The sequence below is a fragment of the Mesorhizobium sp. M1348 genome, assembly GCF_040317925.1.
In the GTDB taxonomy this organism is placed as follows: Bacteria; Pseudomonadota; Alphaproteobacteria; order Rhizobiales; family Rhizobiaceae; genus Mesorhizobium.
Genome location: NZ_JAMYLH010000016.1, coordinates 1 through 112858 on the forward strand (window position 1 = coordinate 1; position 112858 = coordinate 112858).

The 112858-nt window shown below is 61.5% G+C and carries 114 protein-coding genes, 2 tRNA genes and 2 pseudogenes (1 of these 118 cut by a window edge); 74 read left to right on the top strand and 44 right to left on the bottom strand.

Going from position 1 to position 112858, the window contains the following annotated elements:
- From NKH13_RS23220 to NKH13_RS23230, 3 genes are all read left to right on the top strand, one after another.
- Nucleotides 1–808 (top strand): DMT family transporter (locus NKH13_RS23220; RefSeq protein ID WP_352914667.1); only part of this gene is annotated, 808 nt, incomplete at its 5' end.
- Nucleotides 809–810: 2 nt separating this feature from the next.
- Nucleotides 811–1602, top strand: a complete 792-nt coding sequence (locus NKH13_RS23225) for an ATP12 family chaperone protein (protein WP_352914669.1) — start codon at nucleotides 811–813, stop codon at nucleotides 1600–1602.
- 194 nt (nucleotides 1603–1796) lie between these two features.
- Nucleotides 1797–3683 (top strand): MFS transporter, encoded by a 1887-nt coding sequence (locus NKH13_RS23230; protein WP_292660392.1) that lies wholly within the window; start codon nucleotides 1797–1799, stop codon nucleotides 3681–3683.
- An 85-nt stretch (nucleotides 3684–3768) separates the two neighbouring features.
- On the opposite strand, the gene NKH13_RS23235 is transcribed toward NKH13_RS23230, so the two are convergent.
- A complete protein-coding gene (locus NKH13_RS23235) occupies nucleotides 3769–3963 on the bottom strand; it encodes a DUF2735 domain-containing protein (protein ID WP_352451032.1) in 195 nt (64 codons plus the stop codon).
- Between the two features lie 320 nt (nucleotides 3964–4283).
- Here NKH13_RS23235 and NKH13_RS23240 point away from each other — a divergent pair, with 320 nt between their 5' ends.
- Nucleotides 4284–5324 carry a glutamine synthetase beta-grasp domain-containing protein gene (locus NKH13_RS23240; RefSeq protein WP_254817165.1) on the top strand — a complete coding sequence of 347 codons (1041 nt, stop codon included), beginning with the start codon at nucleotides 4284–4286 and terminating at the stop codon, nucleotides 5322–5324.
- Nucleotides 5325–5440: 116 nt separating this feature from the next.
- Here the strand turns inward: NKH13_RS23240 and glnA are convergent, their stop codons facing one another.
- The gene (gene glnA / locus NKH13_RS23245) at nucleotides 5441–6850 is read right to left on the bottom strand and encodes a type I glutamate--ammonia ligase (RefSeq protein WP_254817166.1); all 1410 of its coding nucleotides are present in this window, start codon (nucleotides 6848–6850) and stop codon (nucleotides 5441–5443) included.
- A 54-nt stretch (nucleotides 6851–6904) separates the two neighbouring features.
- On the bottom strand, nucleotides 6905–7243 hold the full coding sequence (locus tag NKH13_RS23250; protein ID WP_019857988.1) for a P-II family nitrogen regulator: 339 nt from the start codon (nucleotides 7241–7243) through the stop codon (nucleotides 6905–6907).
- 358 nt (nucleotides 7244–7601) lie between these two features.
- Here NKH13_RS23250 and NKH13_RS23255 point away from each other — a divergent pair, with 358 nt between their 5' ends.
- Nucleotides 7602–9140: an NAD(P)H-hydrate dehydratase gene (locus tag NKH13_RS23255; RefSeq protein WP_352721970.1), complete on the top strand. Its 1539-nt coding sequence runs from the start codon at nucleotides 7602–7604 to the stop codon at nucleotides 9138–9140.
- On the top strand, nucleotides 9137–11155 hold the full coding sequence (locus NKH13_RS23260; protein WP_352914673.1) for a hypothetical protein: 2019 nt from the start codon (nucleotides 9137–9139) through the stop codon (nucleotides 11153–11155). The genes NKH13_RS23255 and NKH13_RS23260 overlap by 4 nt, the downstream gene beginning before the upstream one ends.
- A 43-nt stretch (nucleotides 11156–11198) precedes the next feature.
- Here the strand turns inward: NKH13_RS23260 and NKH13_RS23265 are convergent, their stop codons facing one another.
- On the bottom strand, nucleotides 11199–12269 hold the full coding sequence (locus tag NKH13_RS23265) for a M48 family metallopeptidase (protein WP_352721966.1): 1071 nt from the start codon (nucleotides 12267–12269) through the stop codon (nucleotides 11199–11201).
- Between the two features lie 9 nt (nucleotides 12270–12278).
- Nucleotides 12279–13811 carry an acyl-CoA carboxylase subunit beta gene (locus NKH13_RS23270; protein ID WP_352721964.1) on the bottom strand — a complete coding sequence of 511 codons (1533 nt, stop codon included), beginning with the start codon at nucleotides 13809–13811 and terminating at the stop codon, nucleotides 12279–12281.
- Nucleotides 13812–14198: 387 nt separating this feature from the next.
- Here NKH13_RS23270 and NKH13_RS23275 point away from each other — a divergent pair, with 387 nt between their 5' ends.
- The gene (locus NKH13_RS23275) at nucleotides 14199–15617 is read left to right on the top strand and encodes a DEAD/DEAH box helicase (RefSeq protein ID WP_352721963.1); all 1419 of its coding nucleotides are present in this window, start codon (nucleotides 14199–14201) and stop codon (nucleotides 15615–15617) included.
- Between the two features lie 246 nt (nucleotides 15618–15863).
- Here NKH13_RS23275 and NKH13_RS35685 read toward each other — a convergent pair.
- Together NKH13_RS35685 and NKH13_RS23280 are read right to left on the bottom strand one after the other, a co-directional pair.
- Nucleotides 15864–15968: pseudogene (locus tag NKH13_RS35685) on the bottom strand (alpha/beta hydrolase); the annotation flags it as partial.
- A gap of 31 nt (nucleotides 15969–15999) precedes the next feature.
- On the bottom strand, nucleotides 16000–16821 hold the full coding sequence (locus NKH13_RS23280; RefSeq protein WP_352719522.1) for an SDR family oxidoreductase: 822 nt from the start codon (nucleotides 16819–16821) through the stop codon (nucleotides 16000–16002).
- A gap of 215 nt (nucleotides 16822–17036) precedes the next feature.
- Between NKH13_RS23280 and NKH13_RS23285 the strand changes: the two genes are divergently transcribed.
- From NKH13_RS23285 to NKH13_RS23310, 6 genes are all read left to right on the top strand, one after another.
- Nucleotides 17037–18071, top strand: a complete 1035-nt coding sequence (locus NKH13_RS23285) for a cysteine synthase A (RefSeq protein ID WP_352719521.1) — start codon at nucleotides 17037–17039, stop codon at nucleotides 18069–18071.
- Nucleotides 18071–18814: an alanyl-tRNA editing protein gene (locus NKH13_RS23290; RefSeq protein WP_352517128.1), complete on the top strand. Its 744-nt coding sequence runs from the start codon at nucleotides 18071–18073 to the stop codon at nucleotides 18812–18814. Before NKH13_RS23285 ends, NKH13_RS23290 begins: the two co-directional genes overlap by 1 nt.
- Nucleotides 18815–18848: 34 nt before the next feature.
- Nucleotides 18849–19700, top strand: a complete 852-nt coding sequence (sseA, locus tag NKH13_RS23295; RefSeq protein WP_352719520.1) for a 3-mercaptopyruvate sulfurtransferase — start codon at nucleotides 18849–18851, stop codon at nucleotides 19698–19700.
- Nucleotides 19701–19705: 5 nt separating this feature from the next.
- The gene (locus NKH13_RS23300; RefSeq protein WP_352719518.1) at nucleotides 19706–20269 is read left to right on the top strand and encodes a GNAT family N-acetyltransferase; all 564 of its coding nucleotides are present in this window, start codon (nucleotides 19706–19708) and stop codon (nucleotides 20267–20269) included.
- A 147-nt stretch (nucleotides 20270–20416) separates the two neighbouring features.
- Nucleotides 20417–21223: a 4-hydroxy-tetrahydrodipicolinate reductase gene (dapB, locus tag NKH13_RS23305; RefSeq protein ID WP_352719532.1), complete on the top strand. Its 807-nt coding sequence runs from the start codon at nucleotides 20417–20419 to the stop codon at nucleotides 21221–21223.
- Between the two features lie 77 nt (nucleotides 21224–21300).
- A complete protein-coding gene (locus tag NKH13_RS23310) occupies nucleotides 21301–21768 on the top strand; it encodes a DUF1203 domain-containing protein (protein WP_352719516.1) in 468 nt (155 codons plus the stop codon).
- 247 nt (nucleotides 21769–22015) lie between these two features.
- Here NKH13_RS23310 and ald read toward each other — a convergent pair whose 3' ends face one another.
- Nucleotides 22016–23131 (bottom strand): alanine dehydrogenase, encoded by a 1116-nt coding sequence (gene ald / locus NKH13_RS23315; protein ID WP_352914676.1) that lies wholly within the window; start codon nucleotides 23129–23131, stop codon nucleotides 22016–22018.
- Between the two features lie 157 nt (nucleotides 23132–23288).
- Here ald and NKH13_RS23320 point away from each other — a divergent pair, with 157 nt between their 5' ends.
- The gene (locus tag NKH13_RS23320) at nucleotides 23289–23762 is read left to right on the top strand and encodes an Lrp/AsnC family transcriptional regulator (RefSeq protein WP_023675099.1); all 474 of its coding nucleotides are present in this window, start codon (nucleotides 23289–23291) and stop codon (nucleotides 23760–23762) included.
- Nucleotides 23763–23775: 13 nt separating this feature from the next.
- On the opposite strand, the gene NKH13_RS23325 is transcribed toward NKH13_RS23320, so the two are convergent.
- Complete coding sequence (locus NKH13_RS23325; RefSeq protein ID WP_352719514.1) at nucleotides 23776–24432, bottom strand: 5-formyltetrahydrofolate cyclo-ligase; 657 nt, start codon at nucleotides 24430–24432, stop codon at nucleotides 23776–23778.
- 180 nt (nucleotides 24433–24612) lie between these two features.
- Here NKH13_RS23325 and NKH13_RS23330 point away from each other — a divergent pair, with 180 nt between their 5' ends.
- Together NKH13_RS23330 and NKH13_RS23335 are read left to right on the top strand one after the other, a co-directional pair.
- Nucleotides 24613–25878, top strand: a complete 1266-nt coding sequence (locus tag NKH13_RS23330) for an NAD(P)/FAD-dependent oxidoreductase (protein ID WP_352719530.1) — start codon at nucleotides 24613–24615, stop codon at nucleotides 25876–25878.
- A 131-nt stretch (nucleotides 25879–26009) separates the two neighbouring features.
- Nucleotides 26010–27989 (top strand): bifunctional 2',3'-cyclic-nucleotide 2'-phosphodiesterase/3'-nucleotidase, encoded by a 1980-nt coding sequence (locus NKH13_RS23335; protein WP_352914678.1) that lies wholly within the window; start codon nucleotides 26010–26012, stop codon nucleotides 27987–27989.
- Between the two features lie 86 nt (nucleotides 27990–28075).
- Here NKH13_RS23335 and NKH13_RS23340 read toward each other — a convergent pair whose 3' ends face one another.
- Entirely contained in the window at nucleotides 28076–29065 is a 990-nt protein-coding gene (locus NKH13_RS23340) for a glycerophosphodiester phosphodiesterase family protein (RefSeq protein WP_502909231.1), read from the bottom strand.
- 185 nt (nucleotides 29066–29250) lie between these two features.
- Here NKH13_RS23340 and NKH13_RS23345 point away from each other — a divergent pair, with 185 nt between their 5' ends.
- From NKH13_RS23345 to NKH13_RS23365, 5 genes are all read left to right on the top strand, one after another.
- On the top strand, nucleotides 29251–29385 hold the full coding sequence (locus NKH13_RS23345; protein ID WP_292655342.1) for a hypothetical protein: 135 nt from the start codon (nucleotides 29251–29253) through the stop codon (nucleotides 29383–29385).
- 103 nt (nucleotides 29386–29488) lie between these two features.
- Nucleotides 29489–29776 carry a Dabb family protein gene (locus NKH13_RS23350; protein ID WP_254817185.1) on the top strand — a complete coding sequence of 96 codons (288 nt, stop codon included), beginning with the start codon at nucleotides 29489–29491 and terminating at the stop codon, nucleotides 29774–29776.
- A gap of 96 nt (nucleotides 29777–29872) precedes the next feature.
- Nucleotides 29873–30757, top strand: coding sequence for a VOC family protein (locus NKH13_RS23355; RefSeq protein WP_352719509.1), 885 nt, complete (start codon nucleotides 29873–29875; stop codon nucleotides 30755–30757).
- Nucleotides 30754–31605: a 3-deoxy-8-phosphooctulonate synthase gene (gene kdsA / locus NKH13_RS23360; RefSeq protein ID WP_352719508.1), complete on the top strand. Its 852-nt coding sequence runs from the start codon at nucleotides 30754–30756 to the stop codon at nucleotides 31603–31605. The genes NKH13_RS23355 and kdsA overlap by 4 nt, the downstream gene beginning before the upstream one ends.
- Before the next feature lie 122 nt (nucleotides 31606–31727).
- Entirely contained in the window at nucleotides 31728–32093 is a 366-nt protein-coding gene (locus NKH13_RS23365) for a PRC-barrel domain-containing protein (protein ID WP_023675091.1), read from the top strand.
- Between the two features lie 67 nt (nucleotides 32094–32160).
- Here NKH13_RS23365 and NKH13_RS23370 read toward each other — a convergent pair whose 3' ends face one another.
- The gene (locus tag NKH13_RS23370) at nucleotides 32161–32283 is read right to left on the bottom strand and encodes a hypothetical protein (RefSeq protein ID WP_084642452.1); all 123 of its coding nucleotides are present in this window, start codon (nucleotides 32281–32283) and stop codon (nucleotides 32161–32163) included.
- Between the two features lie 213 nt (nucleotides 32284–32496).
- On the opposite strand from NKH13_RS23370, the gene eno reads away from it, so the two are divergent.
- The 11 genes from eno (at nucleotide 32497) to NKH13_RS23425 (ending at nucleotide 42709) form a co-directional block, all read left to right on the top strand.
- On the top strand, nucleotides 32497–33771 hold the full coding sequence (gene eno / locus NKH13_RS23375) for a phosphopyruvate hydratase (RefSeq protein WP_352719507.1): 1275 nt from the start codon (nucleotides 32497–32499) through the stop codon (nucleotides 33769–33771).
- A 135-nt stretch (nucleotides 33772–33906) separates the two neighbouring features.
- On the top strand, nucleotides 33907–34227 hold the full coding sequence (locus NKH13_RS23380; RefSeq protein WP_352719506.1) for an FtsB family cell division protein: 321 nt from the start codon (nucleotides 33907–33909) through the stop codon (nucleotides 34225–34227).
- 171 nt (nucleotides 34228–34398) lie between these two features.
- The gene (gene pdhA / locus NKH13_RS23385) at nucleotides 34399–35439 is read left to right on the top strand and encodes a pyruvate dehydrogenase (acetyl-transferring) E1 component subunit alpha (RefSeq protein ID WP_352507419.1); all 1041 of its coding nucleotides are present in this window, start codon (nucleotides 34399–34401) and stop codon (nucleotides 35437–35439) included.
- 15 nt (nucleotides 35440–35454) lie between these two features.
- A complete protein-coding gene (locus tag NKH13_RS23390) occupies nucleotides 35455–36858 on the top strand; it encodes a pyruvate dehydrogenase complex E1 component subunit beta (protein WP_352466155.1) in 1404 nt (467 codons plus the stop codon).
- An 18-nt stretch (nucleotides 36859–36876) separates the two neighbouring features.
- A complete protein-coding gene (locus NKH13_RS23395; protein WP_352466156.1) occupies nucleotides 36877–38247 on the top strand; it encodes a pyruvate dehydrogenase complex dihydrolipoamide acetyltransferase in 1371 nt (456 codons plus the stop codon).
- 17 nt (nucleotides 38248–38264) lie between these two features.
- Nucleotides 38265–38684: a hypothetical protein gene (locus NKH13_RS23400; RefSeq protein WP_352719505.1), complete on the top strand. Its 420-nt coding sequence runs from the start codon at nucleotides 38265–38267 to the stop codon at nucleotides 38682–38684.
- On the top strand, nucleotides 38681–39319 hold the full coding sequence (locus NKH13_RS23405) for an SGNH/GDSL hydrolase family protein (RefSeq protein ID WP_352914683.1): 639 nt from the start codon (nucleotides 38681–38683) through the stop codon (nucleotides 39317–39319). Before NKH13_RS23400 ends, NKH13_RS23405 begins: the two co-directional genes overlap by 4 nt.
- A gap of 11 nt (nucleotides 39320–39330) precedes the next feature.
- Nucleotides 39331–40776 carry a dihydrolipoyl dehydrogenase gene (lpdA, locus tag NKH13_RS23410; protein ID WP_352719503.1) on the top strand — a complete coding sequence of 482 codons (1446 nt, stop codon included), beginning with the start codon at nucleotides 39331–39333 and terminating at the stop codon, nucleotides 40774–40776.
- A 98-nt stretch (nucleotides 40777–40874) separates the two neighbouring features.
- Nucleotides 40875–41132: a GlsB/YeaQ/YmgE family stress response membrane protein gene (locus NKH13_RS23415; RefSeq protein ID WP_292655302.1), complete on the top strand. Its 258-nt coding sequence runs from the start codon at nucleotides 40875–40877 to the stop codon at nucleotides 41130–41132.
- A 137-nt stretch (nucleotides 41133–41269) separates the two neighbouring features.
- Nucleotides 41270–42235, top strand: a complete 966-nt coding sequence (gene lipA / locus NKH13_RS23420) for a lipoyl synthase (RefSeq protein WP_352719502.1) — start codon at nucleotides 41270–41272, stop codon at nucleotides 42233–42235.
- A 12-nt stretch (nucleotides 42236–42247) separates the two neighbouring features.
- Complete coding sequence (locus NKH13_RS23425) at nucleotides 42248–42709, top strand: type II toxin-antitoxin system RatA family toxin (protein WP_292655295.1); 462 nt, start codon at nucleotides 42248–42250, stop codon at nucleotides 42707–42709.
- On the opposite strand, the gene NKH13_RS23430 is transcribed toward NKH13_RS23425, so the two are convergent.
- Both NKH13_RS23430 and NKH13_RS23435 read right to left on the bottom strand, forming a co-directional pair.
- Entirely contained in the window at nucleotides 42685–43194 is a 510-nt protein-coding gene (locus NKH13_RS23430) for a CinA family protein (RefSeq protein ID WP_352719501.1), read from the bottom strand. The genes NKH13_RS23425 and NKH13_RS23430 overlap by 25 nt on opposite strands.
- Nucleotides 43191–44411 (bottom strand): bifunctional 2-C-methyl-D-erythritol 4-phosphate cytidylyltransferase/2-C-methyl-D-erythritol 2,4-cyclodiphosphate synthase, encoded by a 1221-nt coding sequence (locus NKH13_RS23435; protein ID WP_352719500.1) that lies wholly within the window; start codon nucleotides 44409–44411, stop codon nucleotides 43191–43193. Before NKH13_RS23435 ends, NKH13_RS23430 begins: the two co-directional genes overlap by 4 nt.
- Nucleotides 44412–44591: 180 nt before the next feature.
- Here NKH13_RS23435 and dusB point away from each other — a divergent pair, with 180 nt between their 5' ends.
- From dusB to hflX, 8 genes are all read left to right on the top strand, one after another.
- Nucleotides 44592–45617, top strand: a complete 1026-nt coding sequence (dusB, locus tag NKH13_RS23440) for a tRNA dihydrouridine synthase DusB (RefSeq protein ID WP_352914688.1) — start codon at nucleotides 44592–44594, stop codon at nucleotides 45615–45617.
- Entirely contained in the window at nucleotides 45614–46756 is a 1143-nt protein-coding gene (locus NKH13_RS23445; RefSeq protein WP_023675075.1) for a two-component system sensor histidine kinase NtrB, read from the top strand. The genes dusB and NKH13_RS23445 overlap by 4 nt, the downstream gene beginning before the upstream one ends.
- Nucleotides 46753–48213: a nitrogen regulation protein NR(I) gene (ntrC, locus tag NKH13_RS23450; RefSeq protein WP_352466165.1), complete on the top strand. Its 1461-nt coding sequence runs from the start codon at nucleotides 46753–46755 to the stop codon at nucleotides 48211–48213. Before NKH13_RS23445 ends, ntrC begins: the two co-directional genes overlap by 4 nt.
- Nucleotides 48214–48340: 127 nt before the next feature.
- Nucleotides 48341–50626 (top strand): sensor histidine kinase NtrY-like, encoded by a 2286-nt coding sequence (locus tag NKH13_RS23455; RefSeq protein ID WP_352719498.1) that lies wholly within the window; start codon nucleotides 48341–48343, stop codon nucleotides 50624–50626.
- Nucleotides 50616–51977 (top strand): nitrogen assimilation response regulator NtrX, encoded by a 1362-nt coding sequence (gene ntrX, locus NKH13_RS23460; RefSeq protein ID WP_254817201.1) that lies wholly within the window; start codon nucleotides 50616–50618, stop codon nucleotides 51975–51977. Before NKH13_RS23455 ends, ntrX begins: the two co-directional genes overlap by 11 nt.
- 89 nt (nucleotides 51978–52066) lie before the next feature.
- On the top strand, nucleotides 52067–52930 hold the full coding sequence (locus NKH13_RS23465) for a D-amino-acid transaminase (protein WP_352719497.1): 864 nt from the start codon (nucleotides 52067–52069) through the stop codon (nucleotides 52928–52930).
- Nucleotides 52931–53075: 145 nt separating this feature from the next.
- Nucleotides 53076–53321, top strand: a complete 246-nt coding sequence (hfq, locus tag NKH13_RS23470; protein WP_006202172.1) for an RNA chaperone Hfq — start codon at nucleotides 53076–53078, stop codon at nucleotides 53319–53321.
- The gene (hflX, locus tag NKH13_RS23475; RefSeq protein ID WP_352719496.1) at nucleotides 53322–54713 is read left to right on the top strand and encodes a GTPase HflX; all 1392 of its coding nucleotides are present in this window, start codon (nucleotides 53322–53324) and stop codon (nucleotides 54711–54713) included.
- Nucleotides 54714–54719: 6 nt separating this feature from the next.
- Here the strand turns inward: hflX and mazG are convergent, their stop codons facing one another.
- Both mazG and NKH13_RS23485 read right to left on the bottom strand, forming a co-directional pair.
- Nucleotides 54720–55544, bottom strand: a complete 825-nt coding sequence (mazG, locus tag NKH13_RS23480; RefSeq protein WP_352719495.1) for a nucleoside triphosphate pyrophosphohydrolase — start codon at nucleotides 55542–55544, stop codon at nucleotides 54720–54722.
- A 139-nt stretch (nucleotides 55545–55683) separates the two neighbouring features.
- Entirely contained in the window at nucleotides 55684–56868 is a 1185-nt protein-coding gene (locus tag NKH13_RS23485) for an amino acid aminotransferase (RefSeq protein ID WP_352719494.1), read from the bottom strand.
- Between the two features lie 220 nt (nucleotides 56869–57088).
- Between NKH13_RS23485 and NKH13_RS23490 the strand changes: the two genes are divergently transcribed.
- From NKH13_RS23490 to NKH13_RS23505, 4 genes are read left to right on the top strand one after another with little or no spacing between them, the layout of a single operon-like run.
- Entirely contained in the window at nucleotides 57089–57619 is a 531-nt protein-coding gene (locus NKH13_RS23490) for a sigma-70 family RNA polymerase sigma factor (protein ID WP_502908422.1), read from the top strand.
- The gene (locus NKH13_RS23495) at nucleotides 57619–58392 is read left to right on the top strand and encodes an anti-sigma factor family protein (RefSeq protein WP_352719492.1); all 774 of its coding nucleotides are present in this window, start codon (nucleotides 57619–57621) and stop codon (nucleotides 58390–58392) included. Before NKH13_RS23490 ends, NKH13_RS23495 begins: the two co-directional genes overlap by 1 nt.
- Before the next feature lie 24 nt (nucleotides 58393–58416).
- Nucleotides 58417–59118: a Bax inhibitor-1/YccA family protein gene (locus tag NKH13_RS23500; RefSeq protein WP_352914694.1), complete on the top strand. Its 702-nt coding sequence runs from the start codon at nucleotides 58417–58419 to the stop codon at nucleotides 59116–59118.
- Nucleotides 59119–59150: 32 nt separating this feature from the next.
- A complete protein-coding gene (locus NKH13_RS23505; RefSeq protein ID WP_352914697.1) occupies nucleotides 59151–59705 on the top strand; it encodes a DUF2076 domain-containing protein in 555 nt (184 codons plus the stop codon).
- Between the two features lie 102 nt (nucleotides 59706–59807).
- Here the strand turns inward: NKH13_RS23505 and NKH13_RS23510 are convergent, their stop codons facing one another.
- From NKH13_RS23510 to NKH13_RS23550, 9 genes are all read right to left on the bottom strand, one after another.
- Nucleotides 59808–60398, bottom strand: coding sequence for a hypothetical protein (locus tag NKH13_RS23510; RefSeq protein ID WP_352914698.1), 591 nt, complete (start codon nucleotides 60396–60398; stop codon nucleotides 59808–59810).
- Between the two features lie 204 nt (nucleotides 60399–60602).
- Entirely contained in the window at nucleotides 60603–61421 is an 819-nt protein-coding gene (locus tag NKH13_RS23515) for an MBL fold metallo-hydrolase (RefSeq protein WP_352914700.1), read from the bottom strand.
- 3 nt (nucleotides 61422–61424) lie between these two features.
- The gene (locus tag NKH13_RS23520) at nucleotides 61425–62219 is read right to left on the bottom strand and encodes a TatD family hydrolase (RefSeq protein WP_352719487.1); all 795 of its coding nucleotides are present in this window, start codon (nucleotides 62217–62219) and stop codon (nucleotides 61425–61427) included.
- Nucleotides 62219–63805, bottom strand: coding sequence for a methionine--tRNA ligase (metG, locus tag NKH13_RS23525; RefSeq protein WP_352719528.1), 1587 nt, complete (start codon nucleotides 63803–63805; stop codon nucleotides 62219–62221). Before metG ends, NKH13_RS23520 begins: the two co-directional genes overlap by 1 nt.
- A 122-nt stretch (nucleotides 63806–63927) precedes the next feature.
- Entirely contained in the window at nucleotides 63928–64983 is a 1056-nt protein-coding gene (locus tag NKH13_RS23530; RefSeq protein ID WP_352466178.1) for a DNA polymerase III subunit delta', read from the bottom strand.
- A complete protein-coding gene (tmk, locus tag NKH13_RS23535; RefSeq protein ID WP_352719486.1) occupies nucleotides 64980–65654 on the bottom strand; it encodes a dTMP kinase in 675 nt (224 codons plus the stop codon). Before tmk ends, NKH13_RS23530 begins: the two co-directional genes overlap by 4 nt.
- 64 nt (nucleotides 65655–65718) lie before the next feature.
- Nucleotides 65719–66849 carry a D-alanyl-D-alanine carboxypeptidase family protein gene (locus NKH13_RS23540; RefSeq protein ID WP_352719526.1) on the bottom strand — a complete coding sequence of 377 codons (1131 nt, stop codon included), beginning with the start codon at nucleotides 66847–66849 and terminating at the stop codon, nucleotides 65719–65721.
- 131 nt (nucleotides 66850–66980) lie between these two features.
- Nucleotides 66981–68204, bottom strand: a complete 1224-nt coding sequence (locus NKH13_RS23545) for a septal ring lytic transglycosylase RlpA family protein (RefSeq protein ID WP_352719485.1) — start codon at nucleotides 68202–68204, stop codon at nucleotides 66981–66983.
- Between the two features lie 273 nt (nucleotides 68205–68477).
- Nucleotides 68478–69233: a hypothetical protein gene (locus NKH13_RS23550; protein WP_352914702.1), complete on the bottom strand. Its 756-nt coding sequence runs from the start codon at nucleotides 69231–69233 to the stop codon at nucleotides 68478–68480.
- A 437-nt stretch (nucleotides 69234–69670) separates the two neighbouring features.
- Here NKH13_RS23550 and NKH13_RS23555 point away from each other — a divergent pair.
- The 5 genes from NKH13_RS23555 (at nucleotide 69671) to rimO (ending at nucleotide 73046) form a co-directional block, all read left to right on the top strand.
- Nucleotides 69671–69760, top strand: a tRNA-Ser gene (locus tag NKH13_RS23555).
- Between the two features lie 73 nt (nucleotides 69761–69833).
- Entirely contained in the window at nucleotides 69834–70109 is a 276-nt protein-coding gene (locus NKH13_RS23560) for a hypothetical protein (protein ID WP_352914705.1), read from the top strand.
- Nucleotides 70110–70321: 212 nt separating this feature from the next.
- Nucleotides 70322–70729 carry a DUF930 domain-containing protein gene (locus NKH13_RS23565; RefSeq protein ID WP_352466186.1) on the top strand — a complete coding sequence of 136 codons (408 nt, stop codon included), beginning with the start codon at nucleotides 70322–70324 and terminating at the stop codon, nucleotides 70727–70729.
- A gap of 192 nt (nucleotides 70730–70921) precedes the next feature.
- Nucleotides 70922–71581: a TerC family protein gene (locus NKH13_RS23570; protein ID WP_292653611.1), complete on the top strand. Its 660-nt coding sequence runs from the start codon at nucleotides 70922–70924 to the stop codon at nucleotides 71579–71581.
- A 151-nt stretch (nucleotides 71582–71732) separates the two neighbouring features.
- Nucleotides 71733–73046, top strand: a complete 1314-nt coding sequence (gene rimO, locus NKH13_RS23575; protein WP_352719482.1) for a 30S ribosomal protein S12 methylthiotransferase RimO — start codon at nucleotides 71733–71735, stop codon at nucleotides 73044–73046.
- 66 nt (nucleotides 73047–73112) lie between these two features.
- Here the strand turns inward: rimO and NKH13_RS23580 are convergent, their stop codons facing one another.
- The 8 genes from NKH13_RS23580 to NKH13_RS23615 form a co-directional block, all read right to left on the bottom strand.
- Nucleotides 73113–74180, bottom strand: a complete 1068-nt coding sequence (locus tag NKH13_RS23580) for a BMP family ABC transporter substrate-binding protein (RefSeq protein WP_352719481.1) — start codon at nucleotides 74178–74180, stop codon at nucleotides 73113–73115.
- 47 nt (nucleotides 74181–74227) lie between these two features.
- Nucleotides 74228–75148 (bottom strand): ABC transporter permease, encoded by a 921-nt coding sequence (locus NKH13_RS23585; RefSeq protein WP_352719479.1) that lies wholly within the window; start codon nucleotides 75146–75148, stop codon nucleotides 74228–74230.
- Nucleotides 75148–76260 carry an ABC transporter permease gene (locus tag NKH13_RS23590; RefSeq protein WP_352719478.1) on the bottom strand — a complete coding sequence of 371 codons (1113 nt, stop codon included), beginning with the start codon at nucleotides 76258–76260 and terminating at the stop codon, nucleotides 75148–75150. Before NKH13_RS23590 ends, NKH13_RS23585 begins: the two co-directional genes overlap by 1 nt.
- Nucleotides 76257–77849, bottom strand: a complete 1593-nt coding sequence (locus NKH13_RS23595; protein ID WP_502909228.1) for an ABC transporter ATP-binding protein — start codon at nucleotides 77847–77849, stop codon at nucleotides 76257–76259. Before NKH13_RS23595 ends, NKH13_RS23590 begins: the two co-directional genes overlap by 4 nt.
- Before the next feature lie 152 nt (nucleotides 77850–78001).
- The gene (locus NKH13_RS23600; protein ID WP_352719476.1) at nucleotides 78002–78979 is read right to left on the bottom strand and encodes a quinone oxidoreductase family protein; all 978 of its coding nucleotides are present in this window, start codon (nucleotides 78977–78979) and stop codon (nucleotides 78002–78004) included.
- 18 nt (nucleotides 78980–78997) lie between these two features.
- Nucleotides 78998–79813, bottom strand: a complete 816-nt coding sequence (gene pcsA / locus NKH13_RS23605; RefSeq protein WP_352719475.1) for a phosphatidylcholine synthase — start codon at nucleotides 79811–79813, stop codon at nucleotides 78998–79000.
- Nucleotides 79810–80424, bottom strand: a complete 615-nt coding sequence (locus NKH13_RS23610) for a DUF1326 domain-containing protein (protein ID WP_352914710.1) — start codon at nucleotides 80422–80424, stop codon at nucleotides 79810–79812. Before NKH13_RS23610 ends, pcsA begins: the two co-directional genes overlap by 4 nt.
- A gap of 13 nt (nucleotides 80425–80437) precedes the next feature.
- Nucleotides 80438–81334: a DUF2182 domain-containing protein gene (locus NKH13_RS23615; protein WP_352719473.1), complete on the bottom strand. Its 897-nt coding sequence runs from the start codon at nucleotides 81332–81334 to the stop codon at nucleotides 80438–80440.
- A 103-nt stretch (nucleotides 81335–81437) separates the two neighbouring features.
- Here NKH13_RS23615 and NKH13_RS23620 point away from each other — a divergent pair, with 103 nt between their 5' ends.
- Both NKH13_RS23620 and hspQ read left to right on the top strand, forming a co-directional pair.
- Entirely contained in the window at nucleotides 81438–82646 is a 1209-nt protein-coding gene (locus NKH13_RS23620; RefSeq protein ID WP_352914712.1) for a UbiH/UbiF family hydroxylase, read from the top strand.
- A gap of 222 nt (nucleotides 82647–82868) precedes the next feature.
- The gene (gene hspQ / locus NKH13_RS23625) at nucleotides 82869–83192 is read left to right on the top strand and encodes a heat shock protein HspQ (RefSeq protein ID WP_023675043.1); all 324 of its coding nucleotides are present in this window, start codon (nucleotides 82869–82871) and stop codon (nucleotides 83190–83192) included.
- Between the two features lie 122 nt (nucleotides 83193–83314).
- On the opposite strand, the gene NKH13_RS23630 is transcribed toward hspQ, so the two are convergent.
- Nucleotides 83315–83944 carry an invasion associated locus B family protein gene (locus tag NKH13_RS23630; RefSeq protein WP_352719471.1) on the bottom strand — a complete coding sequence of 210 codons (630 nt, stop codon included), beginning with the start codon at nucleotides 83942–83944 and terminating at the stop codon, nucleotides 83315–83317.
- Between the two features lie 230 nt (nucleotides 83945–84174).
- Between NKH13_RS23630 and NKH13_RS23635 the strand changes: the two genes are divergently transcribed.
- Nucleotides 84175–85995: an extracellular solute-binding protein gene (locus tag NKH13_RS23635; RefSeq protein ID WP_352719470.1), complete on the top strand. Its 1821-nt coding sequence runs from the start codon at nucleotides 84175–84177 to the stop codon at nucleotides 85993–85995.
- A 23-nt stretch (nucleotides 85996–86018) separates the two neighbouring features.
- Entirely contained in the window at nucleotides 86019–86696 is a 678-nt protein-coding gene (locus NKH13_RS23640) for a DsbA family oxidoreductase (RefSeq protein WP_352719469.1), read from the top strand.
- Between the two features lie 6 nt (nucleotides 86697–86702).
- On the opposite strand, the gene NKH13_RS23645 is transcribed toward NKH13_RS23640, so the two are convergent.
- Nucleotides 86703–87137: a hypothetical protein gene (locus NKH13_RS23645; protein WP_352719468.1), complete on the bottom strand. Its 435-nt coding sequence runs from the start codon at nucleotides 87135–87137 to the stop codon at nucleotides 86703–86705.
- A gap of 639 nt (nucleotides 87138–87776) precedes the next feature.
- Between NKH13_RS23645 and NKH13_RS23650 the strand changes: the two genes are divergently transcribed.
- Nucleotides 87777–89666: an ABC transporter ATP-binding protein/permease gene (locus NKH13_RS23650; protein WP_352719467.1), complete on the top strand. Its 1890-nt coding sequence runs from the start codon at nucleotides 87777–87779 to the stop codon at nucleotides 89664–89666.
- A 290-nt stretch (nucleotides 89667–89956) separates the two neighbouring features.
- Nucleotides 89957–91303, top strand: coding sequence for a magnesium transporter (gene mgtE, locus NKH13_RS23655; RefSeq protein ID WP_502914577.1), 1347 nt, complete (start codon nucleotides 89957–89959; stop codon nucleotides 91301–91303).
- Between the two features lie 57 nt (nucleotides 91304–91360).
- Here mgtE and gor read toward each other — a convergent pair whose 3' ends face one another.
- The 3 genes from gor to rpiA all read right to left on the bottom strand — a co-directional run bounded on the left by gor (nucleotide 91361) and on the right by rpiA (nucleotide 94164).
- Nucleotides 91361–92749 (bottom strand): glutathione-disulfide reductase, encoded by a 1389-nt coding sequence (gor, locus tag NKH13_RS23660; RefSeq protein ID WP_352914716.1) that lies wholly within the window; start codon nucleotides 92747–92749, stop codon nucleotides 91361–91363.
- A gap of 118 nt (nucleotides 92750–92867) precedes the next feature.
- Entirely contained in the window at nucleotides 92868–93446 is a 579-nt protein-coding gene (locus tag NKH13_RS23665; protein ID WP_352448901.1) for a DUF2059 domain-containing protein, read from the bottom strand.
- A complete protein-coding gene (gene rpiA / locus NKH13_RS23670) occupies nucleotides 93433–94164 on the bottom strand; it encodes a ribose-5-phosphate isomerase RpiA (RefSeq protein WP_352719464.1) in 732 nt (243 codons plus the stop codon). The genes NKH13_RS23665 and rpiA overlap by 14 nt, the downstream gene beginning before the upstream one ends.
- Nucleotides 94165–94308: 144 nt before the next feature.
- On the opposite strand from rpiA, the gene NKH13_RS23675 reads away from it, so the two are divergent.
- Nucleotides 94309–94992, top strand: coding sequence for a phosphoglycolate phosphatase (locus NKH13_RS23675; RefSeq protein WP_352719463.1), 684 nt, complete (start codon nucleotides 94309–94311; stop codon nucleotides 94990–94992).
- Between the two features lie 101 nt (nucleotides 94993–95093).
- Nucleotides 95094–95168: transfer RNA gene (locus NKH13_RS23680), tRNA-Val, on the top strand.
- A 38-nt stretch (nucleotides 95169–95206) separates the two neighbouring features.
- Here NKH13_RS23680 and NKH13_RS23685 read toward each other — a convergent pair.
- Nucleotides 95207–95479, bottom strand: coding sequence for a hypothetical protein (locus NKH13_RS23685; protein WP_352914720.1), 273 nt, complete (start codon nucleotides 95477–95479; stop codon nucleotides 95207–95209).
- Between the two features lie 195 nt (nucleotides 95480–95674).
- Here NKH13_RS23685 and NKH13_RS23690 point away from each other — a divergent pair, with 195 nt between their 5' ends.
- On the top strand, nucleotides 95675–95926 hold the full coding sequence (locus NKH13_RS23690) for a PepSY domain-containing protein (protein ID WP_292653589.1): 252 nt from the start codon (nucleotides 95675–95677) through the stop codon (nucleotides 95924–95926).
- Nucleotides 95927–96053: 127 nt separating this feature from the next.
- On the top strand, nucleotides 96054–96530 hold the full coding sequence (locus NKH13_RS23695; RefSeq protein WP_292653588.1) for a hypothetical protein: 477 nt from the start codon (nucleotides 96054–96056) through the stop codon (nucleotides 96528–96530).
- A gap of 9 nt (nucleotides 96531–96539) precedes the next feature.
- Here the strand turns inward: NKH13_RS23695 and NKH13_RS23700 are convergent, their stop codons facing one another.
- Nucleotides 96540–98432, bottom strand: a complete 1893-nt coding sequence (locus NKH13_RS23700; protein ID WP_352719461.1) for a L,D-transpeptidase family protein — start codon at nucleotides 98430–98432, stop codon at nucleotides 96540–96542.
- Between the two features lie 220 nt (nucleotides 98433–98652).
- Nucleotides 98653–99399, bottom strand: a complete 747-nt coding sequence (locus NKH13_RS23705) for a 3-oxoacyl-ACP reductase family protein (protein WP_352719460.1) — start codon at nucleotides 99397–99399, stop codon at nucleotides 98653–98655.
- Nucleotides 99400–99497: 98 nt separating this feature from the next.
- Between NKH13_RS23705 and NKH13_RS23710 the strand changes: the two genes are divergently transcribed.
- The gene (locus tag NKH13_RS23710) at nucleotides 99498–100112 is read left to right on the top strand and encodes a TetR/AcrR family transcriptional regulator (protein ID WP_352719459.1); all 615 of its coding nucleotides are present in this window, start codon (nucleotides 99498–99500) and stop codon (nucleotides 100110–100112) included.
- Between the two features lie 35 nt (nucleotides 100113–100147).
- Here the strand turns inward: NKH13_RS23710 and NKH13_RS23715 are convergent, their stop codons facing one another.
- The gene (locus NKH13_RS23715) at nucleotides 100148–101056 is read right to left on the bottom strand and encodes an alpha/beta hydrolase (protein WP_352719458.1); all 909 of its coding nucleotides are present in this window, start codon (nucleotides 101054–101056) and stop codon (nucleotides 100148–100150) included.
- A 47-nt stretch (nucleotides 101057–101103) separates the two neighbouring features.
- Here NKH13_RS23715 and NKH13_RS23720 point away from each other — a divergent pair, with 47 nt between their 5' ends.
- On the top strand, nucleotides 101104–101556 hold the full coding sequence (locus NKH13_RS23720) for a MarR family winged helix-turn-helix transcriptional regulator (RefSeq protein WP_352466212.1): 453 nt from the start codon (nucleotides 101104–101106) through the stop codon (nucleotides 101554–101556).
- Between the two features lie 37 nt (nucleotides 101557–101593).
- Here NKH13_RS23720 and NKH13_RS23725 read toward each other — a convergent pair whose 3' ends face one another.
- Nucleotides 101594–102205: a pyridoxamine 5'-phosphate oxidase family protein gene (locus tag NKH13_RS23725; protein WP_352914724.1), complete on the bottom strand. Its 612-nt coding sequence runs from the start codon at nucleotides 102203–102205 to the stop codon at nucleotides 101594–101596.
- Between the two features lie 149 nt (nucleotides 102206–102354).
- On the opposite strand from NKH13_RS23725, the gene NKH13_RS23730 reads away from it, so the two are divergent.
- The gene (locus NKH13_RS23730; protein ID WP_352466214.1) at nucleotides 102355–102783 is read left to right on the top strand and encodes a nuclear transport factor 2 family protein; all 429 of its coding nucleotides are present in this window, start codon (nucleotides 102355–102357) and stop codon (nucleotides 102781–102783) included.
- 23 nt (nucleotides 102784–102806) lie between these two features.
- Here NKH13_RS23730 and NKH13_RS23735 read toward each other — a convergent pair whose 3' ends face one another.
- Nucleotides 102807–103160 (bottom strand): gamma-butyrobetaine hydroxylase family protein, encoded by a 354-nt coding sequence (locus tag NKH13_RS23735; RefSeq protein ID WP_023717628.1) that lies wholly within the window; start codon nucleotides 103158–103160, stop codon nucleotides 102807–102809.
- Nucleotides 103161–103358: 198 nt separating this feature from the next.
- Here NKH13_RS23735 and moaA point away from each other — a divergent pair, with 198 nt between their 5' ends.
- Complete coding sequence (gene moaA, locus NKH13_RS23740) at nucleotides 103359–104354, top strand: GTP 3',8-cyclase MoaA (protein WP_352719456.1); 996 nt, start codon at nucleotides 103359–103361, stop codon at nucleotides 104352–104354.
- Nucleotides 104355–104460: 106 nt separating this feature from the next.
- A complete protein-coding gene (locus NKH13_RS23745) occupies nucleotides 104461–104883 on the top strand; it encodes a hypothetical protein (RefSeq protein WP_352719455.1) in 423 nt (140 codons plus the stop codon).
- Nucleotides 104884–104934: 51 nt separating this feature from the next.
- Here NKH13_RS23745 and NKH13_RS23750 read toward each other — a convergent pair whose 3' ends face one another.
- A complete protein-coding gene (locus NKH13_RS23750; RefSeq protein ID WP_352719454.1) occupies nucleotides 104935–105600 on the bottom strand; it encodes a hypothetical protein in 666 nt (221 codons plus the stop codon).
- A gap of 261 nt (nucleotides 105601–105861) precedes the next feature.
- Between NKH13_RS23750 and NKH13_RS23755 the strand changes: the two genes are divergently transcribed.
- From NKH13_RS23755 to NKH13_RS23800, 10 genes and pseudogenes are all read left to right on the top strand, one after another.
- Nucleotides 105862–106218 (top strand): hypothetical protein, encoded by a 357-nt coding sequence (locus NKH13_RS23755; protein WP_352719453.1) that lies wholly within the window; start codon nucleotides 105862–105864, stop codon nucleotides 106216–106218.
- Between the two features lie 122 nt (nucleotides 106219–106340).
- Complete coding sequence (locus NKH13_RS23760) at nucleotides 106341–107261, top strand: DMT family transporter (RefSeq protein WP_352719452.1); 921 nt, start codon at nucleotides 106341–106343, stop codon at nucleotides 107259–107261.
- A gap of 66 nt (nucleotides 107262–107327) precedes the next feature.
- Nucleotides 107328–107957: a molybdenum cofactor guanylyltransferase MobA gene (gene mobA, locus NKH13_RS23765; RefSeq protein WP_352719451.1), complete on the top strand. Its 630-nt coding sequence runs from the start codon at nucleotides 107328–107330 to the stop codon at nucleotides 107955–107957.
- The gene (gene mobB, locus NKH13_RS23770; RefSeq protein ID WP_352719450.1) at nucleotides 107954–108463 is read left to right on the top strand and encodes a molybdopterin-guanine dinucleotide biosynthesis protein B; all 510 of its coding nucleotides are present in this window, start codon (nucleotides 107954–107956) and stop codon (nucleotides 108461–108463) included. The genes mobA and mobB overlap by 4 nt, the downstream gene beginning before the upstream one ends.
- A 213-nt stretch (nucleotides 108464–108676) precedes the next feature.
- Nucleotides 108677–109459: an ABC transporter substrate-binding protein gene (locus NKH13_RS23775; RefSeq protein ID WP_292653573.1), complete on the top strand. Its 783-nt coding sequence runs from the start codon at nucleotides 108677–108679 to the stop codon at nucleotides 109457–109459.
- 118 nt (nucleotides 109460–109577) lie between these two features.
- Nucleotides 109578–110291, top strand: a complete 714-nt coding sequence (locus NKH13_RS23780; protein ID WP_023675013.1) for an ABC transporter permease — start codon at nucleotides 109578–109580, stop codon at nucleotides 110289–110291.
- Complete coding sequence (locus NKH13_RS23785) at nucleotides 110288–111115, top strand: ABC transporter permease (protein ID WP_352502421.1); 828 nt, start codon at nucleotides 110288–110290, stop codon at nucleotides 111113–111115. The genes NKH13_RS23780 and NKH13_RS23785 overlap by 4 nt, the downstream gene beginning before the upstream one ends.
- Nucleotides 111116–111173: 58 nt before the next feature.
- Nucleotides 111174–112049, top strand: a pseudogene (locus tag NKH13_RS23790) (NAD(P)-dependent oxidoreductase); the annotation flags it as partial.
- A 7-nt stretch (nucleotides 112050–112056) separates the two neighbouring features.
- A complete protein-coding gene (locus NKH13_RS23795; RefSeq protein ID WP_352719448.1) occupies nucleotides 112057–112761 on the top strand; it encodes a DNA alkylation repair protein in 705 nt (234 codons plus the stop codon).
- Nucleotides 112721–112858: the 5' portion of a GNAT family N-acetyltransferase gene (locus NKH13_RS23800; protein WP_352719447.1), read on the top strand. Its footprint extends 444 nt past the window's final position; 138 of the gene's 582 nt are visible here — the first part of the coding sequence; its start codon is at nucleotides 112721–112723; the stop codon falls past the right edge of the window. The genes NKH13_RS23795 and NKH13_RS23800 overlap by 41 nt, the downstream gene beginning before the upstream one ends.

Consider the following 112858-nt stretch of genomic DNA (forward strand, 5'->3'; position numbering starts at 1 on the left):
CTCGTATGCCGGCTACGACCCTGTTTTCCTGTCCATCGCCCGCTCGGTGATCGGCGGCCTGTGCGTTCTTGTCTGGTGCCGCTGGCGCGGCATTGCGCTGTTCACGCCCGACAAGACCCTCGTCGCCGGCATTGTGGCGGGCGCGCTTTTCGGTCTCGAGTTCCTGTTCCTCTACGTCGGTCTCGAGCATACGACGGTTGTGCGCAACACCTTGCTGGTCAACACCATGCCGTTCTGGATGCTGGTCGGCGGCCATTTCCTGCTGGGCGAAAGCATCACGGCGCGCAAGCTCGTTGGGCTTCTGCTCGCTTTCGCCGGACTGGTCGCGGTGTTTTCCGATAAACTGAGCGCCAATGGCGGCGCAACATTGAGCGGCGATTTGCTCAGTCTCGGCGCCGGCATTCTGTGGGCCGTGACCAATATCGTCATCAAGCGGTCGAAGCTGGTGACGGCCAGCGCCGAAAAGCTGCTGCTCTATCAGCTGGCCGGGGCCGCCGTCGTCGGCATTTTGGTGATGCCTTTTGCCGGGCCGCCGGTCCGCAGCTTTACCGTTCTGCCGAGCTTGGCTCTGCTGTTCCAGGCCGTCTACGTCGTCGCGTTCACCTATGTGCTGTGGTTCTGGCTGCTGCGGCGCTACCCTGCATCCGGCTTGTCGAGCTTCACCTTCCTGTCGCCGGTGTTTGGTGTGCTGTGCGGCGCCGTGTTCTTGAACGAGCCGCTGACCGTTCGTATCTTCCTGGCACTCGCCCTGATCGCCGCCGGACTCATCATCGTCAACCGGCCGGCCCGAAAACAAAGTCCCGGATGAGCATGCGCGATATATTGAACGACCTCGAAGCGGGAAAACAGCTCTCTGATCCGGACCCGGTGCGTCGCGCCCAGATCCAGATGAAGACGCCGCTGCCGAAGCGCTTCTACAAGACCGTCGCGGTAGCACCGGTCGAAGACGGTTTTGCCGTCCATCTCGATGGCAAGCCCGTCCGCACGCCGGCCAAGGCGCTGCTGGCGCTGCCGACCGAAAAGGCGGCTGCTCTCGTCGCCGAGGAATTCGCCGCACAGGAGGAGACCATCGACCCGGTGACAATGCCGGTGATGCGTCTGGTCAATACGGCAATCGATGGCGTCGCCAGTGATCCCCAGGCGGTGCTGGAGGACATCCTGCGCTTCGCCTCATCCGATCTGCTCTGCTACCGCGCCGATGCGCCCCAAGGGCTGGTCGACCGGCAGAACGAGCATTGGGATCCGGTCATCGACTGGGTGCGCAGCGCGCTCGGCGCCCGGTTCCGTCTTGCCGAAGGCGTGATCCATGTCGAACAGCCGCGCGAGACCATCGCGCTGCTTGGCCAGCATCTTGCCCAGCGTGCCGATCCGCTGCGCCTTGCCGCCATCCACGTCATGACGTCGCTGACCGGATCGGCGCTGCTGGCGCTGGCCGTCGACTTCGGCGAGCTCGATGGCGAGGCTGCCTGGGCTGCCGGTCATGTCGACGAGGACTGGCAGGCCGAGCAATGGGGCCATGATGCCGAGGCCGTCGCCCGCCGCGCTGCCCGCAAGCGCGACATGATGGCCGCAGTCAACCTGCTCGAAGCTCTCAAAGGCTGACGGCACCGTCGTTTCTATTTCGCACTGCACATTAGACCAAAGTCATAATCCCAAAGGCGGTCTGCCTCTGGGCATTGCTTTCTGTCATTTTTTGCACCGATGGCTGTACTGAGTCTGCGTTGCGAGGAAACGCGGACGATGACGCGCAGCATCGAGGACTGACGGAATCACGAATCACACGGGAGGATACACTCATGGCAATGGCATCGACCGCCGGCAAAACAAGCCGCGGCATGACGCGGGAGGAGAAGAAGGTCATCTTCGCCTCCTCGCTCGGCACCATTTTCGAATGGTACGATTTTTATCTCTATGGCACGCTGACAGCCGCGATCGGCGCAGCCTTCTTTACCCAGTACCCGGAAACGACGCGCAACATCTTTACGCTTTTGGCTTTTGCCGCAGGTTTCCTCGTACGCCCCTTCGGCGCGCTGGTATTCGGCCGCATCGGCGATCTCGTCGGCCGCAAGTACACCTTCCTCGTCACCATCATGATCATGGGCCTGTCGACCTTCCTGGTCGGCATACTTCCAGGCGCAGCCAGTTGGGGTATAGCGGCGCCGGTCATCCTGGTCGCACTTCGCATGCTGCAAGGCCTGGCGCTTGGCGGCGAATATGGCGGCGCCGCGACGTATGTCGCCGAACACGCTCCCGACGACCGTCGTGGCTTCTACACCTCATGGATCCAGACCACCGCAACGCTCGGCCTGTTCCTGTCGCTGATCGTGATTTTGATTGTACAGAATTCGCTGAGCAAGGAAGATTTCACGGCTTGGGGCTGGCGCATTCCATTCCTGGTTTCCGCGGCCCTGCTCGCCATCTCGGTTTGGATTCGCCTGTCGCTTGCCGAGTCTCCGACCTTCCAGCGCATGAAGGATGAGGGCAAAGGTTCCAAGGCGCCGCTTACCGAAGCCTTCGGTCAGTGGAAAAACGCCAAGATCGCGTTGCTGGCGCTGCTCGGCCTTACCGCCGGCCAGGCCGTAGTTTGGTACAACGGTCAGTTCTACGCGCTGTTCTTCCTGCAGAACGTGCTCAAGGTCGATCCGCAGTCGGTCAATATCATGATCGCGATCGCGCTGGCGCTCGGCACCATCTTCTTCGTCGTGTTCGGCTGGCTTTCCGACAAGATCGGCCGCAAACCGATCATCATGGCCGGCCTTGCACTGGCGATCGTCACCACCTTCCCCTTGTTCAAGGCGCTGACGAGGGCGGCCAACCCGGCGCTCGCCACCGCCCAGCAGAATACGCGCGCGACAGTAACTGCCGCACCTGGGGACTGCAGATTCCAGTTCAATCCGACCGGGACCCGCAAGCCTCTCACCTCGTGCGACATTGCCACGGATTTCCTTGCCAAGAGCTCCGTGCCTTACGACATTGTTGCGACCGCGGCACCTGGGACTGCGGCAAGCGTCAAGATCGGCAACGAAACCGTCACCTCCTATGATGCTGTGGCAGCCGCAGACAAGGCGACTTCAAATGAAACTGCGTTCAAGAAGGCAGTAAACCTCGCGCTGCAGGACGGCGGCTATCCACTGAAGCGTGCACCGGCCAAAGTATCTGACCAGAAGCTCGACGCCTTCGTCGCGGCCAATCCGGAGCTGAAACTCGATGCGGCAGCCATCCGCGCCGGCGACAAGGCGACGGTTCCGACCGAGCAGGCGATCAAGGACAAGCTGCTGACTGCCGACGACGCCGCCGGCTCGCCAGAGGTCGCCGTCTACACGATACCGGGCGCCGGCGCCTTTGCTATGTTCGCGGACCCGGCTGCGGTGAATTGGCCGATGACGATTGGCATCCTGTTCATTCTCGTCCTCTACGTGACAATGGTGTATGGGCCAATCGCCGCAATCCTGGTCGAGATGTTCCCGACCCGCATCCGTTACACCGGCATGTCGCTGCCCTATCACATCGGCAATGGCTGGTTCGGCGGCCTGCTGCCGGCGACGGTGTTCGCGCTCAGTGCCTACAAAGGCGACATCTACTACGGCCTCTGGTACCCGGTGGTGATCGCGGCGATGTCGCTGATCATCGGGATGATCTTTATCAGGGATACGCTCGGAACGGACCTGCACGCCAAGCAGTAGCCGGCCTGTCCCGGTTCAAAGCAAAGCCCGGCGCGAGTGATCACGCCGGGCTTTTTCATTTATCGAGTGCATGGAGGGGAAGGGCTTAGCTCTTCCGATCCTGGTTCGCTTCCTCGATCGCTGCTTCATGATACCAGGCACTTCCGAAATCCGTTCGGTTGCGCAAAGAAGCAAGTTCTGCCGCGAACTTAGCCTTTCCGCTTAAATTTGAGGCAGAAGCGCGCGCTGCCACCGGGAACATCAGGATTTTGGCCGACTGACGAGTGGAAGTGATTTCCATTGTCGGTTTCCTTTCTTCGACAGAACACTGCCGATTCAACCTTTCCCCAACATAGGTTCAGCAACCGAATTAGGCAACATGATTACGAAAAGATCAGTACTTGCACATGATTTGTGCAAGTTGTGCTTGTGGATGATCCGAACGCAGCATGACGGCGGACCAGCGATTTTGGGCGGATACAACCTCACTTTTTGCCGCATCCGTCGCCGGCGAGAATGGCACACGAATTGCATTTTAACAGTCCGGCAGGTCGGCTGCTGGATAGGCCGGCTCGCCCCGGCGCCATCCAGGGTTCGGTGATCAAGCAACGAGAGGCTAGAATGACGAAATACAAGCTCGAGTACATTTGGCTCGATGGATACACCCCGGTTCCCAATCTTCGCGGAAAGACGCAGGTCAAGGACTATGCCGAGTTTCCGACGCTCGACCAGCTTCCTCTGTGGGGCTTCGACGGTTCTTCGACCATGCAGGCCGAGGGCCACAGCTCCGACTGCGTTTTGAAGCCGGTCGCCGTCTATCCGGATCCCGCCCGCACCAATGGCGCGCTCGTCATGTGCGAGGTCATGATGCCGGACGGCGTGACGCCGCATGCGTCCAACAAGCGCGCCACCATTCTCGACGACGAGGGCGCCTGGTTCGGCTTCGAGCAGGAATATTTCTTCTACAAGGACGGCCGTCCTCTCGGCTTCCCCGAGAGTGGCTATCCGGCGCCGCAAGGCCCGTACTATACCGGCGTCGGCTACAGCAATGTCGGCTCCGTCGCCAGGCAGATCGTCGAGGAGCATCTCGACCTTTGCCTTGCCGCCGGCATCAATCATGAAGGCATCAATGCTGAGGTAGCCAAAGGCCAGTGGGAATTCCAGATCTTTGGCAAGGGCTCCAAGAAAGCCGCCGACCAGATGTGGATGGCGCGCTATTTGTTGCAGCGCCTGACCGAGAAGTACGGCATCGACATCGAATACCACTGCAAGCCGCTCGGTGACACCGATTGGAACGGCTCCGGCATGCATGCCAACTTCTCGACCGCCTATATGCGCGAAGTCGGCGGCAAGGGCTATTTCGAGGCGCTGATGGCAGCCTTCGACAAAAACCTGATGGATCACATCGCCGTCTATGGGCCGGACAACGACAAGCGTTTGACCGGCAAGCACGAGACCGCGCCCTGGAACAGGTTCAGCTACGGCATCGCCGATCGCGGCGCCTCGATCCGCGTGCCGCACTCCTTCATCAACAACGGCTACAAGGGCTATCTCGAGGATCGCCGTCCGAACTCGCAGGGCGACCCCTACCAGATCGCCTCGCAGATATTGAAGACGATCGCCTCCGTCCCGACGAGCGCCGAGGTTTCGGCCGCGGCTTGAGCACTTGTCACGGCGCAGACCTCAGGTCTGCGCCGTGACGTTCTGTCCAATCGCATCACAATAAAAAACCCCGGCGTCTTCGCCGGGGTTTTTTCTGTTGGCTGCAACGATCTGAATCAGACCGAATAATACATGTCGTATTCGACCGGATGCGGGGTCATTTCGAAGCGCATCACCTCGGCCATCTTGAGCTCGATGTAGCTGTCGATCTGGTCGTCGTCGAAGACGCCGCCGGCCTTCAGGAAGCCGCGGTCCTTGTCGAGGCTCTGCAGTGCCTCGCGCAGCGAGCCGCAGACGGTCGGGATCTTCTTCAATTCCTTCGGCGGCAGGTCGTAGAGATCCTTGTCCATCGGCTGTCCCGGGTGGATCTTGTTCTTGATGCCGTCGAGGCCGGCCATCAGCATGGCGGCGAAGGCGAGATAGGGGTTGGCGCCCGGATCGGGGAAGCGGACCTCGACGCGCTTGGATTTCGGCGACGAGCCGAACGGAATGCGGCACGAGGCCGAGCGGTTGCGTGCCGAATAGGCGAGCAGCACCGGCGCTTCATAGCCCGGCACCAGGCGCTTGTAGGAATTGGTCAGCGGGTTGGTGAAGGCGTTGATCGCCTTGGCATGCTTGATGATGCCACCGATGTAGAACAGGCAGCTCTCAGACAGGCCGGCATATTCGTTGCCGGCGAAGGTCGGCTTGCCTTCCTTCCAGATCGACTGGTGGACATGCATGCCCGAGCCGTTGTCGCCGAACACCGGCTTCGGCATGAAAGTGGCCGTCTTGCCGTATGCGTTGGCGACCTGGTGCACGACATATTTGTAGATCAGCATCTTGTCGGCGTTGCGGACCAGCGTGTCGAACTTGATGCCGAGCTCGTGCTGGGCGGCGGCCACTTCGTGATGGTGCTTTTCAACGCGCACGCCCATTTCGGCGAGCACGGTGAGCATTTCCGAGCGCATGTCCTGTGCCGAATCGATCGGCGGCACCGGGAAATAGCCGCCCTTGATGCGCGGCCGGTGACCGAGATTGCCGGTCTCGTAATCGGTGTCGTCATTGGACGGCAGTTCGGTGGAATCCAGCCTGAAGCCGGTGTTGTAGGGATCGGCCTTGTACTTGACGTCGTCGAACACGAAGAACTCGGCTTCAGGACCGACGAAGATCTGGTCGCCGATGCCTTCGGCCTTCATATAGGCCTCGGCCTTCTTGGCGGTGCCGCGCGGGTCGCGGTTGTAGGATTCGCCCGAGATCGGATCGAGAATGTCGCACAGGATGACCATGGTCGACTGGGCGAAGAACGGGTCCATATGCACCGTATCCGCATCGGGCATCAGCACCATGTCGGACTCGTTGATTGCCTTCCAGCCGGCGATCGACGAACCGTCGAACATGACGCCATCGGCAAACATGTCTTCCTCGACCTCGACGACATCCATCGTAACGTGCTGCAGTTTGCCCTTCGGATCGGTGAAGCGCAGATCGACGAACTTCACGTCGTTGTCCTTGATCTGCTTCATGATGTCTTTGGCTGTCGTCATGTCCCTGCTTCCCTATGTGATGACGTTTTGAACGTGGCCTTTTAACGGGAAAACTCAGACGGCGTCCATGCCGGTTTCGCCGGTGCGGATGCGCACCACTTCCTCGATGTTCGAGACGAAGATCTTGCCGTCGCCGATACGGCCGGTCTGGGCCGCCTTGCGGATGGCTTCGATCGCGGCTTCGACTGCATCGTCGCCGAGCACGACCTCGATTTTCACCTTCGGCAGGAAGTCGACGACATATTCGGCGCCGCGATAAAGCTCGGTATGGCCCTTCTGGCGGCCAAACCCTTTGGCCTCGGTAACGGTGATACCTTGCAGGCCGGCCTCCTGAAGCGCTTCCTTCACTTCGTCTAGCTTGAATGGCTTGATGATCGCTTCGATCTTTTTCATGTAAAAAGTGGCCTCCACTGCCAAAAAAGACGGGTTGTGAGCCCCGCTTGCGCCTCAATCAAGCACAAACTGTGCCAACTGATGGGGCGCCGAGCGGCCTCACATCATTTGGATACCATGCTACGCGGGAATGTACATTCGCGTCATTCACTGCGTCGGATGCGCCATGAACGCCGCGAGCCTATACACGGCTGGTCCTGCAGTCCGCACAAAAATTGGGCATATCGGATATTTCATGAGCAGCTGCGGACCTGCGACTCGTCGCTCCGGGCATCGCCGGTGTGTTTCACAACCTTCGTAGTTTGCGTCGGATCAAAAACTGGACAATGCTTCGGCAGATGATGTGCATGTCGCCCGCATGAGCAACGAACTTCTTTCTCCGTCCGAAATGGCCGAGGCCGACCGGCTGGCGATCGCCGCCGGTCCGTTCGACGGCATCGGCCTGATGCGCAACGCCGGCGCCGCGGTTGCTGCCGTAGTGCTGAAGCGCTATCCAGCGGCGAGCCGCGTCCATGTGCTCTGTGGCCCCGGCAACAATGGTGGCGATGGCTACGTCGTGGCACGGTTGCTGGCCGAGGCTGGCGTCAATGTCGCGGTCTGGGCCGAAGGCAAGCAGAAACCGGGGAGCGATGCCGCGCTGGCTGCCGAGGCTTGCAACCTGCCGGTCAACCATCTCGGCCACTGTTATCCGGAAGCGGGAGAAGTCGTCGTGGACGCGCTCTATGGCGCGGGACTGTCGAAAGACATTTCCATGCAAGCGTCAGCCGTCTCCGGCCTTAGTAGCGCGGAACGCGTGCCGGTGGTTTCGATCGACCTACCTTCGGGTGTGTCGGGCGAAACCGGGTTGACCAATGCTTATTTCGAGGCCGAGGTGACGGTAACGTTCGTGCGAAAAAAGGTCGGCCATCTGCTGATGCCCGGACGCAGCCTGTGCGGCGAGATCATCGTCGCTGACATCGGCATTCCAGATGCGATCGTCGACCAGCTCAAGATCAAGACGTTTGAGAACACGCCGGACCTGTGGCTGCGATGGAATTTTCCGCGAACGGCCATCGATACGCACAAATACAAGCGCGGCCATGTCGCGGTCTTTTCCGGCGGACCGAGCGCCACAGGTGCCGCCCGGCTGTCTGCGATGGCCGCTGCCAGAAGCGGGGCGGGGGCAGTGACCGTGCTTTCGCCTGGCGATGCCATGCAGGTGAACGCCGCGCATCTGACCTCGATCATGTTGCGAAAGGTCGACACCGTCGCGGAGGTGGGCGAATTCATCGGCGAACGGCAGCCGTTGGCCATCGTTCTTGGTCCAGGGTTCGGCGTTGGCGACAAAGCCCGCGATTTTGCATTGCGGTTGCTCAGCCGGGACCCTCTCCACGATATCAAACACGGGATCGAATTTGGAGGCGTTGTGCTTGATGCCGATGGCCTGACTTCGTTTCGCGACGCTCCAGACGCCCTTTTTGAAGCCGCACATCGAACCTTCGCACCAAGTCTGGTGCTGACGCCGCATGAAGGCGAATTCGCCAGGCTTTTTCCCGACATTGCCAGATCGAAGAAGCAGTCAAAGCTCGCCAAGGCCGGCGCCGCCTCAGCGCGTGCCAATTCAGTCATTGTCTACAAGGGCGCCGACACGGTGATCGCGGCGCCCGACGGCAGGGTTGCGATCAACAGCAATGGCGCGCCGTGGCTGGCAACGGCCGGGTCGGGGGATGTGCTGGCGGGCATCGTTGCCGCGCTGCTGGCGCAAGGCATGCGAGCCTTCCAGGCTGCCTGCGCTGCGGTCTGGATCCACGCCGAGGCCGGCCGCCGTTTCGGGCCTGGCTTGATCGCCGAGGATCTGCCGATGGCGTTGGTGCCGGTGTTGCGTGAATTGGTCGAACGCCAACAGGACCTTCTATGAGACGTCTTGCTGTCTTTTTCATCACGCTCGTCATGGCCGCATTGGCGACACAGTCGGCGAATGCCGCTGAGCAGCCGGTGACCATCGTCGACGACCCGGCCGTTCTCGCCGCCCTCGATAGCGAGGGTTACGGTTTCGCCGGCATTTTCGGCGTCGATGGCAAGGGCGACCTGAAGACGCTCTACGAGAAGGCGCCGGCCTACCACGCGATCGTCGAAACGGTTGCAAGCGACGTCGCGGCGCTGCGGGCCGAGATGAAGGCCGGCGGGCGGACGCTCTATGAGGTCACCGACGGCAATGTCGGCCGCATCATGGACATGCGCTGGCTGAAGACCGACGCCGCACGCTTCCGCCTCGTCGGCGTGGTCAACCGGCTCGACCGCGGCGATTTCGCCGCGCTGACGGGCGACACCAGTTGCGGCGAGGTGCGTTTCATCTATCGCCTCGCCTACAGCTTCAAGAAGAACGGCAAGGTTTTGGCCTCGCGCCTGCCGTTCAATTTCAGTGCCGTCTTCAATGTCGCGCCCGATGCCGATGGTGGCTGCGTCGGCGTTGCCGGACGCTGGGCGCCGCAACTCGACGAAAGCGTCGATGCCGGTTGGCTGACCGGCGGCCCGCTGGAAAGGGCGGCGCTCACCTTCAAGCAGCTCGAGCTCAATGCGCAAGTGGTGCGCTTCCCCTCCGGCCAGGAGACCGAATTCGGTGGCCAGGCGGCCTACGTCATGCGGATATTCGGCATCGATGGCTCGGCTGTCAGCGAGAAGCCGCTGGAGAATACGCCCGACACGGCACGCCTTGCTGAAGACGCCGGCTTAAAAGCAAAACTTGCGGAATACATCCGCACAGATGTTGCGGCGGTCGATCTCGGCGTCTACCAGATTCCGGACCAATTCCTGGCGAAGAAGGTCATCTCATGGTCGACCTTCGGCAGCGCAAGGCAGGCCAACCACCCGTTCACGCCGCTGTTCCAATCCGCGGATTTCGCCGGCCTCGATTTTTCTGCGCTGAAGTTGGTGCGAACGCCGGAGGCGCTGGTCGAGCGTCTGGACAACGGCGCCTGCCAGGGCTGCCATCAGGCGGGATCGACCGCCGGCTTCCATTTCATCGGTTTCGATGACAAGACGACCTCGCCGCTCAACCGCATCGAAGTTGGCATCTCACCGCATCTTCACGCCGACATCCCCCGCCGCGAAGCGTGGCTGCGCGCGACTGCCGAGGGCAAGGAGCCGAACCGTTTCCGCCCGCTGTCCTTCGCGCCGCCGGCCACATGGAACGATGCCGGCGAGGTCGACTACGCGCCGGCCGAGATGGCGATGCCGTGCCTGATGCCGGAGGATGCGGCCCGCTTCGGCGCAACCTGGCAATGCGGCGGCGGTACCGTCTGCACGCCACTGGCGATCGTGTCCGGCGTGCGCACCAAGCTGGCGCAATGCCTGCTGCCCAAGGACAGCCCCAAGGACAGCAAAGCCATGTTCTCCGGCCATCCGTGCCTGACCGGCTCGATCGCCAGCAACGCCGCGCAGCCTTTCAATGACCGCTACACCATCACCGGCCAGTTCGCGGCTTTCGCGCCGGGCATTTCACGCATCGCCTACACCTGCCGGCCGCCGAAGATCGGCGTGCCGGCGGGCATTGCCTATCGCGGCTGCGACGACCGGGATCACAGCTTTGCCGCCTTCAAACCGGGCAAGTCGATGCCGAACGAGATTTGCGGGCTGGTTGGCGGCAAAAAATTCGACACCTGCGTAGCGACCAATAATTTCGACCAGTGCCTGGGCGGCGCCGTCAATCGCGGCAACAGGCCTGCCTGCTCCGCCGACCATTTTTGCCGCGAGGATTACATGTGCCAATCGCTGCCGCCCGACACGCCGGGCATCGGCAAGGTGAGAGGCATCGGCTTCTGTTCGCCAACCTATTTTATCTTCCAGATGCGCATCGACAATCATGCGACGCCGTGGTCGGGCGCTGTCCGCGCGACGATGGGAGCGGGGTTCGGCGCGGCGGAAGCGGAATAGGCCGCCGGCTCACGCATTAGCAGCAGTGGATCCTGGTGGGCAGCTATCGATCGAGATGGTCGGCGATGTTCGATGTCCATTCGCCGTCGAAATGGCGGACATGTTCGGCGACGACCTCATCGCTCAGCAGGCTCGACAAGGCAGAAACCAGAACTGGTTCTATCTCTGGAGCCGAGTTAAATCCAAGAGCAGTCAAACGTTCGGACCAGGGCGGATGATCCGCGCTTTCGTTATCTGGCGCGTCCCAGGCCTTTTGCGCATATTCTTGCAGGATGGGAAGCCTCGACAGGTGACTGGCGGCCGCCAGAACTCTTTCGAGTGGTGGACGAGGCGGTACCATGGTGCCAAGCAGTTCACGTTTAAGCGGAATATACACTTGGTCATCGAAGAACGCACTGGCAGCACCGATCAGTAGCAGGGCGCGCGCCGTTTCATATGCATCGCCGGACGTCGCTGCATGGCGATCTGCGTCAATTTCCGCCCGTCGCGACAACCGTATTTCTTCGCGCTCCAGAGTGCGCGACAGCGGACCAAGCATCCAGTAGAACAGGCTGCCTGAAACGGTTTTCCCTGGAGGAGCGAAGTCGAAGATTAGATCGAAGCTTTTCTCGAGTTCGGCCAGGTTGAGACCGCCATTTGTATCTTTGTTTTTCAGATGGGCGTCCTCATGAGCCAAGATCGCCGCAAATGCCTTTTTGTCGGTCGCTGCGAGCAGCGGCAGGCCCACGGTGAGAATTGCCCTGCGACCAAGCAGGCCCAGAAACGGCCGCTCTTCACCGATGCTAGCGTTGAGATCGTCGCTCAGCACGATCGTCGTCCGGCTGGCGCGGTGTTTGCCAGCAATACTCTCCCAGACAGCCCACAATTTCGGGGCTGATTCCCAAGTAATCCCGTCCACCTTGCTGGGTCGAAAACCGGCGAACAATGTCCCAATCAACAGAACGATGGCCAGCATCGCGGCCGGGATTGCAACAACGCCAGTCGCGATGACAGCGAGCGGATAGCAATCGAGGAACCAGAACCACAGGAGTATTGGGCAAAACAGCGGCAGAGCGAAGAGCAGGATGGCAAACCTGCCGAAACGCGCTCCCACACAGAGGACCAGGCGCGACATCAACCCCTCTCACAGCGGAATATTATCGTGCTTCTTCCAGGGGTTTTGCATATCCTTGTTGCGCAGCATCCTGAGCGCGCGGGCGATGCGGCGGCGGGTCGAATGCGGCATGATAACCTCGTCGACATAGCCACGCTCGGCGGCAACGAAGGGTGACAGGAAGCGATCCTCGTAAGCTTTTGTGTGCGCTGCAATTTTCTCCGCGTCGCCGATATCCTTGCGATAGATGATCTCGACTGCGCCCCTGGCGCCCATCACCGCAATCTGCGCCGTTGGCCAAGCATAGTTCATGTCGCCGCGCAAATGCTTTGACGCCATAACGTCATAGGCGCCGCCATAGGCCTTTCTGGTGATGACGGTTATTTTCGGCACGGTCGCTTCGGCATAGGCGAACAGAAGCTTGGCGCCGTGCTTGATCAACCCGCCATATTCCTGCGCGGTGCCTGGCAGGAAGCCCGGCACGTCGACGAAGGTGACGATCGGGATCGAGAAGCAGTCGCAGAAGCGCACGAAACGCGCCGCCTTGCGGCTGGCATCCGAATCGAGCACGCCGGCCAGCACCATCGGCTGGTTGGCGACGAAGCCGACGGTGCGGCCCTCGATACGGCCGAAGCCGGTGACGATGTTTTTCGCAAAATTCTGCTGGATCTCGAAGAAGTCACCCTCGTCGGCAACTTTAAGGATCAACTCTTTGATGTCGTAGGGTTTGTTGGCATTGTCGGGGATCAGCCTGTCGAGCGACAGATCGTGATCGGTGACCGACTGGTAGCATTCGATCTCGGGAATTTCCGCCGTGTTGGAGGCGGGCAGCAGATCGACCAGCCGGCGCATCTGCAGCAACGCCTCGACGTCATTGTCGTAGGCTCCGTCGGCGATCGAGGACTTCGTCGTGTGGACGGAAGCGCCGCCGAGGCTTTCGGCGGTGACCGTCTCGTTGGTGACGGTCTTCACCACATCCGGCCCGGTGACGAACATGTAGGAGGTGTCGCGAACCATGAAGATGAAGTCGGTCATCGCCGGCGAATAGACGTCGCCGCCAGCACAAGGGCCCATGATCAGCGAAATCTGTGGGATGACGCCGGAGGCTAGAACATTGCGCTGGAAGATCTCGGCATAGCCGCCGAGCGCCGCCACGCCTTCCTGGATGCGGGCGCCGCCGGCGTCGTAAAGGCCGATGATCGGCGCGCGGTTGCGTAGCGCCATCTCCTGCACCTTGACCACCTTTTCGGCATGCGCCTCGGACAGCGAGCCGCCGAACACGGTAAAGTCCTTTGCAAAGAGGTACACTGGCCGGCCATTTACGGTGCCCCAGCCGGTGACGACGCCATCGCCGGCGATCTTGGTCTTCTCCATGCCGAAGTCGGTCGAGCGGTGCTCGACAAACATATCGAACTCCTCGAACGAGCCCTCGTCGAGAAAAACGTCTATGCGTTCGCGGGCGATCAGCTTGCCCTTCTTGTGCTGGGCGTCGATGCGGGCCTGGCCGCCGCCCATGCGGGCGATCTCGCGGCGGCGCTCGAGTTCCTTCAGCACGTCCTTCATGACCGGTCCCCGAAACGGAAAGCTGGATTGTGGTAATCATGCCCGCGAGAGAGCGCAAGCGCCGCTTCCTCTTGGCTTTGCTGCGCTGCAGCATCAGGCCCCTTGCATTTCGATGCGAACTGGGCCATATGCGGCGGCATAGGCGCTTGGGCCGGGATAAATCCGGCCTTCTCGACGAATGAGACTGGTTGCGTCTGTTTTCCCTCTTCCCGGCATATCGGCAAGGTGGCGAAAAAGCCCCGTGGCATGATGCCTGCGGGCACGACAGCGCAGCCGTGTGGACAATAGCGTCCGCCCGCCTTGTCGTTTCATGACAATTTTCGACGGCAGGTTGCGCCCTGCCGCCATTTATGTTTGCGGCCAGGAGCCGCATGAAAGAAGAATATTTTGACCAATGAAAACACTTTGACCGGTAAGGACACTGGGGAACTGAACGGTTTCGCCGCACTTGGAATTACCGGCGCACTGCTCAAGGCCACCAATGCCGCCGGCTTTACCGATCCGAAGCCGATCCAGGCCCAGGCGATCCCGCCGCAGCTCGAAGGCCGCGACATTTTCGGCATCGCCCAGACCGGCTCAGGCAAGACCGCGGCGTTCGCGCTGCCGATCCTGTCGAAGATCATCGCACTTGGCACCAAGCGCCGGCCGAAGACGGCCCGCGCGCTGATCTTGGCGCCGACGCGCGAACTCGCGGTGCAGATCGAGGAGATGATCAAGCTGCTCGCCAAGGGCGCGCATGTCTCGACCGCGCTGGTGCTTGGCGGCGTCTCGCGCTTCAGCCAGGTGAAGAAGGTTGCCCCTGGCGTCGACATCCTGATCGCAACCCCCGGCCGGTTGACAGACCTGGTGCGTGAAGGCGATCTCGTGCTTGCCGACACCAAATGGCTGGTGCTCGACGAAGGCGACCGCATGCTCGACATGGGCTTCATCAACGACGTCAAGCGCATCGCCAGGGCGACGGCGCCGGACCGTCAGACGGTGCTGTTCTCGGCAACCATGCCGGCCGAAATCGCCGAACTGGCGAAAGGCCTGCTGAAGAACCCAATTCGCGTCGAAGTCGCTCCTCACAGCACCGCGGCCGCCGAGATCGTACAGGGTGTCGTCTTTGCCCGCACCAAGCAGAAGCGCCAGGTGCTGGCCAACATGCTTGCCGATGAGGCGATGAAGTCGGTCATCATCTTCTCGCGCACCAAGCATGGCGCCGACAGGGTGACCAAGGATCTCGAGCGCGACGGCTTCAAGGCCGCCGTCATCCACGGCAACAAGTCGCAGAATGCCCGTCAGAAGGCGCTCAACGATTTCCGTGAGGGTTCGGTGCGCATTCTCGTGGCGACCGACATTGCGGCACGCGGCATCGACGTGCCCGGCATCAGCCATGTGGTGAATTTCGACCTGCCGGACGAGGCAGAGAGCTATGTCCACCGCATCGGCCGCACTGGCCGCAACGGCATGGACGGCATCGCCATCACGCTCTGCGACCCATCCGAAAACAGCAAGCTGCGCCAGGTCGAGCGCATCATCCGCACCAAGCTGCCGATCGTTGCCGACCATCTCGGCAGCCCCGATCCGCAGCGCAATCCCGCCGAGAAGAACGAGCGCAGCTTCGAACCGGCCAATGATCGCAACGACCACAATGGCCGCCGCGACGGCAGGCGGCCCGGCGGCGCAAACAACGGCTTCGGCAAGAAGCGGTTCGGCGACAAGCCGGCCTTTGCGGGCGAGCGCAAGCCGGAAGGCGCCAAGCCCTTCAAGGGCAACAACAAGCGCCGCTTCGGCGGCAAGCGGCCAGCAGCGCGGGCCGCATAATCTGACCGTGTTGCGGTCGGCCAAGCCTGGCTTGGTCATTCACGATTGAAAAGGGCGCCCGGCGGGCGGCTGCGGGGGCCCGCGTGGTTGGGGGCGTTTGTTGAAATAAACACCCCCACCGCCCCCCCCCGGGGGGCCATAATAATCGCCCGGGGGGGGGGGCGCCCACGGGGGGGTGTGAATAACCTCATCAAACGGGCCCCCCGGCGCTGCGCCGGGGGCCCCCTCTTGCTTGAGGCCTTTGGTTCACTTCACCACCGCCTCGACCCACACGACGATCCGCTGCGCGAGGAAAGCCGTGGTCGATGGCGACAGCGCGTCGCCGGCGATGACGTGGCGCCCCAGCGACCCGCAAACACGATCCGTCGCCCCGTCACCGATCCTATTCGACCGGTGGCTTGCGGTCGAAATTCAGTGGCCGCGCATTCCAGCGGGTGACCGTGCTGATCACCCATCGGCAGAACGGCCTCGGCAGCATCCTAAGCAGCTTCAGCGTCCAGCTCAGGCGGCGTGGGAAAGTGACTTCGAAGCCGCCGTATTCGATGCCTTGCGCGATGCGGCGCGAGGCCAGATTGACCGGCATCAATCCCGGCATCGGCAGGAAGTTCTTCTCAGTCAGCCGCGTGTCGACAAAGCCCGGATTAATCACCTGGATGCGGACGTTCATCTTGTCGAAATCGTATTTCAGCGACTCGGCCAGGATATTGACTGCCGCCTTGGTGCCGCCATAGGCGGCGGTGGTGGGCCAGCCGAAATAGGCGGTAACCGAACCGATCAGCACGACATGGCCGCGCGAGCGCACGCGCATGCGTTCGATGACAGGCACCAGGCCATTGATGATGCCGAAATAATTGACTTCGAAAGACCGACGGAAATTGCGCGCCACAAGATCCTCGCCCGGCGTTGCGATATAGCTTCCAGCGTTGAACACTGCCAACACGATCGGACCGAGATCTTTCTCGATCGCTGCAACCGTCTTCGCCATGCGTTTTTCGTCGGTCACGTCGCAAGGATAGGCTGCGACACGGCCCGCCATCTGCGCCGTTTCGACGATGAGCGTATCGATCGGATGGTCATCGGGCGCAGTCACCGCGACGACATAGCCCTGAGCGGCAAGATCCTTGGCCAGCGAACGGCCGATACCGCTGCTGCCGCCCGTAATCCAGGCGACGCCATGCTTCGGATTGGCCCGATAGAGTGTCATGTTGCGCCCCGCCGGCTCTTCTTAGCCTGTGCTCTAGCGGTGAAGAAATCGAATGAAAAGAGTGCTTTTCGGTACATGGTTGAAATGAATACCGGCCGGGCGCTCCTGGCTGCAGGAATTGCAGTGTGCGAAATGCGACTGGACCAGGCAAATTCTTGCCTTGAAACCGAAGCTTCGGGTTTCTAGGGTTTCGCCGCACCCACAAAGGAATCTCCATGCCCCGTTCTGTGATCGACGTGATCGGCAACACGCCCCTGATCCGCCTCAACAAGGCCTCGGAAGCAACCGGCTGCGAGATCCTGGGCAAGGCCGAATTCATGAATCCCGGGCAGTCGGTCAAGGACCGCGCCGGCCTGTTTATCATCCGCGATGCCGAGCAGCGCGGGCTGCTGCGGCCCGGCGGCGTCATCGTCGAGGGGACGGCCGGAAATACCGGCATCGGATTGACACTGGTTGCCAAGGCACTCGGCTACCGCACGGTAATCGTCATTCCCGACACCCAGAGCCAGGAGAAGAAGGATACGATCAAACTGCTCGGCGCCGAGCTGATCGAAGTGCCCGCCGTGCCCTACAAGAACCCGAACAACTACGTGAAGCTGTCGGGCCGGCTGGCCGAGCAGATGGCGAAGACCGAGCCAAACGGCGCGATCTGGGCCAACCAGTTCGACAATGTCGCCAACCGTGACGGCCATATCCGCACCACGGCCGAAGAAATCTGGAACCAGACTGACGGCAAGGTGGATGGTTTCGTGTCGGCGGTCGGTTCCGGCGGCACTCTGGCAGGCGTCGGTTTCGGGCTGAAGGCAAAAAACAGCCAGGTCAAGATCGCGCTGGCCGATCCGCTGGGGGCAGCGCTCTATTCCTTCTACACCAGCGGCGAGCTGAAATCCGAGGGCAGTTCGATCACCGAAGGCATCGGGCAGGGGCGGATCACCGCCAACCTCCAAGGCTTTACACCCGATTTTGCCTTCCAGATCCCCGACGAGGACGCACTGCCGATCGTATTCGACCTGATCCAGGAGGAGGGGCTTTGCGTTGGCGGTTCGACGGGCATCAACATTGCCGGCGCCATTCGCCTGGCGCGCGAGCTAGGCCCCGGCCACACCATCGTGACCATGCTTTGCGACTACGGCACGCGCTACCAGTCGAAGCTGTTCAATCCTGAATTCCTGCGCGAAAAGAAGCTGCCGGTGCCGGGCTGGATGGAGCAACGGACCACGATTTCGGTACCGTTCGAAAGGGTTGCATGATGGCGCACAAGACCGAGGCGCTGTTTCGTGACGACGCCTATCTGGGGACGGCCGACGCCACCGTCGTCGCAGTAAACGATCGCGGCGGCATCATTCTGGACCGGACGGTGTTTTACGCCACATCGGGCGGGCAGCCGGGCGACACCGGCAGCCTCGAACGCGCCGACGGCACCGGCATAGCGATTGCCGCTACGATCACCGGCGAAACCAAGGACGAGATCATCCATGTGCCGGCGCCGGAGCAGACAGTTCCAAAGGTGGGCGAGCGCATGAGGCTCGCCATCGACTGGCCGCGGCGGCAGTTGCTGATGCGCATGCATTCTGCCTGCCACCTGCTTACCGTCGTCTGTCCGTTCCCGATCACCGGCGCCGCGGTTTCCGAGGACGACAGCCGTATCGATTTCGACATCCCGGACGCCGGCTTTACCAAGGAAGACGTGACGGCCAGACTGATGGAGCTGGTGCGAGCCGACCACCCGATCTTCACCCGGCTCATTTCCGACGAGGAACTGGCATCCAATCCGGGCTTGGTGAAATCCAAGAATGTGCGGCCCCCGGCTGGCACGGGAAAGATCCGATTGGTCTGCATCGGCGAGAACGCTTCGATCGACAGCCAGCCTTGCGGCGGCACCCATGTAAAGAGCACCAGCGAAATCGGCGAGATCCATATCGGCAAGATCGAGAAGAAGGGCCGCGAGAACCGGCGCTTCCGCATTCGCTTTGGTCCTATGCCGCCAGCCTGATATAGGACTGCGACAGGCGGGACAGGAGAGAAAGATGGCCGACGACAGTCCTTTCACCATCGATGCCGATTGGTTGCAGAAGCGGCTCGGCGAACCGGGCCTGACGATTGTCGACGCGTCCTGGTATCTGCCGGCGCAAAAGCGTGACGCGCGCGCCGAGTATGACGCAGCGCATATTCCAGGCGCCGGCTTCCTCGACCAGGATGCGGTTTCGGACCCCGACGCGGCTCTGCCGCACACGCTGCCGTCGCCGCAGCATTTCGCGCAATATGTCGGCGCGATGGGTATTTCGGCCGATGACACGATTGTTGTCTACGACGGGCCAGGGTTCTTTTCTGCACCGCGCGCCTGGTGGTTGTTTCGCGTCATGGGCGTGTTCCAGGTCTATATACTCGACGGCGGCTTCGATCGTTGGAAAGCCGCCGGACGGCCGGTGACGGCGGAGCCGACGAAGATCGCGCCTTGCGTGTTTTATGCCAACTTCGATGCCGCCCGCGTCGCCAGCCTTGCCGACATGCGCCGGATCGTCGAGACGAGGGAGAGCCAGATCGCCGACGCGCGCTCGCCTGGCCGTTTTGCCGGCACCGAGCCGGAGCCGCGCCCCGGCATCCGCTCCGGCCATATGCCGGGCGCGCACAACGTGCCGTTTTCGGCGCTTTCGGATAACGGCGAATTGTTGCCCAAGGACAGGCTGCGTAAAGTGATCGAGGACGCCGGCATCGACCTGTCGAAGCCGGTCGTCACCTCCTGCGGGTCGGGCGTCACCGCGGCAGCCGTCACGCTAGCTTTGGAGACGCTTGGCCATGCCGACAACAGGCTTTATGACGGTTCATGGACCGAATGGGGCGGGCTTTCCGACACGCCCGTCGTGACGGGCAAGGACTGACGGTGATGGAAGACGGATCGCTGGAAGACATCGACGTCACCGTGACGTTTCTCGAAATGCATGTGCCGCCTGCCTATTCGCCGCCGCTGCCGTACAACCGCCAGATCGCGCTGCTCAAGACCAAAGACATTCCCCTGCATTTCTACCGCTATTTGATGGATCGGGTCGGCCGCAAATGGCACTGGGTCAATGTGTTGAGGCTGAGCGACGAGGAGCTTGCGGCGGGCATCCACCGCGAGGACCGCGACATCAGGGTGCTTTATCTGGATGGTGCGCCGGCCGGCTTCTTCGACCTCAAGCCGCATTTGCCGGAGGAAGTGGAACTCGCTTATTTCGGAATGATGGAGCACGCGACCGGGCAAGGCATCGGTCGCTGGTTCCTCGGTGCGGCAATCGCCGCGGCATGGTCGCACGGGCCAAGGCGGGTGACGGTGCAGACCTGCACCCTCGATCACCCAGCAGCACTGCCGCTCTATCAAAAACTCGGCTTTACGCCAGTGGCGCAAAAAAAGGAGGTCGTACATCCGATGTCTTTTGCCGATCGCGCGGCCAGCGTCATGCGGCCCTGATTTTCAGGCCGGTTCATCCGAGCTTCAGCTTGTCTTTGCAACGTCCCAGGGTCTGGATCAACACTCAAAGGCGGACCCGACTTGAATGAGCTTGGCTCTTTCCATATCGCTATCGTCTAAAAACTGATGGTGATGGAGGATCGCATGATGGCAATACGCGTGGTAATGGCCGGCGCGACCGGCTGGGTCGGCAAGGCGCTGGTTCCGGCGATCGGGGCGCAAGGCGACATGGAGCTGGCCGGGGCTGTGTCACGCAGCGGCGCAGGGCAGGATTCCGGCCTGCTGGTTGGCATGCCGGCTAATGGTATCACCGTTTCGGCCTCGCTCGCCGAGGCGCTGGAGGCGCCGTCGGACGTGCTGGTCGACTTCACCAAGCCGCATGTCGTGAAAGACCATGTGCTGCTCGCCATCGACAAGGGACGGCACACGGTGATCGGCACGTCGGGACTGGGTGCTGCCGACTATGCCGACATCGACGCCGCGGCGCGCGCCAACGGCGTCGGCGTCGTTGCCGCTGGCAATTTTTCCATCACCGCCACTCTGATGAAGCGGTTTGCACTTATGGCGGCAAAATACGTGCCGGATGTCGAGGTCATCGATTATGCCAGTGCAAAGAAGCCCGACGCGCCCTCCGGTACCGCACGGGAGCTTGCTGAGGCGCTGGCCGACATCCGCAAGGCCTCAACGGCAAAGCCGGTCTCGGAGGTCTCTGGCGTGCCGGCCACACGCGGGGGTGCGGTCGGCGCAGGCGAGGGGGTGCAAGTGCACGCGCTTCGGCTGCCGTCCTACATCCTGTCCTGCGAGGCGCTGTTCGGTCTGCCAGACGAGCGGTTGACCATACGCCACGACGCCGGCTCTTCCGCGGCGCCTTACGTGGCGGGCACGCTGCTCGCCATCAGAAGGGTACAGCAGATCAAAGGTCTGGTTCGCGGTCTCGACGCGCTGATGGACTGATCCATTTCGGCAGGAATCGGGTGGGAAGCTCTGTCTTGCGAGCATAATTTCCGGTCGACGACACCGGAGATTTTGCCATGACGCTAAAATTCAAAGCCTTGCCAACCGATGCGGTCCGCGCACTTCAGCGCGGCGGGCCGGATGCTTATGGCCTGAAGCCAGAGCGGCAGATTTCAGACGGCGACGGCGTGCCTTGCCGTCATTGCTTGAAGAATGTTGCTGCGGAAGAAGCCTATCTTGTTCTGGCCTATCGGCCTTTTCCGGAGCTGCAGCCTTATGCCGAAACCGGGCCGATCTTCCTTCATGCTGAAGAATGCGAACGCGCTGCCGAGGTTAAGTTGCTTCCCGAAATGCTCGAAAGCAGCGATTACATCGTGCGCGGTTATGGCAAGGACGACCGCATCGTTTACGGCAGCGGCGGCGTCATTCCGACCGACGCCATTGCCGCACGGGCAGAGACGTTGTTCCAACGCGACGACATTGCTTACGTCCACATCCGCTCGGCGCGCAACAATTGCTATCAGTGCCGGATCGACCGCGCGTAACCGGACAGGTCGCACCGGCTTGGGGCTGTCGTACTCCCGTCGCATATCGGCGGTAGAAAGCGACAGTCGATCGATTTACCGACCGCGGATGAACCGGCGGGAATTTTCGACAACCGAGGAAGCGGGGCTTTGGCTCCGCTTTTTTGTTGTCCGGTTATTCCGCGCGCCCGACACTTTTCAGTTTTTCACATAAGAAAAAACCCGTCGGACGAAACCGACGGGCACTGGAGAGGCAGATTCGGACAGCTCAGGCCGCGAGAACGGCCTTCGGCTCGACCAGCTCGTAACCGAGCGCTTCGGCCACTGCGCGATTCGTGACCTTGCCCTTGTGGACGTTCAGCCCGTTGCGCAGATGGTGGTCGTCTACCAGCGCCTTGAGGCCCTTGTCGGCGAGCTGCAGGCCATAATGCAGCGTCGCATTGTTGAGCGCGTGGGCCGAGGTGACCGGCACCGCACCCGGCATGTTGGCGACGCAATAGTGGATGACGCCGTCGACCTCATAGGTCGGCTCGGCATGGGTGGTGGCGTGCGAGGTCTCGAAGCAGCCGCCCTGGTCGATGGCGACGTCGACCAGCACGGCGCCTTTCTTCATGCCCGACAGCATTTCGCGCGTCACCAGCTTGGGCGCTGCTGCCCCCGGGATCAGCACGGCGCCGACGACGATGTCAGCCGAAAAACACTCTTCCTCCAGCGCCTCGACGGTCGAGTAGCGGGTGTGGACGCGGCCGCCAAAGATATCATCGAGCTGACGCAGGCGCGGGAGCGAGCGGTCAATGATGGTGACGTCGGCGCCAAGGCCGGCAGCCATCCGTGCGGCATGCAGGCCGACGACGCCGCCGCCGAGCACAGTGACCTTGCCGGGCAGCACGCCGGGCACGCCGCCAAGCAGCACGCCGCGGCCGCCATTGGCCTTTTGCAGCGCCGTGGCGCCCGCCTGGATCGACAGGCGGCCGGCAACTTCCGACATCGGCGCCAAGAGCGGCAGGCCGCCGCGCTCGTCGGTGACGGTCTCGTATGCTATTGCGGTCACGCCAGAGGCCAGCAGGCCCTTGGTCTGCTCCGGATCCGGAGCAAGATGCAGATAGGTATAGAGGATCTGGCCGTCGCGGAGCTGAACCCATTCGTTGGGCTGCGGCTCCTTGACCTTCACGATCATGTCAGACTTGCCAAAAACGTCGGCGGCCGTCTTGGCGATCGTGGCGCCGGCGGCGCGATACGCGTTGTCATCGGCGCCGATGCCGGCGCCGGCGCCCGTCTCGATAAGCACTTCATGGCCATGCGCGACATATTCGCGGACCGAGCCGGGTGTCAGGCCGACGCGGTATTCATGGTTCTTGATTTCCCGGGGGCAACCGACGCGCATCTTTTTTCTCCTGATCCGGCCCTTTTAGGGCTGTTCCCTGTCTAGAGATAGTGAACCACGAATCGTTCGGTAAGTGTTTGCGAATGCGCTTGCCTGAGAGGTCACTCTTCGATAATCGTTGCGCAAAACATTGGAATTGTCGCAGGAACCCGCAAAAATGCCGCTCGACAGGATTGATATCGCCATTCTCGAGACGTTGCAGAAGGACGGGCGGATACCCAACGCAGCGCTCGCCGAGAAGGTTGGCCTATCGCAGTCGGCCTGTTCGCGGCGGCTGGACAATCTGGAGAAATCCGGAACCATCCGCGGCTATCACGCCCGGCTGTCCAACGCTGCACTTGGGCACCAGATGACGGCGATCGTGCATATATCGCTGTCCGGGCAGTTCGAGAAGACGTTGTCGGATTTCGAGGCGGCGATAAAGCGCTGCCCGAACGTCCTGTCCTGCCATCTGATGTCGGGTGAATATGATTACATCCTGCGCATAGCGGCTAAGGATCTCGTCGACTACGAACGCATCCACAAGGAGTGGCTGTCGGCAATGCCGCATGTGACGAAGATCAATTCGTCCTTTGCCTTGCGCGAAATCGTCGATCGCACAGCCGTGGGAATGAAGCCTGAGCTCGCCTAGGCCCCGAACTCGCCTAGGTGTTGAATGCCTCGGTCACCACACGGTCCATCGGAATGTCGTGCGGCTGTGGGTAGATGGTGACGATGCGCTGCAGATCGTAGCCGACGCCGATGACCAGCGGTTTGAAGGGCATCGCGGCAAGCGTGCGATCGAAGAAGCCGCCGCCATAACCCAGGCGAAACTGCCCGGGATCGATGCCGACGATCGGCGAAATGACGATGTCGGGCAGCACCGGATCGCCCTCGGCCGGTATCGGGATATTCCAGACGCCCTTCTCCAGCCGGTCTCCGTGGGTATAGGCGCGAAAGACAAGCGGCCGGTCTTTCTCGACGACGACGGGCAACGCCGTGCGACCCCCCCGCGCGTTAACGGTCTCCATCCACGGGCGCAGGTCCGGCTCGCCGCGAAACGGCCAGTAGAGGCTGACCATGCGGCCAGCGATGTCGCCGATCACCGCGTCTAGCCCTTCGGCAATGCGCTGCGACATAGCTGCGCGCGTGTCGGCTGAAACGGCAAGGCGGGATACGATCAACCGCTCGCGCTCGGCCTTGCGCCAGCGCCTTACATCGGTCCAGTCGGATAGCGGCGCTTGGAACTCCGGATCGAGCTCGTGCATAAAACAAGGCGGCGAGGCGTATTGCGCTGAGCTTTCGTCTTCATTCCTAGCCATGCTTCACCTGCAATATACTGTTCCAACCAAGTCATATCTGGGACGTAAGCTATATCCGGGAATGAGCCTGCAGCATGCGTATTCACGACATCAAGAGACGAGTCCCAAGCAGTTGCAGCGCAGGTATTGCTGCACTGCACAACGATACTTACATCAGCCTTGGCGAGAGGGATGAGTGAGATGAACATAGCCAACCATCACGTCGTCGTCGTAGGCGCCGGCTTCGGCGGCCTCGAGTTCACCCGCGCACTTGCCGGCGCGCCGGTGCGCATCACCATGATCGACAGGCGCAATCACCATCTGTTTCAGCCGCTGCTCTACCAGGTCGCGACGACGGCGCTGGCCACCTCCGAAGTGGCTTGGCCGATCCGCCATCTCCTGCGCAAGCGCAATGACGTGACGACGCTGCTCGCCACCGTGACCGGAATCGACCGCGACGGCAAGCGCGTGCTGCTGCAGGACGGCGGCACGGTCGCTTACGACACTCTGGTGCTGGCCACCGGCGCGCGGCACGCCTATTTCGGCCATGACGAATGGGAGCCGTTCGCCCCGGGCCTGAAGACTCTGGAGGACGCCACCACCATTCGACGGCGTATTCTTTTGGCTTTCGAGCAGGCCGAGCGGGAAACCGATCCCGCTAAGCGCCAGGCATTGCTGACGCTGGCGGTCGTCGGCGGCGGGCCGACCGGCGTGGAACTGGCCGGCACCATTGCCGAACTGGCGCACGACACGCTGCGCGGCGAGTTCCGCAACATCGACACGCGGCAGACGCGTGTGGTGCTGATTGAGGCCGGCGACCGCGTCCTCTCGAATTTCGCTCCCGAACTCTCCGATTATGCAATGAAGGCGCTCGGACGGCTCGGCGTGACCGTCGAACTCGGCAGGGCAGTTACACGCTGCGATGCCGAGGGTGTCGTCTTCGGCGACACACATTTGCCGGCCAGGACAATTCTTTGGGCGGCGGGCGTCGCCGCTTCGCCGGCCGCCGAATGGCTCGGCACGGCAGCGGACCGCGCAGGCAGGGTGCTTGTCGAGCCCGACCTGAGTGTGCCGGGAAACCCGGAGATTTTCGTCGTCGGTGACGCAGCGCACGTCCTGCGGCCGGATGGCCGGCTGGTGCCGGGCGTCGCGCCCGCCGCCAAGCAGCAGGGACGGCACGTCGCCGCAACGATCAAGGCAAGGCTTGCCGGTGACGCGACACCGCGCCCTTTCAGCTACAGGCATGACGGCGATCTGGCGACGATCGGCAAGCGCGCCGCGGTCATTGATTTCGGCTGGATCAAGCTCACCGGCCGGCTTGCCTGGTGGCTGTGGGGCTTGGCACATATTTACTTCCTGATCGGCTTTCGTAACCGGCTTGCGGTTTCCCTGAGTTGGCTATGGATCTACTTCACCGGTCAGCGCAGCGCGCGGCTGATCACCCAGGGCGACGACGATAAGGGCTGATTGTTCGCCGCCGGACACTCATCGGCGCGTCACCTCCTCTTGATGGAATCGGCTTCTGGACTCGGCTGGATTTCGGCGCGAAGCTTTGCTTCGGGCAGGACTTGTCACGTCGTGGAAGAAAGAGAAAACGAATGTCTCAATTGCGCCACCTCGTCTCACGCCGCGATTTCCTCGCCGGCGTCGCCGCCAGCGGAGCGCTGATCATGCTGCACCCGTTCTCCGCCCGGGCTCAAGCCAATCAGGCGCATCTGAGGATTATGGAGACGACCGACATCCACGTGAACGTGCTGCCTTACGATTACTACGCCGACAAAGCTAACGACACGATGGGGCTGTCGCGAACGGCATCATTGATTGAAGCCGTGCGCAAGGAAGCAACCAACGCGATGCTGATCGATAATGGCGACCTTCTGCAAGGCAACCCGATGGGCGACTACATCGCCTACGAGAGGGGGATGAAGGATGGCGATCTGCATCCGGTCATGAAGGTCATGAACCTGCTCGGCTACGAATGCTCGACGCTCGGCAACCACGAGTTCAACTACGGCCTGTCGTTCATGGACAAGGTGCTGGCCGGTGCCAATTTCCCGTTTGTCTGCGCGAACCTGATCCGCGGCACGGAGCTTGCCGCGAACCCGCGCGACGACAAGCTCTATCTCAAGCCTTACGTCATCCTCGACAGGAAGATCAAGGACGGATCGGGCGCCGAGCAACCGATCAGGATCGGCATCATCGGCTTCGTGCCGCCGCAGATCATGGTCTGGGATCTGAAAAATCTCGAAGGCAGCGTCAAGACGCGCGACATCGTCGAGGCGGCCAAGGCGTGGGTGCCGCAGATGAAGGAAGAAGGCGCCGACATCGTCATTGCGCTCTCCCATTCCGGCATCGACGTGAAGCAAAGCGACCTGATGGAGAATGCCTCCTTCTTCGTTGCCGGTGTCGAAGGTATCGATGCGGTGTTCACCGGCCACCAGCATCTGGTCTTCCCTGGCAAGAAGGACTTTCAGTCGCTGGAAGCTGTCGATACGGCGAAGGGCACGTTGCAAGGCAAGCCCGCCGTCATGGCCGGCTTCTGGGGCTCGCATATGGGGCTGATCGATCTGTTGCTGGAGCGCGACGGATCGACGTGGAAAATCGTCTCGGCGACCTCTGAGGCCAGGCCTATCTTTGAGCGGGTCGACAAGACGAACAAGCCGACGGTCGCTGACGACCAGCGCATCGTCGACGCGCTCAAACAGGACCACGAGGCGACGCTTGCCTATGTGCGCCGGCCGGTCGGCAAAACCTCTGCGCCGCTCTATTCCTATTTTGCGCTGGTCGCCGACGATCCGTCGGTGCAGATCGTCAGCCAGGCGCAGACCTGGTACTTGAAGGACATCCTGAAGAACACCGAGTGGAAGGATATGCCGCTGCTGTCGGCAGCGGCACCGTTCAAGGCGGGAGGGCGCAACGGCGCCGACTATTACACCGACGTGCCGGTGGGTGATATCGCCATCAAGAACGTCGCCGATCTCTACCTCTATCCAAACACGGTGCGCGCCGTCGAAATCACCGGAGCAGAAGTGAAGGAATGGCTGGAAATGTCGGCCGGCATCTTCAACCGGATCGAACCGGGCATAGCCGACCAGGCGCTCATCGACTCCGACTTCCCATCCTATAATTTCGACGTGATCGACGGCGTCACCTACAAGATCGATCTGTCGCAGCCACCGAAATATGATTCGAAGGGTGGGCTGGTGAATGCCGGCTCGAACCGCATCATTGACTTGATATTCGACGGCAAACCAATTGATCCCAAGCGGAAATTCGTCGTCGCCACCAACAACTACCGTGCCGGCGGCGGGGGCAATTTCCCGGAGGTCAATGCCTCGAAGATCATCTACGAAGCGCCCGACACCAACCGCGACGTGATCGTGCGCTACATTATCAGTAAAGGAACCATCAACCCGTCGGCGGACGCCAACTGGTCGTTTGCGCCACTACCGGGAACCAGCGTCATGTTCGAGACCGGCGCCAAGGCGAAGGAGTTTATTGCGCAGGTGAAGTCGCTGAAGATCGAGCCGGCGGGCGAGGGCGAAGCAGGCTTTGCAAAATACCGCGTCACTCTTTGAGGCGAGGATTTGAGCGTCGGCTCGAAACTGTCTCAGCGCTAAGATACTGTCCCGATACGGCCAATCCGTTTGAGACAGGTGTCTCTTCAAGCAGGTGGTGCGAAACGCCGCTTGACGGCAGGCATGACCAGATCCAGCGCGTCCATCGAAATCCCACCGGAATAATCGTCCGGCAGTTGGTCGATCGAGGCGGGGTCGTCGAGGCCTTGTGAAAACTCGCCACCGGAATAGGGACCGAGCAGGTAGACGCGGCTGCCGACGCTGTCCATACGGTCGAGAAAACGATCGGGCCAGCCCCACATCCACTTCGCGACGTTGACGGGAATGAGCAAAGTGCCCTGGCGGCAGGCATGCGGAATGTAGCCACTCCAGCCGAGCGCAGCGTAGCGAAGAATGCAGCGCGTCAGGGATGCGCGGCTCAGCGTGTGCATATCCGGCAACGCTGCCTTCACTGCTTCTATAGGCCTGTCACCGCCATAGACCGTCAGATTGGCGCGCTCGGCCGGCGTCAATGTGGCGAGCCAGGCGGCCAGCATCTCGCCTTCCTTGGGATCGTTGCTTTTGATGTTGATATTGAAGCGCCGGTTCGGGAAGCGCTGTAAGACTTCATCTAGCGACGGCATCATGCCGACACTCTTGCCGCGAAACGGTAAGGTCTTGCCGCCATCGGCAGTGTAGCCATAACCGATATCGAGCGTCTTCAATTCGGACATTGCATGGCTGCGCGTTTCACCCTTGCCGTCGGTGCGACAATCCAGCGTCCAATCGTGGAAGACGGCGAACTTGCCGTCCGTAGTGGGATGGACATCGAGTTCGAGCGCGTCCGCATCGAGCGCGAAGGCGGCTTCCATCGAGGGTATCGTGTTTTCGAGGAAGGAATGGCGCAGCGTCAGCATGCGAGCATGCCGTGCATGTTTCCGATCCGAGGTACGGTCGAAATCCTGAGCCAGGCCGCGATGGGCAAGCACCGAAGGGGTGCCGCCCGGCCGGCTCGACAGCAGCGAGGTGTTGTTGAGCCAGATGCCGCCTGCAGCGACAAGAATTGCAACGAGGGAGATTGTCCGTTTGCGCATGATATGATTCCTGAAGCGGTCGTCGAAACCGACAGGGGTTATCTTTCCAAGGCGCCCTGCAGCGGTAGCGCCATTCTGGCCAGCAGGCAGCGCGGCATACAGACCAAAGGCCGCTAAAATTCGGGGGAGGGTCTCAGCAGGGCCGGAATCGCTATGGTTGCAACCACCCATATGCGCTAGTTTTAGTCATGCGTTATGTCATCGTCATCACGACCGTCACCTTTTTCCTGATCTGGGACGGCATTTACAACCAAGGCCGCTACCTCGACAGGACGGTGAGGGAGGTGACCCGCATCGTGCACTATGTAACCAGCATGGTGTAGTTTCTCTTCGTTGCCACGGTTCGCCGACGCGACAAACCTGCCGATTGACGGCACGCTCCCGCTGACACAAAAGAACGCCGGTCCAACGGTCGAGGAGGCTGGGTTGATCCGGCATATCGTTTTCTTCAGCGCACGGCATAAAGCGGATGTCGAGGCAGTGCGCACGGGTCTCCTGGCGCTTGGCAAGATACCTCATTCGCGTCATTTCGAGGTAACGCTCAACACCAAGGTCGACCCGCTCTCGGATGAGATTGATGTGGTCGTCTACGCCGAGTTCGAGGACGAAGCGGCGCTCGCCGCCTACAAGGCGCATCCGCTCTATGCAGAGACGACCAGCCGGGTCAAACCGCTGCGCGAATTGCGTTATTCGGCCGACATCGTTGCAAGTTGACGAGCTGCTGTCCCCTGCGCCCTGATGTGGTCTTGCCGCTGAGTCGCCGGCTAAGCCCTTGAACCATTTTCAGGAATGAGGCACACCGCGCGGGACATGACCGAGAACACCCCCGCAAGCCCTCATCCGCTCGATCACCTGGTGCTGCCGACCGCGAGCCTCGATGTTGCACGGGCGCGCTTGACCTTGCTCGGCTTTACCGTTGCGCCGACAGGTATCCACTCTTTCGGAACGGAAAACTGCTGTGTCTTCCTCCCCGACGGCACCTATCTCGAGCCGCTCGCGGTCGCCGACAGACAGGCCGTGGCAACGGCGATCGCGAACCGCAATGTCTTTGTCGCGCGTGATCGCACTTATCGCGAAGAAAACGGCGATGAAGGATTTTCTGCCGTGGCGCTGGGCACCGAAAGCGCCGCCGCGGACCACGCGCGCTACATGGAAGCCGGATTGTCGGCGGGAGACATGCTCAGCTTTTCGCGCGCCTTCACCGATGCGGCGGGAAAGAGCGACACCGCATCGTTCAAACTGGCCTTCGCGGCTACAGGCAAGGCAACGGACGCTTTTCTCTTCGCCTGCGAGCGGATCAATGCGCCGAACGTCGACCGCACTGCGTTGCAGGCTCACGCCAATGGCGCAACCGGCATTGTCGAAATCGTGGCAGTCAGTGGCGAACCCTTCGAACAACGCAATGTGATTTCGATCGCAGCCGGGATCAAGGCGCAGGGCGGCACTGTCTATGAGCTGCCGAATGCCGTCGTGACCGTTCTGGATCCTGCAGCCTATTCGGCACGCTTCGGCATTCCTGCCGGCGTGCCATCTGAACTCCGCTTTGCTGGGATCGTCTTTTCGATTTGGCACGGCGATGCCGTCGCCAAGCTGCTTGCAGCCAATTCCGTCGAACACCACATGCGCGGCGGTGATATCATCGTGCCGCCGGCGCCAGGCCAGGGCTCAGCCTTCATCTTCCGGGAGATCGCATGAACAAGCTCAATCCACTGATGCCAAATTCCTCCGTTGCGATCGGCAAGGTCATTTTCGGCAACGGTGCGCCCCTGTCGCTAATCGCCGGTCCATGCCAGCTGGAATCGCGGCAGCACGCTTTCGACATGGCCGGTGCGCTAAAGGAATTGACCGAAAGGCTCGGCATTGGGCTCGTCTACAAGACCAGCTACGACAAGGCCAATCGCACGTCTCTTGGCGGCACGCGCGGTGCGGGACTTGAAGCGGCAATGCCGATCTTCGACGACTTGCGCAAGAATTTTTCGCTGCCGATCCTGACCGACGTCCACACTGAGGAACAATGCGCGATCGTCGCTCCGCATGCCGATATCCTGCAGATTCCTGCCTTCCTTAGCCGGCAGACCGATTTGCTGATTGCTGCTGCAAGAACCGGCAAGGTGGTCAATGTGAAGAAGGGCCAATTCCTCGCGCCGTGGGACATGAAGAACGTCGTCGCCAAGATTATCGGCTCCGGCAACGCCAATGTCTTGGTCACCGAGCGCGGCGCATCCTTTGGCTACAACACCCTGGTGTCCGACATGCGGGCGCTGCCGATCATGGCCGAGATCGGCGCGCCGGTGATTTTCGATGCCACCCATTCCGTGCAGCAGCCGGGTGGGCAGGGCGGTTCGTCTGGAGGCGACCGGCGCTTTGTCGAGACGCTGGCGCGCGCGGCCGTCGCGGTTGGCGTCGCCGGCGTCTTCATCGAGACGCACCAGGACCCCGACAACGCGCCTTCCGACGGTCCCAACATGGTGCCGCTAAAGGATCTTCCCGCATTGCTTGAACGGCTGATGGCGTTCGATCGCATCGCCAAAAGCGTGGGTTGAACCAGCAGTTGCGCCACAGCAGCGCCGCCAAGAAAACTTTGAAGAATTTCGAACCCGCCTGGAACCTTAGCCCGCGGCCCTCATTGTCAAAATCTAATGTCAACGACGACGAGGAGCACACCATGACGACCCAGACGGGACACACCGAAGCCATCGCCGCTTCGCGGGTTATCGGCACATCGGTCTACAATACGGAAGGCACTCATATCGGCGACATCGAGGACGTCATGCTCGACAAATTGTCGAACGGAATCATGTTTGCCGTGATCGGTTTTGGCGGATTTCTCGGCATCGGCGAAAAATACCACGCCATTCCGTGGGCGAGCCTTGACTATGACGAGAACAAGGGCGGCTATGTCGTGCCGTTCACCAAAGACCAGCTGATGGCCGCTCCTTCCTATTCGATCAACGAGCTGACCGGCGCCGACGGCGAGGCCGCGCGTGACGCCTCATACAACTACTACAAGGTCGAGCCTTACTGGCACTGACTAAGTCTCCTGGAATCAAAAAAAGGCCCCCGGAAATCGGGGGCCTTTCGATGTGGGTGGCGGGATGCTACTGCGCAATCTGCAGGGCCGGCAAAGGCGACGATCCCTGCGGGGGTTGCTGATTGTCGCACGACGTCAGGAACGCAGCCGCAATCAGGAACAAACTCACAATACCGCTCAACTGGGACATGGCGAAACTCCTCCTGTTTCGCCCCGCGCGACAACAGCCATAGACCAGAAACCGGCATGCGGCGCATGACAAATGATGACAGCGCTTTGTGCTTCGTGAATCCCAAGAGCGGCAATGGGCGCGGGGCAATATTTGCAACTGCCCCGATTGCGTTTTGCGGCGCTTTGGCTAAGAGGTGCGCGACGCTTCAATCGATCAATCGGGGACATCGCAATGACGGCCATCATCGACATTGTCGGGCGTGAAATCCTGGACAGCCGCGGAAATCCGACCGTCGAGGTCGACGTCGTGCTCGAAGACGGCTCGATGGGTCGCGCCGCGGTGCCGTCCGGCGCCTCGACCGGCGCGCATGAGGCAGTCGAACTGCGCGATGGCGGCCCCCGCTATCTCGGCAAGGGCGTGCTGACAGCGGTCGAGGCGGTGAACGGCGAGCTGTTCGAGGCGATCGGCGGCATGGAGGCAGAGAATCAGATCCATATCGACCAGACCATGATCGAGCTCGATGGTACGGCCAACAAGAGCCGGCTCGGCGCCAATGCCATCCTCGGCGTGTCGCTGGCGGTGGCCAAGGCCGCGGCCGAAGCGGCCGGCCTACCGCTCTACCGTTATGTCGGCGGTACCAAGGCCCATGTGCTGCCGGTGCCTATGATGAACATCATCAATGGCGGCGCGCATGCCGACAACCCGATCGATTTCCAGGAATTCATGATCCTGCCGATCGGCGCGCCGACACTGCGCGACGGCGTGCGCTGGGGCTCGGAGATCTTTCATACGCTGCGAAAGAAGCTGAAGGACGCCGGCCACAACACCAATGTCGGCGACGAGGGCGGCTTTGCCCCCAACCTGAAGAGCGCGCCGGCCGCGCTCGACTTCATCATGGAATCGATCGAGCAGGCTGGCTTCAAGCCTGGCGAGGAGGTTGCACTAGGCCTCGACTGCGCGGCGACCGAATTCTTCAAGGATGGCAACTACGTCTATGAAGGCGAGAGGAAAACCCGCGACCCGAAGGCGCAGGCCAAATATCTGGCCAAACTCGCTGCCGACTACCCGATCATCACCATTGAGGACGGCCTGGCCGAGGATGACTGGGACGGTTGGAAAATGCTGACTGATCTCATCGGCAAGCAAACGCAGCTGGTTGGTGACGATCTGTTCGTCACCAACACGGCGCGGCTGCGCGACGGCATCCGCATGGGTGTCGCCAATTCGATTCTGGTCAAGGTCAACCAGATCGGCTCGCTTACCGAAACGCTCGACGCCGTCGAGACCGCGCACAAGGCCGGCTATACCGCGGTGATGTCGCACCGCTCGGGCGAGACCGAGGATTCGACCATCGCCGACCTCGCCGTTGCCACCAATTGCGGGCAGATCAAGACGGGCTCGCTGTCACGCTCGGATCGCATGGCCAAGTACAACCAGCTCATCCGCATCGAAGAGGAGCTCGGCAAGCAGGCGCGATATGCCGGCAAGTCGATCGTGAAAAGCTGATTTTCGAGAGAAAATCCGTGGCGGCGAGGGCGGGGACATTCCCGCCCTTTTTTGCTTCCTGGCTCCGAATCCAGCAATCCGTAACCGTCCATTAAGCACAATCGGGCGACAAAGGCGGCGTAGAGGATTCGGACCATGTGGACACGCCAGCATAAGCAAAGAAACACCGGCCGGCTGATCATCCCCTCGCTCTGCGTGGTGTTCCTGACTTATTTCGGCTTCCATGCCTATCATGGCGAGTTCGGCATCTATTCCAAGTATCAGCTCGAAGCTGAGACTGCCGAATTGCAGGGCAGGCTCGATGCCGTCAAGGCGCGCCGGATCGATCTAGAGCGCCGCGTTCAGCTGATGCATGAGGGCACGCTGGAGAAGGACATGCTGGACGAGCAGGCGCGCAAGGCGCTTAATCTGTCACACGCCGACGAGATCACCATCATGCTGCCGGCCGCAAGGTAACCTGATTTCAGTTAATCAGCGATATTTGCAATGATTTTAATTGCTTAGATGCATGACAGCCATGCGTTTTCGGCATGGCGAAAGCCTTCCCTGCATGTTAGCCTGCCTCAAATCGGTGGGAGAACTGATCTCCCTCGCTGTCCGCCAAGAGACGCCAACAGGGAGTGATGCATGGCCACCGCCACCAGAAAAGCGCCTGCCAAATCCAAATCAGACGGCAAAACGCCGGGCCTTTCCACCCCAAAGCCTGTTGAATTCACCAAGGACCAGGAGCTTGCCGCCTACCGGCACATGCTGCTCATCCGCCGCTTCGAGGAAAAGGCCGGCCAGCTTTACGGCATGGGCTTCATCGGCGGTTTCTGCCACCTCTACATCGGCCAGGAAGCGGTCGTTACCGGCATGAAGATGGCGCTGATCGATGGCGACCAGATGATCACCGCCTATCGCGACCATGGTCATATGCTGGCCATGGAGTTGTCGCCGCGCGGCGTCATGGCCGAACTGACCGGGCGCCGTAGCGGCCTGTCCAGAGGCAAGGGCGGCTCGATGCACATGTTCTCCAAGGAGAAGCATTTTTACGGCGGCCACGGCATCGTCGGCGCGCAAGTGTCGCTCGGCACCGGCATTGCCTTCGCCAACCGCTATCGCGGCAACAACAATGTGACGCTGACCTATTTCGGCGATGGCGCCGCGAACCAGGGCCAGGTCTACGAAAGCTTCAACATGGCCTCGCTGTGGAAGCTTCCGGTGATCTACATCATCGAGAACAACCGCTACGCCATGGGCACCTCGGTCTCGCGCTCGTCGGCCGAAACGGATTTTTCGCACCGCGGCGCCTCCTTCAAGATTCCAGGCATTCAGGTCGACGGCATGGATGTGCGCGCCGTAAAGGCAGCCGGCGACCTCGCCGCCGAATGGTGCCGCGCCGGCAACGGGCCGCTCATTCTCGAAATGCAGACCTATCGTTACCGCGGCCATTCGATGTCGGATCCGGCAAAATACCGCTCCAAGGAAGAAGTGCAGAAAATGCGCTCCGAACGTGACCCGATCGAGCAGGTCAAAGCGCGGCTGCTCGACAAAAAATGGGCAAGCGAGGACGAGCTCAAGGCCATCGACAAGGAAGTCCGCGACGTCGTCGCCGACGCCGCAGAATTTGCCCAGAACGACGCAGAGCCGGATCCGTCCGAGCTCTGGACCGATATCGTACTTTAACGAGAGGGCAAGGACATGCCGATCGAAATTCTCATGCCCGCCCTCTCGCCGACCATGGAAGAGGGTAATGTTTCCAAGTGGTTGAAGAAAGAGGGCGACAAGGTCGCGGCCGGTGACGCCATTGCCGAGATCGAGACCGACAAGGCAACGATGGAAGTCGAAGCCGTGGACGACGGCACGCTTGCCAAGATCGTGGTTCCTGCCGGCACTGAGGGTGTCAAGGTCAACACACTGATCGCTGTGCTGGCCGTCGATGGCGAAGACATCGACGAGGCAGGCGAAGGCATCGGCGAGGAGGCTGTTGAGGCGCAAGCAGCAGCGCCCGCTGCCGCTCCGGCCCCCGCGGCTGCGCCGACCAAGAGCGAAGCGGCAGCACCTGTTGCCGCCGCGCCCAAGCTGGAAATTGCCGCCGATCCGGACATCCCGGCCGGCACCGAAATGATCTCGACCACGGTGCGTGAAGCATTGCGCGACGCAATGGCTGAGGAAATGCGCCGCGACGGCGATGTCTTTGTCATGGGCGAGGAGGTTGCCGAGTACCAGGGCGCCTACAAGATCACGCAAGGCCTGTTGCAGGAATTCGGTCCGCGGCGCGTGGTCGACACGCCAATCACCGAGCACGGCTTTGCCGGCGTTGGTGTTGGCGCGGCGATGGCCGGCTTGAAGCCGATCGTCGAATTCATGACCTTCAACTTCGCCATGCAGGCGATCGACCAGATCATCAATTCGGCCGCCAAGACGCTCTATATGTCCGGCGGCCAGATGGGCGCCCCGATCGTCTTTCGCGGCCCGAACGGCGCGGCTGCCCGCGTCGCCGCGCAGCATTCGCAATGCTATGCCGCCTGGTACAGCCATATTCCCGGCCTGAAGGTGGTGATGCCTTATACCGCCGCCGACGCCAAGGGTCTGCTTAAGGCGGCGATCCGCGACCCGAACCCGGTCATCTTCCTCGAAAACGAAATCCTTTACGGCCACTCCTTCGACGTGCCGAAGATGGATGATTTCGTGTTGCCGATCGGCAAGGCGCGCATTCACAAATCCGGCAAGGACGTGACCATCGTCTCGTTCGGCATCGGCATGACCTACGCGATCAAGGCCGAGGCGGAGTTGCGCGGCATGGGCATCGACGCCGAGATCATCGACTTGCGCACCATCCGCCCGCTCGACTTCGACACGATCATCGCCTCGGTCAAAAAGACCAATCGCCTGGTGGTGGTCGAGGAAGGCTTTCCGCAGAACTCGGTCGGCGACCATATCGCCAATCAGGTTTCGCAGCGCGCCTTCGATTTCCTCGACGCACCGGTCATCACCATTGCCGGCAAGGACGTGCCGATGCCCTATGCGGCGAACCTCGAAAAGCTGGCGCTGCCCAATGTCGGCGAGGTCGTCGAGGCGGTCAAAGCCGTCACGTATCGCTGAGCAGGGTGGGAGGACAAAATGCCAATCAACATCACCATGCCGGCGCTTTCGCCTACGATGGAAGAAGGCAACCTTTCCAAGTGGCTCGTCAAGGAAGGCGACAAGGTTTCGCCGGGCGACGTGATTGCCGAGATCGAGACCGACAAGGCAACGATGGAAGTCGAAGCCGTCGACGAAGGTACGGTTGCCAAGCTGGTGGTTCCGGCCGGCACTGAAGGCGTCAAGGTCAATGCGCTGATCGCGGTGCTGGCGGCCGAGGGGGAGGATGCGGCGGCCGCCGCGAAAAGCGGTGACGGTGCTGCGCCGGCAAAGGCTGAGGCTCCGAAAGCGGACGCCTCCAAAGCTGAAACACCAAAGCCCGAAGCGCCGAAGCAGGAGCCTGCTTTACCTAAGGCGGAAGCGGCGCCGGTCGCCAACGGCCATGCAAACGGTGAGCGCATCTTCGCCTCGCCGCTGGCCCGGCGCATTGCCAGCGAAGCCGGTATAGATGTCGCGGCGCTGACCGGCTCCGGCCCCCACGGCCGCGTGGTAAAGGCCGATGTCGATGCCGCAATTTCCAGTGGCGGCGCCAAGACGGCACCAGCAGCAAAAGCGGCGCCCGCCGGCGCTCCGGCATCTGCGGCCACGGCACCCAAGGCGATGTCGGACGAGCAGGTGCTCAAACTATTTGCCGAAGGCTCCTACGAGCTTGTCCCGCACGACAATATGCGCAAGACCATCGCGCGCCGGCTGGTCGAGGCCAAGACCACCATTCCGCATTTCTATCTGACGCTCGACTGCGAGCTCGACGCACTTCTGGCGCTGCGCACGCAGATCAATGCGGCCGCCCCGGTGAAGAAGACTGAGAAAGGCGAAACGCCGGCCTACAAGCTTTCCGTCAATGACATGGTCATCAAGGCTCTGGCCCTGGCGCTGATGGCGGTGCCGGATGCCAATGCGTCGTGGACAGAAAACGCCATGGTCAAGCACAAGCACGCCGATGTCGGCGTTGCCGTGTCGATCCCCGGCGGCCTGATCACCCCGATCATCCGGCGTGCCGACGAAAAGACGCTGTCCGTCATCTCCAACGAGATGAAGGACCTTGCCGGCCGCGCCCGCAGCCGCAAGCTGAAACCGGAAGAATATCAGGGCGGCACCACGGCGGTGTCCAATCTCGGCATGTTCGGCGTCAAGGATTTTTCTGCCGTCATCAACCCGCCGCATGCGACGATCCTGGCGGTTGGCGCCGGCGAGCAACGCGCAGTGGTGAAGAACGGCGAGATCAAGATCGCGACAATCATGTCGGTAACGCTGTCGACCGATCACCGCGCAGTCGACGGTGCGCTCGGCGCCGAGCTGCTCGTCGCCTTCAAGCGTATGATCGAAAATCCAATGGGCATGCTGGTCTAAGAGAAGGGGACAGGGCGGTGCGGAAATTCTTCACCAGCCTTTTTGCCTTCTTCCTTTCCGGTTTGGCCGGCGGATTGGTGGTGCAGTGGCTCGCCGTCGCCACCAATGCCGACGTGGAGTACATCCTTGTATTCATGATCTCGGCTCTCGTCACCATCTTCGCGACGCTCGCATTCTTCATCGCACAATTCATGTCGGATCCACGACGGGCAACAAAACTGACGGCGATCATAGGGGTAGCATTTTTTGTGCTCATTGGAGTTGCTCTGATCGGCTGGACTTTCTCCCAGCCGCCGGGCAACCGCCAGTGGTCGAGCGATCTTCCTATCGTCGCCGGTCTCGTCCTGCCGGGCATCGCTACGGTTCTGGTCCAGTGGCTTTTTGTGCGCTGGCGATTGGGGCGCTCGCAACCAGGTTTCGGCGGGGCAGCCACATGAAGACGGTCCTCTGCTACGGCGATTCGCTTACCTGGGGCTATGACGCGGCAAACCTCGGCCGGCATCCGCTGGAAGATCGCTGGCCGAGCGTGATGCAGGCGGCATTGGGCAGCGGCGTCGAGGTCATCGCCGAAGGCCTGAATGGCCGAACCACCGCCTTCGACGATCACTTGGCCGGGGCGGACCGCAATGGCGCAAGGCTGTTGCCAACAATCCTGACGACGCATGCGCCGATCGATTTGATCATCATCATGCTCGGCGCCAACGATATGAAGCCGTGGATTCACGGCAATCCGGTCGCGGCCAAGCAAGGCATGCAACGCCTGATCGATATCGTGCTCGGCCACGATTACCCGTTCGATTGGCCGGCGCCGCAGATCCTGATCGTCGCACCGCCCGTAGTCAGCCGCACGGAGAATGCCGAATTCAAGGAAATGTTCGCCGGCGGCGATGAGGCCTCGCTGCGATTGGCGGCGCAGTATTCCGCCCTTGCCGACGAAGCCGGCTGCGGCTTCTTCGATGCCGGCTCGGTGGCCAAAACGACGCCGCTCGACGGCGTCCATCTCGACGCGGAAAATACGCGGAACATCGGGCACGCGCTGGCGCCGCTCGTGCGCCTCATGCTGGAATTGTGAAGGAGAAAGCCGTGGCTGAGAACTACGACGTCATCATCATCGGCTCCGGCCCCGGCGGCTATGTCACGGCCGTGCGCTCCGCTCAGCTCGGCTTCAAGACGGCGATCGTCGAGCGCGAGCACCTTGGCGGCATCTGCCTCAACTGGGGCTGCATTCCGACCAAGGCGCTGCTGCGCTCGGCCGAGATCATGCACTATTCGGATCATCTGAAGGACTACGGCCTGAAGATCGATGGCAAGATCAGCGTCGACACAGCCGCCGTCGTCGATCGCTCGCGAAAGGTCTCGCTGCGGCTCAACGGCGGCGTCGGCTTCCTGATGAAGAAGAACAAGGTCGACGTCATCTGGGGCGAAGCCAAACTGACGAAACCCGGCGAAATCGTCGTGTCGAAATCGTCGAAGAAGCCGATGGAGCCGCAGCCGCCGGCGCCCAAGGGTGTCAAGGGCGAGGGCACCTACAGCGCCAAGCACATCATCCTGGCGACCGGCGCCAGGCCGCGGGCGCTGCCCGGCATCGAGCCGGACGGCAAGCTGATCTGGACCTATTTCGAGGCGATGGTGCCAAAAGAGATGCCGAAATCGCTGCTGGTGATGGGCTCTGGCGCCATCGGCATCGAGTTCGCCTCTTTCTACCGCACCATGGGCGCGGAGGTGACGGTGGTCGAACTGCTGCCGGCAGTGATGCCGGTCGAGGACGCCGAAGTCTCGAAATTCGCGCAAAAGCAGTTCGAAAAGCAAGGCATGAAGATCATCCTAGAAGCCAAGGTGACCAAGGTCGAGAAGGGCACTAACTCGGTCACCGCGCATGTCGAGATGAAGGACGGCAAGGTCGAGAAGATCACCGCCGATCGGATGATCTCGGCCGTCGGCGTACAGGGCAATATCGAGAATCTCGGCCTCGAGACGCTCGGCGTGAAGACGGAACGCGGTTGCGTCGTCGTCGACGGCTACGGCAAGACCAACGTGCCCGGCATCTATGCCATCGGTGACGTCGCCGGACCGCCGATGCTCGCCCACAAGGCCGAGCACGAGGGCGTGGTGTGCGTGGAAAAGATCGCCAATTTCCCCGGCGTGCATGCCACCGACAAGCTGAAGATCCCGGGCTGCACCTATTGCAATCCGCAAGTCGCCTCGGTCGGACTGACGGAAGCCAAAGCGAAAGCCGACGGCAAGGACATCCGCGTCGGCCGCTTCCAGTTCGCGGCAAACGGCAAGGCGATTGCGCTCGGCGAGGACCAAGGCTTCGTCAAGACCATTTTCGACAAGAAGACCGGCCAGTTGCTGGGTGCCCACATGGTTGGCGCAGAAGTAACCGAACTGATCCAGGGCTTCGTCGTGGCGATGAACCTGGAGACCACCGAGGAAGAGCTGATGCACACGATCTTCCCGCACCCGACGCTGTCGGAGATGATGAAGGAGAGTGTACTCGACGCCTATGGTCGCGCGCTGAATGCATGATAAATTAGTTGGGCGAGTCTCACACGAAAGACACAAAGGAACTCGACGGCAGAGCAATTCGTTTCGCACGCATCATCCATCATACAAGGAGAGGGCATATGGAAATGAACGGCGTGGGCTGGGTAGCAGCCATCATCATCGGTGGCCTGGCGGGGTGGCTCGCCGAGATGGTCATGAAGAGCAATACCGGCATCCTCATGAACATCATTCTCGGCATTGTCGGCGCAATCGTGTTGAACGCCATCTTGCAGGCCCTGAACATCGGCATCTTCGGTGTCGGCTGGATCGCCTATCTGATCACCGGCTTCATCGGCGCCTGCATTCTGATTGCGGTTGGACGACTGGTGCGCCGCTAACCTCTGTCGGCACTTGCTATGCGAAAAAGGCCACCGCGGCATGCGTGATCGCGGCCTTTTTCTTTTCGCCGAAAAGTCCTAGATGACGTGGGTAGAGCGAGCGCCGGACAGGCGCTTGCCAATGAGCCGGGTTTCACATGGTCACCGTCCTCGACACGATTGCCAATGCGCCGCGCCTGCGGCATCCCGAAAAGGCGCACAAGCCGGATCAGGACGTTCTGCGCAAGCCTGACTGGATCCGCGTCAAGGCGCCGATGTCTAAAGGCTATGCCGAGACGCGCGAAATCGTTAAGTCTCACAAACTGGTAACGGTTTGCGAAGAGGCGGGCTGCCCCAATATCGGCGAGTGCTGGGAAAAGAAGCACGCCACCTTCATGATTATGGGTGAGATCTGCACACGGGCCTGCGCCTTCTGCAATGTCGCCACCGGCATCCCGACCGCACTCGATCCCGATGAGCCGGCGCGCGTCGCACACGCCGTCAAGCAAATGGGCCTAAGCCATGTCGTCATCACCTCAGTCGACCGTGACGATCTCGCCGATGGCGGAGCTCAGCACTTTGCCGAGGTCATCCGTGCGATCAGGGCGGCAACGCCTCTGACGACGATCGAAATCCTGACGCCCGACTTCCTGCGCAAGGAAGGCGCGCTGGAGATTGTGGTGGCTGCCAAGCCCGACGTTTTCAACCACAATCTGGAGACCGTGCCGTCGAACTATCTGACGGTCCGGCCGGGCGCCCGCTATTTCCATTCGATCAGGCTGTTGCAGCGGGTCAAAGAGCTCGATCCGTCGATCTTCACCAAATCCGGCATCATGGTTGGCCTCGGCGAGGAGCGGAACGAGATCCTGCAGCTGATGGACGATTTGCGTTCGGCCAATGTCGACTTCATGACCATCGGCCAGTACCTGCAGCCGTCGAAGAAGCACCATCCGGTGATACGCTTCGTCACGCCGGAGGAATTCAAGTCCTTCGAGACGATCGGCAAGACCAAAGGCTTCCTGCTGGTGGCGTCGAGCCCGCTGACGCGCTCGTCGCACCATGCCGGCGACGATTTCGCCAGACTACGCGCGGCGCGCGAAGCGTTTCTCAGGAAGTCCGCCTAACAAACTGGTTTCATGCCACAATTCGAAGCCCATCGCCGCGTCGCGCATACGCCTGAACAGATGTTCGCTCTGGTCGCCGATGTCGAATCCTATCCGCAATTCCTGCCGCTTTGCGAGGCACTGACGGTTCGCTCGCGCAAGGAACGCAACGGACGCACGCTGCTCATCGCCGACATGAGCATTGGCTACAAGGCGATCCGCGAGACTTTCACCACGCAGGTGCTGCTGAAGCCTGACGAGAACGCCATCGACGTCAAATACATCGACGGCCCGTTCAAATATCTGAGCAATGTCTGGCGCTTCGACCCGGGGGACGGCCGCGGTTGCAACGTCTGCTTCTTTATCGACTATGAGTTCAAGAGCCGCATTTTGGGTGCGGTCATGGGAACCATGTTCGACCGCGCCTTCCGCATGTTCTCCGAGGCGTTCGAGAAACGGGCCGAAATCATCTACGGCGCGCCATCGGCAGCCTGATCCGCAGCGAGCGCGCGCAGACCCAGCTCAAGCGCATGCCGGACCGTCTCCCTGCGGATGAAATCCCGGCCCTTGTCGGCGAACAGCTGGCATTCGCTGACTACCGGCCGGCCAGCCACGGCAACGCCGAACCAGACCAGGCCGACAGGTTTTTCCGCCGAGCCGCCGCCCGGTCCGGCGATGCCGGTCACCGCCAGGGCGAGCCCGGCCGGCGAATGGGCCAAGGCCCCGGCCGCCATCTCCACGGCAATCTCTCGCGAGACCGCGCCGTGCGCCTCGAGCGTAGCGGTCGAGACGCCGAGCATCTCGGTCTTGGCCTTGTTGGAATAGGTGACAAAGCCGCGATCGACCACCGCGGAAGAGCCGGCAATGTCGGTCAGCGCGGCGATGATCATGCCGCCGGTGCAGCTCTCGGCCGTCACCAGCATGATGCCGCGCTGCTGGCAGGCTTGAAGCAGGGCATCTGCGAGATCGCTATTGCTCATTCAGGGACATCCCCCGGAAATACAACGCTGGCGGTCGCGATGGCCGCTATGCCTTCCTCACGGCCGACGAAGCCGAGCTTCTCATTGGTTGTCGCCTTGATAGAGATGCGGTCGCGCGAAATTCGCAGCATTGCCGAAAGCGCTTCGGTCATGGCCTCTCGATGAGGGCCGACGCGCGGCGCCTCGCAGATCAGCGTGATATCGGCGTTGGCGATGCGGCCGCCGCGCTCTCGCACCAGCTTGGCCGCGTGTTCGACGAAGATGCGTGAAGCGGCCCCTTTCCATTGCGGGTCGGCGGGCGGGAAATGCGTGCCGATGTCACCGGCGCCGCAGGTGGCGAGCAGGGCGTCGGTCAAGGCGTGCAGACCGACATCGGCATCCGAATGGCCGGACAATTTCTTGTCATGCGGGATAGCGACGCCGCACAGGGTGACATGGTCGCCGGGCTCGAAGGCGTGGACGTCGTAGCCGTTGCCGGTTCGGATGTCCGGAAAACGTGGGGCGCTGGAAAGCCGCTGATCCGCCATTGCAATATCCCGTGCCCAGGTCAGTTTGACATTGTCCGGTGAGCCGGGAACGATCTTCACCGGAATGTGCGCCCATTCGGCGATTGCCGCATCGTCGGTGAAATCCGCCTTGCCCAGATGATGAGCCTTTTCGTGCGCAGCCAGGATCGGCCAGAACGGAAAGCCTTGCGGTGTCTGTGCGGCATGAAGCCCGGCCCTGGACACGGTTTCGCCGATCATGCCTTCGGCCGTTTCGCGCTTCAGCGTATCGGCAACGGGCAAGGCAGGCAGTGCTCCCTGGCGCTCGCCAATGGCGGCGATCGTGCGGTCTATCAGTTCCGCGTCGACAAACGGCCGAGCCGCATCATGGATCAGGACCCGGCCCGGCGCATGGCTTCTCAACGCCAGCAGTCCAAGGCGAACGGACTCCTGCCGTGACGTACCACCGGTCACAGCAACGACACGGTCGGCATTTGCGCCGGCGGCGCGACGGAAAAGCGCGCCGTCATCGGCATGGATAGCAACCACGACAGGTCCAATCTTCGGATGCGTCAGAAAGGCGTCGAGTGTGCGTGCAATAACGGCGCCGCCGCCAATCTGCTGATATTGCTTCGGCCCATTGGCCTGTCCGGCGCGCGCGCCGCGGCCGGCAGCAACGATGACCACGGCGACTTTGTCGTCGGCAGCATGCTTTTCGCTCACATCTCTCATGGCGAGACGCTTAGCGCATGATCCAGAAAAGTGGTATCGCTTTCAGAAGACCCAGGATTGATGCGGTCCGGCGATCCTTTTTTTCCCAAATGCGCCTTAATGTCACGACATTGCGCGTTGCACATTGCCGTCGTTCTGGCTAGAGAATGTGCAGCAATCGAAGGTGCTTGGTTTTTGTGCATGCCTGATGTGACCAAATTGGCTTCGCCGCTGGATGTGGGTGGCGTGAGAATCCGCAATCGCGTGTTTCTCGCGCCGATGTCGGGCATCACCGACGAGCCGTTCCGGCAGCGCGCCCATGCCCATGGCGCCGGGCTGGCTGTATCGGAAATGGTGGCGAGCGGTGAGCTTGCAAAGGGCAGGGCTGGCTCGGGCCTGCGGATCCGTCATTCCGGGCTGCCTGTCCACATGGTCCAGCTTGCCGGCCGCGAGGCGGTGCACATGGCCGAGGGCGCGCGAATCGCGGCCGGCGAGGGTGCTGACATCATCGACATCAACATGGGCTGTCCGGCCAAGAAGGTGACGGGCGGCTATGCCGGTTCGGCACTGATGCGAGACCTCGACCACGCGCTGTCGCTGATCGAAGCGGTAGTCGGGGCGGTCGAGGTGCCGGTCACGGTCAAAATGCGGCTCGGCTGGGACGAAGGTGCGCTCAACGCCCCGATGCTGGCCCGACGCGCCGAGCAGGCCGGGGTGAAGATGGTTACGGTGCACGGCCGCACACGTTGCCAGTTCTATCAGGGCAAAGCCGACTGGCGCGCCATCGCACGCGTCAAGCAGGCCGTCTCGATCCCGGTCGTTGCCAATGGCGATGTCGGCTCGCCGGCAGAGGCTGCGTCGATCCTCGACCAGTCCGGCGCCGACGCGGTGATGATCGGCCGTGCGCACTATGGCGCGCCGTGGACTGCCGGCAGCATTGTAGCGGCCGCGCGGGCAGAGCCGGTATCCGGCATGCCGGACAGCCCGCAAGCGCTGAGCGACTACGTCATTGCCCATTACGAAGACATGCTGACGCTCTATGGCGTGGAAAGCGGATTGCGCCAGGCGCGCAAGCATCTCGGCTGGTATCTCGACCGCCACGCCGCCACAAGCGACGACCGGCGCAAGGCCATACTCACATCTTTCGAGCCTGGGCATGTCATTGCCTTGCTGCGCGACATGTTCTCAAGCGCTCCCGAAGCGGCGAACCTGCGGAGTGCGGCATGAACGCCACCGTCACACAGAGCACGGATATGGCGGACGCCGCGCATATTGTGCTCAACACCATTCGTCGGCCGGTGATCATGGTCGATCCGCAAGGCTTCATCACCTTCGCCAATGCCGATGCCGAGGATTTTTTCCGTTCGAGTGCCACGATGCTCGCCCGCAACACGCTGCACAAGCTCATTCCTTTCGGCAGTCCGCTGCTGACGCTTGTCGACCAGGTGCGCGAGCGCCGGGCGCCAGTCAACGAATACCGGGTGGACGTGTCGTCGCCGCGTCTCGGCATCGAGAAGGTAGTCGACCTCTACGTCGCGCCGGTAACGGAATTTCCAGGCTCCGTCGTGGTGATGTTCCAGGAACGCTCAATGGCCGACAAGATCGACCGGCAGATGACACATCGCGGCGCGGCGCGCTCGGTCACCGGCCTCGCCGCGATGCTTGCCCATGAGATCAAGAACCCGCTGTCCGGCATTCGTGGTGCCGCGCAGCTGCTTGAGCTGTCGGCGTCCGACGAGGATCGCGCACTGACCAGGCTGATCACCGACGAGACCGACCGCATTGTCTCGCTGGTCGACCGCATGGAGGTGTTTTCCGACGAGCGGCCGATCGACCGCTACCCTGTCAACATCCATGTCGTGCTCGACCATGTCAAAGCAATCGCCAAGAACGGTTTTGCCAAGCGGATCAAGATATTGGAGGATTATGATCCATCATTGCCTCCGGTTTTTGCCAATCGCGACCAGCTCATCCAGGTCTTCCTCAATCTGGTAAAAAATGCCGCCGAGGCGATCGGCAGCGATCCACAGGGCGAGATCATGCTATCGACCGCCTTCCGCCCGGGCATTCGCGTTTCTGTACCCGGGACTCAGGATCGCGTGTCGCTGCCATTGGAATTCTGCGTACGCGACAACGGTTCGGGTGTCTCCGAGGATATCCTGCCGATCCTGTTCGATCCCTTCATCACCACCAAGCCGAACGGCTCCGGTCTCGGTCTGGCGCTGGTGGCAAAGATCGTCGGCGAGCATGGTGGCATCATTGAATGCGAATCGACGCCGCGCGGGACCACCTTCCGCATCCTGATGCCGGCGTGGAAAGAAACCCAGTTTGGCACCGACGACGACGGTGAAGGAGACCGCAAATGACCGTTCGCGGCAATATTCTCGTCGCCGACGACGATGCGGCCATCCGCACTGTCCTCAACCAAGCGCTTTCGCGCGTCGGCCACGACGTGCGTGTCACCTCCAACGCTTCGACGCTGTGGCGCTGGGTTGCGGCGGGCGAGGGCGATCTGGTTATCACCGACGTTGTCATGCCTGACGAGAACGCCTTCGATATGCTGCCGCGCATCAAGAAGGCGCGACCGGAACTGCCGGTCATCGTCATGAGTGCCCAGAACACGTTCATGACAGCAATTCGTGCCTCCGAAACCGGGGCCTATGAGTATCTGCCGAAACCGTTCGACCTGACCGAGCTGCTCAACATCGTCAACCGCGCACTTTCCGAGCCGCGGCGGCCGAAGATCGATACGCGGGCCGACGAGCCGCCGGAAACGATGCCGCTGGTCGGCCGCTCGGCGGCCATGCAAGACATCTACCGCATGCTGGCGCGCATGATGCAGACCGACCTGACGGTCATGATCAGCGGAGAGTCGGGTACCGGTAAGGAACTGGTGGCGCGCGCGCTGCATGAATATGGCCGCCGCCGAGGCGGTCCCTTCGTCGCCATCAACATGGCAGCGATCCCGCGCGACTTGATCGAATCGGAGTTGTTCGGGCACGAGAAGGGCGCCTTTACCGGCGCGCAGAACCGCTCCACCGGCCGTTTCGAGCAGGCCGAAGGCGGCACGCTCTTCCTCGACGAGATCGGCGACATGCCGATGGAAGCGCAGACGCGGCTGCTGCGTGTGTTGCAGCAGGGCGAATACACCACGGTCGGCGGCCGCACACCGATCAAGACCGACGTGCGCATCGTCGCTGCCACCAACAAGGACCTGCGCACGCTGATCAATCAGGGGCTTTTCCGCGAGGATCTGTTCTACCGCTTGAACGTTGTGCCGCTCAGGCTGCCGGCGCTGCGCGAGCGATCGGAGGACATTCCGGACCTCGTCCGGCACTTCTTCAAGCTCGGCGCCAGTGAAGGCCTGCAGACCAAGCGCATTTCCACCGGCGGCATCGAGCTGATGAAGCGCTATCCGTGGCCCGGTAACGTGCGCGAACTCGAAAACCTCATCCGCAGGCTGGCTGCACTGTATTCGCAGGACGAGATTTCCGCCGAGATCATCGAGGCGGAGTTGAAGACCGGCGAAAGACCTGTCGTTCCAGGTGGCGGCAACCTCATTCCCGATGACCTTTCCATCGGCCAGGCGGTGGAGCATTTCCTGCAGCGCTATTTTGCCTCGTTTGCCGGCGACTTGCCGCCGGCCGGGCTCTATCAGCGAATCCTCTCCGAGGTCGAATATCCGCTGGTCCTCGCCTCGATGACCGCAACGCGCGGTAACCAGATCAAGGCTGCCGAACTGCTGGGGCTCAACCGCAACACGCTGCGCAAGAAGATTCGCGAACTCGGCGTCAACGTCTACAAGTCCTCCAGGCAGATCTAGACGAACCCCTTACGAGCGCTTTCCAGGGGATCGATCACCGAAAGATTTCCGTCTCGGCCACACTTGTTGCATAATCGCCACAATGCGTTGCATACATCCGACGCAATCACTGGCTCTAGACGGCGACATGGCCCTGCACGCACCGACACTGAGTAAACCGCTTTTCAGCAATACCGGCGCGCGAGACGGTCGCCGGCTGCTTGCGCTGCCCGGTGTGATCGCCGTTGCCGGTGCGCTGGTGACGGCGGCGATCTCCTTCGCCATTCTGGTTGGCGCGACGCCGATCACGCCCGACGCGAGGACGACGCTGGCGCTGATTGCGCTTAATGCGGCGTTCGTCCTGTTTCTGATCTTGCTGGTCGGCCGCGAGGTGCATCGCATTCTGATGGCACGCCGGCACGGCAAGGCTGCGTCGCGCCTGCATGTGCGCATCGTTGCGATGTTTGCACTGGTCGCCGCCATTCCCGCGATCATGGTGGCGATCATCGCGTCGATCACGCTCGACATCGGCCTCGACCGCTGGTTCGAGATCCGCACCAAGACGATCGTCAATTCGTCGTTGTCGATCGCCGACGCCTATGTGCAGGAAAACGCACGAAATCTTCAGGGCACGACGTTGTCGATGGCTTACGACCTCGACGCTTCGCGCACGCTCTACGGCCTCGATCGTACCGGTTTCCTCGACCTCATGAACAAGGAGGCGGTGGGACGCTCGCTGGCGCACGCAGCACTCATCAAGCCCGATGGTTCCTTCGTCATGAGCGCCAAGACCGACGCGGACTTTGCCATGCCGGAGCCGCCTGAGGGCGCCGTGGCAAGCGCTGCCGACGGCAAGCCGGTGCTGATAGAACCGCGCACCCGCAACATCATGGGTGCCATCGTCAAGCTGCGCGAGATCGACGGCCTCTATCTCTACACCATCCGCCTCGTCGATCCCGAGGTGATCAAGGCACGGCAGATCGTCAAATCCAACACCGCCGAATATCGAGGTCTCGAAGACAACCGCCGCACCTCGCAAGTGGCTTTCGCGCTTCCCTATCTGTCGCTGACGCTGATCATCATCCTGTCCGCCATCTGGACTGGCATTGCGGTGGCCGACCGCTTGGTGCGGCCGATTCGTCAACTCATCGGCGCGGCCGATGAGGTCGCCACCGGCAATCTCGACGTGGCCGTGCCTGTCCGCCCCTCCGATGGCGACGTGGCCTCGCTCGGCGACACATTCAACAAGATGCTGATGGAATTGAAATCGCAGCGCAACGAGATCCTGTCGGCCAAGGATCTGATCGATGAACGGCGGCGCTTTTCGGAGGCGGTGCTTGCCGGCGTCACCGCCGGGGTCATCGGCGTCGATCCATATGGCATCGTCACCATCGTCAACCGTTCGGCCGAAACGATGCTGGCCATATCCGCCACGGCAGCGCTTGGGCAGAACCTTTCCGCCGTGCTGCCGCATGTCGGCCGCGTCTTCGAGATCGGCCGCAAGTCGGGCAGGCCGGTCTATCGCGAACAGGTCACCTTCTATCGTGCCGGCACTGAACGAACCTTCAACGTGCAGATCACGATCGAAGCCGGCGACGACGGTTCGGAGGATAAATCCTATGTCGTGACAGTCGACGACATTACCGATCTGGTCCAGGCACAGCGTTCCTCCGCATGGGCCGACGTGGCGCGGCGCATTGCCCACGAGATCAAGAACCCGCTGACGCCGATCCAGCTTTCGGCCGAGCGCATCAAGCGCCGCTACGGCAAGGTCATCACCGAGGACCGTGAGGTTTTCGATCAATGCACCGACACCATCATCCGGCAAGTGGAGGACATCGGCCGCATGGTCGACGAGTTCTCGGCGTTCGCCCGCATGCCGAAACCGGAAATGAAGGCAATCGATCTGCGCGATTCGTTGCGCGAGGCCTCGTTCTTGGTCGAAGTGAGCCGCGCCGACATCACCTTCGAGCGCGTCTTCGGCAACGACCCGCTCAAAGGCACGTTCGACAGCCGCCTGATGGCGCAGGCGTTCGGCAACGTCATCAAGAATGCTGCCGAAGCAATCGACGGACTTGATGCAGAGGATCGTCCGCACGGCATAATCCGGATTCAAGCCGGGCGTCAGAATGGCGCGATTCGAATCGACGTCATCGACAACGGCAGGGGCTTGCCCCGCGAAAACCGGCAGCGCTTGCTCGAGCCTTACATGACGACACGCGAGAAAGGCACCGGGCTTGGCCTCGCTATCGTCAAGAAGATCGTGGAGGACCATGGCGGGCGACTCGAATTGCACGATGCACCAGCGGACTTCCACGATGGGCGGGGCGCAATGATCAGCATCATCCTGCCGGTTGCCGCCACCGTTCCGATACGCGGCGAGGGCAAGACGGAACACGAAAAAGAAACTGAAAAGGTCGGTAATGGCGTCTGATATTCTCATCGTCGATGACGAGGAAGACATCCGCGAACTCGTCGCCGGTATCCTGAGCGACGAAGGTCACGAAACACGCACGGCGTTTGATGCCGACAGCGCGCTGGCGGCGGTCGCCGACCGGGCACCCAGGCTGATCTTCCTCGACATCTGGCTGCAGGGCTCGCGGCTCGATGGCCTGGCCTTGCTGGACGAGATCAAGACGATGCACCCGAACCTGCCGGTGGTGATGATCTCGGGCCACGGCAATATCGAAACGGCAGTTTCGGCCATCCGCCGCGGCGCCTATGATTTCATCGAAAAGCCATTCAAGGCCGACAGGCTGATCCTCATTGCCGAACGGGCGCTCGAAACCTCCAAATTGAGACGCGAGGTTTCGGATCTCAAGCTGCGCAGCGGCGAGACTTTCGACCTCATCGGCATGTCGTCGGCAATGAGCCAATTGCGCCAGACCATCGAGCGCGTCGCGCCGACCAACAGCCGCGTCATGATCATTGGCCCCTCCGGCTCGGGCAAGGAACTGGCCGCGCGCGCCATCCACGCGCTCTCGGCGCGCAAGAGTGCACCGTTTGTGACGCTGAGCGCCGCCAACATCACCCCGGAGCGTATGGAGATCGAGCTGTTCGGCACCGAATCGAATGGCGTCGAACGCAAGGTCGGTGCGCTGGAGGAGGCCCATCGCGGCATTCTCTACATAGATGAAGTGGCCGACATGCCGCGCGAGACGCAGAACAAGATCCTGCGCGTGCTGGTCGAACAGCAGTTCGAGCGGGTAGGGGGCACCAAGCGGGTCAAGGTCGACGTGCGCATCATCTCGTCGACCTCGCAGAACCTGGAAGCCATGATCGCCGACGGCCGTTTCCGCGAAGACCTTTATCATCGCCTGGCCGTGGTTCCGGTCATGGTGCCGGGACTGGCCGAGCGTCGCGAGGACATTCCTTATCTGGTCGACAATTTCATGAAGCAGATCGCTCGCCAGGCCGGCATCAAGCCGCGCCGCATCGGCGACGACGCGCTGGCGGTATTGCAGGCGCACAACTGGCCGGGCAACGTTCGGCAGTTGCGAAACAATGTCGAGCGGCTGATGATCCTGGCGCGCGGCGACGATGTCGATGCGCCGATCACCGCCGATCTCCTGCCTGCCGAGATCGGCGACGTCATGCCGCGCACTCCAAACAAATCCGATCAGCACATAATGGCGCTGCCGCTGCGGGAAGCGCGCGAACAATTCGAGAAGGACTATCTGATCGCCCAGATCAACCGTTTTGGCGGCAACATCTCGAAGACAGCAGAGTTTATCGGCATGGAACGCTCTGCATTGCACCGCAAGCTGAAGTCGCTGGGCGTCTGATAGCCACACCAGTCGTGGCCCACGCAATTATCCGTTACGGCCGTCTTGGAATCGCATAAGAAAGCTGGGACTTCTTCCAGGGATTAGCCATGTCGCGCATTGCCTATGTGAACGGGCGCTACGTCGCTCACGCCGAAGCTTCCGTGCACATCGAGGACCGTGGCTATCAATTCGCCGACGGCGTCTACGAGGTCTGCGAGGTGGCACGAGGCTTCATCGTCGACATGCCGCGCCATCTCGCCCGATTGAACCGCTCACTTACCGAACTCTCGATCGATTGGCCGATCACGCGCGGCGTGCTGCCGCTCGTCATGCGCGAGGTGGTGCGCCGCAACCATGTCGTCGACGGCCTGGTCTATGTCCAGGTGACACGCGGTGTCGCCAGCCGCGAGTTTTTCTTCCCGCCGGCGGGCACGAAGCCGTCGCTGGTGGTGACCGCCAAAAAAGCCGATCCTGCAGCTGCCGTGAGGCGGGCCGAGAGCGGGATCCGGGTTATCACGGTGCCGGAGAACCGCTGGGATAGGGTCGATATCAAGTCGGTCGGCCTGTTGCCGAACGTGCTGGCCAAGCAGAAAGCCAAGGAAGCCGGCGCTCAGGAGGCCTGGTTCGTCGATGTCGACGGCACCGTCAAGGAAGGTGGATCGTCGAATGCCTGGATCATCACCAGGGACGGCGTGCTGGTGACGCGCCCCGCCGAGCACGGCATCCTGCGTGGCATCACCCGCACGACGCTGTTCGATGTCGCCGCCAAGCTCGGCCTGAAGATCGAAGAGCGCGGCTTTTCGGTTGCCGAAGCCAAGGCCGCGCGTGAGGTTTTCATCAGCTCCGCCACCACGATCGCCATGCCGGTGGTGGCGATCGATGGCGCTCCCGTCGCCAACGGCCACCCGGGCTCGATAACAGTTTCATTACGGCAGGCCTTTTTTGACGTTGCGGAAAAAAGTCCAGCCTGATAACCGCACAGATGGAATGAACATCAATATATCTCGTTCTGCTTGTCGTTACTGACGGCAAGATGGTGTTTGCGTGCTTGACATGTGCCGGCTAATTTGGCGCATTGGCCTGCAAACCGAAGGGGATCGGCGAAAGACAAGAACAATGGCGGAACGATCGCAAAATCTTCAGGACCTGTTCCTGAATTCAGTTCGCAAGAGCAAAAACCCACTCACCATCTTTCTCATCAACGGCGTGAAGCTGACCGGCGTGGTCACTTCGTTCGACAATTTCTGCGTTCTGCTGCGTCGCGACGGCCATTCCCAGCTTGTCTACAAGCACGCTATTTCCACGATCATGCCGAGCCAGCCGGTTCAGATGTTCGATGGTGAGGAAAGCCAGGGCGCCTGATTGGCACGCGAGAAAGACGCGGACCGCAGCGTTCGCGGAAAACCAGCACACCAGACCGGGACAGAGGCCAACGGTCCGACCCGGGCGGTGGTCATCGTGCCGGTGCTTACCCGGCAGCCGCGTGGCGACGACGATACCAATCGCCCGCGCCTGACCCGTTCTGCCGAGGCCCGTCGCGACGAGGCGGTCGGCCTCGCCAGCGCCATCGACCTTGACCTGGTCCACACGGCGGTGGTGACCGTCAACGATCCACGTCCGGCGACCTTGCTCGGCAGCGGCAAGGTCGCGGAGTTCGCCGAGATCGTCAAAGAGGGCCACGCGGAAGTGGTCATTGTCGATCATCCGCTGACCCCGGTACAGCAGCGCAACCTCGAAAAAGAGTTGAACGCCAAGGTGCTCGACCGCACCGGGCTGATCCTGGAGATTTTCGGCGAGCGCGCCCGCACCAAGGAAGGCACGCTGCAGGTCGACCTTGCCCATCTCAACTACCAGAAGGGCCGCCTTGTGCGGAGCTGGACCCACCTCGAGCGCCAGCGCGGCGGCGCCGGTTTTCTCGGCGGCCCTGGCGAGACCCAGATCGAGTCGGATCGGCGTGTGCTGCAGGACAAGATCACCAAGCTGAAGCACGAGCTCGAAACCGTGCGCCGCACCCGCGACCTGCACCGCGCCAAGCGCAAGAAGGTGCCGTTTCCGGTGGTGGCGATCGTCGGCTACACCAACGCCGGCAAGTCGACGCTGTTCAACCGGCTGACCGGAGCAGGGGTGCTGGCGGAAGACATGCTGTTTGCCACGCTCGACCCGACGCTGCGCCGCGTGCGCCTGCTGCACGGAACGCCGATCATCCTTTCCGACACGGTCGGCTTCATTTCCGACCTGCCAACGCATCTGGTCGCGGCCTTCAGGGCGACGCTGGAGGAAGTGGTCGAGGCAGACCTCGTCATTCACCTGCGCGACATCTCCGATCCCGATACGGCCGCGCAGGCCGAAGATGTCGAGCGCATCCTTGCCGATCTCGGCGTCGATGCCCGCGACAGCAAGCGCGTCATCGAAGTGTGGAACAAGATCGACCGGCTCGACGAAGGCAACCGGGCGCGGCTGCTTGCCGATGGTGCTGACGGCAAGAAGGCACCGCCGATCGCCATATCGGCGGTAACCGGCGAGGGCATCGATGCGCTGAAGGCGATCATCGAGACGATGATGTCGGGCGAACTGGAGACGTTCACTGTCACGCTCAAGCCCGACCAACTCGGCGTCGTCGACTGGCTTTACCGCAACGGCGACATCGTCTCGCGTGATGACAATGAGGATGGCAGCGTGACCATCGCGCTCAAGGCCACGCACAGCGCTCGGCAAGAGATTGAAAGCCGATTGCGTCGTCAAAACAACGGGTAGGGGCGTTTACTTCGCGCTTTTTGCCTGCTGCCAGAGCGCTTCCATCTCGTCCAGCGTCGCCTCTTCGAGGCTGTTTCCCGACGCTTGCAGCGCCTGCTCGACATAGTGGAAGCGCGACCGGAATTTTTCGTTGGTGCCGCTGAGTGCCGCTTCGGAATCAATTTTGAGGTGCCGGCCGAGATTGACGACCGCAAACAGCATGTCGCCGAACTCGTCCTTGATCGGCGCGCTGTCGCCGTTGGCCAGCGCTTCGCGCAACTCGCCGATCTCCTCCTCAATCTTTTCCAGGATCGGTGCCGCCTCGCTCCAGTCGAAGCCGACGCGGGCGGCCTTTTCCTGCAGTTTGAGCGCCCGGGTCAGCGCGGGTAGGGCGACCGGCACGCTGTCGAGAAAGCCCTTGCCATGGTCTTCCGGGTCGAGCCCACGGGCGAGGCGCGCACTGCGCTTCTCCGCCTTTTCCTCTGCCTTGATCTTTTCCCACATGCCCTTGGCCATGCCGGCGCTGCGCGCCTTTTCGTCGCCGAAAACATGCGGGTGGCGGCGGATCATTTTTGTGGTGATGGCCTTGACCACGTCACCGAATGAAAATTCGCCGGCCTCCTCGGCCATTTGCGCGTGGTAGACCACTTGCAGCAGGAGATCGCCGAGTTCATCGCGCAGATCGTCCAGGTCGCCGCGCGCGATGGCGTCCGCCACTTCGTAGGCTTCCTCGATCGTGTATGGCGCGATTGTCGAAAAATCCTGCTCGATATCCCACGGGCAGCCGGTTTCCGGTGCTCGTAGCGCGGCCATGATCTCGATCAGCCGGGAAATGTCTTTCGAGGGTTTCATCAGGCGAACGCTATCCTGTACACGGCTGTGCGGCCAACGGCTTCAGCCGGTGAGGGCGCCTTGTCCACAGATGGGCGGCCAGACCATGATACGAAAGTGGAAGCCGGTTTCCGAAAAAAGATCCTAGTTAGCAAAAGTGTCAGTCGAGCACGGAGACGATCGCCTTGGCGAGCGCATCCATGCTGTCCTCGGGCAGGCCCGCAACGTTGATGCGGCTGTCGCCGACCATGTAGATGCCATGCTCGGCGCGCAGCCGCTCGACTTGCGCTTCCGACAGGCCAAGCCGGGAAAACATGCCGCGATGGCTGGCGACGAAATCGAAACGGTCGGAGTTGGACTGCCGCCGCAGCGCCTCGGCGAACTGGACGCGCAGCCGCAGCATGCGCAGCCGCATCTCTTCAAGCTCTGCCTCCCAGTCGGAACGCAATGCGGGGTCTTCAAGCACGATGCGCACCGCCGCCGCGCCGTGGTCCGGCGGCATCGAATACATGGCGCGCGCCGCCGACAGCATCTGGCCCATCGCCAAATCCGCCTGCGCGCCGTCTTTCGCCATGATCAGCGCTGCACCGACGCGGTCGCGATAGACGGCAAAGTTCTTCGAGCAGCTCGAGGCAACCACCATTTCCGGAACTTTTGCCGCTAGCATGCGCAAGCCGGCGGCATCCGCATCAAGCCCCTCGCCAAAGCCCTGATAGGCGATGTCGACAAAGGGCAGCAGGCCGCGCTCAACGACAAGATCTGCAATGGCAGCCCATTGCGAGATGTCTAGATTGGCGCCTGTCGGGTTATGGCAACAGCCATGCAACAATACGACGTCGCCAGGATTCGCGGCTCTCAATGCATTCAGCATGTCGTCGAAGCGAACCGCACCAGAAGCAGCGTCGAAATAGGGATATTCGCGTATCTGCAGGCCAGCGGCGCGCAACACCGGCATGTGGTTCGGCCAGGTCGGATCCGACAGCCAGACCGTCGCGTCGGGGCGGGTCCTTTTCAGCAGCTCTGCCACCAGCCGCAGCGCGCCGGAGCCGCCGGGGGCTTGCGCCGCACGAATGCGCGTCATGTCGGCGGTTGGGCCGAACACCAACCTGGCCATCGCCGCGTTGAAGGCGGTATCGCCGGCAAGGCCGAGATAGGTCTTGGTATCCTGGCCTTGCAGCAGCCGCTTTTCGGCTTCGCGCACCGCGCGCATCACCGGCGTCTTGCCCTCGCGATCCTTGTAGACGCCCACCCCAAGATCGACCTTGTCGGGACGCGGATCAGCGCGATAGAGGCCGATCAAGGCAAGGATCTTGTCGGCAGGCGCGGGCTGGAGATTTTCGAACATCGATAAGGTTCCGTTGGCGGCGGAGTGATACGCAAACCAGCCGTGCTTTGCCAGCAGTTTCATATGCGCCAACTCGGCGTCGGGTTTGCCTCGAGGGCGGCCAATACTATCTGCCGCGCGAGGGCAGGCGCGATATCTCCCAGGAGAGAGCGCGGCGAGCCGCCCAAGATAAATTCGGGGAAAGCGGGATTAAAATCACGACCTGCTCCGTAAACAGGACATGAAACGGCCGATGCCACGCTTCGATATTCTGGGACAGCTCGGTTCGCTGCGCCGCTATGCACGCTCGCTGACACGCGACAGCGCCGATGCAGAGGATCTGGTGCATGATGCGCTGGTGCGTGCCTATGAGCGACGCGGCAGCTTCCGCTCCGGCGGAAACCTTCGCGTATGGCTGCTGTCGATCGTCCACAACGCGTTCATCGACGGATTGCGATCCCGCAAATCGGAAGCAATGCGCATCGAACAGGCCGGCTATCTCGCCGAGGCGAATGTCCGGGCTCCGCAGGAACATTCGGTCCGTCTGGCGCAGGTGCGCGACGCTTTTTTCAGATTGCCGGAAGAGCAACGTTGCGCGCTGCATCTCGTCGCCATCGAGGGACTTAGCTACAGCGAGGCTGCCGAGGTCAGCGGCGTGCCGCTGGGGACGCTGATCTCGCGCATCGGCAGGGCGCGTGCGGCCCTGCGCGAGATGGAGGACGCGGTGCCGGCACGCGCGAAAGGCCATCTGAAGATCGTCGGAGGTCGATGATGAACCAACTGCGCGATCCCGTGACCGACACCGATCTCGACGCCTATGTCGACGATCAGCTGGACGTGGCTCGTCGCATCGAGGTCGAGGCGTTCCTTTCGGCCCGCCCGGAAGCGGCCGCGCGGGTGATGTCCGACTTACGGATGCGTGACGAATTGCGCGTGGCGCTTGCCGGATCGAAAGGCATGGCGCGGCCCGCGACGGCCGATGCCGCACGGCGGCTGGAACGGGGATTGGCGCGCGGCCGCGTCCTTGGTGCTTTGCAGAGAGCGGCGGCAGTCGCCGTCTTCGTCGCTGCCGGCTGGCTTGCGAACGGGCTCATCGGACCGATATCGGTGACGGAAGTCGTCGCTTCGACCCATCCGCCGGCCTATGTGGAGGACGCGGTCCGGGCGCACCGCACGACGCTCGTGCGCGAGGCGATGTCGTCGCAACCCGAAGCACCCGGCTACAACGCCGACGAAATCCGCGCCGCGACTGCGATCGTGATGCCATCGCTGCCAGCGGACTGGACGGTCCGTGACGTGCAGATCTATCCATCGCAATTCGGCCCGAGCGTCGAGATGGCCGTCGAGACAAAAGAGATGGGGCTGGTCTCGCTGTTCGCCATCCGACCCGGAACATTCGATGTCGTCAAACCGACTGTCGTTCTCTCGGGCGAAGTTTCCTCGGCCTATTTCCAGATCGGCGAGGTCGCCTACGCGGTCGTCGGACGCAGCGATGTCGGCGGTCTCGATCGCACGGCCGAAGCGCTCGCCAAAACGCTTTACTGATCGACCTTCAAGAAGGAGAACCACATGAACAATCTCGGATATATCGGGGCCCGAGCCGGAGCCGTCTACGACGAAGGCCTGCGCCGGCACATGCTGCGCGTCTATAACTACATGGGCCTTGGCCTCGTCGTCACGGGCGTGATCGCGTTCGTGGTGGCTTCCACGCCCGCCCTTTACGTGCCGATCTTCTCCACCCCACTGAAATGGGTGGTGATGCTTGCCCCGCTGGCCTTTGTGCTCTTGTTCTCGTTTCGGATGCAGACGATGTCGGCAGCCGGCGCCCAGGCGATGTTTTGGGCATTCTGCGCCGTCATGGGCCTGTCGCTGGCTTCCGTGTTCCTAGTCTTTACCGGCACCAGCATCGCACGCACCTTCTTTATCGCCGCCACCATGTTCGGCGCGACCAGCCTTTACGGCTACACGACCAAACGCGACCTGACGCAGTTCTCGTCGTTCCTGATCATGGGCCTGATCGGCGTGGTGATCGCCATCATCGTCAATATCTTCCTGGGCTCGACCGCGCTCCAGTTCGCGATCTCGGTGATCGGCATCGCCGTCTTCATCGGCCTCACCGCCTGGGATACCCAGACTATCAAGGAGCAGTATGCGGAAAACTTCGGTGCGGAATCACAGCAGAAGCTCGCTGTCTTCGGTGCATTCTCGCTCTATCTGAACTTCATCAACATCTTCCAACTGCTGTTGAACTTCTCCGGCGAGCGCGAATAGCCGACGTCGGACCACGACCGGAGTTGGATATCATGGACAGAAACGATCAACAGGCGATCGGACAGCTCTTCGAGAAGTTGGCAAGCGTCGAGCGCCAGGCGCCGCCGCGCGATGCCGAAGCAGAGCGCTTCATCCAGGACCAGATCACCCAGCAGCCTGGGGCGCCATATTACATGGCCCAGACGATTGTGATGCAGGAGCAGGCCCTGAACGCAGCTCAGGCGCGCATCGAAGAACTGGAAGAGCAGGCGCAGCAGCCGGCCGGCGGTGGACCGCTGAGCGGCTTCTTCGGCCGCAGCGGCGGCAGGCGCTCAGGCTCGGTTCCGCGGGTAGGGCGCACCGCCTCCGTCGCAACTGAAGGGCCGCAGGACACACCACAGCGGGCAGGCGGCGGGTTCCTTGCCGGCGCCGCGCAGACCGCGATGGGCGTGGCGGGCGGCGTGCTGCTCGGCAACGCGATCGCCGGCATGTTTGGTGGCAGCGAAGCCAAGGCAGCCGAACAGCCGACGCCGCAGCCGGACGAAGCCGATCAGGCAGGCGATGCCAGCTCCAACAATGGCGGTGACTTCGGTGATATGGAGTTCTGACGAGCGACCCAGCCTGTGCCGGTGCTGGCGCTGGTGACGATTGCCGGTCAGCATAGGCGAGGTGGCGAGGGCAACATCCGGGAAGCGAGCCCCCGCCGGCGGCTAATAGCCCAGGCGCTTCAGTTCAGTCTTGACCGCCGCGATGGTCTTGAAGCGGAAGCGCTTCGTTGTGCCATCGCGCCAATGGCAGTCGCATGTGGCATCGAACTTCCGGCTCGCTTTCAATTGAGTCAGCGCCTTCTGGCCCGGCTTGGGATCATCGAAGATGCGAACTTCGTAGAGCGTCCCTTCGACATCGTAGTGGATCTGAGCCCAGGAAAGTATCACGATCAGTTCCTTTGCCGGGTCGTGGTCGGCGTTGGCGAGGCCGAGCGCTATGTCCGGTGTGTCGCCCTCTTGTTCACCGAGCGTGACCTGGATTGCACGATACCTGTTGTCAGCTAGCCGTTGCAGCGCGACGAGCGGGCGTTCCGGATAGTCCTCAGCGGTCTGGTAATCGACAAAGAGTGTCTGGAGGCCGTTCCAGCTCACGGCTGTGGTGTGCGGATCAGCATTGTCGGCGAACCCAACAACACGTTTGGCGAAAGCCAGGTCGTTCTCGCCTAGCGCACGATCAAGGTCCTGCGCTCGCGCGCCCGTGAGCGCGCACGCGAGGGTGAGGGCAAGACTTGCAAGCAGCGGGAGTGTCTTCATGATTCGCAACCCTAGCATGCCCGTTGCCTCCTCAGCGCTATAGCGAATGTCTAAGAGTGACCGGTCTGATCTCGCCGCCAACGGATGCTATAGGCTTTAGTCGCATAAGATAGATTATGGAACTGGCGTGGCCGGTTGGATGTGGCGTGAAGATAGCACCTCGCGAGATCCAACCCGGGAACCCAGCCGTAAAAACTTGGTCCTTCACGCTGATTCGTAAGGGATTTCGATCGTCATGCCGTCATAAGCAGGCTCGACGTTGGCCGGCGTCTGGGCCATTACCGTGGCGTAGTCGAGCGGAACATGCATATGCGTCAGCACCGCGTTCTTCGGCGCTAGTCTTTCGATCCAGCCAAGCGCCTGGCCAAGCGACAGATGGCTCGGGTGGACGGTGTATTGCAGCGCGTCGATGACGAGCATGTCCAGCCCGCGCAAACGCTCGGCCGTCGCGTCCGGAAAGTCGCTGACGTCAGGGCAATAAGCCAGCCCGCCGATGCGGAAACCCAGCGAGGTGATGTCGCCATGGAGCTGCAGCAGCGGTTCGAGGGTGAGGGCGCCGCCCTCGCCTTCGATCACCACCGGCCCGTGGTGGTCGATGATATGGGCGTCGACGATCGGCGGATACGAACTGCCTTTCGGTGTTTCGAAACAGTAGCGGAACGCCTCGCGTAGGCGCAGCATGGTGGCCTGATCGGCATGGATGTCGATCCGGTGGCGCTGCTCGAGCACGAAGCCGCGCAAATCGTCTATACCGTGGATATGGTCGGCATGCGGATGTGTATAGACCACCGCATCGATGCGCTTGACCGATGCCAGCAGCATCTGCTCGCGGAAATCCGGGCCGGTGTCGATGACGACCGTGGTCCGGGCGCCATTCGCCGCGATCCGCTCGACAAGCGCTGCGGTGCGCGTGCGCCGGTTCCGGGGGTTCGCGGGATCGCAATTGCCCCAGTCGCCGGTGATGCGTGGCGTGCCCGGCGATGAGCCGCAGCCGAGGACGGTAAGACGCAACCGGTCGCTCATGCGTCAGGCGCCCGGCGCGCTCGGGCGCGGCATTTTCCTGAATAGCCGGAAGAAATTATCCGTGGTGATACCAGCGATCTCGGCCTCGCGGACGCCGATCGTCTCGGCCAGTATCTTGGCTGTATGCGCGACGTAGGCAGGCTCATTGCGCTTGCCGCGAAACGGTATCGGCGCAAGGTATGGCGCGTCGGTTTCGACCAGCAGACGGTCGCGCGGCACATCGGCGGCGACGGCGCGCAACTCGGCGGAGTTCTTGAAGGTCAGGATGCCGGAAAAGGAAACGTAGCCGCCGAGCGCCACACCGATCTCGGCCAGCCTGCGTCCGGACGAAAAACAGTGCAGGATGAAGGGGAAGGCGCCCTTCCCTGTTTCTTCTTCGAGGATATCAGCCATGTCATCGTCGGCGTCGCGCGAATGGATGACCAGCGGCAGACCGGTCACGCGCGCCGCGGCGATGTGTGTGCGAAATCCCTGTGCCTGTGCATCGCGCGGCGCATGATCGTAGAAATAATCGAGCCCGGCCTCGCCGATCGCCACCACTTTTCGATGAGCGGACAGCCGCACCAGGTCATCGACAGTCACATCAAGCTCTTCAGCCGCATTGTGCGGATGGGTGCCCACCGAGCAATAGACCTCATCGAAAGTCTCGGCAATCTCAAGCACTTGGCTAAATCGCTTCACTCTCGTCGAGATCGTCACCATTCGGCCGATGCCGGCCGTAAGGGCGCGGGCGACGATGGCCGCCCGCTCTTCGGCGAAATCCGGAAAGTCGAGATGGCAGTGACTGTCGACCAGCATCAGGCGCTTGTATCCGTTTGCTCGACATAACGTGGAAATACCGGTTCCGGCGCCGGCAGCGCCGTGCCGGATACCAGCGCATGGCCTTCCGCGACATGCTCGAAATTACGGCTGCTGGCCGGCACCGCCAAAAGGTCTAGCAGCTTTGCCGCCGACTGCGGAATGAAGGGCTGGCACAGCAACCCGACACGCCGGATCACCTCAGCGGTCGTCCACAGCACCGTTTCCATGCGCGCCGGATCGGTCTTCTTCAGCGCCCATGGCTCCTGCCCAGCGAAATAGCGGTTGGCTTCGGCCACCACGCCAAAGATCGCCGCCAGAGCAAGGTGGATGCCCTGGTCGGCCATCGTCCTGCGCGCCGTGACAAGGGCGGTATCTGCCTGATCGAGGATCGCTTTGTCGGCATTACTCGATTCGCCGCGCTTAGGCACCGCGCCGCCGCAGTTCTTGGCGATCATCGACAGCGAGCGCTGCGCCAGATTGCCGAGATCGTTGGCGAGGTCGGCATTGGTGCGGTTGACGATTGCCTCATGGCTGTAGCTGCCGTCCTGGCCGAACGGCACTTCGCGCATGAAGAAATAGCGCACCTGGTCGAGGCCGTAGTGCTCGATCATCGCGAACGGGTCGACGACATTGCCGACCGACTTCGACATTTTCTCGCCACGGTTGAACAGAAAACCATGCGCGAACACGCGCTTCGGCAATTCGATGCCGGCCGACATCAGGAATGCCGGCCAGTAGACCGCGTGGAAGCGGATGATGTCCTTGCCGATGACGTGGACGTTCGCCGGCCAGAAAGACCATCTCTCATTGGCCGGATCCGGATAACCGGCCGCGGTGATGTAGTTGGTTAGGGCATCGACCCAGACATACATCACATGCTTCTCATCGCCGGGCACCGGCACGCCCCATTTGAATGTGGTGCGCGAGATCGACAGATCCTTCAGGCCGGATTTGACAAAGCTGATGATTTCATTGCGCCGCTCCGCCGGTCCGACGAATTCGGGGCTGTTCTCGTAGAGCGCGAGCAGTCTGTCCTGATAGGCGGAAAGGCGGAAGAAATAGCTCTCTTCCTCGGTCCATTCGACAGGCGAGCCGAGCGGTTCGCGGCGCACGCCGTCGTCACCGACCTTGGTTTCGGCCTCGTCGAAATAGGCTTCCTGCCGCACCGAATACCAGCCGCTGTAGCGGTCGAGGTAGATGTCGCCATTCTCAGCCATGCGCGTCCAGATCGCCTGGCAGGCCTTGTAATGACGCTCTTCGGTGGTGCGGATGAAAACGTCGTTCGAGCAACCAGTCGCTTCGAGCATCGAGCGGAAGATCGCCGAGTTGCGATCGGCAAGCGCTTTCGGCGTTAGGCCTTCGGCGTCCGCCGTCTGCTGCATCTTCAAACCGTGCTCGTCGGTTCCCGAGACGAAGAAGACGTCCTTGCCATCGAGCCGCTGAAAGCGGGCCAGTGTGTCGCTGGCGATGACATTGTAGGCATGGCCGATATGCGGCTTGCCGTTCGGATAGAAAATCGGCGTCGTGACGTAGTATTTTTCGCGTGCCATGGATGAGCCGTCATGAATGTCTGAATGAAAGATGTCGCGGTGAGATATCGCATCGAAACGGCAATTGCCATCCGACGCCAATGTGGTGGCTTTCGAAGTTCCTGCGATTGATTGGGAATCAATACTCAGGGGCTTCAAAGCCACGCCAGCGGCCGTCACATTCGCATTGCAGAATTCAGGCGGTCGATCATGGTCAGGGCGTGCTGCTTTTTGTCGAGATTGTAGGTCTCGGTTTCAGATATAGCGTTCAAAGCCTCGTGCCAAGTATCCGATAGCGTTTTGGCCCGCGCGAGATCGCCGGCGAGCGCGGCCTGGCTGGCGCCGGCCGACAGCAGATCAAGCGCGCGGCGATTGAATATCTCGAACGGGATCGCCTGGTCGCGGCCGGCGACCGCCTCGGCAAGACGGTAGGCGCCTGCGACATCTATCTTCTTGGACATCACCAGAGCGTCGAGGGTGGCGGCGATTTCAAGCCCGCCATACTGCGTCAACAGGATCGCATTGCGCGCGCTGCCCCCTGCCCGCTGCGCCAGCGCCGCGCGCGCCGCAGGATCCTCCGGTGGCGGCGGCTCGATGCCCTCCAGAACCGTCATCAAGCTCTCGGCATCGAGCGGCGCCAACCGCACCATCTGGCAGCGCGACCGGATCGTCGGCAGCAGACTGCCCGGCGCATGGACGATGAGGATGAACAAGGTGCGCGCGGGTGGCTCTTCAAGATTCTTCAGCAAGGCATTGGCAGCATTGGTGTTCATGTCGTCGGCGGGATCGACGATAACCACCCGGTAGCTGCCGTCGTGCGAGGTCAGCGACAGAAAACGGCTGACCTTGCGGATTTCGTCGACCGTGACCACCGTCTTGAAGCTCCTGGTCTTGTCGTTCGCGGGGCGTGTAAGATGCAGCACCGAAGGATGTGCCCCGGTGGCGATCTGGCGAAACAGCGACGAAGCCGGATCTGGAACGGCAAGGCTTTCCGGCGCCTGCTCGAAGGCCGGGTGCTTCAACAGATGATGCGCCAGGTGAAAGGCCAGCGTCGCCTTGCCGATGCCAACCGGTCCGGCAAAGATCAGTGCGTGCGGTAGCTTTCCCGAGCGATAAGCAGTGGCGAGCATGTTGGCCGCCTGCAGGTGACCGACAAGACGCGGCGTCTCGGATGGCTCGGGCACTCCGTCCAGCGTGTCGTGCTGTTCGGGCGCGATGCGTTCGAAAATCATGCCGGCGCCGCCTGCCTTCTTTGCGCCGGCATCATCCTCTCGAGAGCCGTGAAGACCGTGGCGGTAACGACATGCTCCACCGCATCTAGGTCGGCTGACGCATCGACGACGACGCAGCGTTCGGGTTCAGCTGCGGCGATCGCGAGAAACGCCTCGCGCCGACGTTGGTGGATGGCCAATGTTTCCTTCTCGAAGCGGTCCGGTCCGTCAGTGCTGCCCCGCCGGGCGGTAGCGCGCCTCAGGCCCTCGGCGGGGTCGATGTCGAAGATCAGTGTCATGTCCGGCACCATGCCATTGATGGCGACCTTCTCCAATGCGTCCATGAATGCCGGGTCGAGGCCGCCGGTGACGCCCTGGTAGACGCGCGAGGAATCCATGAAACGATCGCAAAGTACGACCGAACCGCGATCGACCGCCGGCCGGATGACCTGTTCGACATGGTCGGATCGCGCTGCGGCGAAAAGCAGAGCTTCCATCTTGGGGCCGAACGGCTCGGCTGCGCCTGAAAGCAGGACATGCCTGACCGCCTCCGCGCCCGGCGAGCCACCCGGCTCACGTGTCACCAGCACGTCGTATTTCTTGGCGCGCATCTTCTTTGCCAGCCGCTCGATCTGCGTCGACTTGCCTGCTCCTTCGCCGCCTTCAAAAGTGATGAAAAATCCGCGCGCCAAAGCCTTTGTCCATACTTCGGGGACCGTATAGTCCCGGCGGGAAAAAAGGTCCACCGCGACGGTGCTAACGCAGCCAGCCGACGGCCAGTTCCTTGGCGGCATCGAGCGCGCGCTGCGGCAGCGAACCGACACCGATCGACTCGGCGGCAAACAGCGGCGTCTCCTGGCTCAGCGTATCGCCGATCCAGACGCGCAGCGCACCCACCGGCTGCCCCTCCTCCACCGGCGCTGCCACCGGTCCGTCATAGACGATCCTGGCGGTGAGCTTGTCGCGGTTGGTGATCGGCAGGAATATCTGCACCGGTCCTTTTGCCCTTAACGCGACACCGGACTTGGCGCCGCCAAAGACCTGGGCTTCGCCAACCACTTCGTCCTTGGCGAATATTTCAGTCTTCTCGAAGGAGCGAACGCCCCAGTCGAGCAGCTTTCGCGCTTCCTCAGCACGCTCGCGGTCGTTTGCCAGGCCGCTCATCGCCGCGATCAACCTTGTGCCATTGTGGCTGACCGAGCCGACGATGCCGAAGCCGGATTGCTCGCTGGCGCCGACCGAGAGGCCGTCGGCGCCTATATCCATGGCCAGAAGCGGATTGCGGTTCCTCTGGGAAATCTTGTTCCAGGTAAAATCCTTCTGGCCGTAATAGCGGTAGAGATCCGGGTAGCTGCGCCAGATATGCAGGGCCAGAAGCGCGAGTTCGCGAACGCTCGTTTGCTGCCCATCGGCCGGCAGACCGGTGGCATTGACGAAGGTCGATTTCTGCAAGCCGATCTGGCGGGCACGCTCGGTCATCTGCGCCGCGAAGTTTGCCTCGGACCCGGCCATCCCTTCAGCGATGACGATACAGCCGTCATTGGCCGCCTGCACTGTCACGCCCTGGATCAGGTCTTCCAGCCGGATCGTCGACTTGAGCTTGGCGAACATGGTCGATGTCCCCGAAGGAGCGCCGCCTTTGCGCCAGGCGTTCTCGCTCACCACGAAGGTGTCGTCGAGCGTCATGCGCCCTGATTTGATGGCGTCGAAGACCACTTCCATCGTCATCAGCTTGGCTAGCGAGGCCGGCGGGATCAACCTGTCGGCGTCCTTCGAAAACAGCACGGTTCCGGTTTCGGCATCGATCATGAAGGCCTGCGCGGCCTTGGTCTCGAAAAGCTGTGCTGAGGCCGGCGCAAGCGAGAGCAGCAGCAGGCCGAGCGCCATAAGCCCGGTGAAAGGGTAAAAAAATTTCATCAGGTTCGACCAGTGAGCCGGCGCTTTTGCAAGTTGGCAGAAGCTATCAGGCTTTTGCCTGGCGGATCAATCGCGCACGAAAAAACCAGGCAGCCCCGAGCTCAGTTGCGTACAGCAAGCGCATCCGGCGCACCATGCGACCACGCTGCCTGCAGCATCTCGTCCAGGCTGCCACGGCCGTCGGCAAAGAGGTTGACCGAGAACCAGTCCTTGCCTTCAAGTTCCGAGCGCTGGATCTCGGTCTTGCCGAAGCTGGAAAGCTGGGCCGCCACACGCTCCGCTTCGGCGGAATCCTCGAACGAACCCGCCGCGACATAGTCCGTGGGCGACCCGGTTGGAGGAGCTTGCCGCTTCCACGATTGAAGAATTTCGGCGGGCGACATGCCGGCGCCATCCAGCCCGGCAAACGCGTTGGAGGCGCGCTGCACGCGCTCGTCCGCGTAAGACAGCGACGCCACGGTGAACGGCGATTGCGCCGGCAGGTTGATCTCCGGACGCTCGGGCACGATCGGGCCGAAATCGGGCAGTACAATGTCTCCCGAAGCAGATGCTTGCACCGCCATGACAGGCCCTGCATCGGATCCCTGCCCGGAATTCGTCAGCTGACCGGGGAACGGCACGGCAGCAGCGCTCACCGGCAGGCTTGGCGACGGCCCATTCATCGCGACCATGACACCGCTGGGCAGACCGTCCGACGGATCCGGCGCCCTGTTGCCTGGACGATACGAAGCCATAAGATACTGCCCGTCATTGCCTTCGAGCGGCGCACGGCCGACATATTCGACCTTCACCTCGGCCGTACCGATATTGGCATAATCGAGCATTTCAGCAGCGCGCTTCGACACATCGATGATGCGTCCATCGTGATAGGGTCCGCGATCGTTGACGCGCACAATCACCGAGCTGCCGGTCTTCATGTTGGTGACCCGCGCATAGCTCGGCAGCGGCATGGTCGGATGCGCCGCCGTCAGATCTGCCATGTCGTAGACTTCGCCGTTGGCGGTCAACCGGCCGTGGAACGCCTCACCGTACCAGGACGCGAGGCCAACCTTGGCGTAACGTTTGTCTTCCTTCGGATAATACCATTTGCCGCGCACCTGATAGGGCTTGCCGAGTTGATCGCGTCCCCGAGACGTTTTGAACATCACGCGCGGGCTGGCTTTCACGCCATACTCGGCTTCGGAAAAATATTCCTTGGAGCGAGGTTTCTTGTTGATCATCGCCTTTTGCTGCGGCCCGGCACATGCCGCAAGAAAGGCTGCCGACAAGGCAAACAACGCGAAAGCGGAAGCGCGACGAAGACGCGGGCGCGCCGTGGTCTGCATATTTTGATTGTCCCCTATAGCATCGACGAAGGTACCGCAGCATGAACGTCAGCGGTGCCAAAGCACCCACTCCAGAAACGCCGGCGACGCCCTACCCCAATCCTTTTTGTGCGCAGGAATTATTTATCACCGTATTAACCGATTGTGGTCGGAACCGGGCGAGATTGTGGCGCGGACCGTCTCGCCGGTCGACATGAAAGTCATCGCTGATCGATCAGCAACGCCGTACACGGCGCGCTTTGCCCTTGCCTTGGCCTGGCTGCCAGCGCAGATTCAGGGACCGAAGATCACAAGCTCGGTGAACGTCAGATCTCCAGGTGCGGGTGGTCTGGGACCCTTGAAGTATTTCAGCCCCTTGTTGGGCCGGTACCATCCCACCAAACCTGGAATCGGCTCCTTGGCGTCGACAAAGCAAACCAGGATTCCGCTTCGCAAGAGAAAGCGCCCCATCGCACCGGCGCAACGGCTCAAATCTGCGAGCGAGCGGCAATAGATGACCTGATGGCACCGGACAACACCGTGCAACATTCGGCGCGGCATCAACACCAGGGGGAACGCTGCTCTGTCGCAAATGCAGATCAACGACAGGCAGCCCAGCGCGACGTGTTCCGAGAGTATGTATCTCTCATTCTCGGGCAGCATCGCCAATTCCGGAAGACCGGGACGCACTTCGAGCACGCGACTTGACCGCTGCGCCGAACTTAAAGCCGGCAAGAAGGTAAATTGTCCACTGGAGAAGAGCCGAAAGCCAAGCGCCCGGTTGGCTTTCAACGTCGCTTGTGCCGGCGAAATGTTCGTGTAGGTCACGTCCTTCCGCTTGAGAACCGCCGCAACCAACATGGCACCATAGGGACGGAATTCTGCATCGACTGACCAGCTTGAAAGATTGCAGCGGATTTCCTCGCTCTCCGACCCTTGATAGCGAGCATAAAGGGTGAGCACAACGCCGACGATCCGACCGGCATGCTCCAAAGCAAAGCCATATTGTGGGAACTCGGCAATCGCAGGCCGCTGCGACAAACGGGTCAAAGCCTGGATCCAGTAACTCCGGTTACGCGCCGGAAAGCCTCTGCACAGGCAATCGACCACCCCCTCCCAGTCGGTTTCGCGGATTGGTCTACAGCGGAGACCGGGCGGGAGAGCGCCAAGTACGGCCAAAATCAACTCCAGAATACGATTTTACTTACATGTGCCTAATGCGCCCAACATATCAGCGCGCAACGATTAATAGTCCGTGCGGGTTTTAAAAACGATTTTCCACACCCAGCACAAACACAGCTCGCCATGACGCTGCTCACCGTCCTGGATCGCGCCGAAAGCTGCGGCCGCCACGGTTGACTTGGTGTTGAATGCGGCTTTAGAGGAATGAAGCGCGAACCGGTCGGGGAACGTCCTGGTGCCAATCCGGTACCGATTGCTCGAACCCGCTCCTCTCGCGATATCCTAAGTGATTGAAAAATCACCTTGGAGGGATGGCCGAGCGGTTTAAGGCACCGGTCTTGAAAACCGGCGTGGGTGCAAGCCCACCGTGGGTTCGAATCCCACTCCCTCCGCCATTTTGAAGCCAATTTCTTCGTTCCTGCGCGCACGACGTCGAGTTTCCGGGCGCAAGGCGGACCACCGCCCGCCATGAGCGCCACCGCATTCGCCGGCGCACTCGATGTGGTCGACAACATCCGGCCATTCTACACCGACAGCAGCATGAAAACGCTGAAGCCGATGCCGGAATTCAAGGTTGTCTTCATGGCCATGCCGAAAGCCCAGCGCAACATGATCCAGCGCAACATGATCCAGCGCAACATGATCCAGCGCAACATGATGATGAGAGAATGCCAAGATGCGGCCCAGGGCAAGCCTTACGCGGAGTTCTGCGGCGACGTGAATGCACTGGCCGGAATGAAGTAGCCGCTCCTGATCCCCAATCGGGAATGAATACTATCGAATGCATGGATGATGGCGAGCGGTGCCCGCCATCATTCGGAGTGGCGGTGCTCAACGACCGAACACTTCTTTCACGGTATCAACAACCTGCCGCAAAGCGAAAACTGTCACCCGCCGCGCCAAGCACGGACAGACCGGCGGCTGGCGCTTCGTCGGGTTGATTTCTCCGCCCGAATATGATGCTTCTCCCGCCTATGAATAAACTATTTTCTGCGGTTCTCGCATGGATGATACTGGCTTGGCCGGCCAGCGCGATGGACAGCGCATTGCGCGCCGGCCTGCTGAAACTCGATCCGCAAACCCGGCTGGAGCAGCGATGCGACGCCGAAATTCTCGACCGGATTACCCGCGACGACCACAAATACAAAGCCGATCGTGTCGTCGCCTACGCTTTTGCGACGCCCGAAATGGGCGCCGATGCGATCAAGAGCCCGGGTGCTGCGTTTCGTAGCAAAGGACAATGGTACCGGCTGAAATTCAAATGCGAGACAGCGCCGGACCATATGGAAGTCCTGCAGCTCCGCTACCGGATCGGTGATGAAATTCCGGAAAGCGACTGGCCCAAATACAATCTCTATAACTAGGCATTCGCGACCCGTGGCCGCATTTTGCCGGTGTTTCGGGCCGATCGTCGCAAACTCTGTATATTGCCGCAATAACGGGCGGTTTGCCGACCTTGTTCCAACCAGTCCCTTGACGCCCGGGAACCATACACGTTAGGGCCCTCCAGGCATTCGACGCGAACGGTCGGCCAACCAGCAAGGGACTTCCAGTCGATGGAAATTTTCACTGCCGCGGGCTTCTCTGCCCTGCTCCAGGTCATCGCCATCGATCTCGTGCTTGCAGGCGATAACGCCATCGTCATCGGCCTGGCCGCGGCGGGCTTGCCGGTCGAGCAGCGCAAGAGAGCGATTCTCATCGGCGTGGTGGCGGCGACGGTGCTGCGTATCGGTTTTGCCGCGATCACCGTCACCCTGCTGCAGATTGTCGGCCTGCTGCTGGCCGGCGGTATCTTGCTGCTGTGGGTGTGCTGGAAGATGTATCGCGAGCTGCGCACGTCCGATGCCGACGAGGTGGAGGCGACCGAAGCGTTGTCCAATTCCGATATCAACAGCGATGATATGGTGGCCGGCAAGGCGCGCAAGAAGACCTTGGGTCAGGCAGCATTGCAGATCGTCATCGCCGACGTGTCGATGTCGCTCGACAACGTGCTGGCGGTCGCCGGCGCAGCGCGCGATCACTTCCAGGTGCTGGTGATAGGCCTCGTCCTGTCGATCGCGCTGATGGGCCTTGCCGCGAGCTTCATCGCCAAGCTCCTGCACCGCCATCGCTGGATCGCCTATATCGGCCTTTTGATCATCTTCTATGTCGCACTCGACATGATCTACCGGGGCGCGGTGGAGGTCTTGCCGCATGTCAGCAGTGCGGTGAGCTGACGCGTCGACTCGAATTCGCATCGGCCGGCCTTTCAGCTTCGGCGAGCCTTCGGCGACACTGGCGGTTGCGTTTCGCCGCAGCCGCTGCCCATACCAATGCCCCGACAAGTGTGATACTGCGCCGCCAATCCTGAAAATCCGGAAAGCTTTGATGTCCGCCCCTCGCGTTAGTTTCGTCAGTCTTGGATGCCCGAAAGCCCTTGTGGATTCGGAGCGCATCATCACGCGCCTGCGCGCCGAAGGCTACGAGATCGCCCGCAAGCACGACGGTGCCGACCTGGTCGTCGTCAACACCTGTGGCTTCCTCGATTCGGCCCGCGACGAATCGCTCAACGCTATCGGCTCGGCACTTTCGGAGAATGGAAAAGTCATCGTCACCGGCTGCCTCGGCGCCGAGCCGGACGTCATCCGTGAAAGACATCCCAACGTCCTCGCCATCACCGGCCCGCAAGCTTATGAGAGCGTGATGGCGGCGGTGCATGAGGCAGCACCGCCGAGCCACGATCCCTACATCGACCTTTTGCCGCCGCAGGGCGTCAAGCTCACGCCGCGCCACTATGCGTATCTCAAGATTTCGGAAGGTTGCAACAACCGCTGCACCTTCTGCATCATACCGGCGCTGCGTGGCGACCTCGTATCGCGGCCGGCCGCCGACGTGTTGCGCGAAGCCGAGAAGCTGGCCAAGGCGGGGGTCAAGGAGATCCTCGTCATCTCGCAGGATACCAGCGCCTACGGCATCGACATCAAATACCAGGCCAGCATGTTCGGCGATCGCGAAGTGCGGGCGAAATTCCTCGATCTATCGGAAGAACTGGGCAAGCTCGGTGTCTGGGTGCGCATGCACTATGTCTATCCCTACCCGCATGTCGCAGACGTCATCCCACTGATGGCCGAAGGCAAGATCCTTCCCTATCTCGACATTCCGTTCCAGCACGCCTCGCCGCAGGTGCTGAAGAACATGCGCCGGCCCGCTCATGGCGAAAAGACGCTCGAGCGCATTCGCGGCTGGCGCGAAGTCTGCCCGGACCTTGCCATCCGCTCCACCTTCATCGTCGGCTTCCCCGGCGAGACGGATGACGATTTCGAGATGCTGCTCGACTGGCTGGACGAGGCCAGGATCGACCGCGCCGGCTGTTTCAAATACGAGCCGGTCAGAGGCGCCCTCTCCAACGGGCTCGGCCTCGAGCAAGTGCCGCAGGAGATCAAGGAAGCCCGCTGGCATCGCTTCATGCAGCGCCAGCAGAAGATTTCGGCAACGCAGCTCACCAAGAAAATCGGCAAGCGCCTGCCGGTCCTGATCGACGAGGCGCATGGCAATTCGGCCAAGGGCCGGACCAAATACGACGCGCCCGAAATCGACGGTTCGGTCCATATCCAGTCGCGGCGGCCACTGCGCGCCGGCGACATCGTCACGGTCAAGATCGACCGCGCCGACGCTTACGACCTCTACGGCTCGGCGGTCTGATATCATTCAGTCCAAAATAAAAGGGCGCCGCGTAGGCGCCCTTTGGTTCGATTTGTTTTCGCCTGCTTACTGCGGCAGCTTGTCGTCAACGCCCTTCACGTAGAAATTCATGCCGAGCAGCGTGCCGTCGTCCGCGACCTCGCCTTCCTTCAGCCACGGTGTGCCGTCCTGCTTGGCGATCGGCCCGGTGAAGGGGTTCCAGCCGTCGGCGATCTTCTTGGTGGTGGCCTCGGCCATCGCCTTCACGTCGTCGGGCATGTTGGTGAACGGCGCCAGCTTGACGGCGCCGTCCTTGATGCCGAGCCAGACATTGTCGGGCTTCCAGGTGCCGTCGAGCGCCGCCTGGACCCGGCTAATGTAGTACGGTCCCCACTCGTCGGTCAGCGAGGTCAGCTGCGCGTGCGGCGCGAACTTGATCATGTCGGAGGACTGGCCGAAGCCGTGCAGCTTGCGCTCCTCAGCCACCTGCAAGGCAGCGGTCGAGTCGGTGTGCTGGACGATGATATCGGCGCCCTGGTCGAACAATGCTTTGGCAGCGTCGGCCTCCTTGCCGGGATCGAACCAGGAGTTCACCCACACGATCTTCGCCTTGAAGTTCGGGTTGATCGACTGTGCGCCGAGCATAAAGGAATTTATGCCCATCACCACTTCCGGGATCGGGAAGGAAACGATGTAGCCGGCGACGCCCGACTTCGATTGCTTGGCGGCGATCTGGCCAAGCACGTAGCGGCCTTCATAGAAACGCGCATTGTAGATGCCGAGATTTTCGGCCGTCTTGTAACCGGTGGCGTGCTCGAACATCACCTTGGGAAATTTCTTGGCGATCTTCACTTCCGGGTCCATGAAGCCGAAGGACGTGCCGAAAATGATCTTGCATCCCTCGCGCGCCAGGCGCTCGAAGGCGCGATCGGCATCGGGGCCTTCGGAGACGTTTTCGAGATAGGCGGTCTCGACCTTGTCGCCGAGTGCCTTTTCCACCTCGAGGCGGCCTTGGTCGTGCTGGTAGGAGTAGCCGAAATCGCCGATCGGGCCGGTGTAGACCCAGCAGGCCTTCAGCTTGTCCGCCGCCTGGGCTGAGGCCGCCAATGACAATGCGGCCGTCGTCGCCATCAGGGCAATAAGCAGTTTTTTCATTGTGTTACCTCTCTGAGTTAAGCCTTGGAGCTTCCGTCTTTTTGTTGTCAACGATCCGGAACGAATGGCTGGCCCAAGGATGCCGGCGTGTTCATCATCGTCAAACGCTTGTTGCGCGAGATTAGAACGAGAACCACGATGGTTGCCAGATAGGGCAGCGAAGAAAGCAGTTGCGAGGGGACCGGAATGCCGAATGCCTGTGCATGAAGCTGGCCGATCCAGACCGCGCCGAAAATATAGGCGCCGGCCAGCACCCGCCACGGCCGCCAGGAAGCGAAGACGACCAGAGCCAGCGCGATCCAGCCGCGGCCGGCGGTCATGTTCTCCACCCATTGCGGTGTGTAGACCAGCGACAGGTGGCCGCCGGCAAGGCCGGCACAAGCGCCGCCGAAAATCACTGAGAGATAGCGGTAGCGGATGACGTGGATGCCAAGCGCATGGGCGGATGCATGGCTGTCGCCGATCGAGCGCAGCGTGAGCCCGGTGCGGGTCTTGAACAGGAACCACATCACGGCGGCGGTCAGCGCGATCGAGATGTAGAAGATTGGATCCTGGCCGAACAGCAGCCTGCCAATGACCGGGATTGCGGTCAGGCCGGGAATATCGAGGTTTGGCAGCCTTTCGCCGGGCTGGCCGACAAAATTCGTCCCCATCATGCCGGAAAGACCGAGGCCGAGCAGTGTCAGCGACAGGCCGGTTGCCACCTGGTTGGTGGCCAGCGACAGCGTCATGACGGCGAACAGCAGCGAGAACACTGCCCCCATGGCAATTGCCGCCAACAGCCCTATCCACGGCGAGCCGGTGAGATAGCCGGCGCCGAAGCCGCCAACCGCACCCATGATCATCATTCCTTCGACGCCGAGATTGAGCACACCGGAACGTTCGACCACCAGTTCGCCGATCGCCGCGATCAGCAGCGGCGTCGCCGCCGTCGCGATGGTCAAAAGGATGTTGACGGTGATGTCCATCAGCGAGCTTCCTCCAGCTTCGGGACTGTCTCGAGTTTCGGCGCAGCAAAGCCGATCAGGCGGATGCGATAGTGAATGAGCGTGTCGCAGCCGAGCACGAAGAACAACAGCATGCCCTGGAACACGCGCGCCACCTTGTCGGAGATGCCGAGCGCGCTTTGCACCGCCTCGCCGCCGAGATAGGTCAGCGCCAGCACAAGGCCGGCGGCAACGATGCCGAGCGGATTGAGCCGGCCGAGGAATCCGACGATGATGGCGGTAAATCCGTAGCCGGGCGAGATCACCGGCTGCAACTGCCCGATGGCGCCCGAGACCTCCGAAATCCCGGCAAGTCCGGCCAGTGCGCCCGACAGCAGGAAGGCAAAGAAGACCATGCGGTTAAGGCCAAACCCGGCGAAGCGCCCTGCCCTCGGACTTGAGCCGAGCACGCGGACCTCGAAGCCTTTCAGCATACGGCTCATCAGGATCCAGATCAGTATCGCCGCGACCAGCGCGAAGACAAATCCCCAGTTTGCCCGGCCGGATTCCGGGAGGAGTTCCGGCAGTATGGCCGAGTCGTTGAACTGGATGGTTTGCGGGAAACCGTGGCCCTGCGGATCGCGCCACGGCCCGCGTACCAGCCAATCGAGGAAGAGCTGGGCGACATAGACCAGCATCAGGCTGGTCAGGATCTCGTTGGTGTTGAAGCGCGTCTTCAGCAGTGCCGGGATTGCAGCATAGGCGGCCCCACCGACCATGCCGAAAAGAAGCATCAGCGGCAGCACCAATGGGCCTTCGAACTGCGGAAACAGCACGGGGGAGATCGAGCCGACAATGCCGCCCAGGATGAACTGGCCTTCGGCGCCGATGTTCCAGATGTTGGCCTTGTAGCAGACCGACAGTCCGACCGCGATCAGGATCAGAGGGGCGGCCTTGATAGCCAGCTCATGCAGCTGCCAGACCTGGCTGATCGGTTCGATGAAGTAGATACGGAACGCGGTCAACGGGTTGACACCGAGCAGCGCGAACATGATGGCACCGGCAATGATCGTCAAAACGAAAGCGATGAAAGGCGAGAGTGCCGAAAACAGCATCGAGCGCTGCGGGCGTTTTACAAGTTCGAGGCGCATCAAGCCGTCTCCAGCGTATGTTCGGCATGCCCAGGTTCGGCGCCGCCCATCAGCAGCCCGATCTTCTCGAATGTCGCTTCAGCTATCGGCAGCGGCTTCGACAATTCGCCATTGTGCATGACCGTGATCGCATCGGAAATCTCGAACAGTTCGTCGAGGTCCTGGCTGATCACCAGCACCGCCGAGCCGCTGCGTGCCAGTTCGATCAGTGCCTGGCGGATGTGGGCCGCCGCACCCGCGTCGACGCCCCAGGTCGGCTGATTGACCACCATGACGCTTGGCCGGCGGTCGAGTTCGCGGCCGACGATGAATTTCTGCAGATTGCCGCCCGAAAGAGCCGCAGCCTCCGGATCCGGCGCGCTCTTGCGCACGTCCATCGCCTTTATGATGCGCTGGGCAGCGGTATAGATCGCATCGCCCTTGACCATTCCACCGGCGCCGACAAACATCTTGCCATCGGTGGCGTGGCGCGACAGAAGCAGGTTCTCCGAAAGCTTCATGCGCGGTGCTGCGCCATGGCCGAGCCGCTCTTCCGGGACGAAGGCAGCGCCCATCAGGCGCCTGCCGGTGATGGTGAGGCCGCCGGCATCCTTACCACGGATGCGGACCGAGCCGGCATCCTGCTGCAGCACCTCGCCGGAAACGGACTCGAAGAATTCGCCCTGGCCGTTGCCGGCGACACCGGCAATGCCGATCACCTCGCCAGCGCGGACCTCGAGATTGATGTTCCTGAGCGGGATCGAGAACGGGGTCGCCGGCTTGCGGGTGAGTTCGCGGATTTGAAGCAGCGCCGGCGCGGTCTCGATACCCTCGGCCGGCGCCCGCACCACGGCCTGCACCTCGTTGCCGACCATCATCCGCGCCAACGAAGACGCGGTTTCCTGGCGCGGATTGCAATGGCCGACCACCTTGCCGTGACGCAGCACGGTGGCGCGGTCGCAGATGCGTTTGACCTCTTCCAGCCGGTGCGAAATGTAGAGGATAGACTTTCCTTCCGAACGCAGCCGTTCGAGCGTCTCGAACAGCTTATCGGCCTCCTGCGGCGTCAGCACCGAAGTTGGCTCGTCGAGAATGATGAGTTGCGGCGTCTGCAGCAGGCAGCGGATGATTTCGATACGCTGGCGCTCGCCGACCGACAGATCACCGACCAGCGATAGTGGATCGAGAGGCAGGCCGTAACTGTAGGAGAGCGCCCTCGCCTTGGCCGCGATCGTGCTGATCGGCGAGCCGTCATCCAGCGACAGCGCGATATTCTCCGCCGCCGTCAGCGCTTCGAACAGCGAAAAATGCTGGAAAACCATGCCGATGCCGAGCTTTTTTGCAGCGCCGGGGCTGGTGATCCTGACCGCCTGGCCATTCCAGAAAATCTCGCCGGAATTAGGTTCCAGCGATCCAAACAGCATTTTCACCAGCGTCGACTTGCCGGCGCCGTTCTCGCCAAGCAACGCATGGATCTCGCCCTTGGCGATGTTGAGATCGACATGGTCGCACGCCGTCAGCGTGCCGAATATCTTTGTGAGGCCGCGAACCTCCAGCAGGTTTGCGCCGTCCTGATCTGCACTCACGGTGCCTCCATCTGGTTTGCCAGACATGTTCTGTGTTCCCGCAAACATCGTATGCGCGGCCTGCTCTCTACGGTAAGCGCCTCACGACTTGAAAGAGCTTCAAGAATTTCAGCGGAAACTCAAGCGGTAAAGAGCAGTTCGCAAGAACGGCGGCGTCGGCGGGCCGAAACTGCGGGCGCTCAAGGGATAAGTATCGTTGTCCCGGTGGTCCTGCGCCCTTCAAGATCGGAATGTGCCTTGCCGGCATCGCTGAGCGCGTAACGCTGGTTGATCTTGATCTTGACGGCGCCGCTGAGCACCACATCGAACAATGCGGCGGCGGAAGCCTCGAGGTCGTCGCGCTTGGCATTGTAGACGAACAGCGTTGGCCGCGTTGCGAACAGCGAGCCCTTCTGCGCCAGCAACGAGATGCTGAAGGGCGGGATCGGCCCAGACGATTGACCGAAGCTGACGAAAGTGCCGAGCGGCCGCAGGCAATCGAGCGAGGCTGGAAATGTGTCGTTGCCGACCGAATCATAGACAACGTCGCATTTCTTGCCACCGGTGATAGCGGCAACGCCGGCGATGAAATCCTGTTCGCGATAGTTGATCACGTGATCGAAGCCATGCGCCTTGGCGAGCTCGATCTTGTCGGTTGAACTCGCGGTGCCGATCACCGTCGCGCCGAGATGCTTGGCCCATTGGCCGAGGATCAGGCCGACACCGCCTGCCGCCGCGTGGAACAGGATCGTATCGCCAGCCTTCACTTTGAAGGTACGGCGCAACAGATACTCGGCGGTCATCCCCTTCAGCATCATCGCCGCGGCCTGTTCGTCGCTGATGCCGTCGGGCACCTTCACCACGCGGTCGGCGGCGATCACGCGCTGCCCGGCATAGGCACCGGTGGTCACCGCATAGGCGACCCGATCCCCGGGCTTCAGCCAGTCGACATCTGTGCCGACCTCCAAAACCACGCCGGCCGCCTCGCCGCCGGGAATCAGCGGAAATCCGCCCTGCGGCGGATAAAGGCCCGAGCGATAATAGACGTCGATGAAATTGAGACCGATCGCGGTGTGCTTGACCAGGATCTGTCCCGAGCCCGGCTGCCCGGGATCGGCATCCTCATAGGTCAGGACCTCCGGGCCGCCATGGGCATGGATGCGGATCGCTTTGGACATTTTCAGTCTCTCTTGGGATCAGGCTTTCTTGTCCGGCTTGGCGCCGAGATTTGGAAAGAACTGCATGATAGCGCCGATGCAAGCGAGGTAAAGCCCGGTGACCGTAATCCCGATTTTGATGAAATCGCTGACCTGCTCGCCCAGCACGCCGATCTGGTCGTAGAAGGAAGCAAGTGCGGCCTGCGCCAGCGCCAGCGCGCCGAAAGCGCACCAAAGAAGCGTCATGCCGAGATTGATTGGCCGCAGCCGCTTCACCCGCACCGGATGGATGAAATTGATCGGCACGAAGGTGAGAATGCCGGCCACCACGACCATGGCGAAGGAAACCCATTGTCCTGGTTCGATGACGAACAGCGTGAACACCACCATGTTCCAGACGACCGGAAAGCCTTTGAAGAAATTCTCCTTCGTCTTCATGCCGGTATCGGCATAGTAGATTGCGCTCGACACCACGATTATCGCCGCCGACAGGAACGACAGGCGCTCGCCCATGAAGCCGCGCTGATAGAGCGCGAAGGCCGGAATCAACACGTAGGTCACGTAGTCGATGATGTTGTCGAGCAGTTCGCCCGACCATGTCGGCAGGATTTCCTTGACGTCGAGCTTCCTGGCGATCGGCCCGTCGATGCCGTCGACGAAAAGCGCCAGGCCCAGCCACCAGAACATCGCCGTCCAGCGCTGCTCGCTTGCTGCCACTAGCGACAGAAACGCCAGGAATGAGCCCGACGCGGTCAAGAGATGGACCGAGAACGCCCGCGCCTGCGGCCATGTGACTTTCTTCTTCGGCCGCGGAATCCGGTCGGCGATTTTCCTGGCCGTCGTCTTCTTGCTCACGGGCCCCGCCAGTCCAGCTTGCAGATTTCGGCCGAACGGCCGGCAAAGTTCCAGTTGCGGCCAAAGGCCCGCATTTTGCTCTTGTCGGATTTGGCGACGATGATTTCCGGCGCAATCCAGTATTCCGAATTGCTGATGACCGTATCCTTGTCGCGATCCTTGCCGGTGATTGGCGTCACCGCGCCATCGATGATCTTCGGTATCTGGAAGATGCGCGTTTTCTCACGCGTCTCGTAGGTGATCGGCACCTGCTCGGCGCCGAGGAACTTTCCGACCAGGATGGAGAGCAGCGATGTGGTTCCGCCAGCCTTGCCGGTGAAGATCTTGGTCAGTGCCTTCACAGCGTAGACCGAGGCGCGCTTGTCGATGAACAGACCGGCCGTCCAGTTGCCGCGACTCATATAACCGGGGATTTCCATGATCAGCCCAAGATTGAGACCGGACAGGTCGACCTCGCCGAAATGGCCGGCATCGATGCGGAACCCCGCCCAGGTCTGGCAATAGCCCTCGGTCGGCGGATGACTGCCGAGCGACAGAACGCAAGGGCAAAAAACCGTGCAATTGCAGGAGAGGACGAGCTCTCCCTTCATTGCCCAGTTTTGATCTGTCATCGAATTCTCCCCCTCATGGCGAGACTACTAGTAGCGCGGCTGCCCAGACAAGCAGTATCGCACCGGCCAACCGCGTCGGCAGATTGCCTGCCGTCTGTTTTTCGACCACGCTGAACAGGCCGATCAGCGCCATCCAGAATACGTTCATCACACCGACGGCAAACATTACCAGCATCAGCGCCCAGCAGCATCCAAGGCACCACAGGCCCTGCTCCATGCCGAGCCGGAAAATGCGAATGGACCTGGCGCTCCAGTTGGCGAACAGGACCGAGACCGGATTTCGGCACTTCTCCAAACAGGCTTCCTTCAACCAGCTGAACTGATAGAGACCAGCGATCGACAGCGCGGCTGCTCCGGCAATTCCAACCAGCGGATCGAGCATCTGCCCGGATGACGCGAATGCATCGACTGCGAGCGTCAGGGCCGCGAACATTGCCGAGGCGGCAAGCCAGACGCTCAAATATCCAGCGACCAGGATCAGCGGATGGACGACCGGCTCCCTCTTGATCCGGGCGGTATCTGCGATCTCGCAATAGGTGCGGATCATCGGCGCCGCGGAGGGCAGCATGGTCGCGATGGCCATCAACAACCACATCGCGGTGAGTGCCCCGCCTTGCGCGCCTACGCTTGCGCGAAGCGGCGCCGGCGCAAGGCAGAGGGCGAAGAAACGCGCAAGGAAATCCGGCAGCGGCAGTTGCGGCAGGTATCTCAGCATCGTGTCGCCGGGTGCATTGGTGCCCGGGAGCCGGCTTACGGCACCACGAACTGCCATTGCGCCGAGAAGGAGCCAGGCAAGGGCGATGCCCATGCCGGCAACAACGCTCACGGTCAGTCGAGGGCTGCGCGCAACGCTCGCCATCGCGCGGCCGGTACCGTCGAGGTGGCTGAAATCGTCTTGTTGGCCGGTCATGGCAACCGAATGGGCCGAATCGCCGCGTTGATCAAGCCGCATCACCTGACCTATATGGACCAGCAGGTCGGACAGGCCTCACCTCGCAATCCGGAAGCCGAATTTGGACCATCGGGAAACAGCACGGATACTGGTCGCCGGCAGCGGCCCTGCGGGGCTGATCGCGGCGCTTGGCTTTGCCGAGGCGGGCTTTCCCGTGACGCTCGTCGGACCCGAGGCAGCCGGCCCCGATGGCCGGACGACAGCCTTGATGAACCCTGCCCTGAAGATGTTCGAACGGCTCGGGATCTTCGACGGAATCAGGCAGCACGCAGCGCCGCTCAAGGTGATGCGCATCGTTGACGCAACCAACCGGCTGATCCGCAGCCCGACAGTGACCTTTCGCGCCAGCGAGATCAACGAAGAGCAATTCGGGCTGAACTTGCCCAACAGCGTTCTCAACCGCACGCTAGCCGAGGCTGTCGCGCATTCGGGCATCGAATGGCGAAAGTCGATGGTGGAGGCATGGCGCCTCGATGCCGACCATGCCCATGCCGTTCTCGCCGACGGCAGCGAGGTTGAGGCGTCGTTGGCGGTTGCCGCCGATGGCCGTCAGTCGCCGGCCCGCGAGGCAGCCGGCATCCGGACCTCGGTCCGATCCTATCCGCAGGCGGCGCTGGTGCTCAATTTCGGTCACCGCAGCGACCATGCCTTCACCTCGACCGAATTCCACACCGAGACCGGTCCGTTCACACAGGTTCCCCTGCCCGGCAACCGGTCCAGCCTTGTCTGGGTGCTCGAGCCCGATATCGCCAGGGACCTTGCAGCACTCGACGACGCCGAGCTTTCGACGCGGGTCGAACAGCGGATGCAATCGATGCTGGGCCGCGTGTCGGTTGAGCCCGGCCGGCAGGTCTACCCCCTTTCAGCGGTGAGCCCGTGGCGGTTTGCGCAGCGCCGCGTAGCCCTTGTCGGCGAAGCCGCCCATGTGTTTCCCCCAATCGGCGCGCAAGGCCTTAATCTCGGCATCCGGGACATCGACGACCTGATCGGTACCGCAAGCAGAAACCGCTCGGACCCGGGCGCCGTCCAGGCGCTTGCAGCCTATGATTTCAAGCGGCGGCCGGACATTCTGGCGCGCAGCAGCGCGGTCAACCTGCTGAACATGTCGTTGCTTTCCGACATGCTGCCGGCTCAGCTGGTGCGCAGCGCTGGCCTGGGCGCGCTTGAGGGGTTTGCGCCGTTGCGGGCGTTTTTCATGCGCGAGGGTCTTCGACCCGGCAGCGGTTTTGCGGCGTTTTTTGGCGGATTGCGAAAAGCGGCTGCGCGATAGCGATCTTGGGCACCGCCCTTGATCCGCATCTTGCGATGCTCAACCCGGCATCAAGGGGATCGGGATTGAATTGACGCGGCGTCTGCGCCAAATAATGACGATGTCGACCGTAAGTTCTGGGCCAATCTTTGCCGGATTGGTGCGTAGGAGTCTAAAGTCCTGGAGCGTTTTCTTGCGTGTTTCGGGACGGGTGGCGTTCAAGAAGTTCAAGTGGTGAGTGCGATGAAGACAGCCAAATTCTCGATCGGACAGGTAGTTCGCCACCGGCTGTTTCCGTTCCGCGGCGTCATTTTCGACGTCGATCCGCAATTCGCCAATACCGACGAATGGTACGAGGCGATCCCCGCTGACGTGCGGCCGCGCAAGGACCAGCCTTTCTATCATCTGCTCGCCGAGAATTCGGAGACGGAATACATCGCCTATGTGTCCGAGCAGAATTTACTCGAGGACCGGTCGGGCGAACCGGTCCGGCATCCGCAGATAGGTGAGATGTTCGATAAGAAGCCAGACGGGCGCTACGAGCCGAAGCACCAATTGAGACATTGACTTAGCCGGGATCTGGCTGGGCTGGGACAGGCTTGAGACATCGCTGGACCCGACAAACGGCCGGTCCAAACGAAAAAAGCGGGGCATGAACCCCGCTTTTTTATTCGTCCGAAACCCGTCGATCAGTTGGCGGTCTTCGCCTTTTCCTGCTCTTCCTTGAGCTTCTTGGCAAAGTCCTGATTGTTCTTGGCGACGAACTCCTGGAGCTTTTTCTGCCGGTCCTCGATGTCCGACTGCTGCAGCGGCGGGCCGTCGAAGGCGCCGCTGAAGCCGGTGAGCGCAATCTTGATCGGGTTCGGCTGGTTCTGGAAATTGACTGAAGTGAGCGTCAGCGCCGATCCCTTCTTGAAGGATGCGACGAGCTGATCGGTCAGCGGCACTTCCGCCACGCAGCGATCCGGGAAACAGATCACATAATCGAGCTTCTGCGCCTTGCCGCCGTCGATTTGGAGGCCGATGCCGGGAGGAACCAGACGGCCGGTCGGAACCGTCACCTGGAACACCTTGCGGTTCACCTTGCCCTTCAATTCGATCAGGCTGACGCCGGTGATGAGCTGGCCGTTGCCGGCGGTGGTGATGTTCTGGACATTGCAGATGTCGACGTCTTCCTGCTTGGTGCAGGCCTTGAACCAGCCTTGCGGAATCTGCTGTTGCTGCTGCGCGGAAGCAGCGGGAATCCCGGCGCCCAGAATGCCGACCACGCCAGCGGCCATGACCGACAGGCGGTACGCGTTGCTGTTCAGGCTCGTCATGTCGTGCATTCCTCTCAAATGATCCCGGAACCGGCTTTTTCGCGCCGTGTGGTCCAGCTACCTGTTGCCGAAATGAGGCAACAGAATGACTTCGGACGGCGTGTTACACTGCAAGCGATGGCGAATCCAGCCCGGGCCTCGCGAATCTTGGCCGAGGGATTGGGTCAAGGGGTTGGCCGGTGCACGACCGGCTCATGTATGCTGCGCATCGAATCGGGAAGGAGACGGTCATGGGCCGCGTTGTCGTTTGGCTGATCGCCGCAATCTTGTTTGTCGGCCTTTCCCTGCAGCCGGCCCTGTCGGAACCGAAGCACGCGCTTGCCATGCAGGGCGAACCGGCCCTGCCGGCCGACTATGATCATTTCAACTACGTCAATCCCGACGCGCCGAAAGGCGGCAGCATTACTTACTGCGTCGTCGGCAGCTTCGACAATCTCAATCCGTTCATACTGAGAAGCCTGCGCACCACCGCGCGTGGCATGATGGATCAAGCCTTTGGCAATCTTGTTTTCGAGCCGTTGATGCAGCGCAACTACGACGAGGCCTTCAGTCTCTACGGCCTGCTCGCCGATACCGCCGACATGGATCCCGAGCGCAAGAGCATCGAATTCCACCTCGATCCCAGGGCCAAATGGTCGGACGGCGAGCCAGTGACGCCGGAAGACGTGTTGTTCACCTATGACGTCTTCACCGAGAAGGGCCGACCACCTTACAGCCAGCGAATGAAAGCGATTGCCAAGCTCGAAAAGACCGGCGACCGCAGTGTGCGCTTCACCTTCAACGATAAGGCGGACCGCGAATTTCCCCTGATCATTGCGCTGACGCCGATCATCCCGAAACACGGCTTCAACAAGGACACCTTCGACAGGACGACGCTGAAGCCGGTGATCGGCAGCGGGCCTTACACAGTGGCGCAAGTCGTGCCGGGCCAGCGCATCGTGTTCAAGCGCAATCCGGCCTATTGGGGCAAGGACGTGCCGTCCAAGCGCGGCTTCGACAATTACGACCAGATCACCATCGAATATTTCCTCAACGCCAACGCCAAGCAGGAAGCGTTCAAGAAAGGCATCTGCGCCATCGACGAGGACAGCGACCCGGTCAAACGCGAGCGCGATCTCGACTTTCCGGCCTTCCACAGGGGCGAGGTCATCGCCGAAACTTTCGACACCGGCATTCCGCCGGTGGTCAACGGTTTCCTGTTCAACACGCGGCTGCCGAAATTTTCCAATCCGGTCGTGCGGCGCGCGCTCGGCATGCTCTACGATTTCGAATGGGCCAACAAGAATCTGTTCGGCGGCAAATACACGCGCACGATGAGCTTTTGGCAGAATTCCGAACTGTCCGCGCTCGGCCACCCGGCTAGCGAACAGGAAAAGGCCCTGCTGGCCCCCTATCCCGGCCGCGTGCCTGCAGATGTCATGGACGGCACCTACAGGCCGCCCGTCACCGACGGCTCCGGCCAGGACCGCAAGGTGCTGAAGGCGGCATTCGAGCTGCTGAAGAGCGCAGGCTATACGGTGCAGGACGGCGCGATGCTCGATCCCGAGGGAAAGCCATTCGGCTTCGAGATCCTGACCGCCTCGCAGGACGAAGAGCGACTTGCCGCTATCTATCAGCGCACGCTTGAGAAGCTCGGCATCGATGTCGGCATCCGCAGCCTCGACGGTGATCAGATCCAGTCGCGCAAGCAGCGTTTCGATTTCGAGGTGCTGGTCGGCTCGACCGGTTTCAACAACTCACTGTCGCCCGGTATCGAGCAAACCGGGCGCTGGGGATCCGCGGCCGCCAAGGCCGAAGGATCGTTCAACCTCGCCGGCGTCGCAGATCCGGCGGTGGATGCGGCGATCGAGGCGATGCTGAGAGCCCGTTCGAAGGAGGACTATGTCGCCGCCGTCCGCGTTCTCGACCGGCTGTTGATCTCAGGCAATTACATGGTGCCGACGCAGCACAACAACCGGCAATGGCTCGCTTATTGGAACTATCTGGAACATCCGCAAAAGACGCCCATATACGGTTATCAGTTGCCGACCTGGTGGCGCAAACCGAAGTGACCTCTTCAGAACAGGAGATCAAGATGAACGACGAGAACTCGATTACCGTCGATGTGGTCTCCGACGTGGTGTGCCCCTGGTGCTTTATCGGCCAGAAACGGCTCGACAAGGCGATTGCCGCCGTCGACATCGACGTTCACATACGCTGGCGGCCCTTCCAGCTCGACCCGACGATTCCGCCCGAAGGCAAGAACCGCCGCGACTACATGGTGGCGAAATTCGGCAGCGAGCAACGCATCCGCGAAATCCATGCCCGGATCGAGCCGTTGGGCGAGGCTGAAGGGATTTCCTTCGCCTTCGACGCCATCAAGGTCGCGCCCAATACGCTGGATGCGCACCGTCTCATTCGCTGGGCCGGGACGGCCGGCGAGGCGGTTCAGAACCGGCTGGTGCGCCGGCTGTTCCAGCTGAATTTCGAGGAAGGCGCCAATCTCGGCGATCATGCCGTGCTGATCGAAGCGGCCCGCGAGGCCGGCATGGATGCCTCCGTGGTCGAAACGCTTCTGCCGACCGACGCGGATGTCGAGGCGGTGCGCGCCGAAATCGCCACCGCTTCGCGCATGGGCATATCGGGCGTGCCGTGCTTTCTGCTTGAAGGCAAATATGCGGTGATGGGCGCCCAGGACGCCGATACGCTTGCCGATGCACTCCGCCAGGTCGCCGCGGCCAAGGCACGCGGCGAACTGGAAACGGCCAACTGAGCCGGACTATTGCACCGTCACCTTGGCCTTGCTGACGAAAAAGCCATGGCCATGCTTGCCGGTGCAGGTCAATCCCTTGGTGGATGACTGGCAGAAAAACGGCCCCTTGCTCCAGCTATTGCCGTAAGCCAGCTTGGTGACGTCGCCGCAGCAGCCTTGCTCGCCCGGATTCTTGATCAGCGTCGCCGGGCCTTTCGGGCCGAGGATGATGGTGACGTAGCTGGGCTCGACGCGCGAACAGCTCAGTTCCGGTCCGGCATCCTGCGGCTCGTAGGTGCTGGTGCCGCCCTTCGGCGTGTAGATGCAGCCAATATTGCCGGACGGCGTGTTGAACTCGATCTGTCCCTCGGCGTTTGCGGGAACGGTCTGGCTGCCGGCATATGTTTGCGGCAGCCAGGCGAACGTTGCGAGCATCGCCACAAACAATGTCCGTGCAAGCATGAAGAACTTCCCCCCGGTTCAAACCTGGATGCGTCCGGCAGGTTCGATCCGAAGCGCATCTTTGTCAAACGCAGTTTGCGCGCGCTCTAAAAAAGTACGGTCTGATCGATGTTGGTCTGCATCCTGACTGTAACGGCAAAGTCAGTGCTTGGCCGATTACGGGGTCCTGACAAGGCGGCTTCAACCACGAATCATACGGTCACGTTCTGGCCGCCGACGAGGTCGGACCTGACCGTAAAGGCGGACTGAAGATCGGTTCAGGCTGTGAAGATCGACCGCTGGGCGGCGCTTCTATGTTCACAAAGCTGTGTGAAGACCTTCCCTAGGGGAAGGTCTCTACTTGCTCCGGCGCAGGCAAGTAACTACTTGAAATGGCGTTGGTATTCCACCCCTCGAAACGTAACAGCCTAACGCCGCGATCATTCATTCTGTTGCTCCACTGCAACGGCCCGCGAGCTAAGCCACCTGCGGCCGGAGAAAAGCTAATGGAAAATGATCAATTGGTGTTACTGTCCGTAACAAAAGAAAAATCGTTTGGGCGGGATAGTGATTCGGGTCGATAGACCAACGCGACATTCAATATCGGAAAAATGGCTCCGCGGTGCCGCAAGGCAGTCGCCCCTGACGCCCGTATCGTCGATGCGCAGCTTCTGGGGGCTGATGCGGGCCTACTGGTTCTCGGACCGTTGGAAGGAAGCCTGGACGCTGACGCTGGTGATCGCGCTGGTCACCGCGCTGTCCAGCAAGGCCGACGTCTGGTTTACTGTGGCCTTGGCAGAGCTGCAGACTTCGATCGCTTTTTTCCACGATGCCGCGAATACCACGCCACTTAAGACAATACTGACCAACGCCGGTTTGCTCGTGCTGCTGGTCGTGCTCAAGGACGTGGGTATTGCTGGCATTCGCAACCTTGTTTCCAAGACATTGCATCGCAAATGGCGTGGCTGGGTGGACAGCCGCTTCAACGAGGCGCTGCTCGACACCAACCATACGCATTTCCATGCCCAGCATGGTTCTTCCGGCCACGCAGCTCCCGACAACATCGACCAGCGCGTGCAGGAATCCATCAAGGCCATGACCGGCGGGGCCATCGGGCTTGCTATGGGTGTGCTAAGCGTCTTCACATCGTTCTACTTTCTCGGCGGCGAATTGCTGAAAAACTCTGTCGAGGTGAAGGGGCTGGAGTTTCTCGGCAGCTACGGCAGCGCCGTCCTTGCTCTCCTGGCAATCGCTGTCTATGTGCCGTTCAACACCTGGATCGCGGTGAAACTCGGCCGAATGCTGGAGTGGCTAAACGTCAGAATGCAGCAGGCCGAAGGCAATTACCGCAGCGAGTTGATCACGTTCCTGCGCCGCAGTTTTCATGTCGCCGCATCGCAAGGCGAGAATGTGCAGAAGACTGTGCACAGCCAGCGTTATGTCGACATTGACCGTACCTGGGCCAGACTGAACATCGTCAATACCGGCTACGCCTCGTTCGAGCTGATCTATAATTTCATCGGCGCCCGCATTGTCGCTTACGGGCCTGGGCTAGTACCCTTCATCCACAACGGTCTCGACCTCAAGGGTTATTTAACGGCCTCCGAGCAGGTCAATAAGCTGATCAGCAACTGTTCGTGGTTCATCCATGTGATGCCGGAGATCGCCACCTTGCGCGCCAACAGCCAGCGCGTCGTCGAATTGGCGCAGGCGATCGAAAACGTCCAGCATCCGCAGGAATTCTACAGCCTGACCGGCCGGTCCGACTTCCGCTACGATCGTCAGAACCCGGTCTTCGGCCTGACCATCCAGAAGCTCGAACTGGCGCATCAGGGCGAGGACGCAACGCCCTTCCTGAGTGCCGCGAATTTGCGCTTCCGGCGTGGCGAATGGACGTTCCTCAAGGGCGAATCCGGTTGCGGCAAGACCTCGCTGATCAAGGCGATCAACGGCCTGTGGCCTTACGGGCGCGGTACGATTGTCTTCCCGGAAGGGGTCAGGAGTTTCTACGCCGCCCAGGAGGTGAAGCTGCAGCAGGTTTCACTGAAGCAACTGGTCTGCCTGCCCGGTTCCGAGCACGATTTCGCCGACGCGCAGGTCGCATCCGCCCTGCACAAGGCCGGCCTCGGCGATTTCATCGAGCATTTGGCCGATGAGAGACGTGAAGGAAAGATCTGGGATCAGGTTCTCTCGGGTGGGCAGAAACAGAAGCTGGTTGTCGCCCGCATCGTGCTGCAGCAGCCGGGATTGCTGTTCCTCGATGAAGCCACTGGCGCGCTCGACCCCGATGGACGGATCGCCTTCCACCAGGCGATCAAGGACAATTGCCCTGATGCAACTGTGATCTCGATCATGCATGAGGCGACGCCGCCGAGATCGCTCGCGGGCACCGAATTCTACCACAGCGTGGTTGCGATCGCCGACGGCGTCGCCACCAAGAAGCCGCTGGTTCCGAGCTTGCCAGTCGAGCTCACCACCATCCTCACGCAGCCGACGCGGCCGGCCGAGGACAAGTGGCTGCGCTTTCCCCGCCGGCTGAAGCAGAGATAGCCGCGACGCCACTGTCGTTGCCGGCCAGCCTGCCACCTAGCCCGATCACAGTCTCGCGATCCAATCGGTCTGCCGCCGTTTTAACCCGCTCTCGCGATTGACTCGGCAAGGCGCGCTCCTAAGTTGCGCCGGCTCGCAGAGATCCCTACCCGAACCCGCGAGCAGAAAGGTCACCGCGCCATGCCTGGCGACAGTCACAGTCGAACGCAACCGCCGTCCGCTTGACGTGACCTGACCGGCTCACGTCCTGCCGGACGGCAAGGAGTGAGACATGAACGAGTTTTCCCCCCCTGGCGGGCGGCGATGCCATCGCCATCGCCCGCGTGCTTGCAAACGAACACATCGCTGACATCGTCGAGGCCTTGAACCAGGAGCCCCGCGAGACGGCATCGGAGCTGCTTTGCGAAGTGCCGTTCGAGCGGCTGGTCGAGATCTTCGACCAGCCGAAGCTCAACGGCGCATCCGAACTGGTCGAGGCGCTGCCCCGCATCAAGGCAGGCAGACTGCTTGCCGCCATGTCGGTCGACCGCGCCGCCGACATACTGCGCGATCTGAACGAGCCGGCTCGTTCCGAACTGCTTGGTGGCCTAGCGCCACCGCTGCGCGCGACGCTGCTTGCCATTCTCGGCTATCCCGAGGGCAGCGCCGCCTCGCTCATGACGACCGAATATGTCAGCGTGCCGCCGGACTGGAGCGTGGCCCGCACGCTGGATTATATCCGCAAGGTGGAGCGGACGCGCGAAACCGTCTACGCGATCTACATCGTCGATCCACAAACGCATGTCCTGTTGCGCTCGACCAGCCTGCGTCGACTGATCGCTGGCGAGCCCGACGAGCTGATCATGGCAATAGCGCCGGATCGTGCGCCTATCACCGTTTCACCGCTGACCGATAGTGAAAAGGTTGCTCAATTGATCTCGAAATATGATCTGCTCGCGGTTCCGGTCGTGGACAACGGCAAGCTCCTCGGCATCGTCACCATCGACGACATCATCGACACGATGATCTCGGAAACGACCGAGGACGTGCATCGTTTCGGCGGCATGGAGGCTCTCGACGAGCCCTATATGAAGATGGGCTTTCTGGCGATGATCCAGAAACGCGCCGGCTGGCTGTGCGCGCTGTTTATCAGCGAGATGCTGACCGCCAACGCGATGCAGAGCTACGAGGGCGAGCTGGAAAAGGCGATCGTGCTGACCCTGTTCATTCCATTGATCATGAGCTCCGGCGGCAATTCCGGCTCGCAGGCGACCTCGCTCGTCATCCGGGCGCTGGCGCTGCGCGAAATCGGCCTCGGCGACTGGTGGCGGGTGGCATTGCGCGAGCTGCCCACCGGCCTGGTGCTTGGCTCGATCCTTGGCGTGGTCGGCGTCTGCCGCATCGCGCTCTGGCAGTATCTCGGCTTCTACGACTACGGCCCCCATTGGCCGCTGATCGCAATGACGATCGGCGCCACGCTGGTTGGCATCGTCACCTTCGGCTCGTTGTCTGGATCGATGTTGCCGTTCGCCCTGAAGCGGATCGGCTTCGATCCGGCCAGCGCATCGGCTCCGTTCGTCGCCACACTGGTCGACGTCACCGGGCTGGTGATTTATTTTTCTGTGGCGCTGGTGATCCTGCGCGGGACGTTGCTGTAAAAAGACTCACGCCCTTCCATCGCGGCAATCTCGTTGCCGCGATGAGTTATTGTCGCGTCAGACGCGCTCACCATCCCTCACCCGGTAAGTCGGCTTGTACATGGTGACGAGTTCTTCCGCCGCGGTCGGATGCACCGCCATGGTACGATCGAAATCATCCTTGGTCAGCCCCGCCTTCAGCGGTATGCCGAGGAGCTGTGCCATTTCGCCGGCATCCGGCCCGAGGATGTGGGCGCCGAGGACTCTTTTCGAGGCGCCGTCGACGACCAGCTTCATCAGCATCTTTTCGTCGCGGCCGGAAAGCGTGTGCCGCATCGGCCGGAAGGTGGCGCGGTAGATTTCAAGATCCGAGAAGCGTTTTGCCGCCTCATCCTCCGACAGGCCGACCGTGCCGATCTCGGGCTGCGAAAAGACTGCGGTCGCGATCGTGTCATGGTCGGGCGCCGTCGGCTTGTCCTTGAAGGCGGTCTCGACGAAGCACATCGCCTCGTGGATTGCCACCGGCGTCAATTGCACGCGGTGGGTGACGTCACCGATCGCCCAGATGTTGTCGATGTTGGTGCGGGAGTATTCGTCGACGTGGATTGCCCCGGTCTTGGTCATCTCGATGCCGACGCCCTCCAGGCCCATGTTCTCGGTATTGGGAATGCGGCCGATGGCGAGCATGACCTGGTCGACCGTCAGCACCGTGCCGCCGGTGACAAGCGCGTCGAGTCGGCCGTCAGGCCGCTTCCTGACCCACTCGGACACGGCGTGGCAGAGGATTTTTATCCCCTTCTTTTCCATCGTTTCGTGCAGCATACGTCTGAGGTCCATGTCGAAACGGCTGAGGATCTCCTTGCCGCGGTAGACCAGCGTCGTGTCGACGCCAAGGCCGTGAAAGATATTGGCGAATTCGACGGCGATATAGCCGCCGCCCTCGATCATGATTGCCTTCGGCAACTCCTTTAGATCGAAGGCCTCGTTGGAAAAGATGCAGTGCTCATGGCCGGGCAATGCCGGATGCGGCGCCGGGCGCCCGCCGGTAGCGATCAGGATCTGGTCGGCGCTAACGCTGCGATCCTCACCGAGAAGATGCACCACATGCGGATCGACCAGGGTGGCGCGCGAGTGAAAGACCTCGCCGCCGGCGCCCTGCACGTTCTTCTTGTAGATGGCCTCCAGCCGGCTGATCTCGCGATCCTTGTTGGCGACCAGCGTCTTCCAGTCGAAACGCGCCTCAGGCACCGTCCAGCCATACCCGGCGGCGTCGGCGAAATGCTCGGGGAATTGCGAAGCGTAGACATAGAGTTTCTTCGGCACGCAGCCGCGGATGACGCAGGTGCCGCCGTAGCGGAATTCCTCGGCGATACCGACCCGCTTGCCGAGTGCGGCCGCGACGCGCGCCGCCCTCACCCCACCGGAGCCGCCGCCGATGACGAAAAGATCGTAGTCGTAACCGGCCATGGCTGAACTCCTTGCCCCTCAAACTCCGAGACAGGTAGGCTGCCGACTATCAAAAGAAAAGCCCGGACTTGCCGGGCTTTCTGGTCCAGTGGCGGTCAGGCCGCTCGGAAGTCCGCAATCAATTCGGTGTGGCGTCCGCGGGAGCTGCGCCATCGGCCGGAGCGGTACCGTCGGCAGGTGCAGCCGGCGCCTTGGCATTCGCCGCAGCACCCAGGGTCTCGCCGACCTGCTGGGCGAGATCGCGAGCCAGGCCGTTCTGCCAGATCTCGGCAGCCTTCACCAGTTCGCGCGTCACGATCGGGCCGTTGTCGAGCAGCTTCTTGCCGGAATCGGAATTGTAGAAGGCGGCAATTTCATTGAGTTCCTTTTCCGAGAACACCTTTGCATAGGCTAGCGCCGCTTCCTTTTCCAGGTCGGCGCGGCGCGATGCCAAGGCCATCGCCTTCTCGTTGATCGTCTTGGCGATCAGTTCCTGCATGTCCGGGTTCTTCTGGATCAGCTGCTGCTCCAGTGCCGCGGCCGCTTGCGGCAGGATGCTGTCGAACGTATCCGTCGCATGGATCGCCGCGACGGCGGCGCGCGCCGCCTTCAAATGCGCATCGGTGACGTCCTGCGAAAACGCAGGCGACGAAAACGCGAAAACGGCCGAGGCCGCCAGAATGGCAAAAAAGCGGCCAACCCGGTTATGCAACATCATGATCGGTAAAACTCCCTGATTTTCGGGCGGCATGGACGGTTTGGATGCCGTCGCCGCCGGCTATGATGGCCGTTGATGCCAGCCCGATGAAAAGACCATGCTCGACCACGCCCGGAATGGCGTGGAGAGCATTCGAAAGCGCTCTTGTATCCGGAATGCGGCCAAAAGATGCATCGAGGATAAAATGGCCGCCGTCTGTAACAAATGGCTGGCTCCCCGTCATCCTCAATGTAACGGGGCCGGAAAGGCCAAGGTTTGCAGCCGCCGCGCCGACCGCAATTTCGGTGGCGCGCAGGCCAAACCGGTTGACTTCGATGGGCAGCGGAAAACGGCCGATCATCTCGACCATCTTGGAGCTGTCGGCGATGACGATCATGCGGGCGGAGGCCGCCGCGACGATCTTTTCGCGCAGTAGCGCGCCGCCGCCGCCCTTGACCAACGTCAGCGCCGGATCGATCTCGTCGGCGCCGTCGATGGTGAGGTCGAGCTCGGGCGTTTCCTCGAAGGTCGACAGAGGCACACCAAGCTCGTTGCAAAGGACGGCGGTGCGCTCCGAGGTCGGCACGCCGATGACCGTCAGGCCAGTGGCGACCTTGTCGGCGAGCAGCCGCACGAACTCGTCCGCTGTCGTGCCGGTGCCGATACCGAGCCGCATGCCATCCGTGACATGGGCAAGCGCTGCCCGCGCGGCCTCAACCTTCAATTGCCTCGCATCCATGCCGGGTCCCAAGATTTGTTTTGGCGCTCGTAGCATTTTTGCCGGGCTGGTCAAAGGACCTTGCCCGCGGTGGATAAGCCGGCTTGCCTGAACGGGCCGCAGCGGCTATCGCCTGCCGGCAATCAAATCGTCACAGGACAGGCCATGACCCGACCGATCATCGTGTTCGACCTCGACGGGACGCTGATCGACACGGCGCCGGACCTGCTCGACAGTCTCAACCACAGCCTTGCCGCCAGCCAGCTCGCGGCCGTCGACGAAGCCGGCTTCAAGCGCTTCGTCGGCCATGGCGGCCGGGTGATGATCGAGCGCGCTCACGCAGCGCAGCATAGGTCGCTGGCAGTGGAGGAGCACGACCGCCTGCTCAAGCTGTTTCTGGACCATTACACCGTTAACATCCCCGGCAAATCGCGCCCCTACCCCGGCGTCCCCGAGGCGATCGCACGGTTCGAGGCAGCCGGTTACCTGCTGGCCATCTGCACCAATAAATACGAGGCCAATTCGGTGGCATTGATCGAGGCGCTCGGCCTGACCAGGCATTTCGCGGCGATCTGCGGTCAGGACAGTTTTCCGTTCCGCAAGCCCGACCCGCGCCATCTCACGCAGACCATCGCGCGCGCCGGCGGCGACCCGCACCGTGCACTGATGGTCGGTGATTCGCAGACCGACATCGACACGGCAAAGGCCGCCGGGATTCCGGTGGTGGCAGTCGATTTCGGGTACACCGACCGCCATGTGCGAGAGTTCGAACCGTCGGCGGTAATCTCGCATTTCGATTCTCTGACGCTCGACCTGGTACAAGGACTGATGGCCTCGGCAGAAGGCTGAAGCCGGGCATCAGGCGGACCGCAGATGCCGACCGACAAGTGGTTGACTTCGCAGGCCGGCCTCCCTTATATCGCGGCGCGCTTGGCCTTCGGGCAACGAGCGGGCGATTAGCTCAGCGGGAGAGCACACCCTTCACACGGGTGGGGTCGCAGGTTCAATCCCTGCATCGCCCACCATCTGCTTTCCTGAATCAATTCAAGCCAAGCCAGAGCGGCTAGCAGCTGCAGGTAGCCCCCTCGCCGCCAAAATTCTTTTGGGCAAAATTCAAAGCGCTGCTGTAGCTCGTATAGCTCTGGAACTGGCAAACGTTGGAGCCGGCCCGCACCTTCATCTGCTCGATATCCCAGAACGAAACCTCGATACGGTCGTCGGCGCAATAGACTGTATAGCGCTCAGGTTCAAGCGCTGCGGCTTTCTGCACAGGCATCGAAATGGCCAGGATGGAAAGTGTGAAAAGTACAAATATGATGGCATGACGCGTTTGCATGTAGACCCCCGAATGACCACCGGCACTATTATGGCCGCGATGTTGAGACGACGCATCATGATTTTAAGCAGTCGCCGTGTTCTTTCGGCGGCCATAAATCAGGTACGGACGTCTCCCTGTAGCGCAACGCTCCGCGATCCCGGAACAAACCTGCATGGAAACGAGTTTCTACTGATCGAGATGTGAGGGAAAGCCATGTCCAGACTTGTTTTGGCGGCCGCCGTGCTGCTTGTCGGCGGATCGGCCTTTGCCGCGGACGAAAATCCGGTGCCGCCGCAGAATGCCAAGAAGCTGTCGGAAATCATTGCTAAAGTCGAGCAGCGCGACGACTTCCGCTACATCAAGGAAATCGATTGGGACAGCGGCGCCTACACCGTCATTTATTACACGAACGACAAGGCCAAAGTCGAAATCACCTATGATCCGGTGACAACCGCGCCGAAATGAAGCTGTCCGCCAACGGTCCAGATTCTAAAAAGTGACGCGCCTCGAAGGCCCCCGGCCTTCGGCACACCCTTGCGTAGATATGACTTTGATGGCTGACTGGGTGCTATCATTGCGCGCGGGGGTGGGCATGGCGACGGCGAAGCACGTATTGAAGCGCGTTCTGATGATGCTCGCCGGTTATTTCGTTGCGGTATTGGTGGGCTTGATCGCGGTGGCGGCGATCTATGGCGGGCTGAGCTCGCTGCCAAATGCACCGAACTATTTCGACGTCATGGGTGTCACACCCGTCGCGGTGCTTCTGGTGCCGCCGCTTGGTATGTTCATCTATTTTCTGACGATCGTGCTGACCGCCCTGCAGACACTGATCTTCGCACTGATTGCCGAGTTTTTCTCGCTGCGCAGTTTTTGGCTGCATATGATCTTCGGCGCCGCGGCCGCGGTTGGCGGCTTCGCCTTGATCTGGCCCAGTGTACCAGACGACACGAACCCGGAGCGTTGGGCCGATATCGGTATCATTGCCGCGGCAGGCATTGTTGCCGGCCTGGTCTATTGGCTGATCGCCGGGCGCGACGCCGGCTTCCGGCGTCCGCTGTTTCAGCGCTAGAACCGTATCTCAGCTAGCCGGCGAACGCACCGCTTCGGTGCTGTCGAGCGCCTGCTGCAGCCGTGTGTCGCGGCCGTAGACGTCGTTGAAATATTCGACGGTGCCGGACAGGTCCGGCCATGCGGTGAAATAGGCGACATAGACCGGGATCTTGCGTGTCACGTCTTCGGTCGAATGTCCGTGTTTCAGTCTGTCCTCGATGTAGTCGACCGAGGTGCCGAGAACGGCAGCCGCCATGCCGCGCGGATCCTGCAAGCGAACGCAGCCATGGCTGAGCGCGCGCATGTCGCGCTGGAAAAACGACTTCTGCGGCGTATCGTGCATGTAGATGGCATGCTTGTTGGGGAACAGTATCTTCAGCTCGCCCAGCGCATTGGCCTCGCTCGGCAGCTGGCGCACGCCGTAAGGTATCTTTGCGCCGTAGGCGCCCCAATTGACCGAGGAGGAGGGAATGCGCTTGCCGCGGGCATTGACCACCTCATAGCCGGCGCGGTCGAGATAGCCCGGATCCCGGCGCAGCCGCGGCAACATCTCGTTGACCAGGATCGACTGCGGCACGCCCCAATAGGGATGGAAGTCGACCTGCTCGATCTGGTCATAGAAGAAAGCAGTCTGGTTGGTGGGCCTGCCAACGACGGCGCGGGTCTTCAGCTTCTCCTCGCCGTCGTCGATGTAGCTCGCGGTGAAAGCCGGCTGGTTGATGAAGACGCGCGGACTGCCGAGATCAGAAGGCAACCAGCGCAACTCTTCGAGCGCAACCCGAACCTTCTGAATTTTGTCGGCCTTGGACGTTCCGGCCAACGATGCAACGGTACGCGGGCCGATGACGCCGTCGCCTTTCATGCCTGCCCGTTTCTGCACCGCCTTGATCACCGGCACCAGCTCCGGATCGTAAACCTGGCTGGTGGCGAGCCTCGCCAGGACCTCGCCATAGGCGCCGCCCATCTCGTCATCGAGATTGCGCGCGATCTTTGTCAAAAGCCTCGGCAGCTCGGGGCTGGTCTGCCCCGGCTTCAACAGTAGATTGGGATCGATGGTGATTTCGTCTTCGGCGCTGGCCTGGAGCGCTTCCAGTTCGACGCGCAGCGCCTGATACTCGGCGTTCTGTGGATGCCGCGATTCGAGGTAGGTGCGCACTTGCTGGGTATGGGCCAGCGTCTTCAGCACCCCTTCCATGTCGAGCGGCTTCGGCGGAAAATCGTAGTAGCCGGTCATGCGGTTGGGATCGACGCGGCCGCTTTGTGCGTCACGGGCGTAGCGCAGGACGCGGGCCGACAGCGCCATCTCGAAGCGGACCAGCTCTTTCAGGCGTTCATCGGCATTGCCCGCCGATGCGCCTGCTGCCGGAACTTCGACGGTGTAGTCGGCGGGCGTCAGGCCGTAGCTCGCGGCCTCGCCCAGCACCCGCACGGCATCCTCGGCACGGCTGCTGGGACTGGTTCCCGTCACCCAGATGAAATCCGGATTGGCCGAGTAATAGGCGATCAGCGCCTTGGCGATGTCCTTCTCGGCGTAGAGGTCATATCCGTCGAGCCCGGCAATGGCTTCGCGGAATGCAGCCCCGGTGGCCGCCGGCTCGAATGCAGCATCCTGAGGCGTTGCCGGTTCAGGCGCTGCCGACAGTGCCGAAAAATCGACGCGCACCAGCGGATCGCTTTTGTAGGTGTAATAGGACGGGCTGCTGATTTGCGCACCACCGCCGGAAGCGGCCGGCGCCTTGGGCTTCGGCTTGTATTTTGACGGTGGCGGCGGAAAGTTACCTTTCGGCGGCGCGTGTTTGACGCCGCCGCCGAAAAGCATATCGAAGAACCCTTGCGCTTCAGCCTTCGGCGCCCCGAGGGCCAGCATTGCCGCGGCCACCGCAAAAGGCAGCACGGTTGCTTTGTTTCCAAGGAGTTTCATGGATCACCCGCTCCGGTTGAACCGGATCCCGTTCCGCACCGCTGTCACGGTCTCGCCCACCGCATGGCGGATGTAAGGCGTGACTACACTGATTCATACTGATTTCGTTAAGCTTCCATAAATTTCGGAACGTCTGTTGCAGAACGGTTTCACAAGATCGTGACGGGTCGAGCCGATCCGCCATCGCCCCCGATCAATGGTAGCGCCCGTGAGCCAAGCCTCAAGCGTTGGCGCCGCCGTCGATGGTCAATGCCGCGCCTGTCACGAAGCGCCCTTCGGGACCGGCAAGCCAGGCGACCATGCCGGCGATCTCGTCGGCCGTGCCGAAGCGAGGCATCGCCATCTTCTGGCGCTGATGCTCGGCGTGCGGGCCGGCTGCCGGATTCATGTCGGTATCGGTCGACCCCGGATGGACGACATTGGCGGTGATGCCGCGCGGACCGAGATCGCGTGCAAAGGCCTTGGTCAGGCCAACCAAGGCGGCCTTGCTGGCCGAATAGGCGCTCAGGCCGGCGTCGGTGGCACGCTCCGCCAGATTGCTGCCGATCGAGATGATCCGGCCACCCTCGCCCATATGCGCTGCTGCCGCCTTGGCGGCGACGAACGGGGCTCTGAGGTTTACCTCCATTGTCTCGTCGAAGTCGGCAAGCGACAGGGCATCGATCGGCGCAGCGCGCCAGATGCCGGCGCTGTTGACGAGGATGTCGAGCCGCCCGAAGGCTTTTGCTGCCTCATCGACTGCCGCCTCGATCGCCGCAGCATCGCGATTGTCGGCCTTGATGGCAAAGGCCCGGCCGCCGGCCGCCTCGATTTCCCTGACCACCGCACGCGCCCCTTCCTCGCCATTCACATAGGTGATCGCCACGCCTGCGCCGTCGGCCGCGAGCCTTCTTGCGATCGCCGCACCAATGCCGCGGCTGCCGCCGGTGACGAGGGCGGCCTTGCCGTTCAAGCTTCTGTATGACATCTGCTTCTCCATTTTGTAGTGATTGATACATAAATATTTGCCAGCCTTGCTGAACCACGTCAACTGAATTATGTATCGACCAATACAGAAAGGATGCCATGCCGGAACGAGGCCGCCCCCGCACCTTCGATCGAGCCGCCGCCTTGCGGCGCGCAATGGAAGTGTTTTGGGCCAAGGGTTATGAGGGCGCGTCGATAAGCGACCTGACCGCTGCAATGGGCATCAACTCACCCAGCCTCTATGCCGCCTTCGGCAGCAAGGAAGCGCTGTTTCTCGAGGCAACCGAGCTTTACACGCGGGTCGAGGGAACCGAGATCTGGTCCGCGCTGGAAAAGGCGCCGACCGCGCGCCAGGCCGTCGAGCGGTTCCTGCGGCAGACAGCCAAGGCGTATTCGCAGACCGGTCGCCCGCAAGGCTGCCTGATCGCGCTCGGCGCATTGCACCAGGACTCAAGCCGCGGCGCCATCTGCGATGATCTGCGCCGTCGCCGCGCCGAAAACCGCGAAGCCTTGCTGAGACGGCTCGAGCGTGGCGTGGCCGAGGGGGAGTTGCCGGCCGATTTCGACTGCGGCACGGCCGCGACCTTCTATGCGACCGTGCAGCACGGCATGTCGATCCAGGCGCGCGACGGCGCGTCGCGCTCGGCTCTTCTGGAGACGGTGGCCGGGGCAATGGCGGCTTGGATTGCGATGGCCGGCACCGGGGCGGCGTGACGATCGAACCCGGCAGACAAGAACAGACATTCAGATCACTGCAGAGACGGCTCCAGCCTGCCCGCAACGAAGCCAACGGCACGCTCCACCACACCCTTGTCGGCAAGAATGCGGCGGTGGCCGAGCCCGTCGGCCCAGTACAGCCGCACATGGTTTCCGGCGCGCGCATAGAGCCTTGCATGATCGGCGGACACTTCGCGGTCGTCCGGCGCGTGGATCACCAGCGTCGGCAGCGGCGTGCTTGCCAGTTGGCGGTCGCCGGTGAACTCGTGCAACGGCCGGCCGGCGATGCGCTCGACTCGGTCGGCCATGGCGACCTGCGAGCGCGAGCCGACATTCAGCATGCGGCTGAAATCAGCAAAGATCGCTGGCAGGGAGCTCGGCGCGGCGATAAGCACCAGTCGCCCGGCCGCCAATCGCGGGATGTTCCTGATCGAACCAGCGACGGCATTGGCGGCAACGGCACCACCAAAGGAATGGCCGACGATGGCGGCAAACGGCCCGAACCATTCGCCGGCAACCCGTGCCGCATCGACCGCACTGACCAGGGTAAGCCGGCGGCCCTGCGACTGGCCGTGGCCCGGCAGGTCGAGCGAGACCACCTTGTAGCCGGCATCGCGATAGGCTTCGATCAATGTGCGCATGTATTCGGTGCGCGAACGCCAACCATGGATGACGAGCACGGTGCCGGCAGTTGCCCTGCCCGGCTCGGGCCGGAATTCATGCACCATGACGCAGCCGGTTCTGGTCTTTAGCCGGTGATGGCGCGCTTGGGTCATGAAATCGGCGGCGCGATCGATTGCGCGGCGCTCACCTTGGCTCAAGCTCTTTTCGTGCGGCGTGCGGCAGAACAGCTCGAATGCGGCGCGCCCGGTGAGTCGCGGCGCCACATGCTCGGCCACGCCGAACGTGCCCCGGATGACCTTCAGTCCAAATGATGCCATAGTGGCGATCCATTCATTGGTTCAAGCATGAACATAATAGTTCAAACATGAACATTAAGCAAGACCTGCCCTGGGACAACCCGCGTTTTCGCAACTGGGTCGCGGTGGCGCGTGCCTGCCACGTGGTGGAACGCACCCTGGCGGTGAAGCTGGCGCCACTCGACCTGAAGCCGGCGCAGCTCGACGTGCTGATGAACCTCTACCGCCATCCCGGCATGTCGCAGCACGACCTCGCTCGCCGCCTGCTGGTCGGCCGCTCCAACATCACCATGCTTTTGCCGCAGTTGGAGACCCGCGGCCTGCTGCGCCGCGAGGGCGACGAGAAGGACAAGCGCGTGCTGCGGCTGACGTTGACCGAGGCCGGCGAGGCACTGCTGATGCAGGCGCTGAAGGTCCACATGACACTGATCGAAAAGGCGATGAGCCAGTCGACGCCGGAACAATGCGACATGATCGGCGAACAGATGCGCAAGGTTGCCGAGGTGTTGAAGACCGCCTGACGGCTTCACCACCAAATTCCCTCACCACCAAATTTCTTCACCACATCGATTTTTTCGCGCGCTCCGGCCATTCCCTGTCGTAGACCTCGCCGTCGATGTTCTTGCGGCTAGTGATCTCCAGGATCTGTCCGGGGGTCGGCAGCGATCTCGGGTCGACATGCCTTGCCGGATTCCACAGTTCCGACCGGTGGATGGCGCGGGCGCACTGGAAATAGACCGCATCGACCTCGACGATTGTCACCGAGCGCGCCGGCTTGCCCTCGACTGCGAACGAGACGCAGAGCCCGGGATCGGTGGTGATGCGGGCGCGGCCATTGACGCGCAGCGTCGTGCCGGAACCCGGCACCAGGAACAGAAGCGCGACGCGCGGATCGCGAAGGATGTTCCTCAGCGAATCGGCACGGTTGTTGCCGCGCCGGTCGGGCATCATCAGCGTTTTCGGATCGTGGATGCGGACGAAGCCGGCGAGGTCGCCGCGCGGCGAGCAGTCCAGCCCTTCCGGCCCGCAGGTTGCGAGTGCAGCAAACGGCGAAGATTCGATGAAAGCAGCGTATTCAGGAATCAGCTGGTCGAGTTCCTTGACCACCGACGCCTCGCCGGGCAGGCCATAGAGAGCTTCGAGCTGTTCGACGCTGGTGATCATGGACATGTTTTCGTCTCCAAACCTTTGCCGGCGCTACTCTAGACGCATGACGTTTTCACGACACGATGCCCGTTTGTCGTTCATCAGGAAACGGGTGTCGAGGGACCGCGAACAAGCGCAAACCGCTTTCGTGCTGACAGATACGGAGGTCAAAAATGGATAAACAGCTCGGCCGGCGACGCACCGCCATGGAACTTATTGAAAACATGTTCAATGTTGAAATGCGTTTCCTGCAATCAGGGTCGAAGAGCCTCGATATGCTTGCCAGCGCATTTCATGCCGAGATTGTCGTGCATGAGCCGCGTTCCCTGCCCTATGCCGGTGACTGGAACGGCCTCGACGGTGTTGGCGCCCTTTTCCGCAAGATGCGGGAAATCTGGAGCGACGTGGCGGTGGAGGACCTTCAGGTCGCCCAAAACGATGATACGGTGTTCATGAGCTGCTCGCTTTCGCTGACATCGCGGGCCAATGGTGCAACTATCAAACAGCCGTTTGCCGAAGTCTTGCGCTTCAAGGATGATCGGCTGATCGAAGGCACGCCGTTTTATCACGACACCAGCGAGATACTGGCGATCCTGCGTTGACCGGAGCGTCCCGCGGGATCCATTCAACGGTCGCGGCTTAGCCCCTTCTCTTCCAGCTCGGCGAGATAGGCGGCCCAGCGCGCATCCTTCTCATGACCCAGCGTATGCAGGTAATTCCAGGTGAAGATGCCGGTGTCGTGGAAATCGTCGAAGGTGATGCGCACGGCATAGTTGCCGACCGGCTCGATCTTAAGGATCGCTACATTGCGCTTGCCGGGAACGGTGACGCGCTGTTCGGGCGAATGGCCCTGCACCTCGGCCGACGGCGAGGCGACGCGCAGCAACTCGGCCGGCAATTCGAACGGCTGATGGCCCGGAAAGGTCACGGAAAGCAGCTTGCGATCCTTCGAGACCCTGAGTTCCTTCGGCGCTGTCATGTGGTGGATCCTGCGGAGAACCACCCTTCCCTACGCCGCTTCGTGTCGAGGGAAAAGGCCGTTTCAGAACTTCCGACATAATCTGTCGGCGCCGGAATGTTACCGAAGATTGCGAGCTTCTATCTTGAATGGCAAGTTGGCTCGTATCACATAGCCATATATAACGAAGCCGTTCACGGCCACGGGAAGCGCATAAGCATGGATATGATCGATCCTTTCGGTCGCACGATCACCTACCTGCGCGTGTCGGTCACCGACCGCTGCGATTTCCGCTGCACCTATTGCATGGCCGAGGACATGACGTTCCTGCCGAAGAAGGACCTGCTGTCGCTGGAAGAGCTCGACCGGCTCTGCACGGTCTTCATCGAAAAGGGTGTGCGCAAGCTCCGCCTCACCGGCGGTGAGCCGCTTGTGCGCAAGAACATCATGCACCTGGTACGCCAGCTTTCGCGGCATCTCGAGAGTGGTGCGCTGGAAGAGCTGACACTGACCACCAACGGATCGCAGCTTTCCCGCTTTGCCGCCGAGCTCGCCGACTGCGGCGTCAAGCGCATTAACGTCTCGCTGGATACGCTGGATGCCGACAAATTCCGCCAGATCACCCGCTGGGGCAATCTGGACAAGGTTATGGAAGGCATCAACGCCGCGCAGGCGGCGGGGCTGAAGGTAAAGCTCAACGCCGTGGCCTTGAAGGACTTCAATGATGCCGAATTGCCGGACATGCTGCGTTGGGCGCATGGTCGCGGTATGGATCTGACGGTCATCGAAACCATGCCGATGGGCGAGATCGACGCCGACCGCACCGACCAGTATTTGCCGCTGTCGCTGCTGCGCGCGGCACTCGAGCGCCAGTTCACCCTAAGCGACATCCCTTACAAGACCGGCGGCCCGGCCCGCTATGTCCATGTCGCCGAGACCGGCGGGCGGCTGGGCTTCATCACGCCGATGACGCATAATTTCTGCGAAAGCTGCAACCGGGTCCGGCTGACCTGCACCGGCACTCTTTACATGTGCCTCGGCCAGGAAGATGCCGCAGACCTGCGCGCGCCGCTGCGTGCGTCGGAAGGCAATGAGCTGGTCGCCGATGCCATCGACGAAGCAATCGGCCGAAAGCCCAAAGGCCATGACTTCATCATCGATCGCCGCACCAACCGTCCCTCGGTGTCGCGGCATATGAGCGTCACCGGCGGCTGATTTTTCGCCGATTTCGTGCAAGAATAATCGCCTTGGTATCGGCGCGAGGCAAGGCGTGCAGCGGTTTTTTGCGGTCCTGACGGTTTTCGGTGTGATGGCGGGGACCATGGCAGTCGCCGCGCCATTTACCTATACGAACGAGCGCTTCGGTACCGCCTGCACCTTTCCGGATGAAATCTTCACTCTTCGCCAGCCCGAGCCGGACAATGGCGATGGACAACAATGGCTCACTGCCGATGGCGCCAGCCTGATCTGTTCAGGTATCCTCAATATCGATGATGACACCCCGACAGCCTTCGTCTCCGCTGAGAGAGCCAGCAAGGAACCTGGCTACAAGCTCGCCTACAGCAAGACCGGCAAGGACTGGGCGGTGCTGTCGGGCATCAAAGGCGGGAACATCTTCTACGAACGCCGCCTGTTCGGAAAAGACGGTGTCATCCGCACGGTCTGGATCGACTACCCGCCAGCCCTGAAATCGAAATACGACCCGCTCGTCGGAGCCATCGCCGGCAGCCTCAGGGGACCGTGAGCATCAGGCGACGTCAGAACTTATTCGCAGCCTATTGTTTTTGCTAGCGAGTCACGGTTGTTGACGCGTGTAGTCGTATCGTACGGCAAGCCATTTCTTGCCGCTGCCATTGGCCTGGAGGAAATGCTGCTCGGCCACTTCGTGATTGTCGCCGTCCCTGGAAATGATGAAATCGGAGGCCGTGAACCGCCCTTCGACCTCGGGGCCGAACCCGACAAAACCAAGCGGCTCGAACAGCAGTGAAATCTTGCCGTCCTCCCCGCCACCAAAACTCCAGGCGGGCATGATCCCTGCCGGGAAACGGGTGTCCATGGAGACATACTTCCAGCGGCCCTCCACCCGGTCATAGCTCAAATAGGCTATCCGCTGGAAGTCTGGGACTTTCGACCCGGGCGCCGGGCGCATCACCTCCTGCATGAAGGGGCCGATCATCGTGCGCTCGGCCACCAGCCCGGTCATCACGATCGGCTGGACGCCGGGCGTTGGCCAGATCGTGTTGACGACGGTCCATTTCCCGACGCGGCGAGCGAGCTCATCCGCTTCGTGACCCGGCGTGGACATCCGTTCGACTGCCGACGCCGAAGCGTCGTTCTCGGCGAACGCAGGCGCTATCGCCATGAGGATAACCGCCAGTGCAGAAGAGAACCGGAAAGCCGACGAAACGTGCCGCCTGCTGCCTGTGCCAAGCCTGTCCGCATTGCCTCGTGCATTCATCATGGACCACCTCCCCAGACAAGATCAGAAGCCTACAATGACCAATTTGATGAATCTTGCCGAGCAAATTTGATCTCGTCGAAAAATTTTCGTCGAGCCGCAGTGTGATCGATTTGCCCTGCGAACCCATCCTTTAGAACGGCACCTTTTCGGGATCACACCCAGAAAAGGTCTTGTCCGCAAACGGTCACCGGATTTACCGCAAGCCCATTCGGGCCTAGCCTCTGCTCTGGAGCGGTTCTTCGCCCAGTGGGGGAATACGATATGCGCAAACTCATTCTTTCTCTTGCATTGCTCAACCTCGCGGCCCTGCCCGCGGCGGCCCAGTCGATCGGCGGCACCTATGCCGTGGCCGGCACCAACTTCGATGGGTCGTCCTATGGTGGCGACGCGACGATCACGCTGACCAGCGAGACGACCTGCACGATCCATTGGGAGACAGGCGGCTCGTCCTCGGACGGTATCTGCATGCGGAACGACGATGCCTTCTCCGCCGGCTATGTCATGGGCAAGGCGGTTGGCCTTGTCGTCTACAAAATGCAGGAAGACGGCTCGCTGCATGGCCTGTGGACGATTGCCGGCAAGGAAGGCAACGGCACCGAGGTACTGACGCCCAAATAAGTCCTGCCGCTCTTGCGCGGCAGATGTCACGGGCCACAGAAAGGCTGTGGCCCAGCCCTTTGACGTTGCTGTTTTGCGGGTGCCTGCTAGACGCTTGCTGCAGGACTCACCCGGTAATCGCCTTGCCTCTTTCGCTAAATCTGCGCGGCGCGTTGTTCATGATGGTGGCCATGGCTGGCTTCACCCTCAACGACGCTATCACCAAATTCTCGTCGGAATCGATGAACATGGCGCAGGTCATGCTGATCCGCGGCGCCTTCGCTTCGCTTTTCGTTGGCCTGCTTGCGTGGCAACGCGGCGCGCTTGCCCGGCCAGGTTCGATGCTGCAGCCGACAGTTGCGCTGCGCGTCGCCAGCGAGGCCGGCGCCACCGTGTCGTTCCTGGTTGCTCTGGCAGATCTTCCGATCGCCAATGTCTCCGCCGTGCTGCAGGCGCTGCCGCTGGCGGTGACGATGGGCGCCGCGCTTGTGTTCAACGAGGGCGTCGGCTGGCGGCGCTGGCTGGCTATTGCCGTCGGTTTTGCCGGCGTGCTGATCATCGTGCGGCCGGGCTTCGAAGGGTTCAGCGTCTTTTCTCTGCTGGCGCTGGCCAGCGTCGCATGCTGTGCGGTGCGCGATCTCGCCACCAAGCGGATACCGCAGGCAATTCCGACATTGCTGGTGTCGACCGCTACCGCGCTTGCCATGACAGTTCTGGGCGCGGCACTGCTTTCGCCGATGGGCGGCTGGACGCCGATGACAGGAAAAAGCACGGCGTTCCTGGCGCTGGCGGCGGTGCTTGTGCTCATCGGCTACCAGTTCATCATCACGGCCATGCGGGTGGGCGATATCTCCTTCATCGCGCCGTTCCGCTACACCGCCCTGCTCTGGTCGATCCTGCTTGGCTTCACAGTCTTCGGCGATGTCCCCGATCTGCCGATGATCCTCGGTGCCACGATCATCATCGCGTCAGGCCTCTATGCACTCTACCGCGAACGGATCGTCGGCCGGCAAAAGACGGCTGCCGAAAGCGCTGGACCGGACATGGCGCCGGACGGCATATAGGCGTGACCGTCGACGACCGTCTGATTTGAAAACTGGATTTTGGTCATTGGGTCTAGGCAGCAAACGATGGGCCGACATATCGCAGGGATCATTCTGGCCGGCGGCCGGTCGAGCCGGATGGGCGGCGGCGACAAGACCCTGCTTGCGCTTGGCGACGGTACTCTGCTCGACCGTGTCGTTTCGCGCCTTGGCCCACAGGTCGGACCGCTTGCGCTTAGCGCCAATGGCGATCCAGCACGGTTTGCCGCGACGGGGCTTCCGGTGCTTGCCGATACCGTCAAAGGTTATGCCGGGCCGCTTGCCGGGATCCTGACCGGTCTCGAATGGGCTTCCGACACGACTTGCCAGGCGCTGGTCACGGCTGCCGGCGATACGCCTTTCCTGCCCAGGGACATGGTCGAGCGGCTGCTCGCAGCAGCCTATGCACGCCCGGGCTCTATCGCGGTCGCCTGTTCCGGCGGCAAACGACATCCGACCTTTGCACTCTGGCCGCTAGGGTTAGATCAGGCCTTGCGACAATTTCTCGTCGAGGAAGACAACCGGCGCGTTGCGGCGTTCATCGACCGGCACGGTTTTGTCGAGGTGGAATTTCCCATCCTGAAATCCGGCGGGGCCGAGATCGATCCGTTCTTCAACATCAACACTCCCGACGACCTTGCCCAGGCCGCGCATCTGTTGCAGAGCATCGGGCCATGAAAAGACGTATCTTCGGCATCACCGGCTGGAAGAACTCCGGCAAGACGACATTGACCGAAAAGCTGGTGGCCGAACTCGTCCGGCGCGGCTGGAAAGTGTCGACGGTAAAACACGCCCATCATGATTTCGACATCGACAAACCCGGAGCGGACAGCTTTCGCCACCGGCAGGCGGGAGCGATGGAGGTCGCGGTCGTGTCGGGCAGGCGCTGGGCGCTGATGCACGAATTGCGCGGCGAGGACGAGCCGACGCTAGACGCGATCCTGTCACGGCTGGCACCCTCCGATATCGTGCTGGTCGAGGGTTACAAGCGCGAGGCGCACAAGAAAATCGAGACGCGACGGCTCGAGGCCAAGGACCGGACACCACTCTCGGCAGGCGATCCACACATTGTCGCCATCGCCTCCGACTTCCCCATTGTCGGCGTAGACCTGCCGGCCTTCGATCTCGACGACACGAATTCGATAGCTGACTTCATCGAGCGCGCCACCGGCCTGTCGCGCTGAAGATGCGGCAGAAGACAGTTTCCGCCCACTTACTTTCCAATTTAGGCGTCTGACCCAGCGTCATCGCTTTCTGACCATGACCTTCCCTCAAGCGACGGTTTTGCAGTTGCTTTTTCTTGGGAAAGAATGGGAGTATCGCGCCAGCGGGCGGTCAAAAGCACCGCCCACAGAGCCGTTCGGGAACGACGGCCGGGACCAACAGAGAGGACCATTATGCGTATTGCACTGCGTATCGCGCTCGCCGCATCGGCTGCGCTGCTGACGCTTGGCGTTGCCCAGGCCCAGGAAAAAACCTTGAGGATCGGCACCGAGGGAGCCTATCCCCCATTCAACAACCTCACCGCCGACGGCCAGCTCGTAGGCTTCGATATCGACATTGCCAAGGCGCTCTGCGACGAGATGAAGGTGAAGTGCACCTTTGTCGCGCAGGACTGGGACGGCATCATTCCAGCCCTTCAGGCAGGCAAGTTCGACGCCATCGTCGCGTCGATGTCGATCACGCCGGAACGCGCCGAGAAGGTCGACTTCACCCACAAATATTACAATACGCCGCCGGCGATCGCCGCGCCCAAGGACACTGACATCAAGGGTGTCACTAAGGAAGATTTGGCCGGCAAGACGATCGGCGTGCAAGCGTCCACCACGCATTTCAACTATTCGACCAAGACTTATACCGACAGCACCGTCAAGCCGTATCCGACCGCGCAGGAATACCAGCTCGATCTGGCCAATGGCAGGCTCGATGCCGCCAATGACGACGTCGTCGTGCTGCAGCAATGGCTGGATTCGCCGGACGGTGCCTGCTGCAAGCTGGTCGGCACAATCCAGCCGGTTATCGAAATCCACGGTCCGGGCGCCGGCATTGCCGTGCGCAAGGGCGAGACCGATCTGGTCAACCAGTTCAATGCGGCGATCGACGCCATCCGCGCGAACGGAAAGTACAAGGAAATCAACGACAAGTACTTCAAATTCGACGTCTATGGCGGCGAGTCCTGATCGACCGACATAGGACGACGTGAACGGCGGGAGATTCCCGCCGTTCTTATAAGGATGCCGCGCACGAGGGGTGACGCGGTTTGGGTCTCAAAAAGCTTTAAGGAGAACAGGCAGGCGGATGCAGAGCGCACTGACGCTTCTCAGTTGGGGACCCGAAGGCTGGCTCGACGACATCGCCGCGGGTGTGTTTGTCACGGTATGTCTTGCGCTGGCCACTCTGCCCTTCGGGCTGACGCTCGGCTTTTTCGTGGCGCTGGCCAAACAGTCGGAAGAGCCCTCGCTGAGACTGGCCGGGAACATCTACACCACGATTTTTCGCGGAATACCCGAGCTGCTCACACTGTTTCTGATCTTCTTCGGCATCCCATTGATCCTGCAGTACATTGTCCGGCTAGTGAGCCCCGGAACGTCCGCCGACGTCAACAGCTTCGTCGCCGGCATGATCGCGCTGTGCTTCATTTTTTCCTCTTATTCCAGCGAGGTGTTTTTATCCGCGTTCCGCGCGATTCCAAAAGGGCAATATGAGGGAGGCTATTCAGTTGGCCTGTCCAGCGGCCAGACGATGCGGCTGATCGTGCTGCCGCAGTTGATCCGCATAGCGTTGCCCGGACTTGCAAATCTCTGGCTTATCCTGCTCAAGGACACCGCCCTCGTCTCGGCAGTCGGCCTCAACGAGATCCTCCGGCAGAGTGGGGTTGCCGCTCGCGTCACCAAGCATGCCTTCCTGTTTTATGGTTTTGCCGGCCTGATTTATCTCCTGCTGGCGATCGTCTCCTCCTTCGGCATCAATGCGATCGAACGAGCGGTCGGCGGCAGCGAGGTCAAGAGATGAGCCTGGCCACCGACACGCTGAAGGTCGACCGGCCGCCGCCGCCCGCACGCGGCTGGTCGCGCCAACGCATCCTCGGCCATGTTCTGGTCGGCCTGTGGATCGCACTCGGCATTGGCATGGTTGTCTACCTGGTCGCTGCGTGGAACCCGGAGTTCTTCCAGAAATATGCACCCGGTTACATATCCGGCCTCGGCATCACCCTGTTGCTGGTTGCCATCTCGATTGTGCTTGGTGCGATCCTGTCTGTGCCGATCGCCTATGCACGCATGTCGAAGAACCCGATCCTTTCGGGGTTCGCCTATGCCTATGTCTATTTCTTTCGCGGCACGCCGCTGTTGGCGCAGACCTTTCTGGTCTACTACGGGTTGGGCTCCTTCCGGCCGGAGCTCGAGATGGTCGGCCTGTGGGGCTTCTTCCGCGAGGCGTTCAACTGCGCGATCTTCGCCTTTTCGCTGAATACGGCCGCGTACCAGGCCGAGATTTTGCGTGGCGCGATCGAGAGCGTGCCGAGGGGCCAATGGGAAGGTGCCGCCTCGCTCGGCCTGCACAAACTGCAGACGATGTGGAAAATCATCCTGCCGCAGGCGCTGATTGTGGCGCTGCGCCCCTATGGCAACGAGATCATCCTGATGATCAAGGGCTCGGCAATCGTCGCCATCATCACGGTCTACGATTTGATGGGCATAACCCGGCTCACCTATGCGCGCACCTTCGACTTTCAGTCGTATATCTGGGCGGCGATCATCTATCTGATCATCGTCGAAACATTGCGCCACGGCGTCGAGTGGATCGAACGCCGCATCACCATCCATCTGCACCGCTGACTCCCATCGCCTTGCCTGATCCGGTAAGAAGACCGCAAAGCAGGCTTCTAAGGGATTCGAAAACATGGCTTCGGTGGCATTTCTCGGTCTTGGCGTCATGGGCTATCCGATGGCCGGGCATCTCAAGAACAAGGGCGGTCACGACGTCACCGTCTACAACCGTACCAGGGCCAAGGCCGAGCAGTGGATTGCCCAGCATGGTGGCAGCTTCGCAGCGACGCCAGCGGAGGCGGCCGAGGGCAAGGACTTCGTCTTTTCCTGCGTCGGCAATGACGACGATCTGCGCTCGGTAACGACCGGCACCGGAGGCGCCTTCAATTCAGTGAAGAAAGGCGCCATCTTCATCGATAATACCACCGCATCGGCCGAGGTCGCGCGCGAACTGGCGCAGCAGGCGCAAGCGCTCGGGTTTTCGTTTCTCGACGCCCCCGTTTCCGGCGGTCAGGCAGGCGCCGAGAACGGCGTTCTGACCGTGATGGTCGGCGGCGAGCCAGACGCCTTCGACAGGGCCAAGCCGGTCATAGATGCTTATGCCCGCATGGTCGGGTTGATGGGACCGGCAGGGGCTGGCCAGCTCACCAAGATGATCAACCAGATCTGCATCGCCGGCCTCGTTCAGGGACTGGCCGAAGGTATCCATTTCGGCAAGCAGGCCGGGCTCGACATCGAAAAGGTCATCGAGGTGATTTCCAAGGGCGCCGCTGGTTCCTGGCAGATGGAGAACCGCCACAAGACAATGAATGCCGGCAAATATGATTTCGGCTTCGCCATCGACTGGATGCGCAAGGATCTTGGCATCTGCCTTGCCGAGGCCGACCGCAACGGCGCCAAACTGCCGGTGACGGCACTTGTCGACCAGTTCTACAAGGACGTGCAGGCGATGGGCGGCAAGCGCTGGGACACGTCCTCGCTGCTGGCAAGGCTGGAGAAGTAGGTTCGCCGTGGCCGAGCTTTCGCCTCAATCCAGCGCCGACGAAATCGTCGCTCATCTGCGCTCGATTGGCTCGGAGGAAAATCGCCTTGGCATGCTGCGCTACGGCATCAAGATCGAACGTGCGCTCGGTATCTCGCATGGCGTGCAGCGGCAGATTGCCAAGAAAATCAAGCGCAACCATGAGCGTGCCTTCGAGCTTTGGCAGACAGGCATCATGGAGGCGCAGTTCATTGCTTCCGTGACAGCCGATCCGGAGCGGTTCTCCGCCGCGGATGCAAGACGATGGGCGGCGACTTTCGATTCCTGGGATATCGTCGACGGGGTCTCCGACCTCTTTGTCGATTCGGATTGCTGGAAGGAATTGATCGCCGAATTCGCGGTCGACGAACGGGAATTCGTTCGGCGCACGGCTTTTGCGATGATGGCCTGGTCGGTGGTTCACCGGAAGAAGGAACCCGAGACGACCTTCCTCGAATTTCTGTCGATCATCGACGCGCATGCGACCGACGGCCGCAACTTTGTGAAGAAGGCTGTGAACTGGGCACTTCGTTCGATCGGCAAGCGATCGATGAATTTGCACGGCCCTGCCCTTGCCCTGGCGCAAAAACTGGCAGCCTCGACGGACAAGACTGCACGCTGGATCGGCAAGGACGCCGTGAAGGAACTTTCCGATGCCAAGACGCTCGAACGGCTCGCCACCAGAAAAGCTTGACCTGAGCGAAGTGCGCTTCACGGAGGTGACGCAATCGACGCGCGCCGATTTCGAAAACCTGTTCGAGCAACCCGGCGGGCCGAAATACTGCTGGTGT

Coding starts and splice junctions, on each gene's coding strand:
- NKH13_RS23465 (WP_352719497.1), top strand. CDS start 52,067: ATGTCGCGCATTGCCTATGTGAACGGGCGCTACGTCGCTCACGCCGAA.
- NKH13_RS23425 (WP_292655295.1), top strand. CDS start 42,248: ATGCCACAATTCGAAGCCCATCGCCGCGTCGCGCATACGCCTGAACAG.
- NKH13_RS23775 (WP_292653573.1), top strand. CDS start 108,677: ATGCGTATTGCACTGCGTATCGCGCTCGCCGCATCGGCTGCGCTGCTG.
- NKH13_RS23370 (WP_084642452.1), bottom strand. CDS start 32,283: ATGTCCCAGTTGAGCGGTATTGTGAGTTTGTTCCTGATTGCGGCTGCG.
- NKH13_RS23785 (WP_352502421.1), top strand. CDS start 110,288: ATGAGCCTGGCCACCGACACGCTGAAGGTCGACCGGCCGCCGCCGCCC.
- NKH13_RS23345 (WP_292655342.1), top strand. CDS start 29,251: ATGCGTTATGTCATCGTCATCACGACCGTCACCTTTTTCCTGATCTGG.
- NKH13_RS23585 (WP_352719479.1), bottom strand. CDS start 75,148: ATGGACATCACCGTCAACATCCTTTTGACCATCGCGACGGCGGCGACG.
- NKH13_RS23395 (WP_352466156.1), top strand. CDS start 36,877: ATGCCAATCAACATCACCATGCCGGCGCTTTCGCCTACGATGGAAGAA.
- NKH13_RS23510 (WP_352914698.1), bottom strand. CDS start 60,398: ATGAAGACACTCCCGCTGCTTGCAAGTCTTGCCCTCACCCTCGCGTGC.
- NKH13_RS23730 (WP_352466214.1), top strand. CDS start 102,355: ATGGATAAACAGCTCGGCCGGCGACGCACCGCCATGGAACTTATTGAA.
- NKH13_RS23780 (WP_023675013.1), top strand. CDS start 109,578: ATGCAGAGCGCACTGACGCTTCTCAGTTGGGGACCCGAAGGCTGGCTC.
- ntrX (WP_254817201.1), top strand. CDS start 50,616: ATGGCGTCTGATATTCTCATCGTCGATGACGAGGAAGACATCCGCGAA.
- NKH13_RS23380 (WP_352719506.1), top strand. CDS start 33,907: ATGTGGACACGCCAGCATAAGCAAAGAAACACCGGCCGGCTGATCATC.
- NKH13_RS23700 (WP_352719461.1), bottom strand. CDS start 98,432: ATGAAACTCCTTGGAAACAAAGCAACCGTGCTGCCTTTTGCGGTGGCC.
- pdhA (WP_352507419.1), top strand. CDS start 34,399: ATGGCCACCGCCACCAGAAAAGCGCCTGCCAAATCCAAATCAGACGGC.
- NKH13_RS23545 (WP_352719485.1), bottom strand. CDS start 68,204: ATGCAGACCACGGCGCGCCCGCGTCTTCGTCGCGCTTCCGCTTTCGCG.
- NKH13_RS23455 (WP_352719498.1), top strand. CDS start 48,341: ATGGCCCTGCACGCACCGACACTGAGTAAACCGCTTTTCAGCAATACC.
- NKH13_RS23435 (WP_352719500.1), bottom strand. CDS start 44,411: ATGAGAGATGTGAGCGAAAAGCATGCTGCCGACGACAAAGTCGCCGTG.
- NKH13_RS23665 (WP_352448901.1), bottom strand. CDS start 93,446: ATGATGTTGCATAACCGGGTTGGCCGCTTTTTTGCCATTCTGGCGGCC.
- NKH13_RS23430 (WP_352719501.1), bottom strand. CDS start 43,194: ATGAGCAATAGCGATCTCGCAGATGCCCTGCTTCAAGCCTGCCAGCAG.
- NKH13_RS23225 (WP_352914669.1), top strand. CDS start 811: ATGCGCGATATATTGAACGACCTCGAAGCGGGAAAACAGCTCTCTGAT.
- NKH13_RS23595 (WP_502909228.1), bottom strand. CDS start 77,849: ATGTCTGGCAAACCAGATGGAGGCACCGTGAGTGCAGATCAGGACGGC.
- mobB (WP_352719450.1), top strand. CDS start 107,954: ATGAAAAGACGTATCTTCGGCATCACCGGCTGGAAGAACTCCGGCAAG.
- NKH13_RS23490 (WP_502908422.1), top strand. CDS start 57,089: ATGAAACGGCCGATGCCACGCTTCGATATTCTGGGACAGCTCGGTTCG.
- NKH13_RS23235 (WP_352451032.1), bottom strand. CDS start 3,963: ATGGAAATCACTTCCACTCGTCAGTCGGCCAAAATCCTGATGTTCCCG.
- NKH13_RS23720 (WP_352466212.1), top strand. CDS start 101,104: ATGAACATTAAGCAAGACCTGCCCTGGGACAACCCGCGTTTTCGCAAC.
- NKH13_RS23570 (WP_292653611.1), top strand. CDS start 70,922: ATGGAAATTTTCACTGCCGCGGGCTTCTCTGCCCTGCTCCAGGTCATC.
- glnA (WP_254817166.1), bottom strand. CDS start 6,850: ATGACGACAGCCAAAGACATCATGAAGCAGATCAAGGACAACGACGTG.
- NKH13_RS23540 (WP_352719526.1), bottom strand. CDS start 66,849: ATGGCGCTCGGCCTGCTGCTGCTCTCGCTTGCGCCGGCCTCAGCACAG.
- NKH13_RS23635 (WP_352719470.1), top strand. CDS start 84,175: ATGGGCCGCGTTGTCGTTTGGCTGATCGCCGCAATCTTGTTTGTCGGC.
- NKH13_RS23695 (WP_292653588.1), top strand. CDS start 96,054: ATGGCGACGGCGAAGCACGTATTGAAGCGCGTTCTGATGATGCTCGCC.
- NKH13_RS23365 (WP_023675091.1), top strand. CDS start 31,728: ATGACGACCCAGACGGGACACACCGAAGCCATCGCCGCTTCGCGGGTT.
- NKH13_RS23285 (WP_352719521.1), top strand. CDS start 17,037: ATGCCCCGTTCTGTGATCGACGTGATCGGCAACACGCCCCTGATCCGC.
- NKH13_RS23705 (WP_352719460.1), bottom strand. CDS start 99,399: ATGTCATACAGAAGCTTGAACGGCAAGGCCGCCCTCGTCACCGGCGGC.
- NKH13_RS23335 (WP_352914678.1), top strand. CDS start 26,010: ATGTCTCAATTGCGCCACCTCGTCTCACGCCGCGATTTCCTCGCCGGC.
- lipA (WP_352719502.1), top strand. CDS start 41,270: ATGGTCACCGTCCTCGACACGATTGCCAATGCGCCGCGCCTGCGGCAT.
- NKH13_RS23725 (WP_352914724.1), bottom strand. CDS start 102,205: ATGTCCATGATCACCAGCGTCGAACAGCTCGAAGCTCTCTATGGCCTG.
- NKH13_RS23520 (WP_352719487.1), bottom strand. CDS start 62,219: ATGCTGGTCGACAGTCACTGCCATCTCGACTTTCCGGATTTCGCCGAA.
- NKH13_RS23355 (WP_352719509.1), top strand. CDS start 29,873: ATGACCGAGAACACCCCCGCAAGCCCTCATCCGCTCGATCACCTGGTG.
- NKH13_RS23230 (WP_292660392.1), top strand. CDS start 1,797: ATGGCAATGGCATCGACCGCCGGCAAAACAAGCCGCGGCATGACGCGG.
- NKH13_RS23515 (WP_352914700.1), bottom strand. CDS start 61,421: ATGAGCGACCGGTTGCGTCTTACCGTCCTCGGCTGCGGCTCATCGCCG.
- NKH13_RS23255 (WP_352721970.1), top strand. CDS start 7,602: ATGAGCAACGAACTTCTTTCTCCGTCCGAAATGGCCGAGGCCGACCGG.
- eno (WP_352719507.1), top strand. CDS start 32,497: ATGACGGCCATCATCGACATTGTCGGGCGTGAAATCCTGGACAGCCGC.
- mazG (WP_352719495.1), bottom strand. CDS start 55,544: ATGAAACCCTCGAAAGACATTTCCCGGCTGATCGAGATCATGGCCGCG.
- NKH13_RS23405 (WP_352914683.1), top strand. CDS start 38,681: ATGAAGACGGTCCTCTGCTACGGCGATTCGCTTACCTGGGGCTATGAC.
- NKH13_RS23300 (WP_352719518.1), top strand. CDS start 19,706: ATGGAAGACGGATCGCTGGAAGACATCGACGTCACCGTGACGTTTCTC.
- rimO (WP_352719482.1), top strand. CDS start 71,733: ATGTCCGCCCCTCGCGTTAGTTTCGTCAGTCTTGGATGCCCGAAAGCC.
- rpiA (WP_352719464.1), bottom strand. CDS start 94,164: ATGGATGCGAGGCAATTGAAGGTTGAGGCCGCGCGGGCAGCGCTTGCC.
- NKH13_RS23260 (WP_352914673.1), top strand. CDS start 9,137: ATGAGACGTCTTGCTGTCTTTTTCATCACGCTCGTCATGGCCGCATTG.
- NKH13_RS23445 (WP_023675075.1), top strand. CDS start 45,614: ATGAACGCCACCGTCACACAGAGCACGGATATGGCGGACGCCGCGCAT.
- NKH13_RS23280 (WP_352719522.1), bottom strand. CDS start 16,821: ATGACACTCTATCGGGCCAATCCGAAGCATGGCGTCGCCTGGATTACG.
- NKH13_RS23610 (WP_352914710.1), bottom strand. CDS start 80,424: ATGACAGATCAAAACTGGGCAATGAAGGGAGAGCTCGTCCTCTCCTGC.
- gor (WP_352914716.1), bottom strand. CDS start 92,749: ATGGCCGGTTACGACTACGATCTTTTCGTCATCGGCGGCGGCTCCGGT.
- NKH13_RS23735 (WP_023717628.1), bottom strand. CDS start 103,160: ATGACAGCGCCGAAGGAACTCAGGGTCTCGAAGGATCGCAAGCTGCTT.
- moaA (WP_352719456.1), top strand. CDS start 103,359: ATGGATATGATCGATCCTTTCGGTCGCACGATCACCTACCTGCGCGTG.
- NKH13_RS23600 (WP_352719476.1), bottom strand. CDS start 78,979: ATGTCCAAAGCGATCCGCATCCATGCCCATGGCGGCCCGGAGGTCCTG.
- NKH13_RS23745 (WP_352719455.1), top strand. CDS start 104,461: ATGGCAGTCGCCGCGCCATTTACCTATACGAACGAGCGCTTCGGTACC.
- NKH13_RS23505 (WP_352914697.1), top strand. CDS start 59,151: ATGGACAGAAACGATCAACAGGCGATCGGACAGCTCTTCGAGAAGTTG.
- NKH13_RS23690 (WP_292653589.1), top strand. CDS start 95,675: ATGTCCAGACTTGTTTTGGCGGCCGCCGTGCTGCTTGTCGGCGGATCG.
- NKH13_RS23530 (WP_352466178.1), bottom strand. CDS start 64,983: ATGATTTTCGAACGCATCGCGCCCGAACAGCACGACACGCTGGACGGA.
- NKH13_RS23290 (WP_352517128.1), top strand. CDS start 18,071: ATGGCGCACAAGACCGAGGCGCTGTTTCGTGACGACGCCTATCTGGGG.
- NKH13_RS23325 (WP_352719514.1), bottom strand. CDS start 24,432: ATGGCTAGGAATGAAGACGAAAGCTCAGCGCAATACGCCTCGCCGCCT.
- NKH13_RS23415 (WP_292655302.1), top strand. CDS start 40,875: ATGGAAATGAACGGCGTGGGCTGGGTAGCAGCCATCATCATCGGTGGC.
- NKH13_RS23580 (WP_352719481.1), bottom strand. CDS start 74,180: ATGAAAAAACTGCTTATTGCCCTGATGGCGACGACGGCCGCATTGTCA.
- NKH13_RS23565 (WP_352466186.1), top strand. CDS start 70,322: ATGATGCTTCTCCCGCCTATGAATAAACTATTTTCTGCGGTTCTCGCA.
- NKH13_RS23640 (WP_352719469.1), top strand. CDS start 86,019: ATGAACGACGAGAACTCGATTACCGTCGATGTGGTCTCCGACGTGGTG.
- NKH13_RS23320 (WP_023675099.1), top strand. CDS start 23,289: ATGCCGCTCGACAGGATTGATATCGCCATTCTCGAGACGTTGCAGAAG.
- NKH13_RS23270 (WP_352721964.1), bottom strand. CDS start 13,811: ATGAAGGACGTGCTGAAGGAACTCGAGCGCCGCCGCGAGATCGCCCGC.
- NKH13_RS23685 (WP_352914720.1), bottom strand. CDS start 95,479: ATGCAAACGCGTCATGCCATCATATTTGTACTTTTCACACTTTCCATC.
- NKH13_RS23710 (WP_352719459.1), top strand. CDS start 99,498: ATGCCGGAACGAGGCCGCCCCCGCACCTTCGATCGAGCCGCCGCCTTG.
- NKH13_RS23330 (WP_352719530.1), top strand. CDS start 24,613: ATGAACATAGCCAACCATCACGTCGTCGTCGTAGGCGCCGGCTTCGGC.
- sseA (WP_352719520.1), top strand. CDS start 18,849: ATGGCCGACGACAGTCCTTTCACCATCGATGCCGATTGGTTGCAGAAG.
- NKH13_RS23265 (WP_352721966.1), bottom strand. CDS start 12,269: ATGTCGCGCCTGGTCCTCTGTGTGGGAGCGCGTTTCGGCAGGTTTGCC.
- ntrC (WP_352466165.1), top strand. CDS start 46,753: ATGACCGTTCGCGGCAATATTCTCGTCGCCGACGACGATGCGGCCATC.
- NKH13_RS23645 (WP_352719468.1), bottom strand. CDS start 87,137: ATGCTTGCACGGACATTGTTTGTGGCGATGCTCGCAACGTTCGCCTGG.
- NKH13_RS23495 (WP_352719492.1), top strand. CDS start 57,619: ATGAACCAACTGCGCGATCCCGTGACCGACACCGATCTCGACGCCTAT.
- NKH13_RS23560 (WP_352914705.1), top strand. CDS start 69,834: ATGAGCGCCACCGCATTCGCCGGCGCACTCGATGTGGTCGACAACATC.
- NKH13_RS23240 (WP_254817165.1), top strand. CDS start 4,284: ATGACGAAATACAAGCTCGAGTACATTTGGCTCGATGGATACACCCCG.
- NKH13_RS23750 (WP_352719454.1), bottom strand. CDS start 105,600: ATGATGAATGCACGAGGCAATGCGGACAGGCTTGGCACAGGCAGCAGG.
- NKH13_RS23675 (WP_352719463.1), top strand. CDS start 94,309: ATGACCCGACCGATCATCGTGTTCGACCTCGACGGGACGCTGATCGAC.
- NKH13_RS23485 (WP_352719494.1), bottom strand. CDS start 56,868: ATGTTCGAAAATCTCCAGCCCGCGCCTGCCGACAAGATCCTTGCCTTG.
- mobA (WP_352719451.1), top strand. CDS start 107,328: ATGGGCCGACATATCGCAGGGATCATTCTGGCCGGCGGCCGGTCGAGC.
- NKH13_RS23310 (WP_352719516.1), top strand. CDS start 21,301: ATGACGCTAAAATTCAAAGCCTTGCCAACCGATGCGGTCCGCGCACTT.
- kdsA (WP_352719508.1), top strand. CDS start 30,754: ATGAACAAGCTCAATCCACTGATGCCAAATTCCTCCGTTGCGATCGGC.
- NKH13_RS23250 (WP_019857988.1), bottom strand. CDS start 7,243: ATGAAAAAGATCGAAGCGATCATCAAGCCATTCAAGCTAGACGAAGTG.
- hfq (WP_006202172.1), top strand. CDS start 53,076: ATGGCGGAACGATCGCAAAATCTTCAGGACCTGTTCCTGAATTCAGTT.
- NKH13_RS23755 (WP_352719453.1), top strand. CDS start 105,862: ATGCGCAAACTCATTCTTTCTCTTGCATTGCTCAACCTCGCGGCCCTG.
- NKH13_RS23500 (WP_352914694.1), top strand. CDS start 58,417: ATGAACAATCTCGGATATATCGGGGCCCGAGCCGGAGCCGTCTACGAC.
- dapB (WP_352719532.1), top strand. CDS start 20,417: ATGGCAATACGCGTGGTAATGGCCGGCGCGACCGGCTGGGTCGGCAAG.
- NKH13_RS23615 (WP_352719473.1), bottom strand. CDS start 81,334: ATGACCGGCCAACAAGACGATTTCAGCCACCTCGACGGTACCGGCCGC.
- NKH13_RS23390 (WP_352466155.1), top strand. CDS start 35,455: ATGCCGATCGAAATTCTCATGCCCGCCCTCTCGCCGACCATGGAAGAG.
- NKH13_RS23650 (WP_352719467.1), top strand. CDS start 87,777: ATGCGCAGCTTCTGGGGGCTGATGCGGGCCTACTGGTTCTCGGACCGT.
- ald (WP_352914676.1), bottom strand. CDS start 23,131: ATGCGCGTCGGTTGCCCCCGGGAAATCAAGAACCATGAATACCGCGTC.
- NKH13_RS23715 (WP_352719458.1), bottom strand. CDS start 101,056: ATGGCATCATTTGGACTGAAGGTCATCCGGGGCACGTTCGGCGTGGCC.
- dusB (WP_352914688.1), top strand. CDS start 44,592: ATGCCTGATGTGACCAAATTGGCTTCGCCGCTGGATGTGGGTGGCGTG.
- NKH13_RS23630 (WP_352719471.1), bottom strand. CDS start 83,944: ATGACGAGCCTGAACAGCAACGCGTACCGCCTGTCGGTCATGGCCGCT.
- hspQ (WP_023675043.1), top strand. CDS start 82,869: ATGAAGACAGCCAAATTCTCGATCGGACAGGTAGTTCGCCACCGGCTG.